Raw genomic sequence first — 115,343 nt, forward strand, 5'->3', positions numbered from 1 at the left:
CAGAGTGGCAACCGATATCGCGATGACCACGGGAACGAAGAAGGACGAGATGCGGTCGGCCAGACGCTGCACGTCGGCCTTGCCCTCCTGCGCGGCCGTCACCATCGCGGCCATCTGCGCGAGGGTGGTGTCCGAGCCGACCGCCGTCGCCCGGACGATCAGGCGACCACTGGTGTTGACCGTCGCGCCGACGACCGGATCACCCGCCGTCACCTCGACCGGGACCGATTCACCCGACACCATCGAGGCATCCACCGCCGACGCACCGTCGACGACGACACCATCGGTGGCGATCTTCTCGCCGGGACGTACGACGAACTCGTCACCGACCACCAATTGGTCTATGGGAATCCGGATTTCGGCGCCGGCACGTCGGACCGCGACATCTTTGGCACCGAGATCCATCAGCGCCCGCAACGCATCGCCCGCGCGACGCTTGGACCTCTTCTCGAAGTAGCGTCCGGCCAGCAGGAAAGTGGTGACCCCGGCCGCCGCCTCCAGGTAGATCTGCGCGGATCCGTCCGCCCGCTGCGGGAGCAGATCGAACCCGTGCGTCATGCCGGTCTCGCCCGCACTGCCGAAGAACAAGGCGTAGAGCGACCAGCCGAATGCCGCGAGCGTCCCCACCGACACGAGGGTGTCCATGGTGGTGGCCCCGTGTCGGAGGTTGATCGCGGCCGCGCGATGGAACGGATACGCACCCCACACCACCACGGGCGCCGCGAGGGTCAGCGACAGCCACTGCCAGTTGTCGAACTGCAGGGCCGGGATCATCGCCATCGCGATCACCGGCACAGTCAGTACGGCGGAGACGATCAGCCGCTGCCGAAGCGCATCGAGTTCCCGGTCGGCCGTGGATTGTCCTGCCTGACTTCCGGATTCGGTTCCGCCCGCCCGATCGTCGGGACCCCCGATCGGGGTGGCGTCGTAGCCGGCGGCCCGGACCACCTCGATCAGATCCTCGGCTCCGATACCGAAGGGCGCCTGTACGTGCGCACGTTCAGTGGCATAGTTGACCGACGCCGTCACACCGTCGAGTTTGTTGAGCTTGCGCTCGATGCGATTGGCGCAGGAGGCGCAGGTCATCCCATCGATGTCGAGGTCGACCGCAATCTGTTCGGTCGTCATGTGCTCACCCTTCATGGTGGTCATGCGATGTCTCGGACACCGGGGCGGGCACGTCGGTGGTGTGTGACATCTCCGGATGTGGCGCCGGTTCGGTGTCCGGCCCCCCCGCATATCCGGCCCCGAACGCGATGCCGAAAGCCGCGACCAGCACGACGAGATAGCCGGCTGCCATTTTCATGTCGGGTCCTTACACCAGCCGATAGCCGGCCTCGGTCACCGCGGCGGCGACCTGCGCCCGATCGATTTCGCGATCGCTGGTGATCTCGACGGCGCCGGTGTCCACGGAGACCGCGACGTCGGTCACGCCCGTGATCTCCTCGATCTCCTCACGGACGGATGCGGCGCAGTGTCCGCAGGTCATCCCGGTGACGGTGTAGGTTGCGACGGTCATATGAATTCCCTTCCCGGATGCTTCGACAACCGTTGGTTGCCATCGGCTTTGGTTGTCGATCAGGATTTGACGAGTCGTTCGATCGCGGCCATCGCCTCGTCGATCTTGGCCTGTCCGGCGGCGTCGCTCTCCTGCGCAGCGTGCATCACGCAGTGCTGCATATGTTCGGACAGCAGTCCCAGCCCGACGGCTTGCAAGGCCTTGGTCATGGCCGAGACCTGAGTGAGGATGTCGATGCAGTACGACTCCTCCTCCACCATGCGTTGGAGCCCCCGCGCCTGCCCTTCGATACGACGCAGCCGTCGCAAGTAGTCGTCCTTGCGGCCGATGTAGCCGTGGTTGTGGTGCTCCATAGCCCCGCCTTTCATACCCCCTACTGGTATACACCCCGAAGTCCTGAAACGCTACCCCCCTAGGGTATAAGACGAGTAGTGACCTGGAGCGACGGTTCGTCCCCCACTTTTGCGTTCTTCCTCCGGGTGCAACCGGGGGAAGAACGGAACGTCGGGGAAGAAGAGTCGTCCCCTACTTTCGGTCGGCTAGTTTCGGCCGACGGAGTGCGTCAGCCGCCAACTATCAGGACCACACAGGCCGATCAGCGTTCACGCAGAATCGCGGCGATCCGGGCCACCACCGCGGCCAGGTCGTCGAGTGCTGCCGCGATCCGCGCATCACGCTCGGGGTCGTGCCCGAGCGGCGGTACCACAGGCGATGCCGACTCCTGGGGCGCCGCCGCCGCAACAGGTTCGGCGGCAATCGCATCAGCAGCAACAGGTTCGGCAGCAGTCGACCCCGACGCATCCGGACGTCGACGGCGTCCCTGGTAGTCGGCTTCGAGCGCGGGGCCAGTCTCCGGCGAGCGGTGACCGCCACGACGCTGGTCCGCCGGCGGTTGCACCGGCCCCGACTGATCCGGTGCCGCGTGATGCCCTCCGGCGACAACCTGCGGATCCGCATGCTGAGGCTCAGGGCGATGCTGGGGCTCGGGGCGTTGCTGGAACTCGGGACGTTGTTGGGGACCGGTGGGTGGACGGCCGGGGTTCGACCCGGGCTGATTCACCCCAGGCTGATTCGATCCCGGCTGATTCGGCACGCCGCCCAGTCCGGTCGGATACGGGCCGGTGCCCGTCGGTGGTCGATTCGGAAGTGACGGCTGACTCTGGGGCGGCTGACTCGGGGGCGGCGGGCCGGCGGGCGGAGCAGGCCGAGGCGGCTGCGCAAGTAGCCCACTCGCCGCGGAATTCGGCGCCGACATCGCCGGTGCGTGACCGTTCGTCCGCGCATAGAAGTGCAGACCGCCATGGCCGGCGAAGAACAGGCAGCGGGCGCCCTCACCCGAGACCACCGGGCAGGGATTGCGTTCGATCAGCGACTGAGCTTGCAGGTCGACGTCGTTCCACTCCAGCCAGAGTCGACGGTCGTGGCGGGGATGCGCGCTGGCATCGGTGGCATGGTTGCCGCCATGGCCCAGTGCCAGCCGGCACTGCAATAGCCAGGCAGCGTCGTCGGGGAGCCCGAGTGCGACGCGCTCAGCCGGCCGACACACCACCGTCGACCAACATCCTTCGCCGCTCATCAGATGACTCCTCCCACGAAGATTCCCGGCGTCAGTCTACGAAGCCGAACGCCACGTTTCCACCCGCAAACCCGACAGCGCGTCACAGTTCTCCGGCGCGCGGGGTCGACACGCCGGAACCGGCCCTATCCACCGGGTCCGATCACCACCGGCGATTGCTCGGCGACCACGCCGTCCACGAGCCGGAACATCCGCGACGTGCCGATCGTATCGGTGTGCGGATGGTCGGTCCGATTATGCGATCCGCGCGACTCGGCGCGGGCCGTCGCCGCCGCGACCACCGCGGTGGCCGTCAGCGTGAGCGATGCATCCTCGACCGCGACGCCGTCGGCGATCACCGTCAGCGGTGCGCCCGCGATCTCCTCGGCGACCTGTCGCAGCCCGGCCGCGTTCCGGCGCAATCCCACGAACCGCGACATCAGATCCTGGAGCCGGGTCCGCGGTAATACCGTCGCCGGGAGTTCCGCCGCGGGTGCGAGGTCGGCGACCGGTTCCGCGCGCCGCAGACATGCCGTCCGAGCCGCGCGCCTGCCCATGACCAGACCTTCGAGCAGACTGTTCGAGGCCAACCGGTTGGCACCGTGCAGTCCCGTACGTGCAACCTCACCCGCGGCGAGCAGACCCGGCACCGACGTCCGCGCGTCCTCGTCGGTGACGACACCGCCGCACAGGTAATGGGCACCCGGCACCACCGGGATCCGGCCATCACCGATCTCCACCCCGGCGGCCGCGATCCCCGCGCCGACGGTCGGGAATCGCCGCGCGAAGTCGTCGACCGCACCGACGTCGAGATAGACGCACGGATGGCCGGTGCGTTCGATCGCCGTCTCGACCGCGTTCGCCACCACATCGCGGGGCGCCAGATCCCCCATCGGATGCACTCCCGCCGTCACCGACGCGCCGTCGACGTCGACGAGCCTGCCACCCTCGCCGCGGACCGCCTCCGAGATCAGCGTGCGCCGACCACGCACACCGGGCGTGAAGAGCATCGTCGGGTGGAACTGGATGAACTCGAGGTCGGCGACCACCGCACCCGCGCGCAGCGCCAGCGCAATGCCGTCGGCACTGGCCCCCGCCGGATTCGTCGTCGCCGCATACAGCTGTCCTGCACCGCCGGTGGCCAACAGCACCGACGGCGCGAACACCGCGTGGCGCCGCCCGGCACTCAGGTAGGTGACGCCGACGCAGACCCCGCCGTCGAGGATCACCGATGTCACCGTCGCGTCGTCGCGGCAGTCGATCGTCGAGGTGGCGCCGGCCGCGCGCGACAGCGAACGCTGAATGGCGGCACCGGTCGCGTCGCCGCCGGAGTGCACGATCCGCCGGACCGAATGCCCGCCTTCACGGGTCCGCAGCAGGTCACCGTCGGCTCCGCGATCGAAGTGGGTGCCGAGATCGATCAGCTCGGCCACCGCGGGCCAACCGTCGGCGAGAATCGGCCGGGCGGCGACCGGATCGGTCAGCCCACCGCCGGCGGCCACCGTGTCGGACAGGTGCAGGTCCACCGAGTCCTCGACAACCCCGGGCAGCACCGCGGCGACTCCGCCCTGCGCATAGAAGGTGGCCGTCGACTGTTCGGCACGATCGAAATCCCAACGCGGACCCTTGTTCAGCACCACCACCGACAAGCCGCGTTCAGCCGCCGCCAATGCGGCGGTGAATCCCGCGACGCCGGCGCCGACCACCACGAAGTCAGCCCGGGTGACCGTGCCGTCGGAGTTGTCCGATGTCATCTCGCCCACCTCTCCACCGAGACCCGCTGACGGATCACGACTCGGGAATCACGACGCTCGGCACAACGCCGACGACGCGTTTTCGATTCCCAGTCGAAAACCCTACCTCCCCGGAGCCCCACACACGAGAGGCGATTGCTTGCGGCCCGGAAGTGGCTCAGGCCAACGTCGCCGCGTCGATGACGAAGCGGTAGCGGACGTCGCTGGCGACGACCCGGTCGTACGCGTCGTTGATCGCGTCGGCGGCGATGACCTCGATCTCGCTGCCGATGCCGTGTTCAGCGCAGAAGTCGAGCATCTCCTGGGTCTGCGCGATCCCGCCGATCATCGAGCCTGCGAAGCTCCGACGATTGGCCACCAGCGCGAACGCAGGCACCTCGATCGGGTGTTCGGGCAGGCCCAGCTCGACGAGCGTGCCATCGATCGCGAGCAGACCGAGGTACTGCTTCAGGTCGAGATTCGCCGACACCGTGTTGAGGATCAGGTCGAACTCGTTGCGCAGCGCCTTGAAGGTGTCCGGGTCGCTGGTGGCGTAGTAGTGGTCGGCACCCAGGCGCAGGCCGTCCTCCATCTTCTTCAGCGACTGGGACAGGACGGTGACCTCCGCACCCATCGCGTGGGCCAACTTCACCCCCATATGTCCGAGCCCGCCGAGACCGATGATCGCGACCTTCTTACCTGGGCCGGTGTTCCAGTGACGCAACGGCGAATACAAGGTGATGCCTGCGCACAGCAGTGGTGCGGCGACGTCGAGGTCGATCCCCTCGGGAATCGCGCACACATAATTCTCGTCGACGACGATCGTCTGGCTGTAGCCACCGTGGGTCGGCAGTCCGTCGCGGCCGATCGCGTTGTAGGTGCCGGTGTTCCCGGCCACGCAGTACTGTTCCTCCCCCTGCAGGCACGGCTCGCATTCGCGGCACGAATCCACGAAACAACCCACGCCCACCCGATCGCCGACCACGTACCGAGTGACCTCCGGACCGATCGCCGACACCGTGCCCGCGATCTCGTGACCGGGTACGACCGGGAAGTTCGTCCGCCCCCACTCGCCGCGCGCGGTATGGATGTCGGAGTGGCAGATCCCGGCGAAGGCGATGTCGATGACGACGTCGTGCGGCCCCGGATCCCGGCGTTCGATGGTGGCCGGGGACAGCGGCGCGTCGGCCGCGGTGGCGATATAGGCGTGCACCGTGTTGGGCATGGGTCCTCCGTGACTTGCGTCATGACTGGTTGGCGTCGGATCTGATCGAACTCGGCCACCGGATCGTCGGCGAACCGACGACCGGCCGACTTCACCAGCCAATCACACCAGCCGGTACCGGCGCCCGATCGCCTAGACTGGCTCGCGGTGACGATCCACAGTTCGGTCGACGACGGCCGGCGGGCACGGCTTGCGCCGGTGTCCCCGTTCGACGAGATCACCCGCTTCGGGATGACCGGGGCCCACGCGGCAGCGGGCGTCGGCCGATACCTGCTGCACACCGTCACCGACGCCTTCGATGGTCGGGGTCCCAGCAAACAGCGCGCCGCGCACGAGGTGCGAACCACCTTCGAACATCTCGGCCCGACCTACGTGAAACTGGGGCAACTGATCGCGTCGAGTCCCGGCGTGTTCACCGAAACCCTGTCCGGCGAGTTCGAATCGTTGCTCGACCGGGTGTCTCCGGCGGACGAAACCGCCATCCGCGAGGTGTTCACCACCGAACTCGGCCGTCCGCCCGAGCAGGTATTCGCCACCTTCGATCCGGTACCGATCGCGTCGGCTTCGATCGCCCAGGTCCACACCGCAACGCTCGCCGACGGCACCCGGGTCGTCGTCAAGATCCAACGCCCCGGCATCGCCGAACGCCTGGCCCCCGATGTCGCCATCCTGGAACGTCTGGCCGGCCTCGCCGAGATCTCCGAGTACGGCCGGATGCTCAGCGCGCGGCACGTCGTCGAGGATTTCGCGTCCGGACTCGACGGCGAACTCGACTTCCGCACCGAGGCCGACGCCATGGCCGAGTGGTACGACTGTCTGCGCGACGGCCCGTTCGGCAGCCGTGTCCGGGTGCCCAGGGTCCACACCGACTACACCACCGCCCGCGTGCTGACCATGGAACGTATCGACGCCATCCGCATCGACGACGCCGACGCGGTCCGTGCGGCCGGACACGACGGGGTGGCGCTGTGCCGCAATCTGCTGCTGTCGCTGCTGGAATCGGCGTTCCACGGCGGCTTGTTCCACGGTGACCTCCATGCGGGCAACGTTCTCGTCGACGATCAGGGCAGGCTGGTGCTGCTCGACTTCGGGATCGTCGGACGATTCACCCCGCGCACCCGCCGCATCCTCCGCCAGCTGGTCGTCGACCTCATCGTCCGCAACGACTACGAGGCCGCGGGCCGCGGCATCTTCCTCCTCGGCGCGGTACACAACCCGGGATCGAGCGCGGCCGGTGGCGCCGACATCAAGAAGGTCACCGCACCGCTGTCGTCGACCGAGATGGCGGCGATGTCCTACACCGATCTGGGCCGCCAGCTCGCTGCCGTCGCGAAGGCCCACGACGCGCGGCTCCCCCGCGAGCTGGTGTTGGTCGGCAAACAGCTGCTCTACGTCGAGAAGTACATGAAGTTACTGGCCCCCCGCTGGAAGGCGATGTCGGATCCGGAGATCTACGGCTATATGGCAGGCATTCTCAAGGAGGCCGAACGCGACCGTCGGCGGGCACCCTGAATCCTCCGACCGCGCCGCCAACCTGAGCTACACCTGTCGATGTCGCATGCAACGCACGGGTCGACGCAACTGCCCAGTAGGGTGGGGGCGTTGAGCTGATTCACAGGAGTCACAGATGAGACGTATCGGGCTAGCACTGCTGGCTTTCTTCGGCGTTGCCTTCGTTGCCGCCGCCATCGCCATTCCGTCGTGGCTGGTGCCACAACTACGGGTGGTACCACTGGATTTGGACATCACGTCCGTCGCGACGACGGTCCCCGCCGACAACAGCGCAGGCGAGCGCTTCCCGGCGGTGATCTTCAATCGATGCTCGGTGTCGGCGAAGAAGGCGGAGGTGCTCGATGCGCACCTCACCCAGCAGCGCCGATCGGTGATCGTAGATCCGTCCGACAAGCGCCGCGCGACTGTGCAGTCGGCACAGACGGTGCTCATCGACCGGACCCGGGATGCCGCGGGCAACGAGACCGAACCGACGGTCGAGGCCGCCGGCGCGGAGCGCACCTGCAAGGACGGTCTGCTCACCGCGACCATCGACCGGGTATCGCTCAATCGGACCACCTCGGTGCCCGACGGTGCGGTCAGCAAGCTGCAGCTGGAAGCCGCCCCCGAAGGGGTGCCGGTCGACAGCGTGTCCGTCGATCTGGGGCAGCGCAAGGGTTTCCAGTACAAGTTCGGCTTCGACGTGCAGAAGCAGGCGTACTACTACTACGACCTGAACACACGTCAGGATGCGCCCGCCGAGTTCGTCGGCGAGGAGGACATCCACGGCGTCAAGACCTATCACTTCGTGAGCAAGGTCCCCGAGCAGGATCTGTCGGAGCTGGAGAACCCGCAGGGTGAGGCCGCGCTCGGCACCATGCTGACGATGCCGGCCAGCTGGTGGGGAATCACCGGCAAGGGGATCAAGCCGACGACACCGATCACGATGCACCGTTTCGCCGCGGCGACGCGCCACGTGTGGGTCGAGCCGGAGACCGGCACCATCGTCAACGGCCGCGAGGACCAGCACCAGTACTTCCGCTCGCCCGACCAGAGCGAGGCCACCCCGCAGCCCGTGCGCGACTTCCGGATGGACGCCCTCAAGGCCACCTTCCAGTGGAGCGACGAGACCATCTCCAACCAGGCCGACAAAGCCGATCACTACAAGGGTCTGCTCAAGCTCGGCGGCTTCTGGCTACCGCTGATCCTCGGCATCCTCGGTGCGCTGATGATCATCGCCTGGGCGCTGATCGTGTGGCGCGGCAGCCGGAACACCCGCGACGACGATCCCGGCAACGGCGGCGGCGGAAACGGTGACGACGGGGGTCCCTTCGGTCCCGACGCCGACAACTCGCCGACGCGGATCGTCGACACCCCGGAGGCAGCCGCCCCGACCAGTGTCATCGATACCGGCGAGCCCGCATCGGACACCGGTGCGCGCCCGGCCGATCCGTGGGAACGTCCGACCGAGCAGATCCCGCGGGTGGCACCTCAGTCCGCGGGCGACGAATTCGGTCCGGTCTCCAGGCCTGCGGACGATTCCGCGGCGCAGACCTACCGGCATCGTTCGGTCCCACCGCCCGGGGAGTGATCGCAGCGCCCGGCTGACCGCATACGACGACGCCCCCGGCAGTCCTCATCAGGACCGCCGGGGGCGTCGTCGTATGCGTTGCTGAATGTCGTATGCGTTGCTGAATGTCGTCTGCCTTGTTGATTAGCGCCCAACTCCGAGCGGAGCGTCCGGTACTCAACACTTCGAGGCCCCCGCTACCGGCTCCTACTCCTGCTCCTGCTCCGGACGCGAGCGTCACGAAGGCGCACACCACCCTCTGGCCCGCCGACGCGGTGGCCCACATACGCCAAGGGCCGGTGACCCGTAGGTCACCGGCCCTTGGCTGATGAAACTGTGCGCTATCCGCGGATCAGAAGAACGCGGGGCGGAAGGTGGTGCGCCACGACTGCTTGAAGTCGGACTGCCAGTAATCCCACCAGTGCGTGCCGTCCGGGGTGATCCGGGTGGTCAGCTTGACGCCGGGCACCAGCGCGACGCGGCCGATGTACAGCTGGCTGCTGGTGGACGCGGCCACCTCAAGCGGGATCATCTGCGCGAACTTGACCGGGTCGAAGTTCGGGGCGGTCGGGTTGACCGACGAATCGTACTTGCTGCCAACGCCGGTGCCCGCGGACACGTAGACGTAGTGGTTGGCGAGGTTGCCCGCGCTCAGGAACGGGTCGTTGGCGAACCACTGACCGGCCGGGTAGAAGCCCCACATGTTGAAGGGGTTGCCGCCCATCTCGGCGACCGAGGCCTGGATGCCCTGGGTGAAGCCGGGCATGGTGACGGTCGGGTAGCCGCTGTAGGAGGCGACCGCCTGGTAGAAGCCGGGGTGCCGCGACGCGAGGTTCAGCGCCGAGGTGCCCGACATCGACAGGCCGGCGATGCCGTTGCGACGGTTGTCACTGCCGTGGTGCGAGGCCATGTAACGGGGCAGCTCACGAGTCAGGAAGGTCTCCCACCGGTTCAAGCCGAGTTTCGGGTCGACCTGCTCCCAGTCGGTGTAGAAGCTGCCGCCACCACCGAACGGGATCGCGACGTTGGTGCCCTTGCCGTTCATCCAGCGCGCGACGTCGGTGTTCTGCAGCCAGCCGCTGGTGTTGTTCGGGGCGCGCAGACCGTCGAGCAGGTACAGCGTCGGCTTTCCGCCGCCTCCGCCTGCCGAGACGATGCACACCGGGATGTTCTTGTGCATCGCGTTCGAGTGAACGTATTCAACAGTGCAGCCTCGGGCCGCGGCGGCCTCCGGTGCGACGGCCACCGTCGCACCCGACACGGCCATCAGGCCTACGAGTCCGGCGACGAGGCGCTTACGGGCGCGTGTCAGCATTCGTCAATTCCTCACGGTGTTCGATTACCCGGGCAGGGGCATCACGCTTACGAGAGCTTTCGTAGAGGGGATTGTATGGGTCCCCGACCGGGCGTGAACCCGTCGAGAGGCAGTGTAACGGCTCGATAACACTCCGGCAAAGGCTGTCGCGATGACCGGCGCCCGACCCGTAGCCGGATACGACGTACGGCCGACACAGCTGACCAGCATCGCGTCCCATACCCCGACGTCCGGTCCGGGCGGTCTGCGATCACGTCGCGCCGCATCGGCAGCCGCCGCGATCTCTTCGTTATCCGATTGGGTGGCCAACGGTAATCGGCGGCCGACGAACGGCCCGGGGCTCTACTCTCGACGCATGGACGTCAGCGAGTATCTGGCCCACGATGCGACCGCCCTCGCCGGGCTCGTCTCCCGCGGCGAGGTGAGCGCCACCGAGTTGCTCGACGTCGCCCGGCAGCGCGCGCAGGCGGCCGACCCGACGATCAACGCGATCGTGCTGCGGATGGACGAGAGCGCCGACGCGCAGGCCGCCGATCCGCAGCTGGGCGGCCCATTCGCCGGGGTGCCGTTCCTGATCAAGGATCTGGCGCAGGAGTTCCGCGGGTACCCGACCTCCTACGGGTCGAGGTCGCGAGCCCGGCATATCGCAACCGAACACGCGACGATCACCCAGCGGTTCCTCGACGCGGGCTTCGTCATCTTCGGAAAGACCAACACCCCCGAATTCGGCGCCAAGGGGATCACCGAGTCCGAGTTGTGGGGTCCCGCACGCAATCCGTGGAATCCCGACCACTCCCCGGCGGATCGTCGGGTGGCAGTGGCGCGGCGGTGGCCGCGGGCATCGTCCCGGCGGCCGGCGCGAACGACGGCGGCGGATCGATCCGCATCCCGGCGGCCTGCAACGGGCTGGTCGGCCTGAAACCCACCCGCGGGCTGGCGCCGTTCGGCCCGGCCACCGGGGAGTCGATGTTCGGCATGGCCGTGCAGGGCGCGCTCACCCGCACGGTGCGCGACGCCGCGGCCATCTACGACGCAGTGGTCGGCCCGACTCCGTCGTCGGTGTATCCGACCCCGACCCCGACGACCCCGTTCTCGACCGTCATCACCACCGCACCGCGCAGGCTGCGCATCGGGTTCCACATCGGTTCGGCGATCAACCCGAATCCGGATCCGGAGGCGGTGGCCGCGGTCACCAACACCGCACATCTCCTGGAGAGTCTCGGCCATCACGTCGAAGAGGTGTCCCAGCCTTATGACGATGCGGCGCTGGCCCGCGATTTCCTCACCATCTGGTTCGCGGTGGTGGCCACCGAGATCGACGAGGCCCGGAGGATGACCGGTGCACGGGACAGCGATTTCGAGGCGGACACCCTCGCGGTCGGCGAGGTGGGCCGGGCGGCCGGGGTGGTCGCCGCCTTCACCGCCCTCAACAACGTCAACGAGTACGTGACGTCGCTCGACGCCTTCCACGCCGACCATGACTTCCTGCTGACCCCGACGCTGGCCACCCCGCCACCGACGATCGGCTCGATGACGACGCCACGGTTGCTGCAGACCGTGTCGCGGGTGATCGCGAAGCTGCGTGGTGGCGCGTTGCTGTCGAAGGTCGGCATCCTGGACGACCTGATCACCGAGAATCTCGGTTGGGTGCCCTATACCCAGCTCGCGAATCTGACCGGACGACCGGCGATCAGCGTGCCGATGCACTGGACGGCCGCGGGCCTCCCGTTGGGTGTGCAGTTCGTCGGACGCCTGGGTGCCGACGGCGACCTCCTCGCGCTGGCCGCACAGCTGGAACAGGCGCAGCCGTGGTTCCACCGGTACGCCGACATCCAGTACTGATCGCGGGACGGTCGATCGGCGCCCGGCGATTCACCTGCATGCCGACCCGGGCAGATTAAGCTCGTTCCGACACCGGGTTGTGAAGGGGAGAATTCGTGACGCAGCAACAGGCCGACGCGATCGTCGTCGGTGCGGGTCTGGCGGGTCTGGTCGCCACCTACGAACTGACCAAGGCCGGACGCCGGGTGATCGTCGTCGATCAGGAGAACCGTAAGAATCTCGGCGCGCAGGCCTTCTGGTCGTTGGGCGGCCTGTTCCTGGTCGACTCCCCCGAGCAACGTCGGCTGGGTATCAAGGACTCCCCCGAACTCGCACTGGCCGATTGGATGGGGTCGGCCGGTTTCGACCGCGAGGACGAGGATTTCTGGCCGCGGCAGTGGGCGCGCGCCTATGTCGACTTCGCGGCCGGCGAAAAGCGCCCTTACCTGCACGAACTCGGTCTCCGGTTCACCCCGTTGGTCGGCTGGGCCGAACGCGGCGGTGGTTTCGCCGACGGTCACGGCAATTCAGTCCCGCGGTTCCACCTGACGTGGGGCACCGGCCCGGAGGTGGTCCGCATCTTCGCCGAACCGGTGCTCGACGCGGAACGTCGCGGGCTGGTCGAGTTCCGCTTCCGTCATCAGGTCGACGAACTCCTCGTCGACGACGGTGCGGTGACCGGTGTGCGCGGTTCCCGCCTCGCCGACACCGACCTCGAGCGCGGGGTGGCATCGGACCGGAATGTGGTCGACGACTTCGAGATCCGGGCCGGCGCGGTGACCGTCACCACCGGCGGTATCGGCCACAACCACGATCTGATCCGCCAGAATTGGCCGACCGAACGCCTGGGTCCGGCCCCGAAGAAGATGATCTCGGGCGTGCCCGCGCATGTCGACGGCCGGATGCTGGGGATCGCGGAGGCCGCGGGCGCGAGCCTGGTCAACCGGGATCGGATGTGGCACTACACCGAAGGCATTCACAACTGGGACCCGATCTGGCCCGATCACGCTATTCGTATCATCCCGGGGCCGTCGTCGCTGTGGCTGGACGCCAACGGAAATCGTTTGGCACCACCGAACTTCCCCGGCTTCGACACCAATTCGTCGATGCGCGAGATTCTTTCGACCGGCTATGACTACTCGTGGTTCATCCTCACCCAGACGATCATCGAGAAGGAATTCGCGCTGTCGGGTTCCGAACAGAACCCGGACATCACCGGAAAGGATCTGCGGTTCGCGGCGAAGAGCCGCCTGGCCAAGGGTGCACCGGGACCGATCGACGCGTTCAAACGCAATGGCACCGACTTCGTGGTCGCCGACAACCTGCCCGAGCTGGTGGCCGGGATGAACGCGATCAGTCCCGGACCCAAACTCGACCTTCAGCAGCTCGAACGGGTGATCTCCGCGCGTGACTCCCAAGTGGAGAACAAGTATTCCAAGGATGCGCAGATCATGGCGATCACCAACGCGCGACAATACTTCGGCGACAAGATCCTGCGTGCGGTCAAGCCGCATCGCCTGCTCGATCCCGCACACGGTCCGCTGATCGCCGTCCGCCTCAACATCCTGACCCGAAAGACGTTGGGCGGCTTGGAGACAAATCTCAACTCGCAGGTAATGCGGCCGGACGGCAGCGCCTTCGACGGCCTGTACGCGGCCGGTGAGGTGGCCGGCTTCGGCGGCGGCGGTGTCCACGGATACAACGCGCTCGAGGGCACATTCCTGGGCGGTTGCATCTTCTCCGGCCGGGCCGCGGGACGGGCTGTGGCGCAGGCACAGAAATAGCCTGCGTGGCGACCCGACCGTAGCGCGGTAGCGAAAAGGGTTGCCTGACCTCAGTATTCATGTTGAGACACAGCTCACCCCGAGGGCGCCGACAACCCGATACAGTGGATGTCGTGTCCGTGCCGCAGACGATCCTGACAAGGAAGACCAGATCGGCGATCTTTCTGGTGCTCACCATCAACGATGACGGTGAGACCGCCGTTCGCGACGCACTCACCCAGATTTCCGGGTTGACCAGCGCAGTGTCCTCCCGCGCCCCTGAAGCTGCCCTGTCGACCATCGTCTCGATCGGCTCGGACGCGTGGGATCGTCTGTTCACCGGCCCCCGGCCGCGGTCGCTACGCCCGTTCGTCCCCTATGTCGGTGAGGTGCACACCGCGCCGGCCACCCCGGCCGACCTGCTGGTCCACATCAAATCCGATCAGCCCGACCTCTGTTTCGAGGTCGGCCGCAAGATCACCGGCCTACTGGGCGAGGCGGTGACGACCGTCGACGAGGTCCACGGTTTCCGCTACTTCGATCTGCGGGATCTGATCGGATTCGTCGACGGCACCGAGAACCCGGTCGGGCAGGCCGCGGTCGACGCGATCACCGTCGGCGACGAGGACCCCGATTTCACCGGTGGCAGTTATGTCGCGATCCAGCGCTACGTCACCGATCTCGATTCTTGGAACGCGCTCGGCGTCGAGGATCAGGAGAAGGCGATCGGCCGGACCAAACTCGACAACATCGAGATGTCCGACGACGAAAAACCCGCCAACTCCCATATCGCCCTCAACGTCGTGGAGGACGCCGACGGCGAGGAGATCGACGTCGTCCGGGACAACATGCCCTACGGCGACGTATCCGGCACCGGTGAGGCGGGCACCTTCTATATCGCCTACTCCGCGGGACCCGACGTCACCGAGGAGATGCTGCGCAAGATGTTCGTCGGCGAACCGGTCGGCAATTACGACCGTCTGCTGGATTTCACCACCGCGGTCACGGGAGCGCAGTTCTTCACCCCGACCGTCGACTTCCTCGCCGACCCGCCCCCGGCCCCCGAATCCGACGACCCGCCGCCCACGCCGACACGTCACCGGCCGGCCGACGGTTCGCTGGGTATCGGCTCACTGCGCTGACCCCCGGCCACTCGGACACCCACCGACCACCAAGCACCAGACGAACGAGGAGAGACAGCAATGAACAATCTGCATCGCGAGCTCGCACCGATCTCGGACGCCGCCTGGGAGGCCATCGAGGAGGAGGCCGGCCGCTCCTTCAAACGCAACAGCGCCGGCCGACGGCTCGTCGACGTCAAGGGTCCGCTCGGGTTGGACACCTCGTCGGTGACGCTCGGACATCGCACCAAGATCGACTCGCCGGCCGACGGCATCACGGCCTTCACCCGGCGCACCCAGCCCCTCGTCGAGCTGAAGGTGCCGTTCACGGTGACGCGGGAGGCCATCGACGACGTCGATCGCGGCGCGCAGGACTCCGATTGGGATCCGGTCGTCGACGCCGCACGCCAACTCGCGCTCGCCGAGGACCGGGCCATCTTCGAGGGCTACGCCGCGGCGAACATCTCCGGTATCCGTGCCGAGGCATCCGCGGCCCCCATCACCCTGCCCACCGACGTCCGTGACTATCCCGAGGCGATCAGCCAGGCCTTGAGCACTCTCAAACTGGCCTCGGTCGACGGCCCGTATTCAGTGGCGTTGTCGGCGGATGTGTATTCACTGGTCAACGAGACGTCGAATCACGGCTACCCGATTCGTGAGCACATCCAGCGACTGCTCGACGGCAACATCGTCTGGGCCCCCGCCATCACCGGCGCCTTCGTACTGTCCACCCGCGGCGGCGACTTCGAGCTCACCATCGGCCAGGACGTGTCGATCGGCTACGACTCCCACGACGGCGATGTCGTCAACCTGTATTTCCAGGAGTCATTCACCTTCCTCACCTACACCGGCGAAGCCGCAGTGCCGCTGCTGCCCGCGACGTAACCGGCACTCCGGGCGACGCCATCGCGACCAGCGGATAACCCGGTGGCGGTCGTCGCCCGGTTGGCGCTAGCGTCGACCAGGTGAGTGCCGCATGCTGAACCGACTCATCCGCACCTATCTGGCGGGGTATCGCGCCTTCCTGACGCTGGTGGTGGCGCTGCAGTTGGTCGCCACTGCCGCGATGCTGTACCTGCCCACGCTGAACGCCGACATCATCGACAAGGGTGTGGCCCGCGGCGACACCGACTACATCCTGCGTATCGGCGGCTGGATGCTGGCGGTGACCGTCGTGCAGGTCGTGTGTACGGTCGCCGCACAGTATTTCGGCGCGCAGGCCGCACTGGGCGCCGGGCGCGACATCCGCGGCGACCTACTGCACCGGGTCAACACCTATTCGGCACGGGAGATCGGCACCTTCGGCGCACCCTCGTTGATCACCCGCACCACCAACGATGTCCAGCAGGTTCAGCTGTTGATCGTGATGAGCACCTCGATTCTGGTGATGGCCCCGATCATGTGCGTCGGCGGGATCCTGATGGGTATCCATGTCGCCCCCGGGCTGTCCTGGGTCCTCGTCGTCGCGGTACCGCTGCTCGGCCTGTTCATGGCCTTGATCATCGGCCGGATGATCCCGGCTTTCCGGGTGATGCAAGAACGGATCGACAAGGTGAATCGGATTCTGCGGGAACAGATCACCGGCATCCGGGTGGTGCGTGCATTCGTCCGCGAGCGCCATGAGATGCACCGTTTCGCCATCGCCAACGACGAACTGTCGGCGGCCACCCTGACGGTCGGCCGGATGATGGCATTGGCTTTCCCGGTGGTTCTCCTGATCACCAACCTGACAATCGTCGCGATCATCTGGTTCGGCGGGCACGGCGTCGTCGACGGCAATGTCGAGATCGGTGCGCTGACCGCGATGATCAGCTATGTCATGCAGATTCTGATGGCGGTGATGATGGCTTCCTTCCTGGCGATGATGGCCCCGCGCGCCGCGGTCTGCGCCGAACGCATCTGCGAGGTCCTCGACACCGAGACGTCGGTGCGACCCCCGCAGCGGCCGGTCGGCTTCGCGACCGCGCCGTCGACCATCTCGTTCCGGGCCGCCGAGTTCCGCTACCCGGGCGCCGACGACCCGGTGCTGCGCGACATCACCTTCGACGCCCGACCTGGTACGACGACCGCGATCGTCGGTTCAACCGGATCGGGGAAGACGACGCTGCTCTCGCTGATTCCCCGGCTCGTCGACGCCACCGCGGGTGAGGTCCTCGTCGGTGGCACCGACGTCCGGGCACTGGACCCCGACGACCTGCGCGCCGCGATCGGGCTGGTCCCGCAACGTCCTTACCTGTTCTCCGGCACGGTCGCGTCGAACATCCGGCACGGCAAACCCGACGCCACCGACGACGAGATCTGGGCGGCGCTGCGCATCGCGCAGGCCGAGGACTTCGTGACCCGTATGCCCGAGGGCTTGGACAGTCCGATCGCGCAGGGCGGCACCACCGTGTCCGGCGGTCAGCGTCAGCGTCTGGCGATCGCGCGGGCGATCATCCGGCGGCCGGGTATCTATCTGTTCGACGACTCGTTCTCCGCGCTCGACCTGACCACCGACGCCCGGCTGCGCGCCGCACTCGCGCCGGTGACCGCCGATGCGGCCGTCGTCGTGGTGGCACAGCGTATCTCGACCATCGTGTCGGCCGACCAGATCGTCGTCCTCGATCAGGGGCGGATCGTCGGGCTCGGCCGCCATGCGGATCTGCTCGACGACTGCGCGACCTACGCCGAGATCGCGGCATCGCAGCTGGCCTTGGCGGAGGGATCATGACCCGCCCAGGCGGCCCTCGTCCCGGCGGGCCACCGGGGATGGCCGGACCGCCGGTGGAGAAGGCCCGGTCCTTCGGCCCGTCGATGAAGCGACTCGTCGCCCTACTGGCCTCCTACCGGGGCATCATGTCGATCGTCCTCGGTTCGATCGTGGCGTCGGTGATCCTGACCGCCATCGCACCGCGCGTCCTCGGCCATGCCACCGACCTGGTGTTCAACGGATTCATCGGTTCGCTGCTGCCCGCCGGGCTCAGCAAGGAACAGGCCGTCGACGGGTTGCGCGCCGACGGTCAGGGCACCTTCGCCGACATGGTTTCGTCGATGGACGTCACGCCTGGCGTCGGAGTGGACTTCGCCGACGTCGGCCGGGTGCTGGCACTGGTGCTGGTGCTCTATCTCGCGGCGTCGGCGTTGGCGTGGCTGGCCGCCTTCCTGCTGAACAACGCGGTGGTCGGCGTAATCCGCGGACTGCGTGCCGACGTGGAGGCCAAGATCCATCGGCTTCCGTTGCGCTATTACGACTCCGCACCGCGCGGTGATCTGCTCAGCCGTGTCACCAACGACCTCGACAATCTGTCGCAGAGTTTGCAGCAGACCATCTCGCAGTTCCTCAACTCGGTGCTGACCGTGGTCGCGCTGTTGGTGATGATGATCTGGATCTCGCCGCTACTGGCCCTGATCGCGGTGGTCACGGTACCGCTCGCAGCGATCGCCACCGCCGTCATCGCGAAACGCTCCAAACCGCACTTCATGGCGCAATGGGCGTCGACCGGCGCCCTCAACGCCCAGGTCGAGGAGGCGTTCACCGGACATGAGCTGGTGACGGCGTTCGGTCGGCAACGCGAGATCGAGGAGACCTTCGACGCGCGGAACGAGAAGCTGTACCAGTCGAGTTGGCGGGCGCAGTTCATCTCCGGTGCGATCATGCCGACGATCATGTTCCTGGGCAATCTCAACTACGTGGCGATCGCGGTGGTCGGTGGCCTGCGGGTGGCGTCAGGCTCGTTGAGCCTCGGCGAGGTGCAGGCCTTCATCCAATACTCGCGCCAGTTCACCCAGCCGCTGACCCAGATCGGGTCGATGATCAATCTGATGCAGAGCGGTGTCGCGTCGGCCGAGCGCATCTTCGACATCCTCGACGCCGACGAGCAGACCCCCGACGACGAGCGGCCGCAGACGCCTGCCACCGACCACGGTCTCATCGAATTCGACGACGTCTCGTTCCGGTACATCGCGGACAAGCCGCTCATCGAGAATCTGAGTCTGCTCGCCCGGCCCGGACACATGGTGGCGATCGTCGGTCCGACCGGCGCGGGTAAGACCACCCTGGTCAATCTGGTCATGCGGTTCTACGACGTCGACGCGGGCACCATCCGTGTGGACGGTATCGACTCGACCCGGATGACCCGTGACGACCTGCGGGAACGGACCGGCATGGTGCTGCAGGATTCGTGGTTGTTCGGCGGCACGATCTACGACAACATCGCCTACGGGGATCCCGACGCCTCGCGCGATGAGGTTCTCGAAGCGGCCCGACTCAGTCACGTCGACCATTTCGTTAGGACATTGCCCGACGGTTACGAGACCGTGCTCGATGACGAGGGCGGTGGGGTGAGTGCCGGTGAACGGCAGTTGATCACCATTGCGCGCGCTTTCCTGGCCAAGCCGACGATCCTCATCCTGGACGAGGCGACCAGCTCGGTCGACACCCGCACCGAGCTGCTCATCCAGCAGGCGATGGCCAATCTCCGTACCGACCGCACGAGTTTCGTGATCGCGCACCGGCTCTCGACGATCCGCGACGCCGACGTCATCGTGGTGATGGAGGACGGCCGGATCCGTGAGCAGGGCACACACGACGAACTGCTGGCCGCAGGCGGCGCCTACTGCAGGCTCTATCGCAGCCAGTTCACCGGGCCGGTGGACGAGACCGTCGAGGTCGCACCCTGACCCTCACCCGTCGGTGCCGCGTTCGAGCTGGCCGGCGATGCGGCTCTCCAGTTCGGCGGCCGCGGCGGCCGGGACGTCGATGAGACCGTCGAGTTCGGCGCGTGCCCGGCGGTAGGCGGCCTGACGTTCGGCCGGGGTGGCGGCACTGTCGGAGGCGACGGCGACAAGTTTCGCGGCTCGGTCGAGGGCCTCGCGTTCGACCGGCGAGAAGCCCGACTGTTTGCGGCGCCGGGCTTCACGTTCGGCCGCATCGAAGGCGGCTGCGTATTCGGCGACCGCATCGCGGTAGTCGCCGAAGTCGGTCGGCGACATCTGCTGCTGTTCCGATGCCGGGCGCAGCTCGTCGGCGTGCAGTTTCGCGCGGTGGAAGGCCAGCGTCAGGGGTTCGCGCATATCGATCATCAGCGGAAAGTCGATGAGGGTGGCGAGGTCGAGTTCGTAGCCGAACCATCGTCGGTCGAGGTCGTCGTGCCGGTGGAGTGCCTTGCGGATCTGCGCCGCCGAGGCCTGGGTGATCCGCAGCTGCTCGGTGCGGGCATTCGCCTTGATCCGCGCGAGTTCGATCTTGTCGCGGCGCCGTTTCTCGTTGTACCGCGCGATATGCCCGGCCCAGCCGCCGACTACACCGCCGACCGGGAACACCAGCCACCAGTAGTCGCCGACGAAATGCAGGACGGACTCCACGCCGACAACTCTACCGACGGTGCCGCCATCGGCTTCGAAATCAACGTCGGCGGCTAGCCTTGGTTCATGGCCGATCCCGACGCCCCGAAGCTGACCCTCGCCAGCCTGGACCAGTGGCGAGAGTGGTTGCGCGACAACCATGCCACCTCGTCGGGCGTGTGGCTGGTGTTCTGGCGTAAGGACTCCGGCCACGCGCCGCTGGACTACGACGAGACGGTCCGGGAGGCGCTGTGCTGGGGGTGGATCGACGGCCACACCCGCACCATCGACGTGCATCGGCGTGGCATGTGGTTCACCCGACGCGGACCCAACAGCGCCTGGGCCAAGACGAACAAGGCCCGTGTCGCCGACCTCATCGCCGGTGGCCGGATGCAACCGCCGGGTCAGGCGGTGATCGATGACGCCAAGGCACGTGGGCTGTGGCATCTCCTCGATGATGCCGAGGCAGGTATCGAGTCTCCCGATCTCACCGCCGCGCTGGATGCCCGACCGGCCGCGCGAGCCAACTGGGACGCTTTCCCGCCGAGCGCGCGGAAGGCGGGCCTGACCCAGCTGGCTTTCGCCAAGAAGCCAGAGACAAAGGCACGGCGTATCGCCACGCTGGTCGAGCGGGCCGCCCGCAACGAGCGTCCCTGAACCGATCTCACAGATCCGGGATGGGCAGGTCCAGGTTGGGTGCGATGAGCCCGCCGTCGACCTCCAAGATCTTGCCGGTCAGATAGGAGCTGGCGGGCGAGGCGAGATAGACGGCTGCGGCCGCGATGTCCTCGGCTTCGCCGATGCGGCGCATCGGGGTGGCCGACTCCAGTGCGGTCCGCATGTCGTCGTTGGCGGCGACGTACTCCAGTGACGAGGTTCGGATCGATCCCGGCGCGATGCCGTTGACGCGGATCTTCGGGTTCAGGTCGAGGGCCGCCAGCCGCGTGTAGTGCGCGAGCGCCGCCTTCGCGGTGCCGTAGGCGGCGAAGGCCCGACCCGGCAACCGCCCCAACGTCGAGGTGATGTTGATGATGGCGGGATCGTCGGAGGTCTCGAGCATCGGCTTGATGGACGCTGTGACCAGCGCGTGCGCGTTGGCGACGTTGAATTCGAAGGCGGCGGTGAGGTCGGCGGCCGAGGTGTCGGCCAGCGGCCGGGGCATCGCTCCCCCAACGTTGTTGACGAGGATGTCCAGGCGCCCGAATTCGTCGATCGCGGTCTCCGCGAGTGCCGCGGAGGCAGAAGCGTCGCCGAGATCGGCGACGACCGTCTTGGCCCGCCGACCACGCTCGGCGACCTGGGCGGCCACCTTCTCCAGTTCGTCGCCGGTGCGGGCGGCGATCACCACGTCGGCACCGGCCTCGGCGAAGGCGACCGCGATAGCAGCCCCCAACCCGCGGCCGGCACCGGTGACGATGGCGACCTTGTCGTCGAGACGGAATCTGTCGAGAATCATGGTCCGAGGATGCCACACCAAACGAGAACGTGTTCTATATTTCAACCAGGGTCCAGAATTAACTCACCCCCCCCCGATCAGGCTGAACTGCCGGCAACCCAGGCCATATCCGGATATCGGTCGCCCGCAGCCTCCAACCCCGACAATCGGTCGAGCTGATCGGCGGACAGCGTGACCGCGAGCGCACCGACGTTCTCGTCGAGATAGCTGCGGCGCTTGGTCCCGGGAATGGGGATAACGTCGTCACCCCGGGCGAGCAACCAGGCGAGTGCGACCTGGCCGGGTGTCACGCCCAGTTCGTCCGCGAGCGCGCGAACCTGCTCGACGACCGCCAGGTTGGTGTCCAGGTTCTTCGCCTGCCAGCGGGGCAGCGTGTGGCGGAAGTCCGTCTCGGCCACTGCACCGACCCGGCCGGTCAGCAGCCCGCGGCCGAGCGGCGCATACGGCACCAGGGCAGCCCCGACCTCACGTGCGGCGATGACGGTCTCGGATTCGATGTCGCGGCTGAAGATCGACCATTCCGACTGCAAGGCAGCGATCGGATGTACCGCGGCGGCACGTCGGATCGTCTCCGCGTTGGCCTCCGACAATCCGATGTGCCGTACCTTTCCGGCGACGACGAGTTCGGCCATCGCGCCCACCGTCTCCTCGATCGGCCGGGTGGGATCCACCCGGTGCAGGTAGTACAGGTCGATGACGTCGATGCCGAGACGACGCAACGATGCGTCGGCGGCTGCGCGCACGTACTCGGCAGATCCGTCGACACCGACCGGATAGCTGGTGTCCGGATCGGTGAGGATGCCGAATTTGGTGGCTAACACCACCTCGTCACGGCGGTCGGCCAAGATCTTGGCCAGCAGCCGTTCGTTGTCACCGCGGCCATACATGTCGGCGGTGTCCAGGAAGTTCACCCCGATGTCGAGTGCGTGGTCGAGAGTCGCAAGCGCCTCGGTCTCATCGACCGGACCGTAAGCGAAGCTCATCCCCATGCAGCCGAGACCGATCGGCAAAACCGACAGGTCGCCGATGCTGCGGGCTGCGATGCTATCCGGAGTGTTCATGGCTGGGTCCTTCCCCCGTAGGTGGCGATCTTGTAATCAGTGGCAGCGAGCGACAGGGTGAGTTCGGCGATCTGGCGCCGGATGGTGTCCCGATGTTCGAGGAGCATGTCGAGGCGTTCGTCGACCGTGCCCTCCCCCTGGTCGACCAGGTCGACATAGTGCTTCAGGTCGCGGATGGCCATGCCGGACAGACGCATTCGAGAGAGGAATACCAGCCGCCGCATTGCCGCGTCGTCGTAGAGGCGGTTGCCCGCTGCATCCCGGCGTACCTTGATCAGTTCGATCCGTTCGTAGTAGCGCAGGGTGTGCGCGGAGACGCCGAGGACCTCGGCGGCCTCGGCGATGCCCAGCGGGTCTGCGACCGGGTCCATGCCGACGAGCTCGTTCAGCACCTCCACCGACAACGGGCCGTCGATCTCGCCCAGCGCGGCAAGTGCCCTGGCCATCAGCTTCTCTGTACTCACATCGGCAACGCTAGGCCTTCGAGTGCGCTCTAAGGCAAGAGCAGTTTCGCGACGATCTCGCGACGACCGAGTTCGTCGAGCCAGGACGGCCTGTCGGTAAGCGCGATCCCCGCGGCCATCGCGGCGATGTCGGCGGCCGGATACAGGTCGTCGGCGTCGACGAACTCCCGTAGCGAGTTCCGCACCGACCGTGGACTTTCCGCGGCCGCCGACACCCATCACCACAATCGACGACGAAATCTGCGACTACCCGCTCAGTAGTCCCGTTCCGGGGTGATGACCGACAGCATCGGGGTCCCCGCGGTGAAGCGCCGGATGTTCTCGGCCACCCACGGCGCAAGTTCACGCGGCAGCCCCGACGCCGGATTGGCGATGTGCGGGGTGATGATCACATTCGGCAGCGACCACAGCGGATCGTCGGGGTCCGGAGGCTCCGGGTCGGTGACGTCGAGGGCAGCACCCGCGATGTCGCCGGCGACGAGTGCGGTGCGCAATGCCTGCTGATCGATCAGCGGTCCGCGGGCGATGTTCACCACCCAGGCGTGGCGGGGCAGAGCGGCGAAGACGTCGGCGTTGATGAGGTGACGGGTCTCGGCGGTGTCGGGCGCCGCGACGACCACATGGTCGGTGAGCGGCCACACCTGCGCCAGTTCGTCGACGGTGAAGGTGCGGTCCGCGCCGGGTACCGCCCGCCCAGACCGGTTCACCGCGATGATGTCCGCACCACATGCGCGCAATCGCGGGATGAGCGCGTCACCGATCCCACCGGCTCCGACGATCGTCACGGTCGAGGAGCGCAGCGTCCGGACCGCGGTGTCGATCGGTTCCTTGTCCCAGTGTCGGAGCACTGAAGTATTGATCTGGCGGAGGCCCGAAAGTAGTAGCGCCAGAGCATGTTCGGCGACGTTCTCCGCGTAGAATCCGGCCGCGTTGGTCCAGATCCGCCGGTCGTCGACGATCCCGGCCCGCACATAGCCCTCGATGCCCGCCGTCTTGAGCGCGACCCATTCGACCTCATCGGGCAGCGCCGGGAAGTCACCCGGATCGCCCAGCCAGACGAGCACACGCGCGTGCGCCAGGTCGACGACCTGCGCGCCGGTCGACTCAACCGCGGCCACCACATACGGATCGGCGATCGGTTCGACCGCGACGGCGAGATCACTCATCGGCCGAGAGCCTTCTCCGCCGAAGCCACTTCGCGTGCCGCGGCGGTGGCCAGTTCGTCGGCGATCTCGTTGTAGTGATCCCCGGCATGCCCTTTGACCCAGCGCCACTCGACACGATGACGCTTCTCCTCGTCGATGAGACGCCGCCACAGGTCGGCGTTCTTCACCGGCTGTTTGGCCGCGGTCTTCCACCCGTTGGCCTGCCATCCGTTGACCCACTTGGTGATTCCGTTGCGGACGTACGTCGAGTCGGTGTAGATGATCACCGTCGACGGCCGGTTCAGCGCGGCCAGACCCTCGATGGCGCCGGTCAGTTCCATCTTGTTGTTGGTGGTATCCGATTCGCCACCGGAGATCCGCTTCTCGCTGCCGCGATAGCGCAGCACCGCACCCCAGCCACCCGGGCCGGGATTGCCGAGGCAGGCACCGTCGGTCGAGATCTCCACCGCGGCCTGCGAGCCGATGGGGTCGGGGCCGTCATTCTCCACACTCACATCTGCCGACCTTAGTCGCCTTCGGATCGCGCACCGAGTTGCGCTCACGAGGGCGCGGATTGCCACCAGACCCTGCAGTACGGAGCGTCCTGCGCTTATGGTGAACACATGCCTGTCTGGGACCCAGCTCGCTACCTCCAATTCGCCGACGATCGTGCCCGGCCGTTTCTCGATCTGATCGAACAGATCCCCACCAAACCGGATTCGATCGTCGACCTGGGCTGCGGACCGGGCCACCTCACCCGGCATCTGCGGGCACGCTGGCCCGACGCCGAGGTACTCGGTATCGACTCGTCCACCGAGATGATCGAGCGCGCCATCGCCGACAACACCGACCACTTCGCCAATTACGACGTCGGCGACGTGGCCGATTGGGTCCCGCACCGACCGGTGGATCTCTTCCTGTCGAACGCGGCCTTCCAGTGGGTACCCAACCAGTTCGAGGTCATCACCCGGCTGCTGGGCCACCTGTCCGACACCGGTAGCGTGGCCATCCAGGTGCCCGACAACAGCGACTCGGCCGCCCATCAGGCGCTCGTGGACCTGGCCGACCGACCTGCCTACCGCGACGCGCTGTCGGAGGTCCGACGACTGCCACGGATCGACCCGCACGAGTATCTGGCGTTCTTCGCAGGCAAGGGCTTGGAGGTCAACGCCTGGTCGACGACGTATCTGCATGTGCTGCACGAGCCCGATCCGGTGTTCGACTGGATCTCCGGCACCGGTGCGCGCCCCTATCTGGAGGCGCTCGACGACGACCTGCGGGCGGCCTTCGAAGACGATCTGCGGGCGCTGCTCACCGAGGCCTACCCGGCGCAGGATTACGGCACGGTGTTCCCGTTCCGACGGACCTTCGCCGTCGCGACCCTGAGCGCGCTGGGTCGCTGACACCGGCCATCACACCTCGGTGACGGTCTGGTCTCCGATCTACCACGCGCAGAGCTCTTCTGTAACACTGGCACCACTTGCCGTGTCATTGCAGGGGGCATCCATGTCGTCAGGCCAGGTCATCATCCGTAGTGGTCGCCGTACCCACCGTCGCGGTGGACCACTCGCCGATGCCATCGCTGTCGGCGCGGTCACCGCGCTCGCCGCCGTCGCCACAGTTCTGACCGGCGTCGCCGGTGCCGGACCGGCCGGCGCCTCGACCTGCGCCGCGACCGGCTTTCACGGCGGCGACGTCGGCAGTACCGGTAGTTCGGGCTCGAGCGATCTCGGCATGGGCAGCCTCGACTTCGGGAGTTACCGGGCAGGTGGCAAGAAGCCGCAGGGTCCGCTGGTCAAGCTGACCGGTCCCAGCCGTGCGATCCAATGGGTCACCGGGCCGCGGAGTCCCAATCGCACCGACCAGCGGTTCTCCATCACCTCGACCGATGTCGGCGTCATGTGGGACAACGGCTCCGGTCAGATCCTGATGGCCTTCGGGGACACCTGGGGCAGATGTGCCGGTCAAATGGTGTGGCGGCACAACACCATGCTGCGCAGCACCGGCCCGACCAACCTGGACAAGGGCATCTCCTTTCCCGGCGCCATCCCGGGATCGATCCGTTCGGGCGCGTCGGTGACGCCCGGACACCCCACCTTCGCCCAGCCGATGCTCAACGCGGTGGGCGTCCGCAACATCGAGGTCGGCGTGATCCCGACCGGCGGCATCGCGATCGGCGGCGTGCAGTACGCCTCGGTCATGTCGATCCACAAATGGTCCGGTCCAGGCCGCTGGGACACCAACTATTCGGCCATCGCGGTGTCCCGCAACAACGGCCAGACCTGGGCGATCGCGAACAGCACGGTGCGCGCGAATGTGGACCTGAGCCTGCCCGGTGTACCGCAGGTCCGTACTGGTCATGGGCGATTCCAGATGGGCGCATTTCTCCGTAGCGGCGGCTACGTCTATCAGTACGGCACGCCGAACGGCCGCCATGGCGCGGCGTACGTCGCACGTTTCCGGCCCGCCGACATCCTTAACCTGAACCGCTACGAGTACTTCCACGGGCCGGACTCGTGGTCACCCGATCCGGCCGTCGCGGTGCCCGTCGTACGGGCGCCGGTCAGCGAGATCTCGGTGGCCTACAACTCCTATCTCAAGCGGTTCGTGATGCTCACCGAGAATGCTGGCAACATCATGCTGCGCACCGCCCCCACCCCAGTCGGTCCGTGGAGCGGACAGCATGTGATCGTCTCGCGCGACCAGGCCGCCGGGATGTACGCACCCTTCATCCACCCGCGTTCGGACGGCCAGATGCTGTACTTCGTCGCGTCACGCTGGGACGACTACAACGTCATGCTGATCCGTACCGACCTTGCCAAGGTGCGCTGACCGGCTCGGGTTTGGCCGGACCCGCCGCCGCGCCCGATCATCTTCTGATCCCCGCGCCCCTTTCCCACCACGGCGATTGCTGACAGACTGACGCGGTGGGTAGACGAGTGGTGCTGATCCGAGCCGTCAACGTCGGCGGTGCAAAGCTACCGATGGCCGAATTGCGTTCGATCGCCGCGGAACTCGGAGCGACCGACATTTCGACCTACATCGCCTCCGGCAATCTGCTGTGCAATCCGGACGGCGATCCGGCACAGTTCGACCGTGCGCTGGAACACGCCATCGAAGAGCGATACCACTACTTCCGCGAGGTCATCAGTCGCACACCCGCACAACTGCGGGCCGCACTCGACGCCCACCCCTTCGAGGTCGCGGACGAAAAGTTCTCCTACGTCTACTTCCTCACCCGAGCACCGAGTGCCGAAGCGGCCGCCGCCTTCGAGGCCCGCGACTTCGACGGCGAACAGGTCCGGGTCATCGGCGACGACCTTCATCTCCGCTATCCAGGCGGCGCCGGCCAGTCGAGGCTGGGTGCGTCGACTATCGCGAAAGCCCTTGGCGTACAGGGCACCGGACGCAACCTGCGTACCGTCGGTAAGCTCATCGAGCTCGCGGGCCCCGAGTAGCCGGTCAGTGCAGAACCGCGGTGTCGGCGGTCAGTTCTTCCCACGCGTCGGCAACCGCACGCAGTTGATCGGCTGAATGTCGGCCGAGACCGCATTCGGTCGACAGCCCGAAATCCGGTAGGAACTCGGCGGCCAGTGCTGCCCGTTCCCGGGCGCCGGCCGCACCGTCCTCGGCATGCAGCAGGCCGAGGAACACCTCGGTTTCCGGTTCCAGGGCCAGGTCGGCCAACGGGCGCCAGTGCGCGCGCCGGTTCCAGGCGGCCACGGTTGCCGCGTGGATCGCATTGATCGGACGAGACACATGCCGCGACAGCCCATTGGCCACCGCGACAATCGTCGAGGCGTCACGCGGCAGGATATGACGACCACCTCGCGCGGCCGCTTCGGCGTCGGGTGGATCGCCCATGAACGGAGACGCACCGAATTTCGAATCGCCGTAGCAGAGGTGGAAGGTCAGCTCGGCGTCGTCGTGCACCCATTCCGCGAGGCGGGCCGTCGCCCGGAGGATCGCCTCGGGACCGGCGTACGGATTCGGGAACCACCCCTCGACGGTCGCCAGCTCGGTGGGCAGATCCCATTGCACAGCAAGGTCACTCGGCGGGATCAACTCCTGTAGCCGGGCCACGCTCTGCGCCAGACGCTCCTCGTAGGCGATGGCCACCTCGACCTGGGAATCGAGTTCGACGAATGAGTTGACCGCGTTGAACGGCGTCGGGATGGACACCAGGAAGCGTGAATCCGGCGTCAGGGCCCCGTTGTCGCGGGCCTCCCGGAATCGTTGATACGAGTCGGCGGCCACCGTATGGTAGTCGATCGCATCGAAGGACACGGCGGTGCCCGGCCGGACCCGCGCCCGTCCGTCGACGACGTCGAGGGTCGCGTTCGCCAGGAAGTGATCGGCCTGCGTCAGCACCCAATTCGCCCGCGGCCCGGGCTCACCGTCGGGGACCCGGACAACACCGGGCTGAAAGTCGCGCCCCACCAGGGTGAACGCATCCTCGACGGTCGGCACGTTGATGCTGCCGGTCAGATAGAACCTTGCCATGATGTGGTCCTCGCACTCGAAAACGGTTGAGAGAGTTGTCGGATCGACTCAGAGCAGCACACCCAAACGCGGCGGTCGCGTCCCGTGCAGGGTGTGGTTGCCGAGGTGGACGTACTTCCACCGAGCCGGGTCGTGGAGCGAATGCACCCGGACGTTGCGCCAGTGCCGATCGAGCGCCAGCGGACCGTCGGTCGCCGAGGTGCCCGCCACCTCGAAGATGCCGCCCGCGATCTCGACGGCGAATTCCTGCGCCAGCGCCTTGGCCGCGGCGATTCGCAGGGATGCCGCGGCAGCGCTCTCCCGGGTGAGTACCTCCTCGGCAGCGGCCGCATCGATCAGATCCGCACCGTGCGCCAGCAGCGACTCCAGGGCGTACAGCCGTGCGGTGAGCTCACCGATACGTCGGACCACATGGGGCTCGGCGTCGGCCGTGTCGACCCCGGCCTCGAACCACGGCCGGCTCCTGGTGCGTACGAACTCAGCGCCGTCCTCCAAGGCGGCGCGGGCGATCCCGATGTCGATTGCGGCGTGCAATGCCTGGTCGAAGGCACCAAGGAAGCTGGGATCGGAGTCAACCGGATCCGGGTCGGGTCCTTCGTCGACGACGAATGCGTCGTCGACGAACACATTGTCGAGCACCACTTCGCCGCTCGCCGTGCCCTGCTGGCCGAAGGATGACCACTTGTCGAGGTTGAGCGTGACACCCTGCGCATCGGGCCGGATGAACACGCTGGCACCGTGCGCCGGCTCGGTTCCCGGGATCCGGGCGGCGACGGCGATCCACGACGCCCCCAGCGCGCCGGTCGCGTAGTACTTAGTCCCGTCGAGCACCCACTTGTCGTCGACCTTGCGGACCGTGGTGGCACGATCGCGTGCGGTGCGGGTACCTCGTTCCGCAGTTGCATTGCCAATCCGCTTGCCGTTCAACGCATCCGCGTAGATACTGCGGGCGGGTTCGCGGTCACCGAGCGCGGAGATCGCCTGCACCAGAAGGTAATGCGCCAGATGCAGCTGGCCGACCGCGGAGTCGGCCCGAGACAGCCGACGGAACACCTCGATCACGACCGACGGCGGTAGACCCGGACCGCCGGCCGCCGCCGGAACCGAGATCCCCAGTAGCCCCGACCGGGCCACGAGGTCGAGTTCGGCAATCGGCAGTTCGCCGGCCACCTCCCGCTGCGCCGCCGTCGACGCGATCTGTGGGGCGATCGCATCCACCGCCGCCAGCGCCGCCTCGCGGCTGGTCAGCAGCGGTACCGACGCACGGAGGTCGGCGGATTCGGCGGCAACGGTCATCGTGACTCCTGTGTTCGATGTCGTGGTGAGGGCGAAACGCACTGTGCAGAAGCCGTATACGGGGTAGAAGTTGGCATACGGGGGTAGAAACGGTGACAGTCGCGAATCTCGACCTTCACCCTGTCGCGACCGTCACCCGCTGGCGAGATTTACGGGCGGCCTGAGCCAAAGATCCGCGGCGCTGCACCCACAGCGTCCGGTCAGTACGCCGACGGCGCGCCCGCCGGCCGGATGCCGTGATGTAGTTCGGCGACATCGGGATGCGCACGCGTACGCGACTTCCACGCATTCTCGCCGTAGGTGTTGAAGATGGGGTTGTCCGGATCGAGTTCGACGCCGCGGGCCCGGCCGGCGAGTTCAGCGGGTAGGTCGAGCACCGGGATCTGGGCGTCGAGTCCGGGATTGAGAAAGTAGGGAATGGCGATGCGATCGCGTCCGACCGGCGGTGCCAGCACCCGATGCCGGGTGGCCCGGAGGTAGCCGCCGGTCGCCACCTCCAACAACTCGCCGATGTTGACGATGAAGGCGCCCGGCAGCGGGGGGACGTCGATCCAGTCACCGCCGGGACCCTCCACCTGCAACCCCTGCGTACCCGGTTCGACGAGAAGAAGGGTCAGTACCCCGGAGTCCTTGTGCGCCCCCACGCCCTGGGCGGTGTCATCGGTGCCGGGGTAGCGGACGACCTTGATCAGGGTGGCCGGGCGATCGTCGAAGGCGGCGTCGAAGATGTCCTCAGCAGCGCCGAGTGCCCCGGCCCAATGCCGGAGCAGCGCGCGGCCGACGCGCGCGAGATCCTCCGCCCACGCCTCGAAAGCCGGTCGGAGTTCGGGCAACGCCGTGGGCCAGAGATTGGGTCCCTGCAGTCGCCAATAGCCGTCGGCGCCGTCGATGACCGCACGTTCGGGTCCGATGTCGATCTGCTCGCGCCAGTCGACGGCACCGTTCGTCAGTTCACCGCCCAGCCGCGAATAGCCGCGGAACTGGGGACTCTTGAGCTGGGAGATCTCATCCTTGTCCGCTGCGGAGAGAGCGAAGAACCGCCGGGCGAGGCCGATCAGCTCTCCGAAGCGTTCCGCCGCGATCCCGTGCCCGACGAGGTAGAAGAATCCCAGCTCGTGCGTGGCGGCCAGGATGTCCCGGCGAAACGTCTGCGGATCCTTCGCCGCGACGGCCAGGTCCAGTGTGGGCAACGCGGCAGACTTCTCGGTGACCATGGCCCCAGTATCCGCCCGCCGTTGCGCCCCGACCAGGGTTCGGATCCCAGGTGGTGCAACCGGTCAGATACGACGCAGCGTGGCGGTCACCCGATCCAGGTCGGCCAGCTGATCCGCCTTCGGCGCCTCCCACAGCTTCTTCGGCAGTTCTTCGAGTACCGCGATCGCCGACTCGGTCGCATCCAAGGCCTCGGTTCGCTCGTCGCCCTCCTGCTGCGACGCCGCGATCAACCGGTCATCGGTGTCGAAGACCGCCTCGTCGAGGTGGTCACGGGCGGCGACCAGTTCCGGATCGCGCGGGATCGCGGGATTGTTGTGGACGTCGGCGATCGCGTACCGGATACGCCGATGCAACAACGCCTCCCGCGTATTGCCGGTCGCCCACTCCGCGGGCGCTCGGCTCGGCTTGCCCGGGATCAGGTCGGTGGATCGCGCGAACTTTCGGATCCGCTTGTCGGAATCGAACGCGAACCACGCCGCACCACCGAGAATGATCAGCGCGACCACGACGGTGACCACGATGACGATGACGGCGATCATCGGCGTACCTCTCGAATCCGCACCGCGTACCCGGCCACATCAGATCGCTGCATGACTCAACCCTAACGCGCCGCAGCATCGAAGAGTGACCACATCGCAGGCGTACACGCACGCACCGGTCAGGACCCCGACACTCCCTTGGGTGCCGAACCGGACATGAAGCCGAACAGGTAGCCCGCGACCCGGCGCATCTGGATCTCGTCGGCCCCCTCGGTGATCCGATACCGCCGGTGATGCCGGTAGATGTGTTCGAACGGTTCGTGGCGGGAGTAGCCCCGGCCGCCGAAGACCTGCATCGCCTGGTCGGCCGCATCGCAGCACAGCCGATTCGCCTGGTAGTTGCACATGGACACCTCAGCCGAGGCGGAGAACGGCCCGTAGGTGTCCATCTTCCAGGCGGTTTCGCGGATCAGTGCCCGGGCCATCGCGGCCCGCGTGTGCAGGTCGACCAGCGGGAACTGGATCGCCTGGTTGGTGGAGAGCTTCTTGCCGAACGGGGCGCGTTCGTTGGCGTAGGCGACCGCGCGGTTGATGCAGTACTGGGCGGCGCCCAGGCTGGCGGCCGCCTGACGGATCCTGTTCTCGTTGAAGAAGTGCTGCACCACCTGCAGCCCCCGGCCCTCCTCCCCGAACAGCGCCGACGCCGGCACCCGGACGTCGCGCAGACTCACATGGGCGTGATCGGTCGGCATGTTGAAGGTCCACAGGTATTCCTCGACGGTGAATCCCGGAGACTGCGGGTCGACGAGGAATGCGGTGATGCCGCGGGCGTCGCCGGGTTCACCGCTGGTGCGGGCGAAGACGATGTCGCGGTGTGCGGCATGGATGCCGGTGTTCCAGGTCTTCTCACCGCTGATCACCCAGTCGTCGCCGTCGCGGACCGCGGTGGTCTCCATATACGTGGCGTCGGAGCCATGGTCGGGTTCGGTGATACCGAAGGCGAAGAACTTGGTGCCTGCGGCCAGACCCTCGACCCATTCCTCCTGCTGTTCCGGCGTTCCGTATTCGAGCATGAGTAGCAGCCCGATGTTGTTGCCGACCACGGAATGCTCATTCTGCAGATCGCAGTGCAGCCCGAGCCCGCGCGTGGTCAGGTGTTCACGAATGATCGCCATCGACAGGTTCGACCCGTCGCGGCCACCGAATTTCGCGGGAAACGGGTAGCGGAAGTGGCCCGCGGCATCGGCCCGACGACGGGCTTCGCCAAGCAGCGCCTCCCACTCCGCAGTCGGCAGTCCGCCATGTTCCCAGTCGGTTCGCGCATCTTCGCGCCGATGATCGAAGAACCGGATGTTGTCGTCGGCCTGTTCGAGCGGGACGATTTCGGCGTCGATGAAGGCGTCGAGCTCGGCGAGATAGTCGCGCAACGATTCCGGCAGAGCGAAATCCATCAAGGTCCTCCTGGGTCGAGGTATGTCGACAACTAACGGATCTGCGCTACCGCGCGCCACCGCTCACGGATGCTCAATCGCGAAGTAGCGCGGGTTGGCGACGGCCAGCCGCGCCCGTACGTCGGCGGCGACGGCGGCCCGAACGTGCTGATCGTCGATGTCGAGTCGGCCGTCGAGGATCCGCCGGGCGAGGTCACGCTGGTCGTCGATGCCCAGCTGTCGCAGGCGAACAACGCTCTGCGCGACCATATCCGGGCCGTCGAGGAGTTGACGGCGGACGACGTCGACGACATTGGCCGCAACCCGGGTGTGGAATCGGATGTGCCCGGGCAGGTTCTCCCCCACCTCCGGCTGCCGCAGGAAGTCGGCGACCGCGGCGAGGAGTTGCTCGATGCTCGGCGACCCGTACAGGTCGGTCGGCGACGTCGGCGATTCACCGGCCGCGATGGGATCGTCGACCGGTCCGGGGGTGGCGATGCCCAAGTCGAGCAAAGCGTCGAATTCCTGCTCGGCGCTGCGCCTTCCAATGGCCGCGAGTTCCACCGACCGTTCGGTTCCATCGAGGTGCCGATTGGCCTGCACAGCACACAGCAGCCCCCACCGGACGGTCGCGTAGAGCTCCCACCAGCGCAGTGCTTCCTCGGTGGGACGCCAGCCGGCCGCCGCCGCATAGGCGTCGAGCAGATCGGCCCGTTCCCCCATTCCGGCGACCGGGCGAGGGACGGAGAACCGCCACGCCTTGGCACACAACCACCCGAGGTCCTCGAGCGGGTCACCGATATGGGTGAGTTCCCAATCCAGCACCGCGGCAATGCCGTCGGCGTCGATGAGCAGGTTACCCAGCCGAAAGTCACCGTGTACAACGGTGATTCGCGGCGACGGCGGCGGGCGGTGATCGGCCAGCCACCGGACTGCCAGCGCCAGGCCGGCAGGCATCTCGTCATATTCGCGCGGACACAGCTGACGCAACGCCGCCAATGGATCGGCCTGCTCAACCAGTGCGCCGGCCCGGTCGCGGTCGATCCGGTGGACACACGCCAGCTCCGCACCTGCCTGTGCGACGAACCGGGTACGGGCGACGGCGTAGTTGTCGTCGCGGAGAATCTTGCGCGGAATCGATTCCCCGGCAACAAAGTTCATCACGAGATACGGATAGCCCAGCACGCTGTCGGCGAAACCGTGATCGAGCACCTCGGGCACCTTCACCCCGGCCTGCGCTGCCGCGGTCAACACGTCGACCTCGGCACGCAAGCCGCCGTCCCCGTCGTCGGCGGCCGGCACGGCACGGACGATCACGGATTCGGTTCGCCCGTCATCGGCCTCGAAGCCGAGCAGGTAGGTCGCGCGACTCGCACCGGCGGGCAGGATGCGCGCGTCACGCAGGAACAGCGTGCTACCGCGGTGTTGCGCCAGCCGCTCGGCGATCCGTGCGCCAACCTCGTCGGCCGCGGTCACTCGGCGGTCGAGGTCCGCGCCGTCGATCACCGCCGGCCGATCGTCGTGTTGCTGACTCACGCCCCACCCCTTCGCGCTCCCGACCGGTACGGCCCTGTTGCGAAGTTAGCATGACGTGGGTCACAGGATTCGTGGCCCCGAGCCGGGCACCGAAGACGCAGCCGAGGCAGGCGGAGATTTCAGTCGCGCGACGCCTCCGCATGTAGCGCAGCTGCGTTCACACGGGTCAGCACGCCGTGAAGTTCCTCGAGTTCGGCGAGTTCCACCCCGAGTTCGGCGACCACGGCACCGGGAATCATCAGGGCTTGTTCCCGCAGCGCCCGCCCGGCGTCGGTCAGATCCACGTCGACGTTCCGTTCGTCGTCGCCGCGGCGGCGCCGTTCGATGAAGCCATTGACTTCAAGCCTCTTGAGCAGCGGTGACAGCGTGGCGGAGTCGAGTTGCAGGGTCGCGCCGATATCCTTGACCGCCATCGGCGCCGCTTCCCAGAGTGCGAGCATCACCAGATATTGCGGGTGGGTCAGGCCGAGCGGGTCGAGCAGCCGCCGGTAGATGCGCAGCACCGACCGATTGGCGACGGCGAGGGCGAAGCACACCTGCCGTTCGAGCGCGAGCGGGTTGTCGTCGACCTGGACCGATTCGGTCATCTGCGTACCTCCTCACCGCGCACCGTCGTGGTGGGGTCCACCCAGTCTAGGCGAATTCGATCGCGCGCGATCGAATCGGTTCCCAGACGACTTCGGTGACGGACAGGCCGGCGGCAGCACGTGCGCATCGACCGATCATTCGGCACCGGCGCCTGCCGTCGGCCCCGGATCGGCATGGGTTGGATCACTCGGCTTTCCGGCCACCCATTCCTCGGCGCTCAGGCCCCACCGTCCCCAGCGCCGGTCGAAGTGCTCGGCCCGGCGTCGGGCGGTCTCCATCCGGTCGGGCGAATACCGGCGCCGCGCCCACAGCGAGCCGGGACGCGCGAGCCGGATCGCCCCCACCCACACCAGCGGCGGCACGAACGCCCCGACGACGGCAGTCGCGAATTTCCCCTTGGCCACACACATCAGCACGCAGAAGATGTGTATCGGGAGATTGGCGGTCAGCACCAGCGGACCGAGCGCGACCGTGGTGTCGGTGAGCGGATCGAAACCGAGCATCGCCATCCCGAGTGCGGCGATCGTCAGCGCGACCACCTGAACCGACAGCTGGCCCTCATGCGACCAGTAGACGTCCTTGAGATGCAGGATCAACGCGAATTCGTCGAGTACCAGTGACGTCCCGATCCCGAGCATCACCGCACTGATCTCGGCCGCCGGTGAACCACCCGACGCCGCGACGGACAGAAACGCGCCCGCCACGGTCAGGATGATGCCCGGCACCGCATGGTGAATGTGCAATCCGTCGGAAACGTTGTCGCGGAACGGCCCTCGGCCCGCGCGGATCAGCCTGGTGATGACCCGCGTGACTACGAAGGTGATCACGAAGGAGAGGAACAGCAGGAACAACGCCAGCTGGCCATCGGTGAGCGGGTCGTCGATGGTGGGCATGCGCTACCTCGTTCCGGTGGCGGTGCGGGGAGCCGATGTCAGGCGCGCGGCGCGGAGAGTCCGGTGCGACGCTGTTCGATGACCAGGCAACGGTCCTCGACATAGAGCAGCCCGGCCGACTCGGCGATCTCCCGAGCCTCCGGTGAGGTGATACCCAGCTGCAACCAGAGCGCCGTGGCACCGGCGGCGACCGCCTGCCGCGCGACCTCGGCGCACTCGGGTCCGGGCCGGAACACATCCACCAGGCCGATCTGCTCGGGGACGTCGGCAAGGCTGGGATACGCGGGTTCGCCGACGATCTCGGTGGCCGTCGGGTTGATGGGGATGATCCGCCAGCCGTGGTGCTGCATATGTGTGGGCACCTCATTGGCCGGTTTGGCCGGGTTGGCACTCGCACCGACGACGGTGATGGTGTCATAGGAGGTCAGGATCTTCTCGACGATCTCATCGGTTGTGCTCATCAGCCCAATCTAGCCACCGCCACCGACGGCCACGAGCGAATATCGCGGCCGCGGGCTCAGGGTCGTGGCATCGGCCCCGTAGCCCCCAGCAACGACCACCAATACTCCTCGGAGATCTCCTCACCGGCGCGCAGCACCCGCGCAAGTCCGGCGGCCATGCAGATGCCCAGAATCCCCAGCCACAATCCGGCCAGGGAGATGACCGTCCACGCCACCACGACCGCCACCGACCAGGGGCTGAGGGCGATGACGACCGGAGCGAAGAAGAAGCCTCCGCCGACGAACCAGGCCGAACCCGCCCGGTCGCACCGCATCACCACGGTCAGCCAGCGTGGACTCGATGCGGTCGGAGCCCCGACCGGCCGGGTGATTCGCGACGGTGCCACCATGTTGGCCTCCTCATCTGATAGCGATGAGTCCAGCCTCCTCGTGACCTCTGCCCAGGTCTACTACCTGGCAGGTCAACACCAGTCCGGCGAGTCAGCTGTATGGGTGGCGGGCGGTTTCCGGATCGCCGTAGGTGATCGCACGTTCCCGACGGCTGTCGGTGAGCAGCGTGGCACCCCAGGTCGCCACCGTGCCCAGCCTGTTCCGGATACCGGCGAGGAAGGCGATGTGGATGACTCCCCACGCCAGCCAACCGGGATAGCCCGACAGTCGAATCCGTCCGGCCTGGACGACCGCCTGTCGCCGCGCGATATAGGCCGCGCTGCCCAGGTCCCGGTACCGGAAGGCCGGCCTTGCGGTACCGCCCGCGGCCAGGCCGCCGATCATCCGGCCGACGTGCCACCCGCCCTGCATCGCCACCTCGGCGACGCCGGGCAGATCATCGAGGGCGCTGACGTCACCGATCACCCACACGTTGGGATGACCGTCGACCGACAGGTCGGGTCGCACCGGAATCCGGCCGGCACGATCGGTTTCGACGCCGAGCGCGTCGGCGACGGCGCCGGCGAAGGGGGCCGCCTCCACCCCGGTCGTCCAGAGCACCGTACGGGCGGGATAGCGGATCACCTCCCGTGGCTCGGCTTTCGCGGTGGTCTCCACGAAGTCCGCGCCGACGTCGGTGACGTGGACACCCAGATGCGTTTCGACGCCGAGCCGATCGAGGGTGCGTTGGGCGTCGGCGGACAACGTGGCGTCGAAGGCAGGCAGTACGCGGTCGCCGCCGTGCAGCAACAACACCCGCGCATGGTCGGGGTCGATGGTGCGGAACTCACGTTCGAGCGCCAGGGTCGCGAGTTCACGTATCTGCCCGGCCAATTCGACGCCGGCCGGGCCACCGCCGGCCACCGCGAAGGTCAGCCAGGCACGCTGGAGATCCACGTCGTCCTCGATCGACTCGGCCATCTCGAAGGCGCCGATGATCTTTCGCCGGATGGCGAGCGCGTCGTCGAGCGTCTTCATCCCCGGCGCGTGGGCGGCCAGTTCCTCGTTGCCCCGATACGAGGTCCGCATCCCGGCGGCGACGACCAGGTGGTCGTAACGGAGGCTGAAGCTCGACCCGTCTATCCGGTTGACCGTCACGGTCCGCGCGGCCGGATCGATGCTGCGCGCCTCACCCAACGCCACATCCGCATTGCGCTGCCGCCGCAATAGATGGCGGATCGGGCTGGAGATCGCACCCTCCGACAGCAGCCCCGTCGCACACTGGTACAGCAGCGGCTGGAACAGATGGCTGGTGCCGCGATCGACGACGGTCACCTCGACCGGGGCTCGTTTGAGGCGCCGCGCGCAGTTGAGGCCGGCGAACCCCGCACCGATGACGACGACATGCGGTTTGGCAGTGGTCATGACGCCGATTGTCGCGTACCCGAACCGTTCCCGTCGCCGAACACGCTCCACCGACCACGCCGCCCCGCTCGGCGCTCAGAGCACCGAGCGGTCCGGCGCCCATCCGCCGCGTCCGGTCAGCGCGAGCAGGGCATCCGGGCCGGAATCGCGCGCGGCGGCGATCGCGACGGTGAGTTCCAGCGCGACCTCCAGTACCGGTCGCGGCAATTCAAGGTCGACGCCGGTCGCCCGCGCGATATCCAGCCCGTGGACCGCCAGTTCGAAGACTCTGGTCGGCAGGTAGTCCGACAATGCCATCACCCCGAACCGCGTGCGCACCAGCCGGGTCGCCGGATCATCGACGCCATCCAGGGCCGCGACGACCCGATCGCGACCGACCCGGATCGCACCGGCCGGATCCGATCCCAGTGCCATCCCTGCCTGCACTCCTCGCTCGTGCACCTCCCGATTCAGTCCGGCCATGTCCGGGGTGGTCATGGATGCGACGAAATAGTCACGGGCGCTAACGATCTCGATGGCGGGCGGCTCATCGCCGGGCGTCGGCGACGCCGGTGACAGGTAGTCGATGACGGTGGCCATGGCCCGGCCGGTGTGCCCCACCAGGGACCGCACCGACCAGTCGCCGAGACCTGGCTCGTCCCACTGGTCGACACCGATGGCTTCGACCAGTCCGACCAGGTGATCGGCACCGGCACCGAAGATCTCGCGCATCGACGTCACCTCGGTGGTCACGACCGGCCTGCCGGGCTCTTCGTCCCGCTGGCCTCGGCGATCCGGCGGGTACGGCCATAGAGCCAGGCGACGGTGGCCGCGAAGGCGATGATGCCGAGGATCTGCGCCCACTTGTCGAATCCGTCGCCGACGACGGCGAGCACACTGTCATCACCGGTGGCCGCGACGATCCCGGCGAAGACGACGCCGAAGAGTGCCTCGCCGACGATCAGACCGGTGGCGAGCAGGGTACCCATCCGCTTCTTGTGCTCCACCGCGCCGCCGCTACGTTCGGCCCACCGGTTGTAGTAGAACCCGAGGAAGGCGCCGACCGGGATCACCAGGGTGACCGACATTGGCAAGTACATACCCATCCCGACCGCGAGCGGGGGCAGCCGGAATCGGGTGCCGCGTCCGAGGAATTCGTCGATCGCGATGACGGCCGCACCGATCAGTGCGCCCAGGCCGACGAGCGACCAGTTGAGGTCACCGCCGAGGACCCCCTGCGTCAGGAAGGACAGCAGACTGGCCTGCGGCGCCGCCAGCGCGTCGCTGTCGGCGTCGGGCGCGCCCTGGAATCCGAAGACGTTGTTCATCAGGCTGAGGATGGGCGGGATGATGATCGACCCGAACAGGACGCCGATGATGAGCGCGACCTGCTGTTTCCACGGTGTCGCACCGACGAGCTGACCTGTCTTGAGGTCCTGCAGGTTGTCATTGGAGATGGTGGCGACGCCGAAGACGATCGCACCGGTGAACAGCGTGAAGGCGATGAGTGCCGTGGTCTGCGCCTCGCTGTCGGTAGTCCCGTAGACCACCTTGATCAGAATCGCGGCGATGAGCACGACGAGGATGCCGACCCCGGAGATGGGGCTGTTCGATGAGCCGATCAGACCGGCCATGTAGCCGCAGACAGCGGCGACGGCGAGACCGATCACGAAGATCAGCACGACGCTGACCGCGATGATCCCGCCTGCGCTGCCGCCGAGGGCCGTGCCGTGGACGAAGTCCCACAGCAGCAACCCGATCGGGATGAGCAGCGCGACGATCGTCGTCCCCACGATGGTGAACGGCAGGTCCTGTTCGGTGAGGTCGACGGTGATGCCCTGCCGGCGGGCTCGCGTCGACGCGAGCGCCGCCTTGATGCCTCGGAGGATGGGCATGATGATCTTGATCAACGTCCACACGGCCGCGATGGCGATGGCTCCGGCACCGACCAGGCGTACCTCGTGGACGAAGACGTCGTCGATGACATCGCCGATCGCGAATCCGCCGGTGAAATCGCCGTGCGTCTTGATCGGCAGCAGGATGAGGAACGAGATCACCACGCCGACGAGCATCGCCACGCCCACCGCGACGCCGACGAGATGGCCGATGCCGATGAGCGACATCAGCAGTCCGCCACTGAGGATGGTGCCGCCGGTCCCGATCTTCACCGTCACCGACACGGTGTCGCTGATCACCTTGAGCTTCGTCACCAACGAGAACACCGCGGCGGCGACGGAGCCGAGCACGATGACGCGCAGGCCGGCCCGGTTCTCCTCGACGCCACCTTCCTCGTCGCCGACCTTCAGCACCTCGGCCGCGGCCACACCTTCGGGATAGGGCAGGTCCGATCCGGTCACCAGCGCCCGCCGGAGCGGTATCGAATACATCACGCCGAGGATGCCGCCGATCGCGCACACCGCCACGGTCACCCAGTACGGAAACCCACTCCACCAGCCCACGATGACCAGGCCGGGCAGGATGAACACGATCGCCGACAGCGTGCCCGCCGCCGATGCGATGGTCTGCACGATGTTGTTCTCGACGACCGAGTGATCGGCGAAGTAGCGCAGGATCGCCATCGAGATGACCGCGGCCGGGATGGCGGTGGCGAAGGTCAGTCCGACGCGTAATCCCAGGTAGACGTTGGCCGCGGTGAAGACGAGGGTGATCAGACCGCCGAGAATGATTCCGCGGAGTGTCAGTTCACGCAGACCGGACGCTCCGTGCGCGGGGATCTGTTCGGTTCCGGTGTTCGTCAACGCGTCTTCCCCTCACTGCCGGCCAGCTGACCGGACATCGGGCCGTTACCGGCTGCGCCGAGGCTCCGACGAGGCGGGGTGTCGACGTGGCATCGGTGGGTGAGCTACCGATTCACTCTAAGACCGCACGCGCGGTCGTGTGGCCGGGTTGCCGGGAGCGGCTCCGGATCGCGATCAGTCACCGTTGCGCCAGAACGCGATTGAGTGCCTCCCGGTCGATGATCGCAGTCGGCGACAGATTTCGCGACCGCTGGGCGCCGACTCGGCTCCGCCATGCCGCCCGGCCGTATCCGCCTTCCAGCGCACTCCCGACACGCCGTGGTGGCCTTTTCGTGGGCGTAGAGTGGTCAGGGCAAGTACCGCACCCAAACCTGCGTACCGGGAGGCGATCATGCCAACCATCGCGATCATCGGCGGCGGCCTGGCCGGCGCCAAAACCGCGGAAGCCTTGCGTGAGCAGGACTTCGACGGCGACGTGCAGCTGTTCTGCGCGGAGGAGCATCTGCCCTACGAGCGTCCGCCCTTGTCCAAGGAATTCCTGGCGGGCAAGAAGACCCTGCCGGACTTCACCGTGCATCACCCGGATTGGTACCGGGACAATCGGATCGACCTGCATCCTGGCACTCGGGTCGCCGCCATCGATACCGGCGCCCACACCCTGACACTGCCGGACGGCACCGAAATGGGCTACGACAGCGCGGTTCTGGCCACCGGGTCCCGCTCCCGGACGATCGACATCCCCGGCGCGGATGCCGCCGGGGTGCACACCTTGCGCACCATTGACGACGCCCGCGCGCTCGACGAGGCCATCACCGAGGGCAGCCGCGTGGGCATCATCGGCGGCGGCTGGATCGGACTCGAGGTAGCCGCGGGCGCCCGGGAACGGGGAGCGCAGGTGACCATCGTGGAGGCCGCCTCCACCACCCTGCTGGGTTCATTGGGTGCCGAAGTCGGGGCGGTGTTCGCCGATCTGCACCGCGCCCACGGCGTCGACCTGCGCACGTCGACGGGTGTGGCGGAGATCCTGGTCGACTCCGGTCGGGCATGTGGCCTGCGTCTGAGCGACGACGCCGAGGTACCCGCGGACATCGTCTTGGTCGCGGTGGGTGCGATCTCGAATGTCGAACTCGCGCGAGATGCGGGACTCGACGTGGCAGACGGGGGTGTGGTGGTCGACGCGTCTCTGCGCAGCAGCGACCCGGACGTCTACGCCGTCGGCGACATCGCGAACGCGCAGCACCCGACGCTGGGTCGCCGGGTGCGCACCGAGCACTGGGCGAATGCCCTGAATCAGCCTGCGGTCGCGGTACGCAACATCCTGGGCAAGCCAACCGAATACACGAATCTGCCGTATTTTTTCACCGATCAATACGACCTCGGCATGGAGTACGCGGGTCTGGCCGATCCCGGGTCGCCGGTGGTGTTCCGTGGCGATGTCGCAGGCCGGGAGTTCCTCGTCTTCTGGCTCGACGACGATCAGCGCGTCCGGGCCGGTATGCAGGTCAATATCTGGGATCAACTCGACGGGATCAAGGCGCTGATCGCCGCGGGCACCCCGGTCGACGCCGCGGCGCTCGCCGATCCCGCCGTCGCACTCGACACCTTGGCCTGATCGGCGTCAGATCGGTTGGCGTCTACGTCGCTGAGCGCGCGGTGAGTTCGACGATGGCGATCGGCCGATCGGTCTTTCGTTGATAGGCCGCATATCGACCGTCGTTGACCTTGTCGACGATCTCCCAGCGGCGGCCATAGTCCGGATCATCCGGGTAGGTTGCTCGTGCGCGCACCGGGATTCGACGACGCCCCACCTGAATCTCGACGTCGGGATTCGCTTTCAGATTCGCCAACCAGGCGGGAGGACGGGGCGATCCGCCGTTCGACGCCACGACCAAATAGGCATCACCGTCGCGGCCATAGGTCAGGGCGTTGGTGCGCGACTGTCCGGTCTTGGCACCGCGGGCACGCAGCAGCAGCGTCGGATTACCGAGCAGCAGCCGATGGCCGACAAGGCCACCGCTGTGCTCATAGATCCATTGATGGCCTTGCAGGACACGGACGAACAGTGCGGTCACCGGCGCCAGCGTACTCGGATCCCCAGATCCGTCGGACCGGCGATGACGGCGACCACGACGATCCTACAGACCCGAGCGAGCGCTCGGACGGCATCGCTGTACGATCACTCCCGATCATGCTCGGCGCGACTGCGACCGAGCGCCTCGGGAGGGAAACCATGTCGCAGCACCTGCAGGGCAAAGTCGTCATCATCACCGGCGCCGGGGGCGGATTCGGCAAGCTGATCGCGGAGAAGTGCGCCGCAGGCGGCGCCCATGTCGTCGGCATCGACATCGATGGCGACGCCGTTCAGGCAACCGCCGAAGGTATTGTCGCCCAAGGCGGTTGCGCGGTAGGCTTCGCCGCCGACGTGACCGATATGGAGCAGATGAAGGCGGGCGCAGCACTGGCAGTCGAACGCTTCGGCGCCATCGACGTCACGGTCAACAATGCCGGCGTGATGCCGCTGGCCTACTTCGCCGACCACGAACGTGCCTGGCAGCGCTGGCACAAGGCCATCGACATCAACATCAAGGGCGTGGTGAACGGGATCTCGGCGGTCTACGACCAGATGATCGAACAGGGTCGCGGGCAGGTCGTGAACATCTCGTCGATCTATGGCAACGGCGGCTTCGAGGGTTCGGGCGTGTACAGCGCCACCAAGGCCGCGGTCACCACACTGTCGGATTCGCTGCGTATCGAGGCGAAGGGCAAGATCAAGGTCACGACGGTGAAGCCGACCGGTGTCGCCGGTACGAATCTGGCGAGCTGGATCGTCAACGAACGCGCCATCATGGGCATGGTCGGGCAGCGCGCGAACAACTTCCGCGGACATATGGCCGACCTGACGAAGGGCTCCTTGCCCGCGGAACTCACCGATGTCGACTCGGTGCAGTACTGGCTGATCACTCCCGATGATCTGGCCAACGCCGTCGTACATGTCATCGATCAGCCGTGGGGAATCAGCCTCAGCGACGTGACTGTCCGGGCCAGTGGCGAGGACTACCTGCACTGACGACGTCGCGCCGGACAGCTCAGCGCTGCCCGCCCCGATACTTGCGGTAGTACTCGTCGTAGACGTCGGCGTTGCGCTCACGCTCACGCTTGTTGATGAGCTCAGGATCGAGGCCGTGCTGACTGAGCCGGTACCGGCGATAGACCCGATTGAGGGCAATCGAGAAGAAGATGTACGGGACCAGGATCGGGATCGTCATATTGGCGCGGATGAGCCAATCAGCCGGGACGAACAGCATCGGCACCAGCAGAATCACGCAGGGCACGGCCCAGAACGCGACCATCCCGAACGCTGCGCCGGGACCTGCCAGGTCGTTGGCGACCCATTCCCGCATCGACGCCGGAAGCTTGGCCCCGTAGGCGTATTTGATCCGCTCAACGGTTGTCGGCGCGGTCCGCGCATCGGTCATCTGATGTCCTGAACTCTCTGTCCGGTGAGCCGCATCGCGCTGCACCGCCGTGCTGCGCCGCGCCGGACTCCCTACCTCAGCCATCTTAGTGACCTGCATCGTTGCCACCTTCGCCGCGTCGGTCATGATGCGGAACGTTTCCGCATTTCACTATTTGATCGTACACAATTGAATTGTGGCCTACTAGAGAATGTCGGCCGTCTCACGCCGAGAACCCGGTCGCTACCCTGAGCCGAGAACGACGACAAGCACAGGGGGCACCGTGTCCGGAGATCCGATCGCCGACCTCGAAGCGGAGCTCGCCGACTTCTGGCGACGCGGCCGGGTCCGCATTCGCGCCCGCACCCACGCCATCGACCCCGCACTCGACCCGAGCTGTTATCCGCTCATCGCTCTGCTCGCCCGCCGCGGCCACCTGCGCATGTCCGAGCTGGCCGCCGAACTGGGTCTGGAGAAGTCGACCGTCACCCGTCAGATCGACGCGGTCGTCCGACTCGGACTCGTCGACCGCCACCCTGATCCCGACGACGCGCGGGCTCGCATCGTATCGCTGAGCGAGGCCGGCAGGCAGCGCTTCGGCGACGTCGTCACCTCCGCCGTCGCCGACTGGCGCACCCGGCTGAGCCGCTGGAACCCCGACGACATCCGCACCCTGACCGCATTACTGCACCGTCTCGGCGACGCCTCCGACGAGACACCGCCCACCGCGTAGACCCCGCGATCAGTCTGAACTGACCCGCGCGGGAAGGCGCACGCCGACGCAGAACGACACGCGACGACGGTGAGGGCGGCTACCACTAGGCTCGGCGACATGAGTGTGCGTGCGGGCATCGTCGTCACCGGCACCGAGGTGCTGACCGGCCGGATCACCGATCAGAACGGCCCGTGGGTGGCGCAGCGACTCCTCGAAGCCGGAGTGGACGTCGCACACATCACCATCTGCGGCGACCGGCCGGCAGATCTGACCGCACAACTCCGCTTTCTCATCGCCGAAGGTGTCGACCTCATCGTCACCACCGGAGGTCTGGGCCCCACCGCCGACGACCTCACCGTCGACACGGTGGCCGAGCTACTCGGCCGACCCCTGGCGCTCGACGCCGAATTGGAAAGCCGCATAACCGAGATCATCGCGCGCTGGCAACGGCATGCACTGGAGACCGATGCCGTGCGCGCCGGTATCCGCAAGCAAGCACTGGTGCCCTCGGGGGCCGAGTCGATCCCACCGACCGGTACCGCCCCCGGTGTCGCCATTCCCCGGACCACGTCGACCCCGACCGTGGTCATCCTTCCCGGACCGCCCCGCGAACTGCAGGCGATGTGGCCCGCAGCCCTCGTCACCCGCGCGATGACCCAGGTGATGCCACCGCGCGTGGAGGTCCGGCAGGAGGTCATCCGTGCCTACGGCCTGTCCGAGGCGGAGCTCGCCGAGTCACTGCGGGAGGCGGAGCACTCGGTCGCCGGCTTCGGCGGGCTGGAGATCACCACCTGCATGCGGCGCGGCGAGATCGACATGGTAACCCGGTTCCCCGACGAGGCCACACCGGCCTATCGTGACCTGTCCGCACTTCTCGACGAACGTCATGGGGCCCAGATCTTTTCGACCACCGAATCGACGCTCGACGATCTCCTCGCGCACGCTCTGACCGGTGTGCGGATCGCCACCGCAGAGTCCTGCACCGGCGGACTGGTCGCGGCCCGCCTGACCGACCGGGCCGGATCGTCGGCGTATGTGTGGGGTGGGGTGGTGTCGTACTCCAACGACGTCAAGACCGACATGCTCGACGTCCCGGCGACCATGATCGCCGAACACGGGGCAGTCAGTGAACAGGTGGCGCGGGCCATGGCCGACGGTGCCCGCCGACGGTTGGGCGCCGACATCGCGGTATCCACCACCGGAATCGCCGGACCGGATGGGGGTTCCACCGAAAAGCCGGTGGGCACAGTCTGTTTCGGCCTATCCATCGCGGGACGGACGACCGCTACACGAACCCGGCGATTCCCCGGTGACCGCGCCACCGTACGGGCACTCGCCACCACGGCGGCCTTACATCTGGTGCTCGACGCCCTGAAGCAGGAGAACTGACCGAGGAGGATACGGACGCGCCACGCGTTCATCCCTCTTCAGGATATCGCGACACCCGGGGGTTGCGGCAAGGCCCCGGTGAGGGTGCACCATGGTGCCTCCACACCGCACCGATCCGTACCGGAGACCGAATGCCCGCTGCCGCCACCAGCATCTTCGACCTTGCCCGCCCCGTCGACGGAAGCCCGACACCCAAAGCCGCCGACGCGCTCATCACCGAGGACGAGAAGTTCTTCGCCACCCTGTCCGCCGCACTCGACGATGCGGTATCCACCCTCACCGCCCGCATCGGCCATCTCCGGGAGATGCCTGGCGGGAGGGGTAAACAGGCCGTCGAGCGCGATCTGGAAATCCATCTGGCCACCACCCGGCTTCGCACTTTGGAACGCCACCGTATCGACCTCTGCTTGGGCCGTATGGTCACCGCGACGGGCGAAATCGTCTACATCGGCCGGATAGGGATCGTCGATGCTGGCGGTACCCAACTGCTCGTCGACTGGCGCACCCCGGCCGCCGAACCGTTCTTCGCCGCCACCCACGCCGATCCCCGCGGACTGGCCAGCCGGCGCCGCTATCGCTGGGCACATGCACGCATCGTCGACTACTGGGATGAAGAGCTCTCGGCCACCGCTGACCGCAGCGGCCTTGCCCTGGACGATGATTCGGCATTCCTGTCCACCCTCGCCGATCACCGTTCCGCCCGCATGCGCGACGTACTCGCCACCATCGCCGCCGACCAGGACGCGATCATTCGGGCCGGGTCGGCGGGAGCCCTCGTCGTCGACGGCGGTCCCGGAACCGGCAAGACGGTCGTCGCGCTACACCGTGCCGCCTACCTCGCCTACGCCGATCCACGGTTGGCCGGCCATCGGGGTGCCGTGCTCGTCGTCGGACCGCATCGGCCGTATCTGTCCTATGTCGCCGACGTACTACCCAGCCTCGGTGAGGAGAGTGTGCGGACCTGCACCCTCGACGATCTCGTACCCGAAGGTGCCGGCATCGCCGACGAGGCAGATCCGGCGCTCGCCCGGCTGAAGTCGTCAAGCCGCTTCGCGGCTGCGGTCAATGTCGGCATCGACTGGTACGAGGAGCCGCCGACAGATCCGTTCATCGTCGAAACCCCCTGGGCGGATGTCGAACTCGGCCGCGATGAGTGGGCGCTGGCGTTCGCCTCACCGGAGGCGGGAACACCACACAACGACGGACGCGACGGCGTGTGGGATGAGCTGGCCGACATCGTCGCCGCACGCCTGGCCAGCCCGGCGGCGACTCCGGACAAGGTGCGTCGGGCGCTCACCGCGAACTCCGACCTGGCTGAGGTGGTGCACCGGGCGTGGCCGATTCTGCATGCGACCGACATCGTGGGGGACCTGTGGTCGGTACCCGCCTTCCTCCGCAAATGCGCACCCTGGCTGACCGACGCTGAGGTGAACGCTCTCCAACGCGCGGACGCCACGGCGTGGACGCGCTCGGATCTGCCCATCCTCGACGCCGCCCGCCATCGGCTGGGCGACCCGGAAGCCGCGTCTCGTCGCCGATCCCGATCGAGGGCACTGGATTCCGAACGCCGGCGGATGGACCGGGTCGTCGATGACCTCCTCGATGCCCGCGACTTCGACGACGGCGAAGGACTGACGTCGATGCTGCGGCACGACGACCTGCGTTCGGCACTCGTGGACCAGGATGCAGCGACGCCGGAGATCGCCGATCCGCTGGCCGGGCCGTTCGCCCACGTCATCGTCGACGAAGCGCAGGAACTCACCGACGCACACTGGCAGATGCTGATGCGACGCTGTCCGGCAAAGAGTTTCACGATAGTCGGCGACCGAGCGCAGGCGCGGCACGGATTCCGCGAGACGTGGGAGCAACGCCTGACCGGGGTCGGCTTCGATTCGGTCACGCGCGCCGTGCTCAGCGTGAACTACCGGACTCCCGCCGAGGTGATGACGGTTGCCGGGCCGGTCATCCGCGCCGCCATCCCCGACATCGAGGTCCCGACGTCGATCCGGCAGAACGGGCTCCCGGTTCGACGCGGCTCGATCGACGAGCTCACCACGATCGTCGACGATTGGCTCGCCGACCACGAGGAGGGCACGGTCTGCGTGATCGGCGCACCGGCTCCCCCTCGCGCCCGGGTCAGCTCGCTGTGCCCGATGGACGCGAAAGGTCTGGAGTTCGACCTCGTGGTGCTGGCCCAGCCGGATCGCCTGGGTTCGGGGATCGAGGGCGCAGTGGACCGCTACGTCGCGATGACACGCACCACTCAGCAGCTCGTCATCCTGTCCTAGCCCCGATCTCGTAGTACGACACCGCGCGAAACGCGGTGTCGTACTACGAAATCCCGAGGGGGCCGGTGGGCAGCTGCCTGCGGACCAGTTTGCCGGTGGCGTTGCGTGGCAGTTCGTCGACGAAGACGATGTCGCGCGGGACCTTGAACCGAGCCAGGTGCATCTTGACGTGCAGCTTCAGCTCGTCCGGCTTCGGGTCGCTGCCGTCGGCTCGAACGATGAAGGCCCGCAGCCGTTTACCGTATTCGTCATCATCCACACCGACCACCGCCACATCGGCGACCTCGGGATGTTCGGCGAGTAGATTCTCGACCTCCAAGGGGAAGAGGTTCTCGCCTCCGGAGACGATCATGTCGTCGTCGCGTCCCTCGATGAACACGAGTCCGTTCTCGTCGATGCGGGCCATATCCCCGCTCGACATGTATCCGTCGATGATCTGTTTGTTGCGCCCGTCGGTATACCCCTCGAACGGCGCACCGGTGCGCACGAACAACCGGCCGACCACATTGGTTCCGTGGATCCGCCGATCGTTGTCGTCGAAGAGCGCGATATGGCTGCTGACCGGCGGCCTGCCCACCGTACCGGGAGCCTGCCGCAGATCCTGCGGCTGTGCGACGGTCGCGATGGCTACCTCGGTCGACCCGTACATGTTGTAGAGCACATCGCCGAAGGCGTCCTGGACGGCCTCGCACAGCGTCGGCGACAACGCCGAGCCGGCGACCACGATGATCTTCAACGCCGACAGGTCGTACCGGCCGATGACCTCCGGGCCGAGGGCGACCATGCGGTGCAGCATCGTGGGTACCGCGACCAGCACCTCCGCCCGATGCTCGGCCAGTGCCGACAGCGTGCGCTCGGCATCGAAGCGACGCATCACCACTGTGCGGTTACCCAATCCGGTGGCGACCCCCCACAGCGCGAATCCGGTGGAATGGAAGATCGGCGACACGATGACCGCGGTACTGTTCTGCGGCAACGGGATTCGATCGAGGAGCAATGCGCTGGTGAACGGCGAGGAGAGCTTCCGCTTGGCTCCCTTGGGCAGACCGGTGGTGCCGCTGGTGAGAATCACCAGACCGTGGAACTCCTTCGGGGTCGCCGGCCGGGTCGTGTCGCCTGCGGTCACGACGTCATCGAGTACCGCCCCCGCACCCGGGACGGGCCGATTACCGTCCACCCAGGTCAGGATGCGCAGCATCGCAGGCGGAAGCCCGGTCAGCAGGTCGGCGAACTCCTCGTCATAGAGCATCGCGACGACCTGTTCGCGTTCGGCGACCTCGACGAACTGGGTCTTCCCGAAACCGGTGTTCATCATCGCCAGTCGGTAGCCGGCCCGTCCGGCGGCGGCGAGGGTGGTGATCAGTCCGCGATGATCGCGGGCGAGCACACCGATCACCGAGCCTGGTTGGACCCCGGACGCGAGCAACCAGTTCGCCAACGCGTTGGCGCGGCGATCGAGTTCTCCGAAGGTGAGTGTGCCCGCCTCGTCCGTCAGCGCCGGCGCATTCGGATGCTTCTCTGCTCCGCGCATGATCACCGCCGATGCGGGACCGATCTGTTTGGTTCGCTTGGCCGTCGACACGATGTCCCCGGGATCACGCAGATCGATCAGTTCCGACCGCTGCAGCACCCGAACCGAACCGACCAGATCCCCGACCATCTCGAATGCCTGCCGAACCGATACCACCGCACGCCCCCGTCTCTCATGTTGAAACACGTGTTGTCGGATTCCCGTTGTCGGACTCCAATGTAGGGCTCTTCGCGACGCCGAGCGGGCCTTCGCCGGAATCGAGAGATTTCGTCGACCCGGGTTCCCGGCCGCCCCTGCCCGGCGGCATAGTTGTGGCCATGGTCACCACTTCCTCGGTCAGCTATATTCCCGAGACGCTCAACCCGGACGTCCCCGACGACGTCTTCGGCGAGGTGCTCAACCAGGTTTCGCGGTTCGTGCGGTCTCATGTGGTGCCGCGGGAACTGGAGATCATGGCCGCCGACGAGATTCCCGCCGACCTGCGGACTCAGGCCGCCGACATGGGACTCTTCGGGTATGCGATCCCACAGGAGTGGGGCGGCATCGGCCTCGACCTCATGCAGGACGTCGAGATCGCCATGGAGTTGGGTTACACGTCGCTGAGCCTGCGGTCGATGTTCGGCACCAACAACGGCATCGCCGGCCAGGTCCTGGTCGGCTACGGCACCCGAGAACAGAAGGCCAGGTGGCTTCCGCCGATCGCCACCGGCGAGGTCGTCGCCTCCTTCGCACTCACCGAGCCGGGCGCCGGATCGAATCCGGCCGGGCTGGCGACCACCGCAACCGCCACCGATGACGGCTGGATCATCAACGGCGGCAAGCGGTTCATCACCAACGCCACCGACGCCCAGCTGTTCGTCACCTTCGCACGCACCGATCCGGCACCCGAAACCGGCACCGGCATCGGTGTCTTCCTCGTCCCCGCCGATACGCCCGGCCTGACCGTCGGCGTCAAGGACGCGAAGATGGGACAGGAGGGTTCGCGCACCGCCGACGTCACGTTCGACGGTGTGCGGGTCGGCCCGGAGGCACTGGTCGGCGGCGACGCCGCGGTCGGCTACCAGGCCGCCATGACCATCCTGGCGCGTGGCCGCATCCACATCTCGGCGCTGGCGGTCGGGCAGGCGCAGCGCGCCCTCGACGAATCCGTCGCCTACGCGGCGAGCGCCACCCAGGGCGGTTCCCCGATCGGCGACTTCCAGCTGGTTCAGGCGATGATCGCGGATATGCAGACCGGGGTGATGGCCGGCCGCGCGCTGGTGCGCGACGCCGCCCGCGCGTGGGTGACCGACACCGACCGGCGGATCGCACCGTCGGCGGCGAAGCTGTTCTGCACCGAGATGGTCGGCAAGGTCGCCGATCTGGCGGTGCAGGTCCACGGCGGCACCGGCTATATGCGCGAGGTGCCCGTCGAACGGATCTACCGCGACGTCCGGCTACTCCGCCTCTACGAGGGCACCAGCGAGATCCAGCGACTCATCATCGGCGGCGGCCTCGTCCGCGCCGAGAAGAAGAAGCAGACCTCCTGACGGCCCCCGGCCACCATCCCCGACCGACACCATCTCCGGCAACGAAAGGCACCCCATGCTCACCGGCAAGACCGCGATCATCACCGGAGCCGCACAGGGCATCGGCCTGGCCATCGCCGAACTGTTCGCCGCCAACGGCGCCCGGATCGTCATCGGCGACCTCGACGCCGACCAGGCACAGGCCGCCGCAGCCTCCTTGGACACCGAGGCGATCGGAGTGGCCTGCGACGTCGCCGACGGCGCGGACGTCCAGCGGCTGATACAAGCCGCGGTCGACGCGTTCGGATCCCTGGACGTCATGGTGAACAACGCAGGCATCACCCGCGACGCGACGATGCGCAAGATGACCGAGCAGCAGTTCGACGACGTCATCGCCGTTCACCTCAAGGGCACGTGGAACGGCACCCGGCTCGCCGCGGCACATATGCGCGAGCACGGCGGCGGCACGATCATCAACATGTCCTCGATCTCCGGCAAGGTGGGCATGATCGGCCAGACGAACTACTCGGCCGCGAAAGCCGGCATCGTCGGCCTCACCAAGGCCGCGGCGAAGGAGGTGGCTCACCTCGGGGTCCGGGTCAACGCCATCCAGCCGGGACTGATCCGCACCGCCATGACCGAGGCGATGCCCGCCAAGGCGTGGGAATCGAAGATGGCCGAGATCCCGATGCAGCGTGCGGGCGAACCCGCTGAGATCGCCTCCGTCGCACTGTTCTACGCATCGGAGATGTCGTCGTATATGACCGGTACCGTGGCCGAGGTGACCGGTGGCCGCCACCTCTGAGGGAGCTACCCGCCCGCATTCGCGGATCAGATGCGCCGACGACCGGCAATCCCGCGTAGTCGAGTAGTCGACTACGCGGGATTTCTCGCCGACGGGCGCCCATCATGGAACCATCACACCACTTGCGGGCGCGGAGGTCTCATGAGTACCGAACAGCAGCAGGCCATGGACAAGCTGTATGCACTCGACAATGTGGTGACGGTCGAGATCACCATGCCCGCCACGGACTGGGAATCGGTCCGAAACGAGGCGCCCAAGGGCGGGCGGTGCAACTTCGACTGGACCGGCGGCTCGCGCTACACGTGGCGTACCGCCACCACGGTGACGATCTCCGGAACCCACTTCCCACCGAAGACCACGCTGACAAATGTCGGCATCAAGAAGAAGTCCTTCTGCGGGTCGATCAGTTCAACCAAACCCTGCCTCCATCTCGATTTCGCCAAGGGCAACAAGCCAAATCGGCCGATCATCGAAAGTCTCATCGGCACCCGCTACCTCACTCTGAACAACTCGGTGCAGGACGCCTCCTTCGTCCGGCAACCGGTCACCTACAAGCTGTTCGAGCTGGCCGGTCTGCCATATTCCCGCTGCAACCTGATCCGCGTGCTGGTCAATGGAAAGCCGGTGGGCCAGGGTCTGCCCGGCGTCAACGCGCCGGGGGTCTTCGTCAACGCGGAGCCGATCATGCCGCGCTATATCGAGCGGCATTTTCCCGACACCAAGGGAAATCTGTACGAGATCGAGCACACCGACGATTTCATCGACTCCCGATTCGGGTTCATCGGGGTCGAGGATCTGTCGGCCTTCGACGACAAGGCCGACCTGCGACTGGCGGTCAATCACCTCAAAGATCATGGAATCGCCGGAGCCGCAGATGTTTTCGATCTGGAGCAATACATCAGGCTGTATGCGATGGAGTTCTTCCTCAAACATTGGGACGGATACAGCCGCAACACCAACAACACCTACGTGTACAACAATCTGAACGCAGTCGAGCATCCCTCACTCGCCGACGTGGATTTCGTGATGATTCCCTGGGGCGTCGACCAGGTTCTGCAACCCGCCCGGAGTTTCAACCTCGGCACCGACGGTCTGCTGGCCCGGCTGGTCCGCGCCGACGCCGTCCGACGAGGGCAGGTGATGGATCAGATACGGATCCTGCGTGAAACCGTCTTCGGCCGGGACCCGCTGGGCAACACCATCATCCCGATGATCGACAACCTGCAGCAAACCCTCACCGGCCTCGGCGTCGGCAACCTGACCGCCGAGATCGCCGTGGTTCGCAAACAGCTACGACTGGCCGCCTCGGCCGGCTACCTGTGTGCCGGACTACCGAGCTCCGGCGGAGTTTACATCCGCGATGATCGCACGGTCGACTGCATGCGGGTCGGCACCGAGAAGGTACCCGTCACCGCGCCGAACGCGGTCGACGCCGAGGTGATCCACCGGCCACGACCAGCCCAGACCGAACCCGAGAATCTGTGGACCTTCACCGATCTGGGTTCTGGTCGTGCGCTGACCAATCCGGCCTCCGGGCGACGTCTGCACGCCAGCGTGACACTCAAGACCGCGCAGGGGCATCCGATGGTGTACGCCAGCCCCGGCGACAATCGCGACCACGCAGAGGAGTTCACGGTGAACCCCGCCAAATCGCCCGACGCGTTCACCAACAACGGGTACTTCACCATCGCCAGCGTGCGCACGGGCGCACAGCTGGTCTTCGGCACCGATCCGACGCCCGGCGGCGAGGTCCGTGTGCACCAGGGCTCGACCGGTTCGACGCTGTTCTTCACCTGACGCAGCAGATTCGGTTTGCCCATCGGTGCGTCGGGGTACCCACGCGGGCATGCACGCCGCCCTGCACACCTCGCCGGCCGCCGCACTGCTGCCGCCCGCACGCGGGCCGCTGTCCGCGCACGTCATATCGGTACTCCGAGAAGACTCGTCAGCCGGCCGCCCGCCCGATCCGCACGGTGCCGATCCGTTGGGCGCCGACATTCAGCTCGCCCTATACGTGCTCTACGAATTGCATTACAGCGGCTTCGTCGACGTCGACCCGGAGTATGAGTGGGATCCGGACCTGCTCGCGTTGCGCCGAACGCTGGAGTACTCGATGCTCGACGCGGTCGGGGCCGGCGTCGGACCGATCGCCCCGAAGTCGACCGCCGCACAGGAGATGGACGCGCTGTCTGTCGAGCCGATTGCCGGGACCGGGGTGTCGTTTCATCTGCGGGACGCCGGTACCTGGCAGCAATTCCGGGACCTCTTCGCGCTACGTTCGATCTACCACCTCAAAGAGGCCGACCCGCATGCGTGGGCCATCCCCAGACTGCGCGGTCAGGCCAAGGCTGCCTTGGTCGCGGTGGAATTCGACGAGTTCGGCGCCGGACGTGGCGCGCACATCCACCAGGAGTTGTTCGCCGATCTACTCGCCGCCGCCGACCTGCGGACCGATCACCTCGGCTATCTCGACATCGCACCCGAATGGGCGTTACTGCCGGTGAACCTGATGTCCTGCCTCGGCTTGCATCGCGCTTTGCGTGGCGCCGCGGTCGGCCATCTCGCCGCCACCGAGATCACCTCGTCACCCGGATCACAGCGTCTACTGTCCGGGCTCGAACGACTCGACGCACCCGAGCCCTGCCGAGCGTTCTACCGCGAGCATGTCGAGGCCGACGCGGTTCACGAACAGGTGATGCGCTTCGACGTGGTCGGCGCACTGATCCGCGATGAACCCGACCTGGAGCGAGACGTCATCTTCGGGATGCGCGCCTTCGGCTATGTGGAGGACCTCTTCGACGTGGCGTTGCGTCAGGCATGGACGAACGGGGAACCGATTCGCTGATCCCGGACACCTCACCCCAGATCCGCTCCCCGGCAGCGTCGACGATGGCTGGTGTCGCACAGCGGATAGTTGCGGCTTCGTCCGCACGCGCAGAGTGCCACCATGAATCGATCCGAGTGCACCAGGGTCCCGTCGGACAGTTCGATGTCCACCGGGCCGGGCACCATCAACGGACCGCCGCGGACCAGACGGACACGTACACATGAGCCCTCGGCCATCTCACACCTCCCGGCGTCGGGTCTCGGATTTGTCGGCACGGATGACGGAGATGCGCTCGACCCGTCGACCCGGTTCGAGGACTCCCCGATTCTCCAACCAGTCCGCCTGGGACCGCAGTACGGGTCCGAAGGGAATCCACTGAGAGCGCACCACTCCGGCGCGCAGCCCCGACCGGCGCAATGCCTCCACCGACCTGCGGACATCCGCGAACTCCGACTGCACGACGAAGAGCGCACCATCGGTGTTCAGCAGGTCGGCGGCGTGATCGCACAGCGGGTCGAGGATGGCGCGGCCATCTTCACCGGCGTCCCACGAGGACCGCGGGTCGCCGACATCCCCGTCGCCGCCGTCCGTCTCGTTCGGGGCGCACGGCACATACGGCGGGTTGCAGGTGACCAGGTCGAATCGACAGATAGCGCCCCCGCTGAGCGCCGACAACCCACCACCGGCACCCCAGCCCACCGTCAGGTCGACGGCCATCACAGTGACCGGCGCCGGCACGTCGGCACAGTTGCGGCGGGTGGCTTCAACCGCTGCGGGGCTGGAGTCGACGGCGAGTACCGATTGTGCACCGAGGACCGCACATTCCCGTGCGACGATCCCTGATCCCGTGCAGAGATCGGCCGCGCGCGCACCCGGCGCACATCCGCTGACCCGTACGGCATCGATCAGTAGACGTGAGTCCTGTTGTGGCCGATAAACACTCCCCGTGCCCCGCGATTGCGCAGCCGAGGACGTCCACGTGGTGCCGAGCGTGACGGTCACGGTCGCACACCTCGCAGGTCTCCTCGAGCCGGCGCGCCCATCTTCGAACCTGCCATACGCTCACCGTCCTCGCGATCATCGAAAGATCCATCCTGGATTCGCGAGGGGGTTCCCCGGCTCGGTCCTCGCCAAACCACCGGGGCATCGTGGGGTCGGTCGGGTCCCGTGCAGCCCCCTGAGCACCATCTGGGGTCGCGCGTTCCTTGGCGGGACGTGCGGTTTGGGCCGACGACGCAGTGGGTAACAATTGCGACAGACCGGTATTCGGATCAGCGGTTTTGACAATCGCGTGCAGCGACGTGAGGGGATTCGACGTGACCGACCAGGGTGACACCATCGACGAGCAGTTGGTGGAGGTGACGCATGCGGCCGGCCCTCCGGTACAGGTCTCCGTGGCCGCCGAGGCCGACCGACTGTCGATCGTGCGTGCGGTTGTCGAGCGCACCTTGTTCCTGGCGGACTGGCCCCTCGACGACGTCGCCGACATACAACTCGCGGTCGACGAGGTGTGCTCACAACTGGTCACCATTTCTGCCGCCGGACACCGCATCGACGTTTCCCTCAGCGTCGGTCCGCACGGGTTGCTGGCGGTGATCGATGGGCGGGTCGCCGATCGCTTGCAGCTCGATACCACCGGATTCGGCTGGCGAGTCGTCGAAACCGTGACCGACCGACAGTCGGTGACCTATGACGACTCCCGCCCAGAGGACGAACACACCGAGAGCGACCGGCGCGTCACTGTACGCATCACCAAACGCGTCGACGTCTGACCGAACTTCGCTCAGTGCAGGAGATGCGGCTGCAGGGCCTCCACGGCCTCCTCCAGTGTGGCGTACGCCTCGACGATCGGATCGAGACGGCAAAGCCGCAGCGTCCTGGCAAGTCCCCGCTCACACACCACGGAGACGGGCATCTGCTGCGCGGCGGCGTCGGCGACGAATCGGCCGATGACCCCGACCCCGGACACAGAGACGAAGTCGACACCCCCCATATCGAGGACCACGCATGCCGGGCGCTGTCCCAGGATGCGGTCGAGCGCAGCGGTCAGGTCGGCGAGGGTGCCCAGGTCGATGTCGCCGGAAAACTGCTGCAGACACAGCGATTCGCGGATCACGAGACTGCTGTTCGTCGTCCGCGCAACCCGAAAGTCCAAGGGCCACAGCTCTGACGGGTGAAAGGTCGTGTGAGTATCCAGATTCATGGCGCACCGCCTCAACTCGATGTCGAGATCGTGATGGGCACGTGATCACTCACCGTCCCATCCGGCCGTCAAGAACGAACCGTCTGGGTCAGGACGACGCAGTGACGAGACCCGGGGGTGATCGCCCATTTGCAGCTGCTGTCTGAACCGCTGTTTCAACCGTACGGTGGTGAACGAGCATCTTCAAGACTTGTTTCACTGCCGAACGAACCGGGCGGCGACTACCCTCCGGAGACGATGCACCGGTCTCGCCGACCTACCGAGGAGTCCACCGAAGCCGATCGGAGGAGCCTGTTGACCTCAGCCGATTCCGACCCGACCGCCAAGGCCGACGACTATTCCGACGTAACCGCCGCCATCGCCGCGATGCGTGCGGAGCCCGACGAACTGCGCCGATGCGCGATGCGCGACCGGATCGTCGAACGTTGCCTGCCACTCGCCGACCACGTGGCACGCCGATTCCGGGATCGGGGTGAAGCGCTGGACGATCTCGTCCAGGTCGCCCGGATCGGCTTGGTCAACGCCGTCGATCGATTCGAGCCCGATCGCGGATTCGGCTTCCTCTCCTTCGCGGTTCCCACCGTGATGGGTGAGGTGCGGCGCCACTTCCGCGACACCATGTGGTCGATGCGGGTGCCGCGCCGGGCCAAGGAGGTGTCACTCGCGATCGGCAAGGCCAACGACGAACTCGTCCAACGCCTGGGCCGGTCACCCCGGCCAAGCGAAGTGGCGGACTTTCTCGACATTCCGGTCGCCGAGGTGATCGACGGCCTGGCCGCGCGCTCGGCCTACAACGCGATCTCGATCGACGCCGATTCCGACACCGACGACGGTCGTTCCATCCGTGACACACTCGGCCGCGACGACGAACACCTCGAGCAGATCGATGAGTTCACCGCGCTCACCCCCGCCGTGGCGCAACTCGATGAGCGCGAGCGAAAGATATTGTCACTGCGCTTCTTTCGCGACATGTCGCAAACCGAGATCGCCGCCGAGATCGGCATCTCCCAGATGCATGTGTCCAGGCTGTTGGCACGAACCCTGGATCGCTTGCGCGCCGCGGCGAACGGAGCCGACGCCATCGATCCCGACACCACCGGATTACCCGACTAGGGCGCGACAATCACATTCAGCGAGGCGTCTCGCTGGGTAGTATCCGTGAGTTGACATCCGCTCGGCCACCTTCCCGGGCAGTGGAACGAGAGGTGGGACCGTTGACCGAGGACGACATCCACCAGGTTTTGAGCACCGGCTCCGCATTTCGACCGGTCGCCACCTTCCGCTTCTATTTCACCGACGAGCATTGGGAATGGTCGGACGAGGCCGCGATTCTGCACGGATACCAACCGGGCGAGGTCGTTCCGACCACCGACCTACTCACCCGTCACAAACACCCGGAGGATCGCGCGCGGTTCGAAGGGACCGTCGCCGAGATGCTGGCACACCGCACGCCCTTTTCCAGTCGACATCGCATCATCGACACCCGCGGCAAGGTTCACTCGGTCGCGGTGATCGCGAAGACCTTCGCCGACGCCGAGGGGACGGTCATCGGTACCGAGGGTTTCTACCTCGACCTGGACGAGCACATCGAGTCACTCGTCAACCCGCGGATCGAGGAGCATGTACAGCGCTTCCGCAGCGGACGGGCGGTGATCGAGCAGGTCAAGGGCATGATGATGCTCGTCTACGGCATCTCCGACGAACGTGCCTTCGAGGTGCTGACCTGGCGTTCCCAGGAGGAGAACGTCAAGGTCACCGATCTGTGTGCCGCCATCTGCGCCCGGGTCGGTGAGATCGCCATCGCCGCCGACAATCGGCGTGCCTTCGACCAACTGCTGCTGACCTCTCATCTCGAGATCACCCGCCCGGAGACCGCACCCGACTGACGGAGGCATTCGACTGATGGGGGCATCCGACTGGCAGAGGCATCCGAGCAATAACATGAACACCGTTCATGTTATCGTTTCGCCACCAGCTACAAGGGGGCGATCATGAAGACTCGGCTGTTCCGGCTATGCGTTGCCATCGCCGCATTGGCCACTGCCACAGTGGCCGGCGTAGGCCTGGAGTCACCGGCATCGGCGGCGCCGCGCCAATTGCCGGTGACCTACGGCAACGCGGCGATGGTCGACAAGGCGGCGACCGACTGGGACGGGCCGACCGCTGGCGCCGACGACGATCGGTGCCGACCGAGCAGCGCACACCCCCGCCCCGTCGTGCTGGTCGGCTCGACCTTCCTGTCCGCAGGCGTCAACTGGACCTCGATCGCGCCCTACCTGCACAACGCCGGGTACTGCGTGTTCACCGTCGACTACGGCAAGACGCTCTACCGGATCGGCCCGGGACTCAACGGCCTCGATCCGCTGTCCTCGTCGGCCATCGAACTGGACCGGGCCGTGGCCCATATCCAGCGGGTGACCGGTACGCGTGAACTCGACTTCGTCGGCCATTCCCAGGGCGGACTCGTCATCCGATACTTCCTGAATCAGATTGCCCCCCATAGAGGTTCAGAACATGAAGTGAGCGCACACACCGTCGTCCTGCTGTCGTCGCCATATTCGATGACCGGGCCGATCGACTTCGGCCCTCTCATTCGCGATCACGCCCCCGCGGCGGTTCGCGACGCGGCCCGCCGCGCCGGACGCACCGCACCCTTCCCGCTGAGCATCGTCAACCCGTGGGAGTTCGCCAAGGCACAGACCCTGCAGCCGGGGGTGCGCTACGTGCAGATCACCGACGTCGCCGACGAGATGGGCATGCTCGGTGGGATGATGCCGCCGCGCGGAGCCCGCAACGCGACCACCACCTACCTGAACGCGGTGTGCCCGACCGACTTCTCGCAGCACTTCGCGCAGCCGTACTCGCCCACCGCCGTCGCGTTGATCGGGAACGCGCTCGATCCCGCCCACGCACGCACCCCGCCCTGCGCCGTGGTACCCCTGTATTCAGTGCACTGAGTAATCGGTGCGCTGGGCATCCGGTGCGCTGGGCATTCGGTGCACCGATTCCACGCGCACAACCGGAGCGATTCTTGACCCCTGGCCGAGCACAGCCCCCTGGCGAGCCATCCACCACCCGTCGACGTGAACCGCGACAGGAACGCAGTCGTCTACGCGTCGAACGCATCCTCGCCGCGGCCCGCGCCATCCTCGACGAGTCGGGGCCGGCCGGGATCACCATGCGCGCGGTCGCCAACCGGGCGCAGGTGCCGGTCGCCACGATCTATCAGTTCTTCACCGACCGGGAGGGCCTGATCGAGGAGTTGATCCACCACGACGTCGAGGCGCGGGAAGACGAGTTCCGACGGCTGCTCGATCCAACCGCACCGACGACCATCGCCGAGGCAGTCGACCAGGTCTTCGCCGCGCATATTTCGGTGTTTCGTCCGCACCCGCAGCTCGTGGACGCGTACTACGCGGGTGACCGCGGTCCCCGCATCGAGACCATCCGCGCGCATCGTCGACGGCTGGCGCAGATCGTGGCGGACCTCATGGTCGGCGCCGGACTCCTTCCCCCGTCGACGCCGGCGCATATCGTCGAACTCGCCGTCGAACTCGGCGACCGCGGAATCGAATACGCACATACCGGACTTCCGGAGAATGCCCAGGACATCCTGGCTGAGACGAGGATCGCGGTGATCGCCTATCTGGATACGGTCGCGGCTCGGTCGGCTACCCCCGACGACCACGAGTGAGGCCGTGCCGACCACCCGCCGGATCAGGCGAACTCGCCGACGTCGACCACGGCGTCGTCACCCAGCGGTCGACGGATCGACCATCGTTCGGTGAGCCTGCTGGCCGCCATCCGCCAGGCACCGTCTTCCACCACGTACTCGTCGTCGTATTCACCGGCCAGCACCGTTTCGGTCCGATCGATCATATTGAGCTGCCGAAATCGCAGAGTCCACTGCCCGATGGCGGTGGTCGGCGAGGTCAGCGTGATGTCGGGGTGGAATCCGTGATGCATGTCGAGGATGGCGTACTGCCCATCGACCCGGTACAGCGCCATCCGCTCGAAGACCTTCGCCATCGGCTCGACATCGTCGAACACGCCGAGCCTGCCGTAGTCGATCCGAGCGCCTGATCGGATGAAGCAGCTACGAAACCCGTTGGGATCTTTGCCGTCGCAGACACGCCAGTAGCGGTGTTTGAGCGCCTTGATCGCCGCGACGCGGTCCAGGTCGTCCAGTCGGCGAGCCAACTCGTCGGATTCGGTCATCCACCAACCATAGGGTCCACATGCGCCGGGGCGGTCGAAAGCACTGGGCATCGGTGGTCACCGGGCCTACCCTGGAAAGTGGTAGTTCGAAAGGTGGCATCATGCTGGCCGACGAGACCATGGACAGGATCGCGAACGACATCGTCGCGGTCGACGGCGTCATCGGCGTGACGCTGGGCGGAAGCCGCGCACGGGGCGACGCAGGCCCCGACTCCGATGTCGATCTGGGCGTCTACTACGAGGGTTCGCTCGACGTGGCGGCGCTGTCCACCCTGGCCCGACGATGGTCGGGGTCCGGCGCAGAGGTGGTCGGACCGGGGACGTGGGGTCCGTGGGTCGACGGCGGCGGCTGGCTCACCATCGAGGACACCGCCGTGGACTGGCTGCTGCGCGACGTCGCGCGCGTCCGCGAGCAATGGCAGCGAGCCGGCGACGGCGAATTCGCGTTCCACATGCAGGTCGGCCATCCGTTGGGGTTCCTCGACGTCGCCTACGCCGGGGAACTCGCGCAGGCTCGCGTGCTGGCCGATCCGGGCAATGTGCTGTGGCCGCTGCACACCGCGATGCGCACCTACCCACCCGCATTGCGACAGGCGATGGTGCATCTGCTGTGGGAGGCCGGGTTCGTGCTGATCTTCGCACGAAAGGCGGTGCGCCAGAACGACCTGGCGTTCATCTCGATGGCGCTGTCGCGCTCACTCATGCTGTGTTCGCATGTGTTGTACGCCCACAATTCGGTCTGGGCGACCAACGACAAAGGGCTGGTCCCCGGGGTGGCCCGGCTGGCCGAGGCGCCACCCGACTTCGCCGACCGCGCCGCCGAGGCCATCGCCGCGGTGCGCGGTTCGGGAGAGGACCTCGTCGATGCGATCGAGCGAGTCCAGTCACTGGTCGGCGAGACCGAGAAGATCGCCGCCCCCGAACGTCACAACTGAGCAGCTACCGGCCGACTGTCGACACCCCGCGCACCGCTACGTCGCCGTACCTCCGGTGCCACCCAGTTGTGGTCGATGCAGCACGAGTTTGGTCGTGTGGGCGCGGTATGCCTGCGGGGCGTCGTCCCAGTCGGCCAGCACGGTGGTCACCTGTTCGGCGGGAAAGCCACTCTCGGCAATGAACGACAACAGGCCGGGCAAGGTGGGACGGACATGGGAGACCCCGATGTGCAGAGAGGCGTCGTTGGCGTACATATGCATCAGCGGCACCTTGGTCCCGGGCGGGAGGTAGTAGCCGACGGGGGTGCAACGTCCGCCCGGTTCCAGCGCGCGCAACGCCAAGTCAACCCCGGCCGCACTCGAGGTGCCCTCGACGGCGATGTCGTAGCGTCGGCCCGGGAGGTCTGCCTGCCGCAGCCTACCCTTGCGGGCCTGATGCACTGTGGCCCCGAGCTTTTCGGCGATCGCGAGCCGTTCTGGGCGGTGATCGACGTAATCCACCACGCCGGCTCCATGGGCGACGGCGAGCCCGGCGGCGTACAGACCGATGCTCTGTGCCGCGCCACCGAGGATCAGCACCGAACCACCGGGTCGCTCCGCCAGCGGCGGCACGACACAGCGCCATGCGTCGCTGAGATTGTCACTGGCCGCGGCCACCCGAAGCGGGTCGACGCCGTCGGGAACCTTGACCAGCATGTGATCGGCGAAGGGGATGCGGAGCCGGTCGGCGACCATCCCACCCCACGGACCGCTGGCCGGACCGAATCCGAAGGCGGACAGCGTGCCCGCCGAGGTCGTCGCGCATTTCGCGGTCAGGCCGCGGCGGCAGGGCAGACAGTCACCGCACGACACCGCCCAGGGCACCACGACTACATCGCCAACGGCGAGCCCGCCGACCGCCTCGCCGACCGATACCACCTCGGCCACACACTCATGCCCGATGCCGAATGGCCCCTGGAACGGCACCGACCCACAGATCCCCGCGACCACCGGATCTATCAGGCCCAGACGCAAACCCGCCTGCATCGGCCGCGACACATGGCGATGGATCGGCATGGTGTCGCCGTCGCACCGCGAAGCGATGAACGGCCGTACGATCGCATCGCCAGGATCGGTGATCGTCGGGTCGGCGCGCTCGCGCCACTCCAGTCGGTGTGCCTTGATCAGCTGTAGCTCACGCATCAGCGCTGCTCCTTCGTCGCCTTCGCGACAGTGACCAGATCCGCCAGTCGGATGATGCCGCCACCGGCGCCCCAGGTGCCATCCGGCTGTTCGTGGATCAGCACCCATACCCGCAACGCATCGGCCTGTTCGAGACCGGCCGCGTTCAGCACGTCGGTCGTGACCTGCTGGACGAGGCCGGTCTTGCGACGGTCGGACAGCGCACCCGCAGGCACCGTGACGTCGACGCGAAAGCGCGGCAGATCGTCGCCGAGACTGCCGAACCCACCGTCGGGTACCTCGTCGACGCGTACCCAGGTCAGCGCCCGGAAGACGTCCGTGTCGGGTGCGCCCTCCCAATGCAGCAGTGTCTCGGCAAGCGTCATACGCAGGGAATTGCGTGAATCCTGGTCGAGTACGCCAGTCGGCAGACTCAGCACGATCATCGGCATCGGAGAACTCCTCGAGGTCGTTATAACAGTCGCTATAGCGATCGGACGCTACACTAAGACGACCGTTATAGCCAGATGCCGAGGACGCCGCCCACATGCCCGACACCCCTACCCGCAGTCAGATGGTGGCCGGTGCGGCCGAGTTACTCGGCCGCCGCGGATTGCGCGCCGCAAGCATCCGCGAGCTGGCCAAGAGCTCCGGCGCCCCGCTCGGATCGACCTATCACTACTTTCCCGACGGGAAGGTGCAACTGGTCACCGAGGCCGTCCGTTTCGCCGACGAGCTGACCGTGCGCACGCTGGCGGCCGCGTTGGACAACGGTCCGGTCGCCGGCCTACGGGCCTTCGTCGAGATGTGGCGGCGGGTCGTCGTCGGCAGCGACTTTCGCGCCGGTTGTCCGGTGCTGGCGGTGTCGGTACAGGAGCCGGATGAGGGTGTCGAAGAACCATTGCGTTCCGCGGCAGCGGCATTCGAGCGATGGACCGAGCTGCTGACGCAATCCCTCCGCGATCACGGTGCCGACGCCGAACACGCGACACGGGTCGCCACGCTCATCGTCGCCGCACTCGAAGGCACCGTCGCAATCTGTCGCGCCCAACGCAGCATCACCGCGCTCGACGTGACCGCGGCCGCCCTGGAAGACGCCATCCGTGCGGCAATCCGGTAGCGCACCGTGCCGGGCACCGTCGGCACCTCCAGGACCACCGCCTCCGAGGAGCACGGCGCGCCGGATTCGCGTCCGAGACCGGCGTACATCAACACCTGATCGCGGCCGGATATCGATACCGGACAACATTTTTCGATAGTCGACCACCTGAGGCCAGGACGCCACTACGGTGCGATGCCATGGGTGACACGGTGCAGATCCAGCCCGGCGAGCTGATGCGGGCCACCTATCGAAGTCTGCGTCTGTCGATGATCGCGCTCATCCTGATGCTCGGCTTCGCGATCCTGTGGCAAGCGGCGATCAGTGAGTGGCGGTTCCAGACCTCGATCAGCGCGTATTTCTACACGGGTGTCCATCCGGTCTTCATCGGTGCGCTGTGTGCCCTCGGCGCCCTACTGATGGCCTACAAGGGCAGTACCCGAGTGGAGGATGTGCTGCTCAACTTCTCCGGCTATTTCGCCTTCTTCGTCGCGTTCATCCCATGCCGTCGGCCCGATCCCATCTACGGACCCGGCGCGCTGCCGGAGACGTTCCCGGCGGACACCGACATCGAGATCGCGGTCGCCGCCGCATTCGTCGTCGGCCTACTCGGGTTGGCACTGTGGGGCTTCACGAGCGATTGGCGATCAGTGGGTGGCAGCGTCATCGACGTCGCGCATATGTCGTTGGGGCCAACGTCGATCGCGGTCGACCTCGCCTGGTTGGCGCGCATCGGCGGGTGGGTGATCACCCTGATCCTGTTCGGTCTGTACATCTGGGATCGGGAGGCATTGACCGATTACGGGCACTACATCGCCGCGATCGGCATGTTCGTCGGACTGGGAATGGTGGTGGCATACAACGCGGTGATGGGCGCGCTCGTCAACGCGGAACGCAACGGCACCTCGGTGGCAGCGGAGATCCGGCAGGGTCGACCGCTGATCTACGCGGCATTGGCCTTCGGCATGGAGCTCGCGGTGATCGTGGCGGTGGTACTGGGCGCCCTCGGGCACGGTTCGTCTCCACACGGCTTGATCAGCGTCGAAGCCGTCCTGCTGATCCTGTTCGCAATCGCCTGGGCAGTCCAGAGCCATGAGCTCTGGGATGAGGGGCCACGGCCCGTGGTGGTGCCGACCGCCGACGACGGGGACAGCCCCGAGCCGTAGCCCGGCGTGTGTGCGGCTTGCCGATTGTCATCGCGACGGCAACGATGTCCTACGTGAGCGGGATCGACGACGGGCTCGTCAACGTAGGCCCGGCGCTCGGTGTCGCGGTCGCAGCGCTGGCCATCATCGCTATCATCGTCAACCACTACGGCGGCGCGGGCCTCGGCGCCGCGACCGCCCGCGCCGCGCTTCGCGCCGTGATCCAGTTGGCCGCACTCGCCGCGGTTCTCGCGGTCGTCATCACCCATCTGTGGTCGTCGTTGCTGTTCGTCGCGGTGATGGCATCGGTCGCGTCCTGGACGTCGGCCGGGCGGATCACCGGATGCCGGGCCACTCTGACCGCGACGCTGCGGTCCCTGCTGCCGGTCGCCGCGGCGACGATCGCGATCGTCGCACTGATGGTCGCCATCGGCGTGCTGCCCGCCACCGGACTCGCGATCATCCCCACCGCCGGCATCCTGTTCGGCGGCGCGATGAACACCGCCTCGCTGGCAGGCAAACGCGCCCACGACGAATTGCGTACGCGCCACGGCGAAGTCGAGGCGGCGCTCTCGCTCGGCTTCGCCACCCGGGACGCGCGAATGGAGGTGGTGCAGACCGCGGCGGCGACGGCGCTGATACCCGGCCTGGATCAGACCCGGTCGGTCGGCCTGGTGACCATTCCGGGTGCCTTCGTCGGCATGGTGCTCGGTGGTGCGTCGACGACGGCCGCCGCCGTCATGCAGCTGTTCGTCCTGATCACACTGCTGGTGGTCAGCGGGATCGCCGCCGCGATCACCGTGGAGATGGTCGCCCGCGGCGACATGTGACCGACGAGCCGGCGACCGTCAGGTCGCGATCCGGAACTGTTTGATCTTCCGGTAGATCGTCGCGCGCGAGATGCCGAGCGACTGCGCGGCCTTCTGCTTGTTGAAGTGATTCTCGGTCAGCGACCGCACGATCTCATCACGCTCGAGCGCCTCGATCCGACTGAGCCGATGTCGGGCGAAGGTTCGGCACACCGGCGGTAGATCGTCGACCTCGACGACCCCCGAATACTGTTGCCGTACAACGGATAGCAGGATCTCGCGCAACTGGGCCACGTTTCCCGGCCACCCAAACTTGGCCAATTGCCTCATCGCGGCCGGCGACAGGGTCAGCCTGTCGCCACGGCTCAACTGGCGCAGCAGCAGCGGGACGAGATCGTCGAGGTCGTCGAGCCGGAAACGCAGCGCGGGGATGGTGACCGTCCGGCTGAAGAACGGCAACAACAGACCCTCGACCGCAGTCGTCGTGTTGTCCGGGCCGAGGGTGACTCCCACCCAGCCATCGTGTTCGCGGCCGGAGAGCAGATCGACGAGCTGTTCGACAGTGGCGTCGTCGAGCTGGTCGATGTCGCGCAGGATCACATTGAATCCGTCGCGGTCGAGTTCGTCCTCCAGGTGCGTCATACCGGCGGGCGTCGCCAGATCGCCGGGTCCGAAGCTACGCACGGATCCCGACCGTTTCAGTTCGGCGGCACCGCGCAGGACCGCGCAGCGGCCGACCCCGGGTTCACCGGCGACTGCGATCCACTGGGAGGTCTCCAGCGCACGCCGCACCTCCGACGTCGCCCGCCGCCACGACGAGCTACGCCCGGCCAGACCGGGCAGGGTCGTCGGGGTCCCGGTCGCGGCCAGCGCACGACGAAGTGTGGCCTCGGTGACGTGGACGGCGAAGATCGCACCCATCCCGTCCAGCGCGGTATCGACCCTGGTCAGACGCACGGTGGTGCCGCTGGGTAGGGTGTCCACCCGCGATCGGCTCACCGCACCGACGCAGTCGGCGGCGTAGTCGAGCAGCGTCGCCTGGTCGTCGGAGTCCAGCCGCTGTCGGAGCTTCTGATTCGTCAGGACCAGATCGTCGCCGAGCGCGACGACCATCACGCCGGCATGGCGGCGGCACACCGCGGCGAACTCGTTGAGCAGCGCGATGTGACTGGCACTGGCCTGTTCGAGCAGACGATCCTCGATGCGGGCCGCCGCCGACACCGCGAGCGTGGACATCAGACCCCCGCCGTGCTGCACCCACCCGGTCAGATCCACCGCCCCCAGCAGCGCACCCGAAACCGGATCGAAGATCGGGGCCCCCGCGCACGCCAGGTTCACCAGCGATTCGCAGTAGTGTTCAGCGCCGATGACCATCGTCGGCTTCCTCGTCTCGAGCGTCGTGCCGATGCCATTGGTGCCGACGAACTCCTCGGAATAGCTGAAGCCCGGTGCGAGATGAACCGAATCGAGATCGTGGCAGAGCGAACTCGCCGCCGCCGCGCGGCTCAGCACCACCCCGTCGTGGGAGGTCAGGATGACGCTGATCGGATCGCTGGCCAGCCCGTCGGCGAGGTCACGCATCACCGGCCGGGCCGCCGCAGCCAGCGGGGAGTCGAGTTCGGGTTCCCGGATGAACGCGAGATCGACCGTGTCGGAGTCGACGGCGAGTGCCTTGGAACGGCGCCACGACATCGAGATGGAGTCGCGAAGTTCACCCGCGAGTTCCTGATCTGCGAGGAAGCGCTGGCGCATGGTGAGTACGTCGAAGTCGGTCATAGGCGCTCTTTCCACACCGGCCGGGCCGTCGACCGTCGTAAGCCCACCCTACGACCATGATGTGTGATGGATGTCTCATCTTGAGACACTGTCCGTGTCACCGACGGCCGCGACCGCCGGCGACACGGACAGATCTCATGCGATGTGCAGTTCACCCATCTCCGACCACCCGTCGCCATCGATCTCCCGGCTGATGATCCGCGGTGTCTCCCGTAGTGCCGGGCGCATCGCGTCGAGGCCGGCGCGGAAATGTGGCGCCGACACATGCGCCGACCCTGCTGCGGCGTCCCGGAATGCTTCCACCAGGACGAATTCGGCCGGATCGTCCACGCCCCGGAACCAGTCGAACCACAGGTTCCCGTCCTCGGCGCGGGTCGCGGCGGTGAACTCCGCCGTGCGTTCCAGCCACCCCTCGACGAACTCGTCGGCCACCTTGAACCTCACCACGATGAAGATCACCGTGCGCCTCCCATCTATCGATCAGTACATTGCCAGTCGGTTAATGTGCCCGGTCAGTAGATATTTGAGGGCCGAACCATCCCCTCGGCCAGATCGCCGAACCCTGGTGCGACGATGGCACCCGGATGGGTCATGACCTCCTCGACGACTGCGGTCTCGGTGGTGATGAGCAGGGCCGCGATGGATGCCGCGCTCTCCAGTGCGGCGCAGGTGACATTGCACGGGTCGATGACACCCTCGTCGAACATATCCGCATATGTACCGGTCAGCGCATTGAATCCGTGACCCAACGGCAGACCACCGACCACCTTGATGACCTCGTCGCCGTCGAAGCCTGCGTTCGTCGCGATCCAGCGCAGCGGCTCGTCGAGGGAACGTCGGACGACGGCCACACCGACCGCATCGTCACCCTCCAGATCGGCGAGCGCCTCCAATGCCCGGTGCGCCTGGGCCAGCGCCGTGCCACCGCCGGCGACGATGCCGCCGTCGACGGCCGCGCGGGTGGCGGCCAGCGCGTCCTCGACGCGCAGCATGCGCTCCTTGAGTTCGACGCTGGTCCAGCCGCCGACGCGGATGACTGCCACCCGCCCGGTGAGGCGGGCGATGCGCAGTTCAAGGCTGTCCCGATCGGCGTCGATACGGGCCCGGTCCAGCTGTGCCGACAACTGCGCGACCCGCGCGTCGACGAGTTCCTGTTTGCCGATGGCCCCGACGATGGTGGTGGAGTTCTCGGTCACCGTCACCCGGCCGCAGCGGCCGAGGTGTTCACCGTTGACCTCCGACAGTTCGATGCCGGTGTCCTTGGCGATCACGTGGCCACCGAGCGCAACCGCTAGGTCTTCGAGTTCGGCGACCCGGCGGTGACCGAAGCCCGGTGCGCGCACCACCACCGACTGCATGTGCTTGTGCATGTTCCCGCCGACGAGGAATTGGAGTGCCGGTCCGTCGACGTCCTCGGCGAGCACGAGCAAGGGGCGGTCGGCGCGTTTGGCCGACTCCACCGCAGGCATGATGTCCTGCACCGACGTGATCTTCTTGTTCGTCAGCAGCACCACCGGGTCGTCGAGGACCGCCTCCATCCGTTCCGGGTCGGTAACCATGTATCCGGAGATGTAGCCGTGGTCGAACTCGATGCCATCCACCACGTCGACGGTCAGTCCGAGGGTGTCGCTCTCTTCGGTGGTGATCACCCCGGCCTGTCCGGCGTACTCGACCGCGGTCGCGATCACCTCACCGATCACGTCGTCGTCGCTCGCCGCTAATGCCGCGATCCGGCGCAGGTCGTCGGTGCCCCCGACCTGCGCCGCCTGATCCCGCAGTGACTCCAGCACGGTGGCGACCGCTCGTTCGATGCCGCGTCGCACTCGCATCGGGTTGGCGCCCTGTTCGACCGACCGCAGGCCCTCCCGGACCATCGCCTGCGCCAGCACGGTGGCCGTGGTCGTACCGTCACCGACGACCCCGTTGGTCTTCATCGCGACCTCCTTGACCAGCTGCGCACCCATATTCGCGAACGGATCGCGCAACTGGATCTCCCGGGCGATGGTGACCCCGTCGTTGGTGATGGTCGGCGGACCGGTCAGCTTCTCCAGCACCGCATTTCGACCCTTGGGGCCCAGAGTCACCTTGACCGCGTCGGCGAGGGCATTCACGCCCCGTTCCAGTTGCATACGCGCTTCGGCGTTGTAGCGCAGTTCTTTTGCCATGACGGGAACCTTTCGAGAGGGGGCGGAGCCCCGGGAGTGTGATCGTGGTTGGGCGTAGGGCCGGATGACCGACGGATCAGGGAATGAGGATCGCTCGTCCCCTGACCCGCCCGGCATCGAGATCGGCGAGAGCCTTGGCGAAGTCGTCCAGCGGATAGGTGGTGGTGTGCAGCGCCACCTTTCCCTGGGCGGCCAGGGTCATCAGCTCACCGAGGTCGTTGTAGGACCCGACGAGGTTGCCGATGAAGTTGATCTCGGTGGAGATCACGTCGATGGTCGGTACGTCGATGTTCTCGCCGTAGCCGACCACGAAGTAGTTACCGGCCCGACGCAGCATCGCGATGCCCTCGGCGGTCGCACCGCCCTCCCCGACGAAGTCGAGGACCGCTTCGGCGCCGTGTCCGCCGGTGAGTTCGAGCACTTGGTCGACATGTGATCCGTCGGCGACGATCCCATGGTGTGCACCGACTTCCACCGCCAATGCGACGGCATCCGGGTTGCGGTCGACGACCACGATGGTCACCCCGGAGATGGCGTTGAGTACCTGGATGCCGATATGCCCCAGGCCACCGGCACCGATCACCACGCAGGTCTCCCCCGGCCGGGTGAGACGGTCGACCTTGGCGGCGGCGTGATAGGCGGTGAGTCCGGCGTCGGCGAGCGCGGCCACGTCGGCGGGTTCGAGCGAGTCGTCGAGCTTGACGACACTGCGTGCCGTCGTCCGCAGATATTCCGCGTAGCCGCCGTTGGTATCGATACCCGGGAATTGGCTGTTCTCACAATGTACGTCGTCGCCGGCCCGGCAGGCCCGGCAGAGTCCGCAGGTGATCAGCGGATGGAGGATCACCTTGTCCCCGACGGCAACATTGGTCACCGCGTCACCGATCGCGTCTACCCAACCGGCATTCTCGTGACCGATCGTGTACGGCAGCGTCACATTGCTCTTCTCCGCCCACTGACCTTCCAGGACATGGAGATCGGTGCGACATACCCCGGCACCTCCGATCCGCACGATCACGTCGAGCGGACCGGTGAGCTCAGGTTTGGGTATCTCGTTGAGCACCATGTCCTGGTGATAGCCGACGACCTGCACAGCTTTCATGACTTCTCCTGACCGGTGATCCGGGTGTTGGTGATGCGCGGACCGGCGACCGGGTCGTCGCCGTCCGCGTAACGGGTGGCGAGCAGGCCTCGACAGAAGTGCGCGTTGCCTTCCATCGAGATGCGCACCGAACGGGCGAAGCGCAGCCGCATCGGGACCTGCTCGGCACACAGCGCCTTGCCTTCCTCGTCGACGAGTACCCGGCTGTTGGGGCACACCCCGAGGCCGATGGCGACGCGACGACGCATCAGTGCCGTCTTCTGCCGTCCGGAGGGCACATCCCGCAACAGCACGCGACCGATCGTCGTCGGGGTGGCCGCCCCGGATGCGACCAGCGCAGACAGGCATCGCTCCATCGCCGCGGTATGCGCCTTGCGCAGGAAGGTCATTCGCAGCTGGTCGAGACCCTTCTCCGCCTCGCCGCCGAAGGTGCCCCGGTAGCCGGCGTGCGCGGCGAGGCCGGCGTTGATCTTGTCGCTGTCATGATGATCGTCGAGATAGACCCGCACCTGACCGATGTCGTCGATGTCTTCGAGGGCGTCGAGCGCATCCGACGCCATCAGATACGCGAAGTTCGGCGAACAGAACGAGGTGGGCAACCGCAGGTGCACCGACACCCCGGCGTCGTCGATGTCTACCGACCGCACGAACTTGAGATCGGTGATCGGTTCGTCGAGTTCAGGATCGATGACGGTGTCCAGGGCTGCGAGCACCGCCTCCTCGACGGATGGCCGGGTCGTTACTCGCCGATCCTGATCGGCCAGCAAGGTCATGCCGTCACCGCCTCTTTGGCACCGGTCGCGACCTCGACCCCCGGATCCGCTGCATCGGTGGGGATGGCGAGTTCGTCGGGAACCTCGATATGCGGGTAGAGCGCCGCGGCGTTGAGACCGAGGATCTTCTTCTTCTGCTCGACGGTGATCGGCGCGTATTCGGTCATGTCTTCGGGGATCTGGAAGTCGACGAATCGCTCGACCAGCCACTGCGGGGTCCACAGCGCGTAGTCGGAGGCGAACAGGATCTTGTCCTCGCCGATCCAGTAAAGCAGTTCGCCGATGATCTGGGCGAAGTAGCGCGGGCGGGTATGGATGAACGGAATCGCCACGGCCAGACCGCCGTACACGTTGGACTCCTGGGTGGCGATCCAGCAGAAGTCTTCCAGTCGGGGCAGTCCGACGTGCTCGATGATGAAATTCAGGTCGAGATAGTCGGTGGCCACCTTGTCGACGTCCGCGACGTCGAAGGCGTCTCGGTCCAGTGGCCGGATCGTCGGGCCCTTGTGCACGTGCACGTTCTTGATGCCGAGATCGATGCACTCTTCGAGGTAGCGACGCGACCACGGGTCGTCGAGCTTGTAGCCTCGTGAATCACCGTGCCATTCGGCGGTATACAGCTTCACCCCCTTCAGCTGCATCTCCTCGGCGTCGCGGCGCAGCTGCTGCAGACCGGCCTCACCGTCGCGCGGATCGTAGGCGTGGTTGTAGGTGAGTTTGCCGGGGTTGTCGCGGCACAGCTCCAGCGACTTGTCCACCTGCGCGAATCCGTTCACGTAGAAGTCGCGCAGGATGGTGGCCTGGAAGATCGCGTGATCGGCCGGCCCGTCCTCGAAAAGGTCTTTCATCAGCCGGTCCGGGCCGTAGTAGCAGTAGGTCTCGTAGTCCCACACCTCTTCGGTGGGACTGAGATTGCGGTGATAGTCGTAGAAGCAGTCGATGAACTGCTTGCCGTGGATGTTGCGCTGATTCCGTGCGCGGCCGTCCCATAGGTGGACGTGGGCATCCACGATGAAGTATTTTTCGCCGTTCTTCTCGTACATTTCTCGACTCGCTTACTACTCGTACCGGTGGCTACTCGGATGTCTGCGGCACAGCGCAGGTATGGAATCCCGCCGGGAGCCGCAAGGCAGTTCCGGCTCCCGGCGGGAGGTCGTCAGGAGGTGGCGGTCAGGTCGAATCCGATGAACTCGGCCGCGTCCTCCGGGCTGGCGAACAGCATGGTGCGGTCATCGAGGTGCACCATGCGCCCGTAGTGGGTAGAGCTGATCTCCTCGAAGATCGACCCGTCGAAGTCCTCGCCGAGCGCCTCGGTGAGTTCCTCGTAGTCGAATTCGAGGCGGTTGGTGCCGTCGACGCGAATCATCGACGGGTATTCCGTCAGCGAGACACCGTCTTTGGCGCCCATGACGGCGGCGACTACACGGCCGATCGGGGTGTTCATCAGGGTGACACCGCACATGTTGGAAAACTCGGTGGACGATCCGAATTGCATGCTCACTGGTTCAACTCCTCCGGGATATCGACTTCGATGGATGTGAGAACGTCGACGAACTTCTGCTTCGCGGCGTCGAGACTGGCCGCGAAGGTGATCGATTTGTCGGCCGGTTGCGACCAGATCGGTTGCAGCGCACGGGCTGCGTCGAGGCAGCGGGGCACCCATTCCGACATCCAGGTCGCAAACAGTGCCCGGTTGTGCTCACCGAACTCCTCGTCGCGGGAGAGCAGCCGGTAGAGGTTGCGCGTGTAGGCGAGGTCACGGTCGTAGTCGTATTCGCCGGTGCCGACGATGGTCGGGGTGATGTAGTCGCCGTTGCGGGCAGACACCTGCATCACCAGTTCGGTGCGGAACAGCGAGCCGACGAGTTGCTCGAAGACGATGTTGGTGGCGAAGAGCAACTCGCACCAGTCACCGATCGCGGTGAGTCGTTCCACCGCCTCCCGGGTGGGCTGCCATTCCGGGGCGCCGGCCCACACCTCCTTGTGTGCGGCACCGTCGAAGTCCTCTTCGGCCTCGGACAGATCGAGGTTGAACAGGGCCAGGTCCTGGGCGAAACGCATCTTGTGCGCGGCGTTCACCGCCACGGCGGTGTTGATCATGTTGGTGGGGCCCGACCGCTGGATCGAGGTGAACACATGCAGTGCCATCCCGTTCTCCGCGTGCATCCAGGCGCCAAGGTTGCGTTCGATGAACTTGAGCCACGGCTTGTTCCACACGTCGTAGGCGCGAGCACGTTTGGCGTTCTGCAGACACAGATCGACCTGATGCACCACCGCGGAGTTGTTGCGGTAGATGGTCTGGTCCCATTCCTCGTTGGGATCGAGGAAGGCATGCCAGTTGCTCGACTTGGCCGCCGTCCACTCCTTCGGGTAGCCGCCGGGACCATCGCCGAATCCGTAGATCCACCCTTGCGTCAGGTGACGTTCGGGGTCGGGCTGCACATCGACCGTGACGTCCTCGTAGGCCGTCGATCGCTTCTTCGCCGGCTGGTAGTACGAGAACTTGCGGCTCTTCGAGCTGGGGAAGTCGAGCGCGCCTGCCTCGGCATCGGTGAATTCGATGCTGGGGAAGCTGCGTTGCTTCGATGCTGCTGGTGCGGACATACCTTTCGTTCCTGTCGTTACGGCCGTGGCTGGAAGCCTGGGCTGGTGGCTGCCGTGCGAACGCGGACGGCGGTGGCGGCTCGGCGGACTGGGCTGCGGAGAACGGCGTGGTGCGCTCAGTCGAATGCCGGGCTGGTGAACTTGTCGTAGAAGACCTGGTCCTTGGGCACCGAGCAGGTGTCGGCGAGCGCAAGCGCCGCGTCGACCATCGGTGGCGGACCGCACAGGTAGACCTCCGTTCGGGCTAGGTCGGGTTCGGATCGCTCGACGACGTCGGTGACGTTCCCGTGTTCCACGGTCACTCCCGCCGGCAGGTCGTCCATGGACTCCGACAGGCAGGCGGTGAAGGTGAAGTCGGCGAGTTGCTTACCCAGCGAAGCGATCTCGTCGAGGTAGAAGAGATCCTTGGCGGTTCGGGCGCCGTAGTAGAACCGCATCGGCCGGGTCAGTCCGGTCTCACTCGCGTGCCGCAGCAGCGACAGCACCGGAGCCATCCCGGCGCCACCGCCCATCAGCACGATCGGCAGGACGTGGCCGTCCTTGACGGTGAAGGAACCGTACGGTCCGGTGATCGCGAGTTCGTCACCGGCGGTGAGGCTGCCGTCGAGCATGCCGGCGAACAGCCCACCGGGATACTTCTTGATCAGGAACTCCAGTTCCTTGGGGTTCGACGGTGTGGTCGCCACCGAGAAGGATCGGGTGGTGTCATCCTCCCCGGGAATATGAATGTCGACGAATTGCCCTGCCTTGAACTCGAATTCGGCCGGCTCGACCACTTCTAGACGAAGTGAGACGATGTCAGCGGTCTTCGGCTCGATGGCGGTGATCCGGGTGCTGATGTCCTGGATCGGGGCGCCGTTGAGCAGTTCATCCTCGTCGAAGTTGAGCAGCTCGACCTCGCAATCGCTGTACGCCCAACTGCGACAGAGCAGTACGTATCCTTCGTCGGCCTCGGCGTCGTTGCAGGCGAAGGTCGAGTAGTCGTCCATCTGGACGTCACCGTCGAGCATGTACGACTTACATGCCGAGCAGCGACCTTCCCGACATCCGTGCATCAGATGGATGCCCTGCCGGAACGCGGCATCGAGAATCGTTTCGTCTTCGGAGACCTCCATCTCGATGTCCACGGGGACGAAGGTGACGCGATGCGTTTCCGACACGGGAACCTCCTGGTGAGGGTGCATGAATAGCGGGATGTGCGAGTGGGGCGGTGGGTGGCGGGCCGGCCGAGGACGCCGGACGGCGCGCCACCCACCGCGGGGTGAGCGGTCAGGCTCGGGCGTAGTACTCCGCGGCCATCGTGTCCGCGCGATAGTCGGCGAGGTGCTTCTCGCGTTCCTCGTCGGACATCTCGTTGAGCAGCACGTTGGGACTCTGGAAGGTGATGCCGCGCAGATCGTCGAGCTTCCAGAGCTTCTTCGGATCGTCGAGATGCAGATGCGGCTGACCGATCAGGGTCTCACCGTCATCGCGGACGTAGCCGAGGTTGCTGATGACGTCGGCGAGATCGGTGTTGTGGTGCAGGGTCTCCCATTCGCGGAAGCCGGTGAGCCGTCCCATATTCGGCGTCTCACGTCCCTCGTACTCGCCACGGAAGGCCACCGCGTCGGTCCAGTGGCAGGTCTCCGAGCAGTAGGTGCGCCACTGACCGTCGACCTTGTCGTCGATCATGTCCTCGCGGATCAGGCAGGGCACCATGCAGGTCCAGCACCGGTGCGGGTACTGGTAGCCGACATCCTCGAAGGCGATCGGCTTGTTGCGGCCCGGGTAGGCGAGGCGGTTGTAGTTCTCCCACCACTTGCCGAACTTGTTGTACCAGCCGGGATACTTCTCCTCGAACCACTCGAAGTCGGTGTCGGTCATGGCGTCGATGCGCCAGTAGTTGACCGGCCAGCCAGTGGCGAAGAAGCGCGCGACCTCGTGCACGTAGTGCTTGTCGACGATCCGCTTCCACGATTCCTCGACCAGATCGTGCGGGATGGTGAGGCCGTACTTCTCCAGCGGCAGCAGGTAGCTCCGGTAGTAGTCGTCGTAGATCCACCGGCGCCACATCTCCGCATAGCTCTCGCGGTCCTTGCGACGGTCCTTGGTGCCGTATTCGATGAACGTACCGATCGCGGCGTCGACGACGCAGTGATTGTTCCACCACGCGTAGCGCAGATCCCGTTCCAGCAGAGGACGATTGCGCTCATCGGCCAACGCCATCAGCAGGATCGAATAGCCGTTCGAGATGTGCCGCGACTCGTCGGACTGGACGGAGTGGAAGACCGTCGGCAGCAGATAGTCCCCGTTGGCCGCCGCCTCGTCGGGCATCGCCACGAACAGCGTGTTGGTGAAGGCGGTTTCGGCGACGACGGTCAGGTAGATGTTCGCCGCGGTGATGGCATCACCGGTGATGAACCCTTCACCGAACTGCCTGCCGATGGTGCCCGCGTAGTTGTTCGCGAACGCCTTCTCGGTGATGTCGAAGCCGGCCGGATCGATGTAGTTGTTCATGTACAGCTTCTTGAGGTTCATCTGGATCGTCGAGTGACGAACCTCGTCGATCATCTGCACCGCGAGACCGTTGTGGATTTCGGGATTGGGGACCGCGTCGATGGCCATCGGCATGGCGCGGGCGGCCGAGATCTCCGGGAACGGGATGATCGAGAGGAACAGCTTCTGCCATTCCAGCCACCGTTCCTGAACCTGGCGGAACATGTTGCCGCGGATGGCGCCATCCATGGCGCCGTAGACGCGGTTGTCCTTCTCCTCCTCCATCGGGAAGTAGGACCGCATGATCTGCTTGAGCGGGTCCTTCTTGGGGGCCTTCTCAAACGTGTAGTCGGTGCCGAACCTGGTCGCCGGGGTGGCGAAGGTCGGTTCCCACGACAATTCGGTGATCTTCGCATGAGCCTTGGTAAGGCTTTGTCTGCTCAAAATGCGCCTCCTGTTCGGAAAGCCGGCGGGGTGCCGGCTCTGGGCTGACGTGGTACGAGATAGTCAAAGCCCAAAGGCAGGTCTTGAGCGTCTCACTATGAGACGTGGATCACATTCACCGATGAGAGCCGGGCGCAGGATCGGCGCATCCGACAGGAATCACCAGGTAGAACCGGTGATCGCTGGTCCAGGTGGGGGTTGCCGGCATCGGGCCCGGCATAAAGAACAGCGCCCCACCCGACCCGAAGGTCGGCTGGGGCGCTGCCTAAGTGTCAGAGCTCAGAGCGCACTGACGTTGGTAGCCTGGGGGCCCTTGGCACCCTGCTCGACGTCGAACTCGACGCGCTGGTTTTCCTCGAGGTTGCGGAATCCGCTACCGGTGATCGAGGAGTAGTGGACGAAGACATCTGCGCCCTGATCGTCGGGAGCGATGAAGCCGAAGCCCTTTTCGCCGTTGAACCACTTGACGGTTCCCTGTGCCATACTGCTGTACTTCTTTCTTCAGTCAGCCGCTACCGAGATCGGCAGCAGCCCCTACATGCTGTCATGTATTCGGACCAAATGGGGTCACAGCACCCTAACAGACCCCAGCACCTCGGCAAACAGGCCCGGTTTCGCCCGGTCAGACCCACTCAGCCGACATTCGCCGACGCTGACTCTTTCGGTCGACGCGTGCGTATCGTTGACAGGGCACCAAGTAATCGAGGCGAACGATGGTCGACAACGATCCGCAGACCACGCAACGCGATGCCGTCTATGACGTCGCCGGTGAACTGGTGGCCGCAGGCTTCGCCGACCCGACGGAGATCGGCCGCGGCGGCTACGGCGCGGTCTACCGCTGCCGGCAACCCGAGCTGGACCGCGACGTCGCGGTCAAGGTGCTGACCGACCACCTCGACGAGGAGAATCTCGAACGCTTCGTTCGCGAACAACGGGCGATGGGCCGGTTGTCCGGACATCCCAACATCGTCAACGTCCTCGAAGTCGGGGCCACACCCGACGGCTTCCCGTTCATCGTGATGCAGTACCACCCGCATGCCTCACTGGACCTTCGGATCCGCAAGAGCGGCCCGCTGGACTGGCACGAGGTCCTGCGGCTGGGTGTCAAGGTGGCCGGCGCGCTGGAGACCGCGCACCGGGCAGGCACCCTGCATCGCGATGTGAAGCCGGGCAACATCCTGCTCACCGACTACGGCGAACCCCAGCTCACGGACTTCGGCATCGCGCGCATCTCCGGCGGGTTCGAGACCGACTCCGATCTCGTCACCGGCTCGCCCGCGTTCACCGCACCGGAACTGCTGACCGGGTCCATGCCGTCGATCGCCTCCGATGTGTACGGGCTCGGGGCGACGCTGTTCTGTTCGCTGACCGGACATGCGGCCTTCGAACGCCGCAGCGGCGAGCAGGTCGTCGCCCATTTCCTGCGGGTGGCCAGCGAGCCGGTGCCGGATCTGAGCGCGTCGGGTTACCCGGTCGAGGTGTCGAGGGTGATCGAATCGGCGATGGCCCGCGAACCCGAGGACCGACCCGACTCGGCACTCGCTTACGGGGAGGAACTCCGCGAGGCGCAACGGCTACTCGGAGCACCCGTGGACGAGATGGCCCTCCCCCTCGGCGAGAGCACCCCGCCCGTCCTCGCGGCGAGTACCGAACGCCGACGACGGATCACCACCGCACCGCCGACACCCTCGACGAAGTTCCGGCCACCACTGCGACCACGCGCGCAGGTGGCGCGCGAACGAGTCCTCGAAGTACTGCGCGAGGGCGAACGACGGCGACTCATTCTCATTCACGCCCCGACCGGTTACGGCAAGACGACTGTCGCGACGCAATGGGCGGAGCAACTGATACGCGACGGCGTGCCGGTGGCCTGGCTGACCATCGACGACGGCGACAACGACCTGGCCCGGTTCCTCGCCAACCTCGTCGAGGCGATCGGCCGGGCCGATGCGGCGGCGGTCGGGGACCTCGCGGAAGTGGTCGACGAGCATGGCGACCGCGCCAACGAGTATGTGCTCACCTCGCTGATCAACGAGATCCACGCGCGTGGCCGGCGCATCGCCGTCGTCATCGACGACTGGCATCGGGTGAGCGATCCCGCCGTCCTCGTGACGATGGACTATCTCCTCGAACACGGCTGTCACCACCTCCAGATGATCGTGACCAGCCGCAGCCGGGAGGGACTCCCGATCAGCAGGCTGCAAGTGCACGACGAGATCGTCGAGATCGATATGGCCGGGCTGTGTTTCGACGAAACCGAAGCCGACGAGTTCTTGCGTGACGTCGCCGGGCTGGACCTGCCGCACGCCGACGTGACCGGCCTGTGGTCGTCCACCGACGGATGGGTGGCCGCCCTACAACTGGCCTGCGTCTCCTTGCGCGGCAGCAAAAGACCATCGGAGCTGATCGGTCACATCTCCGGTCGCCACCACGCGATCGGCGACTTCCTGGCCGAGAACGTGGTGGGCACGCTGGAGCCCGATCTGCTGAGCTTTCTCCTCAAGATATCTGTGCCGGAACAGATCTGCGCCGGGCTGGCGACCGCGTTGAGTGGCGAGCCGCGGGCCGGGGCGATGCTGGAGGAGATCGAGGCCCGCGACCTGTTCCTGACCCGGATCGACCAGTCCGGGGACTGGTTCCGATTCCATTCCCTGTTCGGCGAATTCCTGCGTCGACGCCTGGAACGGGATGAGCCACAGCTGATCACACCACTGCACCGCACGGCCGCGGAATGGTTCGCCGAGCACGGCATGCTCGCCGAGGCCGTCGACCATGCATTGGCCGCCGGGGATGCCGATCGTGCCGTCGAACTCGTCGAGACCCACGGGCAGTCGTTCATCGAACACTCCCGCATGGCCGCACTGTTGCCACTCATCGACAAACTGCCCGCCGCAACGGTGGCCGCGAATCCGATACTGCAGTTGCAGATCGCATGGTCGAGCCTGCTCGTCAGCCGTCCCGCCCTCGCCGAAGCCGCACTCGATCGCGTCCGCGCCGCCATCGCCCGCCTCCCGGACACCGAGGCCACCGTCCGGCTGCAACTGGAGGCCGACGTCGCCGATGCCTGCGTGCGCGCGATCTCCGACCACATCGACGGCCTCGACGAGGTGACCGCGCGGATCACCGAGAACGCCGACATCCTCAACCCGTTCTTCGTGTCCGCCGCCTACAACGCCCGAACTCTGAGCGCGATCTTCCGCTTCGACTTCGAGGAGGCACATCGCTACCAGCAGCTCGCCATCCCGGTCCATCGGCACAACGCCGGCCCCTATGCGGTGATGTACGGCTACTGCATGGACGGACTCGCGTATTTCGAGCAACTCGACCTGGCGCGTGCCGAGGAATGCTTCCGCACCGGGTTGCGACTATCGGTCGAGCGTGGGTCATCGTCGCATTCCCAAGGCGCCCGGCTCGCCTGCGCGCTACTCGCCGAAGTACGGTACGAGCGCGGCGATCTCACCGAATCCGAGCGACTCCTCGAAGAGAGCTTCCAGATCGGCGCCGACGAGGGCATTGTCGACATGATCAAGGCACGTCACCTCATCGGGTCTCGAATCGCCTTGTACCACAATGATGTAGACACCGCGTCACGCTATCTGGTGGAGGCAACCGAGATCGCCGAGCGCCTGGGGCTCCCCCGGTTACGCGCCTTCGCCGAGAACGAGCAAGCGATCCAGCGACTCCCGGGCCGGTCGAGTGCCGCACCGGGTGTCGAGGCCGACGACCGCGAGCCGCCGCCCGTCGGCATCGGCACCGTCGTCGCCCAGCTCGACGCCGAGACCGCGATGCTGCTGGCCCTGGGCGCCCCGGACGACCAGGCGGACCCGCAGGCCGTGCCCCACGACGTACTCGCATGGGCACACGAGTGGGTGGACCGGCTCAGCGGCACGCCACGACGCCGCGCGTTGCTGCGTGCGCAGCGTCATCTGGCGGTCTGCCTGTCTGCTGCCGGTCGCCTCGACGATGCTCGCGATCTGACGGTCACGGTGCTCACCCAGTGCGCCGAGGTCGGGCTGATCCGCTACCCGATGGACGGCGGTCACGTGTTCCGACGGCTGGTGCGTGATGTGCGCACCGAGGCCCGGTCCGGCGCGCGGGCGCTGTCGGCACCCTTGTCGGTGGAATTTCTCGACCGCGTGCTCGGTGAGCGGTGACGCGACCCTGACCCCATCGCACCGAGCAAAGGATCTGATGAAACGCCGCATCCCCCGCGCCCGCGACCTCGCCCCGCTGATGCAATTCAAGAAACCCGAGTTCAATGCGCGCACACGACATCTGGCCGCCGCGCTGACGGTCGAGGACCTGCGGACGATCGCGTAACGCCGGACCCCGCGCGCAGCCTTCGACTACACCGACGGCTCGGCGGAGGCCGAACTGTCGCTGGCGCGGGCCCGCCAGGCGTTCCGGGACATCGAGTTTCATCCGGCCATCCTGCGTGACGTATCCGTCGTCGACACCGGATGCACAATCCTGGGCGGACGGTCCGACCTGCCCTTCGGCATCGCCCCGACCGGGTTCACCCGGATGATGCAGACCGAAGGAGAGTATGCGGGAGCGCGCGCTGCGGCTCGTGCGGGCATCCCCTTCTCGTTGTCCACCATGGGAACCGCATCCATCGAGGACGTCAAGGCGGCGAACCCGGATGGCCGCAACTGGTTCCAGCTGTATATGTGGAAGGACCGGGATCGGTCGATGGCACTGGTATCCCGTGCCGCCGACGCGGGCTACGACACCCTGCTCGTCACCGTCGACGTCCCGGTCGCCGGGGCACGCCTACGCGACAAGCGCAACGGCATGTCCATCCCACCCGCACTGACCGCGAAGACCGTACTCAATGCCATCCCCCGGCCGCAGTGGTGGATCGACTTCCTCACCACCGAACCGCTGGCGTTCGCGTCGCTGGACCGATGGTCGGGCACCGTGGCCGAGTTGCTGGACTCCATGTTCGATCCGACCGTCACCTTCGACGACCTCGCCTGGATCAAGACACAATGGCCCGGCAAGCTGGTGGTGAAGGGCATTCAGACCGTGGCCGACGCACAGGCCGTCGTCGACGTGGGGGCAGACGGCATCGTGCTGTCCAACCACGGTGGCCGACAACTAGATCGGGCACCGATCCCGTTCCATTTGTTACCCGACGTCGCCACGGCGGTCGGCGATCGCACCGAGATCATCCTCGACACCGGCATCATGTCCGGCGCCGACATCGTCGCCGCCATCGCGATGGGCGCCGACTTCACCCTGGTCGGCCGGGCCTACCTGTACGGGCTGATGGCCGGTGGCGAAGCCGGCGTCGACCGGATGATCGAGATCGTCTCCGAACAGATCATCCGCACCATGCGTCTACTCGGCGTCGCCGCGCTGGACGAACTCGAACCGGGACATGTGACGCAATTCGAACGACTGGTCAAACGACCGCGCGACTGAACCCGAGACCCGAGCGTCAGGGGCGGGTACGCACATAAGCCTCGACCCTCGCCCGCAGGACCGGGTCACCATACTGGTTGACCAACTCGGCGTCGGTGATGACCAGACCGCGACCGCGTGCGGGTTCGAGCACGACGTCGACGATGTCGATGGTGCCGGTCAGCGTGTCGTCGGGGCGTACCGGGCGCAGGAACCGGACGTCGTCGAGCCGCCGTCCGGCGATGACGCTCCACGTCGCAAAGGTCTTGGTGACCGCGAGCCGCTGGTAGATGGCGAGGGTGTGGATGCCGCTGGCGATCAGTCCGTCGAACGCCCCCGAGCGCGCGGCGTCGCCGTCGATGTGGAAGTCCTGCGGGTCCCATGCACTCGCAAACGCCACCAGTTCGTCCTCGGTGATCGTGTACTGGTCGAGCTCGTATCGCCGTCCTACCTGGAGGTCGTCGGCGTAGATGCGAGCGGACGCGGTCGGAGGCTGCGGGGAGATCATGCGTCCACGCTCGCACGCAACACGATCGTCGCGGCGACCGGGGGTCCGCCGAAAGTCGGGGACGAAGTTCCTCCCCGACGTTTGCCTTCCTCCCCCAGTTACATCCCGGGGACGAACGCGAAACTCGGGGACGAAGAGCCCTCACCCACGCAATACAAACGCTGACCGTCGAGCCATTGACGTGATCCAGGCCATATTTTACGGTTAGACATCATCCAAAAACTGTATGACGTAGAGGGCGGTTCGATGTCACTGGGTAAACGAGCGATCATCTTGGGCGGCAGCGTCGCGGGCATGTGCGCCGCCGGCGCGGTGGCCGACTTCTTCGACGAAGTCCTCGTACTGGAACGCGACATCATCCCGGACGACGCCGAGCACCGCCGTGGTGTCCCCCAGAGCAAGCACCCGCACTTTCTGCTCAATTCCGGCCGCCGCGCGATGGGCGAGCTCTTTCCGGGGTACGAGGAGTCCCTCATCGACGCCGGAGCGCTGCACATGATGCCGTCCCTGGCCGCAGCCCACTGCGAGGGCTCGGTGTGGGTACCGCGCAAAGAGGCACCGATGACGATGGTCTACGCATCGCGACTGCTCATCGAGCGCACCCTGCGCCAGAAGCTGGCGCAGGTTCCCAATGTCCGTGTGGAAGAGGCGGTCACCGTCGCAGGCCTGGAATGCGCCGATGGCGGTCGGCCTGATGGGCGCGTCACCGGAGTGTGGGCGGTCGGCCTCGACGGTGGCCGCGAGAAGCAGTTGATCGAGGCCGACCTCGTCGTCGACACCCTCGGCCGCGGTTCGGCGGTGTCGGACTGGTTGGTCGCGGCGGGATGGCCGCAAGCGCCGGTTCAGTCCCTGGATGCGGGCGTCACCTATGTGTCGCAGTGGTTCCAGAAGCCGGCTGAGTTGCCGGACAGCTGGTGGTGGGCGCAGATGTCGGTGATGCCAACCGCCGATACCGGTCCGCACCCCATCGAGCATGACTTTCTGTGCCAGATCTTCCCGATCGAGGGCGATCGCGTGCTGGTCACCATGGGGTCGTGGGGACATCCCATGCCCCGCAAGGAAGACGAGTTCATCGAGACGGTCCACAAGGTGCGTGCCCCGGCCTTCGGCCGCGCGGTCGAGCTGTGCGAGCCGATCTCGCAGGTGTTCGTCACCAAGTCGACGGGTAACCGGCGTCGTCGTTATGACACGTTGGAGAATCCGCCCGGCGGACTCGTCGTAGTCGGCGACGCCGTGTGCGGTTTCAATCCCTTCTACGCCCAGGGGATGAGTTCGGCGTCGAAATGCGCTGTGCTGCTGCGCGACAAACTATCCACCGCGACCAACGTCGACAGCACGTTCAGCAAGGACTACTTCGCCTCCCAGCGCCAGCTGCTCGACGATATCTGGACCCTTGCGCTGGCCCGCGACCAGGGATACGAGAACGCCGAGGGCACCGACATCGCACCCCGATGGCGGCAGCGGCTCGCCAACCGCGTGAGTTGGCCTCTGTTCAACCATATTTCGGCCACGACGCGCGAGGATGCGGTCGTCGCCCAGCATTTCGCCGACGTCTTCAACCTGGACGAATCGGTGACGACGATGGTGAAGAGCCCACGGGTGCTCGCCGGCCTGGCCTGGCATGCCGTCAAACGCGCGACGAACCGGACGAAGCTTCCGCTGGGCTCCGACCTCCGCCAGGATCCGCCGTCGGACATCTGGCGCGACGGCGAGCGACATCCGGCAGGTCAGGCACTCGCCATCCCACGCGGCACGGCTCAAGAAGAGTTCGCGACCGTGTCGGTCGCGGCGCGGGGTTAGGACATGGCGGTCTGCACTCCGGGCGACGTCCCGTCCATCATCACCAGCTATCTCGGCTTCGACTGCGAGGGCGCCAATCCGTTTGTCACCGTCCGCAATCCGGCGGACCTCGCGAACTGGACGCTACCGGTGCTGGAACTGACCATCATCGTTGGCGCGGTGCTGGCATTGCTGCACGCGATCCGGCGCCTGCGCCGCGAGGGTGACCCGACGAATCTGGCGATCTGGATCGGTTCGCTGGTCTACCTGTTCGTGATCGAACCGCCGTTGTACTTCCCGAACTGGTTCCACGCCGAAGAGGCGATGGGATTCATGTTCTCCCACAACGTCTTCACGGTGAACCTCATGTTCGATCGCCTGCCGTTGTACATCGTGGCGTTCTATCCGGCACTGAGTGCGTTGGCCTACGAGATCGTACGTGCATGGGGCTTCTTCGACGGGTCGAAACGCTCGGCCCTGCGCGGCGCGCTCGTCGTCGCCCTCGTGTTCCAGGTGTTCTACGAGATCTTCGACCAGCTGGGCCCCCAGCTGAAGTGGTGGGCCTGGAACATCGATGCGCCGTTCTACGCCGACACCGTCCGAGAGCTCCGGGAACAGGGCGCCCAGGTCGACGCTCTCGGCAACCCGGCAGCGGTGCCGACACTCGCGTCGGTCCCCTGGGGCAGCGTGTGGCTGTTCGCGACCGTATCCTTCGCGGTGCTGATCTACCTCGCGGTGCGGCTCGTGCACAACCCCACCGCGCAGGGGCAGCGCCCGCGCGGCTGGTCGCTGGTGTGGCGGATCGTCGTCGCCGGCGTCGTGGCCGTGATCAGCATGCCGGTACTGTCCATCCCGACCGCGGTGTTCGGGCGCGACGAGAACGCGAATCAGGATGCGCAGACCGTCGTCTACTGGATCGAGATGCTGGCTGTTTGGGCAATCGGGCTGGTACTGCTCTATCAGCAATGGCGTCGGCTGCGTACGCACCCGGAGATCGGGGTGACCGACGCCCGTAGCGCGCGGCCGTTCCTGGTGGTGTTCCCGCCGTTGTTCCTGGTCGTGCACCTGGTGCTGTGGCTCACCGCGCTGCCGGACTTCTTCGCCGCACAGGACGGCGTGACCGCCGACAACACACCGACCGGCAGCCTCCCCTATGTGATCGTGTGCTTCGTCGTGGCGACGGGTGTGCTGGTGGTGGCGATCCTGCGCGGACGCCAAACCACCCGGACCGATGCACCCGATCCGAAAAGCCTGGCACGCGACGTGGCGGGCTGAACCGGTATGGCAGCATGAGCGCATGAGGACTCGTGGGTGGCAAGGAAACCCGCCCAAGGACTCTGACGAGGCGAGAGCCAGGATTCTGCGCGCCGCGGCGAGCTGCGTCGAACGCTACGGCGCGCAGAAGACCCGGCTCGCCGATGTTGCCACCGAACTCGGTGTGACCAGGCAGACCATCTACAACTATTACTCGTCGGTGGACGAGATGCTGGTGGCGGTCGCCAGTGCCGGTGCCGCGGACTTCCTCGATCGGATGAGTGCCGACCTCGCCGATGTCCACACCCCGCAGGACGCGATCACCGAAACGATCATGTATTGCCTGCGGGTGCTGCCCGAAGAACCGGCGATCGGGTTGATGGTCCGGGCCGGTCAGACCGATCTCTTCACCCGTGAGGCGACCACGGCCAGCGCCGTCGAGCTCGGTGTCCAGATGCTGCGCCGACTCGACGTCGACTGGGAGGCAGCCGGTTTCGACGACGCTGCCATGCCCGGCCTGGCCGAGATGGTCATGCGCGTGTGGCTCAGTTTGCTGCAATACCCAGCCAACCCACCGCGATCCGACGACGACCTGCGCAACTTCATCCGCCGATGGGTGTGCCCGCCGGCGATGTTCGCGGAGCACATCGATATCCGAACACAGTGATACTCACCAAGATCCCGGTCGTTGCGGCGACGCTCGTCGCGGTCACGTAGCAGTCCCGACGTCGGGCCCCAGCACCGAGGCGGCGAACGCCGCTTCGACGACTCCGATCACCGCGGCGAGTACCGGGTTGTCGTCGGCGGCGCGTCGGGCGAGTGCGAGATCGATCGTGCCGGCGTCGGCGAGATCGCGTATCACCATGCCCTGCAACGGCAATGCGCGAACCGAGGAAGGTACCACCGCGATCCCGAGGCCGGCGGTGACCAGGGCCAGCAGCACTGCGGTTCCCGGCGCCTCATGGTCACGCCGAGGGGCGAACCCCGCCGCACGACAGCTCCGGATCACCGCCTCGTTGACAGCGGACTCGCGGTTTTCGTACATGACGAACGGTTCTGATCGCAGGTCGGCCATCGACACCACCGGCTCCACCGCCAGCCGGTGATCCGCCGACACCACCAGAGCCAGCCGTTCCTGCTCGACGATCCGGACCTCGATGTCGTCACCCACCGCGGGCGGACGGAGCAGACCGAGGTCGAGGGTCCCCGCGCGCAACCCGTCGCACTGCGCAGGCGTGAGCATGTCGGCCTCGATCTGCAATGCGACGTCGGGCAGTTCCCTCTTCACCGCACGTGCCATCACCGGGAGATGAGAGAAGGCGGCCGTACCGGTGAGCCCCACCCGCACCAGTCCGCTGCGTCCTTCCGCGATACGCCGCACACCGTGCATCGCGTCGTCGACCCCGTCCAGGATTCGACGTGCCTCGCCCTGTAGATATTCACCGGCGACCGTCAACGCGACGCGGCGGGTGGTGCGGGTGAACAGTTCGACGCCCAGTTCGGATTCGAGCTGGCGGATCGCATAGGACAGGGCAGGCTGCGCGACGTGCAGGGTGGCCGCGGCCTGGCCGAAGTGGCAGGTATCGGCGACCGCCGCGAAGTAGCGCAGATGACGTAGTTCCACGGACACCCCTTCGCCCCAGCGGCTCGACCTCTCCAAATATACGACTTCATACATGCTTGGCCGGCAACTAATCGCGAACATCGATCAATCGATGCCCGGCCCAGGACTAGCAAACAGCCTGGTGTGACTCACGCCACTCAGTGGCAGGGTGACAGAAACAGCTCACAGGAGGACTTTCATGACTGCAACCGTTCCCGAAGTTCCACTGTCGACGAACATCGGCCATGTGGCATCCGTACTCGCGGACGCGGTGATCGATGACGCCGCGAGCGGCGTCTACCGCGCGAACCGGCGAATCTTCACCGACGAGGAGATCTTCGAACTGGAGATGAAACACATCTTCGAGGGCAACTGGATCTACCTCGCGCATGAGAGTCAGCTAGCCGAACCCGGTGACTACTTCACCACCTACATCGGGCGCCAGCCGGTGGTCATCACCCGCGACAAGACCGGCGAGATGCACTGCCTGATCAACGCGTGCGCCCACCGGGGTGCGATGATCTGCCGTCGCAAGACCGATAATCGCACCACCCTGACATGCCCGTTCCACGGCTGGACCTTTCGCAATGACGGCACCCTGCTCAAGGTCAAGGACCCCGACGGCGCAGGCTATCCCGACAGCTTCGACGTGGACGGCTCGCACAACCTGACCAAGGTCGCCCGCTTCGAGAACTACCGCGGTTTCCTGTTCGGCAGCCTCAATCCCGACGTCGTCGATCTCGCCGACCACCTCGGCGACACCACCAAGATCATCGACATGCTCGTCGACCAATCCCCCGACGGACTCGAGGTCCTCCGCGGTTCCTCGACATACACCTACGACGGCAATTGGAAGGTGCAGGCGGAGAACGGTGCCGACGGCTACCACGTCACCGCCACGCACTGGAACTACGCCGCGACGACGTCCCGCCGCAACACCGGGGAGTCGAAGAACGACACGAAGGCCCTCGACGCCGGCGGCTGGGGCAAATCCGGCGGTGGTTACTGGTCCTACCCGAACGGCCATCTGTGCCTGTGGACCTGGGCGGCCAACCCCGAGGACCGGCCGCTGTGGGACAAGATGGACGAACTCAAGGAGAAGTTCGGGGACGCCAAGGGCGAGTTCATGGTCAAGGGCTCCCGCAATCTGTGCCTCTACCCCAACGTCTACCTCATGGATCAGTTCTCCACGCAGATCCGGCACTTCCGGCCGATCGCACCGGACCAGACCGAGGTCACCATCTATTGCATCGCACCCAAGGGTGAAAGCGACGCCGCGCGAACCCACCGCATCCGCCAGTACGAGGACTTCTTCAATGCCTCCGGTATGGCGACCCCCGACGACCTGGAGGAGTTCCGGTCCTGCCAGCTCACCTTCCGCGCCACGGCCGCACCGTGGAACGACATGAGTCGCGGCGCGCAGCACTGGCTGACCGGACCCGATGAGGTCGCCGAAGCCCTGGACATGCCCGGGGTGATCTCCGCGGGCGTCAAGAACGAGGACGAGGGTCTGTACCCGGTCCAGCACGGCTACTGGCTGCAAACCATGCATCGGGCCCTCGAAGCCGAGGAATCCGTTGCCGCCAAGGCACTCTGACGGAAGTTGAGAACATGACCACCACCCAGCCCAACCCGTCTTCCCCGGTCGATTCGGGCACCAAGCTGATCAGCCAGAACACCATCGAGCAGTTCCTCTATCGCGAAGCTCGCTACCTCGACGATCGTGAGTTCGAGAAGTGGCTCGACTGTTACGCCGACGACGTCGAGTACTGGATGCCCTCCTGGGATGACGACGATCGCCTCGTCGAGAATCCCCAACGCGACATCTCCCTGATCTACTACGCCAACAAGGGTGGTCTGGAGGACCGGGTGTTCCGCATCCGGACCGAACGATCGTCGGCAACGTCCCTCCCGGAACCCCGGACGAGCCACAACATCAGCAACGTCGAGGTGATCGAGCGGCGCGGAGATATCGTCGACGTCCGATTCAACTGGCACACCATGTATTTCCGCTACAAGACGGTGGATCCGTATTACGGCACCTCGTTCTACACGATCGACTTCTCCGGCGAGCAGCCCCTCATCCGCCGCAAGACCATCGTGCTGAAGAACGACTACATCCACCACGTGGTCGACGTCTACCACTTCTGAGGACTTCCCAATGACTGCCACCACTGATCGTCGCGCCCCGACCTCGTCGCCGAAGGATGATCCCGCAACCTTCCGCGTCGCACTGGGTTTCGAAGACGGGGTCACCCGCTTCATCACCTGTCGCGCGGACCAGACGGTCGCCGACGCCTCCTACCGGCAGCGGATCAACATTCCGCTCGACTGCCGCGACGGCGCGTGCGGAACGTGTAAGTCGTTGTGCGAGTCCGGTGATTACGATGGCGGGACCTATATCGACGATGCCCTGTCGCCTGCCGAGGCCGACGACGGATATGTGCTGCCCTGCTCGATGAAGCCGCGCTCGGACCTCGTCCTGCAAATCCCGGCAACGTCGGATATCGCCAAGACGCAGGCCGCCACCTTCAGTGGAGAACTCGTCGAGCTGGAACGGCTGTCCGCGTCCACGGTCCGCATCGCCGTCCACATCCCCAACCGGGACGAGCTCGCCTTCCTGCCCGGCCAGTATGTCAACATCACCGTTCCCGGCGCCACCGGTCCCGATGGCGCGCCGGCCACTCGGTCGTACTCGTTCTCCAACGACCCCGACGATCCGCGGCTGACCTTCTTGATGAAGCTGAGCCCCGGCGGCGCGATGTCGACCTATCTGACCGACCGCGCTGCGGTCGGCGACGCCCTCACGTTCACCGGTCCGCACGGCTCCTTCTTCCTGCGCGAGTCTTCGCGACCGGTCCTCATGCTCGCCGGCGGTACCGGTCTCGCACCGGTGTTGTCGATGCTGCGCACCCTGCGCTCGAATGGCAGCGAACGCGCGGTCCACCTGATCTACGGCGTCTCCAGCGATATCGATCTGGTCGCCGTCGACGAGATCGACTCCATCGCTGCCGATCTCCCGCATTTCACCTGGGACCATTGCGTTTCCGACCCTGCCAGTACGGCCGCCAACAAGGGCTACGTGACCAGCCTGATGGCCGCCGAACACCTCTACGGGGGAGATGTCGCGATCTACCTGTGCGGCCCGCCCCCGATGGTCGAATCGGTTCGGGGTCACCTGGCCGACACCGGTGTCGAACCGACGGGCTTCTACTACGAGAAGTTCGCGCTCGCCACCGCACCGAAGGCACCGGCCGCCGATACGACACCCGCGGTGACGACGGTCGAAGCCGACACCGACACCGAGGCGGCCCGGCACGACGTCGCCAACACGATCAAGATCGACTCGGCTGCGATCGGATCCAGCGCGCCCGAGCTACTCCTGACGCCGGATGCCCGGTCGGTTTCCGGACAGAACATGCTGCCCCGCAAGCAGTTCGACGACTGGACGGGCTCACGGGCGGCCACCGGCGACGACGAGTCCAAGCTCCAGGTCGCGGGACAGGCGATCTGGCCGTCGGCAGGCACCTCCTCCAGCACACTCGACGAGGACACCGACTTGCCCGCGGGGGCCGGGCGGACCGTCGCCGGACAGGAGATCTTCGGCGCACGACAGCTCAATCCGCTGGTGGCCGCCGCCGAGGTCGCCCCCGCTGTCGAGGACACCGACAGTGTGGTGGGGTCGCAGGGCTACGTGATCGGCGAGGAACATCCGGCGATCCACGAATCGGATGCGCTGTTCGAGGCGCGCGCCGCACTCGAACTCGGCGCGCTGGAACTGACTTTGGGCCGGATGACGAGCAGGCAGCTTGCGGGATACCGACTTCTCGCCGAATCCACCGTCCCCTACGTGTCCGGCGAGACTTTCGTCGACGCCGAGCAGTACACCGAGACCAACGCCGCCTTCCACGACTACCTGTTCGTCCAGACCGGCAATCCGCACCTGCTGGAGGCCTATCGGGCATTAGGTGTGAAGGGCCGCATGAGCGACGTCCTCCGTCACGCGACGTGGTGCCATCCGCTGTGCGCGCAGGATCACGTCGATATCGTCGCGGCCTTCGAATCCGGTGATCGGGTCGCCGCCCGCGAGTTGATCGCCGCGCACGGCGAACGGTCGAAACAGACCATGCGCCGGGCCATGTCGGACGAGATCTCCTCGCACCGACCACGATTCATCACACCCGGACGATTCGCCTGCCAGGTCGTCGTCGTCACCGGCGCGGCGCAGGGTATCGGCGCCCAGACCGCACGGCGCATCGCCGCAGAAGGCGGTCGACTCGTCCTGGTCGACCGCTCCGATCTGGTGAGCGAACTGCGCGACGAACTGGGCGCGACCGGTGAGGCGATCGCGGTGACCGCCGACCTCGAACACTACGACGGGGCCGACGCCGTCGCTCGGCGAGCCGTGGCCGAGTTCGGCCGGGTCGACGTGCTGATCAACAACGTCGGCGGCGCGATCAACTTCAAGCCGTTCATCGAATTCTCCGATGCGGAGATCCGCGCCGAACTCGATCGCTCCCTGTTGACGACGCTCTACACCTGCCGGGCGGTGCTTCCCGGCATGGTCGAGCGCGGACACGGGGTGATCGTGAACGTCTCCTCCGCCGCGACCCGCGGCATACACCGCATTCCCTACTCCGCGGCCAAGGGCGGGATCAACGCCATCACCGCCTCGCTGGCGGTCGAATACGCAGACGCCGGCATCCGAGTCGTCGCCACCGCCCCCGGCGGCACCGACGCCCCGCCTCGCCGCATCTCACGTGGGACCCCGCAAGCGGAGACCGACATCGAACGTTCGTGGTTCCAGGCGCATATCGACCAGACCATCGAATCGTCGCTGATGAAGCGGTACGGCACCCTCGACGAACAGGCGTCGGCGATCTGCTTCCTCGCCTCCGACGAGGCCTCCTACATCACCGGCACCGTACTGCCGGTGGCCGGTGGCGACCTCGGCTGATCGGGGCATCGAGCGGCCTACGATGGAACCCATGATCCACGTGGGCGAATGCGTCGGCCGCGAGGAGACGCTCGCCGCCGTGGCCGCCGAGGTGGATCGCAGCGCCGACGACGGTGTGCGAATCTTCGCCGTCACCGGCGAGCCCGGGATCGGCCGGACGACGTTCCTCGGACAGATGGTCGCGGACTACCGGTTGCGCGTCGAGGACCCGCAGGTGGCGTATGCGCACGCCCAGGAATGGGATGCCCGAACTCCCGGCGCGATACTCGCTCAACTGCTGCAATGCGAGCCCGGCGAGGTCGGCGCCCTCGCCGACGACCTGCACCGGCGGTGGATGACCGATCGACCGCTGCTGATCGTCGTCGACGACGCCCACCGCGCCGACTCCGCGTCCGTGGAGACCCTCATCGACATCGCCGACCGCCACCGAGCGGCGCCGGTGACCTTGGTGCTGACCGTGCCGACCGGTCGCCTGACCGATCTCGGCGTACAGACCGGCGTCGGAAGCATCCGGGTCGGCGAGATCGCGTTGCCGGGGTTGACGGCAGCCGCGATCGGGCAGCTCGCGCGGACCCGGGGGATCCCCTTGCATCCCGCGGTGGCCGAACGTCTGCACGTGCACACGGGTGGCAATCCGCGGGCGGTGACGGCCCTGCTCACCGAGGTTCCGTCCACGGTGTGGTCTCGTCACGACGCCGACCTCCCCGCACCGGCCTACGTGCGGGCGATGGTGCTGCACCAACTGAGTTCATGCGGACCCGACGGTCGGGCACTCATCGAGGCCGCCGCAATCCTCGACCCCGCAGACGGTTTCGCGGTGACGGCCGAACTGGCCGGCGTCGCCGATCACCTGCATGCCGCGGACGAGGCGCTCGCAACAGGGTTGCTCACCCCCGCAACAGATCTGGCGCCCGCGGACTTCCGGCCCACCCTGCGCAGCCCGATGGTCCGCGCGGCGATCGTGAGCCTGATGGGATTGGCGGCGGCCGGGGCCGCCCACCGCACCGCCGCCGAATTGGTCACCGACCCGGTCCGGAAGCTGCGCCATCTGGTGGCCGCGGCGCCGCGGACCGACCCCGAACTCGCCGAGCGCGTGGCGCAACTCGCCCAGGCCCGAGCCGCCGACGGAGCGTGGGGCGATGCCGCGCAGCTCTTTCGACAGGCGGCCCGGCTGACCGAGCAGCCACTGCTCCACGACGAACGCCTGACCCGCGCCGTCGACGCCCTGCTGGCCGCCGGTGACTGTGCGGGTGCCGGCGCGTTGATCCCGGCCATCGAGAGTCTGCGCGAAACCCCGCTGCGCGACGCCACGCTGGCCTATCTCGCCATCCTGCGCGGACGGGGCGCCGAAGCCGACGTACGACTGACCCGGGCGTGGGATATCGTCAACGCCACCCGCGACCCCGAGACGGCCGCGGTGATCGCACAACGACGAGTACTCGATTCGCTGGCCCGATGTCAGGGCGACGTTCTGGTCGAATGGGCCGATCTGGCATCGCAATTCGCCGGAGCACAGTCCCCAACCGGCGTCGAGGCCGCGGTCATCCGGGGACTCGGCATGGCCTGGTCGGGCAGGCCGACCGAGGCGATGGCCGGCTATCTGGACCTGGCCGCCACCGTCCGGCACGGCGCCCAGGCACAGCGGGTGGCGATGGGGCGTGGGTGGCTCGAGTTGGGCAGCGACGATCTGGACGCGGCGCGGAGCAGCCTCGAAACCGCGGTGTCGATGGCCGCACTCGGGGGTTCGGACCGAATCACCCTGTGGGCGTTGGCATGGCTGGCGCGCACATACTTCCTCACCGGCGACTGGGATGCCGCCCTGCGGGCAGCGCGCGAGGGCGTCGACCTCGCCGGGACCAGTGGCATCCAGTTGGTCAGCCCTCTGCTGCGGTGGACCCTGACCCAGATCTTCTCGCTGCGCGGCGACTGGGACCTTGCCGGCCAGACGGTCCACGACATCGGCCCCGGTACGGACTACGAGATCATGCGCATCCCGGCGCTCCTGGCGAAGGCGCACCTGGCCGAGGCGACCGCCGACTACGCCGCCGTGATCCACAGTCTCAGCCCGTTGGTGCGGCTGGCGCAGCGCACCCCGGCGCTGACCGAACCCGGCCTCTGGCCCTGGGTCGACGTCCTGGCCAACGCCCTGGTGATCCACGGGCGGCTCGACGACGCCGACAATCTGTTGCAACCACATGAGGAGGTGGCGACCGCCCGTGGCCATCGGTCCGCCCGCGCCAGGCTCGGTGCCGTACGCGGACGACTACTCGGCGCCGCCGGCGACATCGACCGAGCACGACAGGCTTTCGAAACAGCGGTTGAACTCCTCGACGAATCGCCGAACCGATATGACCTCGCGCGCACCAACTTCACCTACGGTCAGACGCTTCGCCGAGCCGGCAAGCGGCGCGATGCCGACCACGTGATCGCCGTCGCGCGTGACCTCTTCGTCTCGCTGGGGGCGACGACCTACGTCGCGCGGTGCGAGCGCGAGCTCAAGGCCGGCGGTGTCTCCGCACCGCGCGGCCACCGCGACGACGTGGAGCTGACCGCACAGGAGGAGGCGGTCACCGCACTGGTGGTGCGTGGGATGTCCAACCGCGACGCCGCCGCCGAACTGTACATCTCACCCAAGACTGTCCAGTACCACCTCACGCGTATCTACGCGAAGCTCGGGCTCCGGTCCCGCGCGGAACTCATCGCCCGTCGCGCCTGACCTGCACCGCCCTCGGCACCGCGTGGCACATCGGGTAATTGCTAGCCCTGACCTGGGAGTACTTTAATAAACAGCGGTTACTAATAGTGGCATATCAAGTCCTTGTCTTGTATGTATCACAGTCTTACCGTGGATGTCAGACGTGGTGCCGATCACAGCACCAGCCGTACATCCGTGGAGAACACAATGAAGATCACCGCGATCGAGGCGATCCCCTTCGCCATCCCGTACCGCAAACCATTGCGGTTCGCGTCGGGTGAGGTGCATGTCGCCGAGCATGTGCTGGTCCGCGTCCACACCGACGACGGTGTGGTCGGGGTCGCGGAGGCACCGCCCCGCCCGTTCACCTACGGCGAGACCCAGGACGGGATCGTCGCGGTGATCGAGCAGATCTTCACCCCCGCGATCGTCGGACTGACCCTGCTCGAACGCGAGGTCGTCACCTCCCGACTGAATCGGACCATCGGCAACCCGACCGCGAAAGCCGCCGTCGACATGGCGATCTGGGATGCGCTGGGGCAGTCGCTCGGACAGCCGGTCGCCGAACTCCTCGGCGGGTACACCGACCACATGCGGGTCAGCCACATGCTCGGCTTCGACGACCCGGCCACCATGGTCGCCGAAGCCGAGAAGATGGTCGACACCTACGGCATCACCACCTTCAAGGTGAAGGTCGGGCGCCGACCGATGAATCTGGACACCGCGGTAGTGCGTGCCCTCCGCGACCGTTTCGGCGACCAGATCGACCTGTATGTCGACGGCAACCGCGGCTGGACCGCGTCGGAATCCGCGCGCGCCATGGCAGAGATGGCCGACCTCGGGCTGCTCTTCGCGGAGGAACTGTGCCCCGCCGACGATGTGCTGGGTCGGCGATGGCTGGTCAGCAAGCTCAACGTGCCCTTCATCGCCGACGAGTCGGTGCCGACCCCCGCCGACGTCACCCGCGAAAGCCTGGCCGGGGCGATGACGGCGGTCAGCATCAAGACCGCCCGAACCGGGTTCAGCACCTCCCGACGGGTCCACCACCTGGCCGAAGGCCTCGGACTCGAAGTGGTGATCGGCAATCAGATCGACGGCCAGGTCGGTACGGCGTGCGCCCTCGCCTTCGGCTCAGCCTTCGCCGCGACCTCCCGGTACGCCGGCGAACTGTCCAACTTCCTGGATATGAGCGACGACCTGCTCACCGAACCGCTGCAGATCCGCGACGGTCGGCTGCACACCAGCGCCCGCGCAGGCATCGGGTTCGAGATCGACGACGACAAGTTGACCCACTACCGACTCGACCGGAGCTGATCATGCTGTTCCACGTTCGCATGGATGTCCACATCCCCCACGACCTCGACCCCGACACCCGCGCAGAGATCATCGCCCGCGAGAAGGCGTACTCACAGGATCTACAACGCGCCGGCGCCTGGCCGCATATCTGGCGGATCGTCGGCGAGTACTCCAACTATTCGATCTTCGACGTCGCCGACAACGACGAACTGCACCGGATCCTGTCCGGCCTACCCCTGTTCCCCTACATGACCATCGCGGTGACCCCGCTGGCCACCCATCCATCGGATATCGCCGCGGGCTGATCGTCCCGCACCCGAGCATCAGCCCAATCATGAACCACAAGAAGGAGTTCCCCATGACCGACATCAGCTTCGACACCGAGGTGACCGCCAAGGCCGCCGAATCCGGCGCCAACGCATCGGCCCGCTTCCAGGAGCGTATGGCGGCTGCCGCAGCCCGCTCCGGAGCCATCGACACCGCGCGGGTCGACCACCTGGCCTCCAAGGTCGTCAAGACGATCAACGACATGATCGTCGAGGAGAAGGTCACCTACGAGGAGTACAACGCACTGAAGACCTGGCTGATCAAGGTCGGCGAGGATGGGGAATGGCCGCTGTTCCTCGATGTGTGGCTGGAACACTCGGTGGAAGAGGTCGCCAATGCCCATCGAAAGGGGAGCAAGGGCACCATCGAGGGGCCCTATTACCTCGGCGGATCACCCGAACTGGGTTGGAACGGCACGATTCCGATGCGCGACGACGAGCCCGGCACGCCGCTGCTGTTCGCCGGGCAGACCCGTGCGGTCGACGGAACCCCGCTGGTCGGCGCGAAGGTCGAGCTGTGGCATGCCGACGATCTCGGCTTCTACTCGCAATTCGCCCCGGGCCTGCCCGAATGGAATCTGCGCGGCACCTGGGTCACGAATGAGGATGGTCGCTTCGAGATCCACACCCTGCGGCCCGCCCCCTATCAGATCCCGACCGACGGTGCCTGCGGTCAGCTCATCGAGGCGGCCGGCTGGCACGCGTGGCGTCCCGCGCATATGCACTTCAAGGTCAGCGCACCCGGCTACGAGCTCATCACCACGCAGCTCTACTTCCCCGGCGATCCGCACAACAACGACGACATCGCCTCGGCCGTCAAGCCGGAGTTGCTGCTCGATCCCCAGCCGAACCCCGACGGCGAGGGCGTGCGGGTCGACTACGACTTCGTCCTCGACCCGGAGTCCTGAGCGAAACCACCCCAGACCCGTTGGGACCGGTGATCCGCCAGATCGCCGGTCCCAACGGTTTTCGCATGCGCGGTGCACGATCAGTACCCGTCCCCGATCCGCCAGCGAAGGGCCTCGAATCCCGAGGGACCCGCCACATGAATGCCCGCCCACCGGGATCCGGTGGGCGGGCAGGTGGCCGATGCCGGTCAGTCGTGCAGCTGCACATCCAGTCGAGCGCGCAGGTCATCGATGTCGACCCCGAAGGTCTCGCGCACGAACACCCCGCCGGGGGTCGTCTCGAACACTGCGACATCGGTGTAGATGCGACTCACGCAGCCGACACCCGTCAGCGGGTATGTGCACGATGGCACAAGTTTGGGGCTGCCGTCCTTCGCGAAGAGGTTCATCATCACGTAGACGTCCTTGGCGCCGATCGCCAGATCCATGGCACCGCCGACCGCCGGGATCGCGTCGGGTTTGCCGGTGTGCCAGTTCGCCAGATCTCCGGTCGCCGACACCTGGAACGCACCGAGCACGCAGACGTCGAGATGTCCGCCCCGCATCATCGCGAAGGAGTCCGCGTGATGAAAGTAGGACGCGCCCGGCAACTCGGTGACCGGTACTTTGCCCGCGTTGGTGAGATCGGGGTCGATCTCGTCGCCCTCGGCGACGCGGCCCATGCCGAGCATTCCGTTCTCGGTGTGCAGGATGACGCCACGGTCTGGCGGGAGATGGTCGGCGATCCGGGTGGGTTGGCCGATACCGAGATTCACGAAGGCGCCGGCCGGGATGTCCCGGGCGATTCGCGCGGCGAGTTCGTCGGAGGTGAGACTCATCAGCGGGCTCCTTGGACGGTGTAGCGGCGGGCTTCGACGGCGACCACCCGATCCACGTAGATCGACGGGGTGATGACCGACTCGGGATCGAGGTCCCCGGTCGGCACGACATCGGACACCTCGACGATCGTCGTGGTGGCGGCGGTGGCCATGACCGGACCGAAGTTGCGTGCGGTCTTGCGGTACACCAGATTTCCCATCCGGTCACTCGTCTGCGCACTGATCAGTGCGTAGTCACCCGCGATCGGGTACTCCAGGACATACTCACGTCCGTCGATGGTTCGGGTCTCCTTGCCCTCGGCGAGGGACGTGCCGACACCGGTGGGACAGAAGAACGCCCCGATCCCGGCTCCGGCCGCCCGCATCCGCTCGGCGAGATTGCCCTGAGGCACCACCTCGAGTTCCACCTCGCCGGCAAGGTAGAGCCGGTCGAAGACGTAGGAATCGGATTGTCGCGGAAACGAACAGATGACCTTGCGGACCCGTCCGGCGTCCAGTAGCGCGGCCAGGCCGACCTCGCCGTTTCCGGCGTTGTTCGCCACGATCGTCAGATCGTCCGCGCCCTGCCGAATGAGTGCGTCGATGAGATCGAACGGCATACCCGCCAGACCGAATCCACCGACGAGGATGGTTGAACCGTCCTCGATGCCGGCGACCGCGTCATCGGGGGTCTCGAAGATCGTCGTGCTACCCATGTGCTGCTACCTCTTTCCATATCGGCCGCTGCGGGTGCCGGTCGCGTCGGCGGCGGTCGGTCACGGCGCGGTGAGATGTTGGATGAGCGCCGGCGTGATGATCTGCGCCTGTTCGGCATTGGCGAGATGCGCCGAGTTCTCGACCACCATCAGCCGGGCGTCGGGGATCCGGTCGACGATCTCCTGGAGTCGACTCGGCGGGGTCGCGACATCGTCGGCACCGGCCACCGCGAGAGTCGGCGCCGTGATCGCGCCCAACTGGTCGCGCAGGTCCATACCGGCGATGGCCTCGCAACAACTCGCATAGCCCTCGCTCGACGTGGCAGCGACCATCTCCTCGAAATGCCGTCGACGGTCCGGGTTTGCCGACAGATAGGCAGCGGTGAACCAGCGGCCGACGACGGACTCGGCGACCGCTGCGGCACCACTGCGTCGAACGAGCGCGGCCCGCTCGGTCCAGCCGGTGGCCGGTGGCAGCTGCGCACCGGTGCACAGCAGGGCAAGACGCTGGACTCGCTCAGGATTGCGGGCGGCGATACGCATCGCGGTCATGCCGCCCAGGGAGAGTCCGATGACGTGGCAGGAGGCCACATCCAGGCGGTCGAGCAGCGCGACCACATCGTCGGCCAGGTCGTCGATGGTCGCCATCCCGGCGGGCGGCACCGGTGAGAGTCCGTGACCGCGGGTGTCGTACCGGATGACCCGGAAGTGCCGCTCGAGTTCGGGCAACTGCGCATCCCACATCCGGCGATCCGAGCCCAACGAGTTGGACAGCAGAACCGTTGGGCCGTCGGGGCGTCCGGTCACCTCGGCGTCGACCTCGACGGCGCTCATCGGATGGCCTCGAAGATGGCCGCGAGGCCCTGCCCGCCGCCGATGCACATCGTTTCCAGCACATACCGGGCATCGCGGCGTCGCGCCTCGTAGGCCGCGGTGGCCAGGATGCGGGCGCCGGTCGCGCCGATCGGATGGCCCAGTGAGATGCCCGAGCCGTTGGGGTTGAGCCGCTCGTCCCCGGCGTCGATTCCCCACTCCGCGAGGACCGCCAGCACCTGCGCGGCGAAGGCCTCGTTCAGTTCGATCAGGTCGATGTCGTCGAGAGTGAGACCGGCCCGTCGCAGTGCCGCCGCGCTCGCTCCGACCGGGCCGATACCCATTGTCTCCGGGGCACATCCGGTCACCGCCCAGGACCGCAGTGCGAGCAGTGGTGTGAGTCCGTGCCGTTGGGCGCCGTCGGCGGTGGTCACCACGCACAGCGCGGCGCCGTCGTTCTGTCCCGACGAATTGCCGGCTGTCACGGTCGAATCCGGGTCGACGCGTCGGCGCACGGCACGCAGCCCGGCCAGCGATTCGGCGTCGGCGTCGATGCGCGGATGTTCGTCGACGGTGACCTGGGTGTCGGGTCCGCCGCGGCGGCCCGGAATGGTCACCGCGACAAGCTCTTCGGCGAAGCGGCCGTTCTTCTGTGCGTCGACCGCGCGGGCGTGCGACTGGGCCGCGAGAGCGTCCTGAGCCTCCCGGCTGATGTCGTAGCGGGCACGCAGGTTCTCGGCGGTCTCGATCATGCCGCCCTCGATCGGATGGGTCTCACCGCCGGCGGTGGCCCGTGCGCGGTCGAGCCGATCGACCAGCGCGATGCCGCCCTGCCGCACCCCGGTCCGCAGTCCGAGCGCATAGTGTTCGACGTTCGACATGGACTCGGCCCCACCGGCGACGATCAGCTCTCCGCCGCCCGTCGCGACCGTCGCGGCCGCCGTCAGCACGGCCTGCAGACCCGATCCGCACCGCCGATCGAGTTGCATACCCGGCACCGACTCGCCCAGACCGGCATCGAGCGCCGCGATCCGTCCGATCGCCGGACTCTCGCCGTTCGCATATCCCTGGCCGATGATGACGTCATCGACATCGTCGCCGGACAGCCCCGTCCGGGCGACGAGTTCGCGGAGCAGCCCGGTCGCCAGGTCGGTTGCCGATCGGGAGGCGAGCGCGCCACCCATCCGTCCGACCGGTGTGCGGAGCGGGGAGCAGACGACGATCTCGGGTGAAGCAGCCATGAATCCCAGCGTAGGAGCCATGAGCCATATGGAGAAATACCTATTTCATGGTATTTGATATCAACAGAATCTTAATTTGGGTTAGGCTTCTGGGATGGAACTGCGCCACCTCCGCTACTTCCGCGCCGTCGCCGAGGAACTCCACTTCGGTCGGGCCGCCCGCCGCCTGCATATCGCGCAGCCACCGCTGTCACAGCAGATCCGCCAGCTTGAGGACGAACTCGGGGTGGCCCTGCTCACCCGATCCACGCGTCGCGTCGAACTCACCCCGGCGGGCGCGGACTATCTGGCACACACCGTGGCGATCCTCGACGCGGTGGACGCCGCCGGGCATCACGCGCAGCAGGTCGCCGAAGGCCGAACCGGCCGGCTGTCCATCGGCTGCGTGGGTTCGGCGACCTATTCTGTTCTCCCCGCCTTCGTCCGTGCACTCCGCGATCGGATCCCCGACGTCGAGGTGCGCATTCGCGGGGAGATGCTCGCGCCCGCCCAACTCGCGGCACTACGCAGCGGCGACATCGACATCGGGCTGTTGCGGATGTCGGGCGAGGAACCTGACCTCAGGGTGGAGCCGATCCGCACCGACCACCTGATCCTGGCGCTCCCCGACGGACACCCGGCCGCGGCAACCGGCTCGGTCGACCTGCACAACCTGCGCGACGAGGACTTCATCGCCCACGCCGGTGGTGGACGGTCCGTGATGAACACCGTCCTGATGACGCTGTGCTCGGTTGCCGGATTCACGCCGCGCATCCGGCACGAGGTCGAGGAGACGTCGACGCTCGCCACGTTGGTCGCGGCCGGACTCGGCGTGGCACTCGTCCCCGAACCGACCGCCGCCATCGGAATCACCGGCGTCACCTACCGGCCGCTGTCGACACCGACGTCGGGTATCGAACTCCACGCCGCTCGACGGATCGACGACGCCGCGTCACCGATGATCGACCGCGCACTCGAGGTACTACGCGAGATCGCCTCAGCACCATACGAACCCGCCCGAAAGTAGGGGAAGAAGTTCCTCCCCGACGTTCCGCTCCTCCCCTAGGTACACTTAGGGGAGGAATCCGAAGCTCGGGGACGAACGGCCCTCGCCGCGGCCGACGCCAACTACCCGCGCGCCATATCCACAAACCGCGACAGGTGAAGTTGGTGTGCCACAGTGATTGTCGCGGTCGGGCCGTTACGGTGTTTGCCGACGATGATGTCGGCTTCGCCGGCGCGTGGGTCGTCGCGTTCGATGGAGTCGGGGCGGTGCAGCAGGATGACCATGTCGGCGTCCTGCTCCAGCGAACCCGACTCACGCAGATCCGACACCTGCGGGCGTTTGTCGGTACGTTGTTCGGGACCACGGTTGAGCTGGCTGATCGCGATCACCGGGACTTCGAGTTCCTTCGCGAGCAGCTTGAGTGACCGCGAGAATTCGGAGACCTCTTGCTGACGGGATTCGACCTTCTTACCCGACGTCATCAGCTGCATATAGTCCACGACAACAAGTTTGAGGTCGTTGCGCTGTTTCAGGCGGCGAGCTTTGGCGCGGATCTCCATCATGGTGAGGTTCGGCGAGTCGTCGATGAACAGCGGCGCCTCGGAGATCTCACCCATCCGGCGGGCCAGCCGGGTCCAGTCGTCGTCGCTCATGGTGCCGGCGCGCATGTCGCCGAGCTTCACCTTCGCCTCGGCCGAGAGCAATCGCATGACGATCTCGGTCTTGTTCATTTCCAGCGAGAACATGGCCGCAGCCATGCCGTGGTGGATCGAGCACGAGCGCAGAAAGTCCATGGCGAGCGTCGAGTTGTGGGTCGGCACCATCGCCTCGCCAGCCAGGTAGAGATGCTCGGCATTGTCGACCTGCACGCAGCGCACCGGCACCGAATCGACCGGCCGCACCGCGACGACCCGCCGCACCCCGGCCGCACCCCGCAATTCCTTGTGCCGAATGGCCTTGTGGTGCAACGTGAACACATCGTCGTCGGCGTCGACGCGCAACCAGCCGGTGGCCGACCGCTTGTAGTTGTAGCCGAGTCCGGCGACCAGGTCGGCGACGACCGCGGTCATGTGACGGGTGGCGGCGGGCACGGTGATCCAGCCGTCGTCGTCGACGGTGGCACGCGCGTCGAGCAGGCCGGCGAGCAGCGCTCGACGCTGGGCGATCGAGCCGCGCAGATACTCGTATGGGATCCGTCCGCCGAGGTCGGCCATCAGCGTCATCACGTCGACCGGGCCCTCGGCATCGATGCGCATGGCGATCTCGGGATCATCGAAGGCCATCCCGGCCAGGGCTGCGACGGTGTACGGACCGTAGGCGAAGTTCTTGCGCGGCAACTCGAGTGGCTTCGTGTTGCGCACCACCGCGCAGCCGACGAACGAGCGCAGCACCTCGGTGGTCACCACCTGATGCTCATTGTCGATGTCGACGGTCCACTGATGCTGCTCATCGGCGACGATCATGTGCCCGTCGCTGAACTCGACCTCGAAACACGGCCGTTCGGTCATCACCTCGGTCGCGGCGATCACCCGGGTCGGCCGACCGTGCGCGTCGATCAGCTCGTCACCGACCGCAACCCGACCCATCGTCGTCCAGCCCGACGGCGTGGGCAGCGGAGTGTCGAGGGCGAGCGCCTTACCGACACCCGGGCGAGCGGCGACGATGATCATCTGCCCGGCGTGCAGCCCGTTGGTCAGTTTGTCCAGGTCGGCGAACCCGGTCGGCACGCCAAGGGAGATGCCCCCGCGGGACGCGATCGAGTCGATCTCGTCCATTGTCGGCTGCAGCAGTTCCTCGAGCACCACATAGTCTTCGGTGCTGCGGTTCTCCGCGACGTTGTACACCTCAGCCTGCGCGCGGTCGACCACCTCGGCGACGTCCTGACCGTCACCGCCGGCATAGCCGTACTGCACGATGCGGGTACCGGCCTCCACCAACCGTCGCAGGATCGCCTTCTCGGCGACGATCTCGGCGTAGTACCCGGCGTTCGCCGCAGTCGGCACCGTCGAGATCAGCGTGTGCAAATAGGGGGCACCACCGATCCGCCGCAGTTCCCCGGCCCGATCCAGCTCGGCCGACACGGTCACCGCGTCGGCAGGCTCACCTTTGCCGTAGAGCTCCAGAATGGCGTCGTACACGGCCTGGTGCGAAGGACGGTAGAAGTCGTTGCTGCGAAGTTTCTCGACGACGTCGGCGATCGCGTCCTTGGACAGCAGCATGCCACCGAGGACCGACTGTTCGGCCGCCAGATCTTGCGGCGGCTGCCGCCCGTAATCTTCGGCAGGCGGCTCGTCGTTGGGCCGTTCCCGTCCCGCCGCGGCCTCATGTCCGCGGTCGTCCACAACAGCCACGCGCCAAACCTCTCGGAACAGTTGTAGTAATCCACCTCGGTCTTACACCCAGCGACCGACAGCAACCGTCCCGCCGACGTGCACCACATTCCGTCGTGGTGCACACATGTACCGAAGCACTGAGGCGAGACATTAGGGGGTCGAGCACCCCTACTCAAACCGACCTGTTGATGAATCTGTGCACCGAGTGTGGACGGATTGTGAATGATGCAGGAGGCATTGTGTAGGCGCTGTGGACAAACTGAGGAATTGTTCTGTGAGGGAATAAGTCTTCGCAGGTCAGGGGCTGTGCAAAGTATCCACAGACAGAGTTTTTGATCCACTCGGCGTGTCTTGCGAATGTCGGATCCGGGCGTGTTGCGGGCATTCGTCAACTGCCGGTGAACAACATTCCAGTGAACAATACATGTGACCTGGATTACACCAGGTCAGCACCTGTGGATAACTTGGGCGACCGTCCCAGTGATCTCGTGTTCGCCCCACAGCCGCCCGCACCTGTGGTGCAATGACGAACGTGCCGACCCCAGCGTCTTCCCGCCACACCATCGTGCGCCGTCTCACCCGCTCGGTTGCCGGACTGCTCACCGCGGTCGGGGTGGCCGCCGGGTTGACGGTAGCCCCGGCCGGGATGAGCGACGCCGCGCCCGCCGGCCCGCCGCTGCCCGTTGAGTTCGATCTCACCCAGTACCAGCCGGTGGCACCCACGACGTTCCGGTCGCTGGCCTACGCCGACGACGGCGCCTCCTACTTCACCACCGGACGCTGGAACTGCGTGGTGGGGCCGCGCTACCGCTATGTCGGCTGCCAGGGTCGCCCGGCAACCGCACCCGCCAACGCGATCGGCGCCGCGATCACCGGCGACCAGCAGGGGCCGTGGTGGGTCATCAACGGACAACTGGGCACCACCTACCGGTTCGCGCCGCGTTCCGGTTTCCGACCACCACTGCTGCGCGTCGGGCAGCGCGTCACGATTGCGGGCACCACCTGCACCGTGCCACGGCCGAGTGCCGTGGCCTGCCGCACCGGGGAACGGGCATTCATCTTCACCCCCGGTTGGCACAAGTTCTTCTTCCCCTCATGGGACACGCTGGGACCCGGCAACAACGCCGTCGCACACAGCCCCAACCCGGCACCGCGGTATCTCCCGCCTCGGCTGCAGTACTGGAATCAGCTACCCGCGAATCCGCCTGCCCCACACTAGAAGACCCGTACCCGCACACACAGAGATCGGGCCGGGCGGAATCTCTTCCGCCCGGCCCGATCTCGGTGTTTGTGCGTTGCGCGCGGCGACGTCAGTTGGCGACGACGGCCAGCTGCACGGTGGCCGACACCTGCGGGTGCAGGTTGACGACGACCGGGTAGCTACCGGTGGCCTTGATGTGGCCCTTCGGCAGCTCGACGTTGCGCTTGTCGACAACCGGTCCGCCTGCGGTCTTGATGGCGCCCGCAACATCAGCGGCGGTCACCGAACCGAACAGCTTGCCCGAGTCGTGGGTCTTCACGTCCAGCGAGACGCTGGACAGCGCCTCGATGGCCTGCTTCAGCTCGTTGGCGTGCTCGACGCCACGAACCTCGCGAGCCTCCTGGGCGCGACGGATGCCGTCGACCTGCTTCTGTGCGCCACGCGTGGCCTTGATGGCCAGGCCGCGGGGCAGGAGGAAGTTACGGCCGTAGCCGTCCTTGACCTCGACGGTGTCGCCTGCTTCGCCGAGGTTCTCCACGGCGGCGGTGAGGATGAGTTTCATGTCAACTGTCCCTTCCGCTTATCGGCTGGTCGAGGTGAAGGGCAGCAGGGCCACCTCACGCGAGTTCTTGACGGCCACCGCGACGTCGCGCTGGTGCTGCACGCAGTTTCCGGTCACGCGACGCGAACGGATCTTGCCGCGGTCGGACAGGAAGCGCCGCAGCAGGGCGGTGTCCTTGTAGTCGATAACCGACTTCTTGTCTTTGCAGAAGCTGCACGCCTTGGTCTTGGTGACCTTTTCGACGCGGGGCTTCCGGCTGCTCTTTGCCTTTGCCATTGGTTGTTGCTCCAGTCAGTACAAAATCTAGAAAGGTGGTTCGTCGTCCCCGCCACCGAAGGATCCGCTCGCGGGCGCACTGCCCCAGGGATCATCGGCGACCTGCTGGTTCGATCCGCCACGGCTGCCTCCGCCGCCGTTCGACGATCCGAATCCGCCGCCGCCTCCGGCACCGCCACCACGCGAGGCCCGATTGACCTTCGCGGTGGCATACCGCAGCGAGGGACCGATCTCGTCGACCTCGAGTTCCACGACCGTCCGGCGTTCGCCTTCCTTGGTCTCGTACGAACGCTGCTTGAGGCGTCCTTGCACGATGACCCGGGATCCCTTGGTCAGGCTTTCGGTCACGTTCTCGGCCGCGTCACGCCAGATGTTGCAGCGCAAGAACAGCGCTTCGCCGTCCTTCCACTCGTTGCTCTGACGGTCGAAGGTGCGCGGTGTGGAAGCCACCGTGAAGTTGGCCACCGCAGCTCCCGACGGCGTGAACCGGAGTTCCGGATCCGCGGTCAGGTTGCCGATGACGGTGATGACCGTGTCGCCTGCCATGTGTAATCCCCTTGGTCGTTGGTGGGCACTCGCTGATCGACGTGCACCGGGTCGGGTCGACTTGAGCTCAACCCTAGGGCCCGGTACCGACGTAGTTCAGACGGTTGCGCAGAAGCTGTGGATTACTTCCGCAGAACCTTGGTGCGCAGCACCGACTCGTTCAGCTTCAGCTGGCGATCGAGTTCGGTGACCGTCGCCGGCTCCGCGTTGAGATCGATGACCGCGTAGATGCCTTCGTTGTTCTTGGCAATCTCGTAGGCCAGGCGGCGCTTGCCCCAGATGTCCACACCATCAATACTGCCGCCATCCTTGCGGACAACATTGAGGAAGGTATCGAGAGAGGGTGCGACGGTACGCTCGTCCAAGCTGGGATCGAGGATGACCATCAATTCGTAGTGACGCATAAGACCACATCACCTCCTATGGGCTAGGTCGGCCGCGGACTGTCCGCGGCAGGAGGGTCGCCTGCGTCGGCAACCGCTCCAAGATACATGAGTCACCCTGCAGAAACGAAATCGCCGCAGGTGAGAGGCCATCTATAGGGTGATGGCATGGTCCGCGCACCCGCCCGAATACGTGCCGCAGGGTACGGACGCGGCCCGACTGCCCTGCTGCTCATCACCTCGACACTGTGCACCTGCCTGATCTTGTGGTGGAGCTACGAGGTCAAGATGCGTTGTGGCGGCGCACCGTTCACCGACGGCGGCCGGAGTCTCAACATGCCCGGCGGTGACCAGGATCGGCTGCTGCCCTGCTACTCCGACATCCTGCAGCTGTGGCTCGGCCGCGGCATCGACGAGCACATCTTCCCCTACATCCACGGCGGCATCACCGCCGACGGAACCCTGTTCGGGGGCGTCGTCGAGTACCCGGTGCTGTCCGGACTGTTCATGTATCTCGGGGCGATCGGCGCCCACGACGACACCGAGTTCTTCACCCACACCGCACTGCTGCTCACGCCGTTCGCCCTCGTCATCACGGTGTTGCTGGCGCTGCTCGCCCGCTGGCGGGTACTGCTGTGGGCGGCCACCCCGCCGCTGCTGCTGTACGCCTTCCACAACTGGGAGCTGCCCGTCACCGCGACCACCGTCGCGGCGATCGCGGTGATGGCCGCCGGCGCCCGCATCAATCCACGCACCGCACGCCGATATCTGTCGCTGCCGACCACCGCGGCCATCGCCGCCGCACTCCTGGGCGTCGGGTTCTGCCTCAAGCTCTACCCGGGGATCTTCGTCCTCCCGCTGGCGCTGTACGTGCTGCACGGCGGGCCGGGCGGGTACCTGCGGCCATCCGACGGCCGGCGCCGACTCGACTGGCCGGGCGCCGGGCTCGTCGTCGGGGCCGCGACAGCGACGGTCGCCCTCATCCAGTTGCCGTTCATGGTCGCCGGGTTCGAGGGCTGGCGGGCGGCGCTCACCTTCCAGAGTGACCGTAAGGCCGACGCCACCACCAACTCGATCTGGTACTGGGGTGTGCGGTACCTGACCGACGACCAGTCCACCTACGACACCGTCGTCGGCGTGGTGTCACCGATCCTGGTGCTGTGCGCGTTCGCGGTGGCCATCGCCCTGGGCCGACGACGAGCCGAACAGTTGGGCAGCTATCCGTGGATCGGTGTCGCGGCGTCGATGCTGGCCGGTTTCATGCTCTTCCACAAGGTGCACTCTCCGCAGTACACGCTGTGGATCCTGCCCTTCTTCGTGCTGCTACGGATCCCCTGGTCGCTGATCGCCGCCTACCTCATCGCCGACGTCGTCCTCGACGCCAGCGTGTTCCGATTCCTCGGTTTCATCGACTCGGGCTGGCCCGACGGCCGGGCCGCGGTCCTGGTGGGGGTCTCCAGTTGGATCGTGGCGATCGTGCACCTGCTGCTCATCCCGGTCTTCGTCGCCGCCCCACTGGCACAACCGTTGCGCGACATCGTCAGTCGCGGCAATTCGATTGACCCCGGCGACGGCAACGGCAATGATCAGGACGCGCCGACACCGGATCGGCAAACATCGACAGAAGGCGTCGGATGAGTAGTTGGTTGGGTTCTGGACCGCTGGTCGGCGATCGGGTCACGTTGCGCCCCTTCACCGCCGCCGACGCCCCCGCGCTCGCACGGGTCGTCGGCGACCCGCACGAGTTCCGCTGGTCCCCGGGCATCCCGGTCGACGAGGAGTCGGCCCGCACCTTCATCGCCACGGCCCTTGCCGATCCGCAGCGCCGGACCGCCTTCGCGGTGATCGACAACACCGACGGGCGGCTCGTCGGATCCACCAGCTACTACGAGATCGACGAAGCCAACCGGGCCGCCTCCATCGGGTACACCTTCTACACCGAATCCGTGCACGGCACCACAATCAATCCAACGGCCAAGTACCTATTGATGCGGCACGCCTTCGAGGACTGCGGCGCGGTGCGTCTCGTCTGGCACACCCACGAGGAGAACGCCCGCTCCCGTGCGGCCATCGGCAAACTCGGCGCGAGCTTCGAGGGACTGCTGCGCAACCATCGACGCTTCGGTGACGGCTGGCGCACCACCGCCCAGTACGCGATGACCGATGACGACTGGCCGGACGCGAAAGAGCGTTTGCGGCAGCGGATGTCGCTGTCGAACTAGGCGACTATTGAACTTGCACCGCCATCAGACACAGCTCGCCGTCATGCCGCCCGACGGTGAACAGAGCTGCGATCTTCCGAACCGTCGGATTCGCCTGCTCCGGTGAAGATGATTCCACTACCCCCGAAACCAGCACCACCCCAGCATTTTTCGCACTCTTCGTAGAATCGAAGATCGCATCCGGACGGCCGACCACACGCGAATTGAGTTTGAGCTGCTCCGCGACTTCGTAGTTCGATTCGGGCATCGAGGTGGTGGCTCGGTCTGCTCCCGGGCATACCCTCTCAAACGTCTGCCGAACCACGGACGTATCGCCTGACCGGATGGTCTGCATCCCGACGAAGAAGTCCCGCGCGAAGTCGGTGTCGTCGGCGTGATCGATATCAGCACTCCCGGCCGGACTCCCCCCATCACCATCCGAGTCGACCACCGCCCAGATGATCACCCCGACGGCGATCACCACCAGCGCCAGCGCCGCGACCACACCCGACACGACCGCCCGCGAACGCTTCGGCGCCGCGGCATCGTTCCATTCACTGCCGGTCACCTGTAACTCCCCTCTCCGACAATCCGAGTCGACGACACCGGCGGCCGCATGGCCAGGCGGTCGGGCGTCCCGTCGAGGACGCCGCCTGCCGGGTCGTCGAGAAGTCCGCCACCCCAGCGTCGACGCACCAGATCCTCACGAGGATGCCAGATCTGCCAGATCACCACCACGCACAGCACGAGCACCATTGCCGCGCGGATGAGGACCGCAGCGGTGAACCACTCCTCGGGCAGCCAGCGCCGACTCGGATCGAGGAACAGACCCATGCGCGGGATCCAGACCAGTGCGTCGACGACCATCCAGGCCAGCAACAACCGTGCATGGGGCACCGCGAGCACAGCCAGCGGAACCAGCCACAACGAATACTGCGGACTCCACACCTTGTTGACCAGCAGGAAGCCCGCAACGAGCAGAAAGGCCAACTGTGCCAGGCGCGGACGCGTCGGCGCCACCAGGCCGACGACCGCGACCATCGCGACGATGAGCACCATCGCCAGCGCCGACAACGCATTGAGATGGCCGATGTTCCAGGTGAAACCACCCAGATCGGCGACGACCCGGTACAACGTGTCCGGATCGGCACCTCGATCGGCGTTGAGCCGGAAGAACTCCCGCCAACCGTCGGTGTAGGCGATCATGACCGGCAGGTTGACCGCGAGCCAGGCCAGCACCGCAGTACCGGCCGTCACCGCGAACTCCCGCAGCTTGCCCGCACGTAGGCACAACACCACCAGCGCTATCAGCAACAGTGCCGGATAGAGTTTCGTCGCCGCGCCCAGGCCGATGAAAATGCCTGCCAGCCAAGGCTTTCGCCGCGCCCAACTGAGTAGCGCCAAGGCCACGAAAGCGGTGGCCAGGGCGTCGAAGTTGGTGAAGGCATGCACCAGCACCAACGGCGACAACGCGATCAGCCAGGCCGACCAGATCCGGGTTCGAGCGGTGAGTGCGGTCGCCCAGATCGTCAGCAGCCAGCTCAGCGCCAGACCGAGGGCGACGATGTTGAAGAACATCACCACGTCGATCGCTCCGGGCACTCCCCAATGCTCGTGCAGCCATTCCCATCTGGTCGTCAGCCAGGCGGCCCCGTACATGTACATCCCGGTGATCACCGGATACTCCATGTAGCGGGTGATCTGCTCGCCGTCGGGGCCTGTTTCCCGCCAGGAGTCCCGATAGGGCATGGCACCCTTGTTGAGATGTTCGGCGCCGTAGAGGCTGATCACGTCCGAGTAGCAGAGATCGGTGAAGGCGCGCTGATCGTCCCAGTCGAGGCGGGCCACCGCCCCGGGTTTCCCCGCGCTCCCGTCGTCGGGGGCAGCCTGCTGCAGACACCCGGCCTTCCCGAACCAGCTCAGGGCCAGCATGACCAGACCCAACCCGAACAGAACCCGGATCGGGGTCAGGTGACGGCTGCGGCCCACGGCGGCGTGCCGCCCGCTCCGGCCCCCGATCGGCCCGGTCGCCTCCGCGACCAGAGCGTCGGTGTGGCTGGGCCGCACCCGCTCCTCATCGGTGCGTCGGTCGGTCGCGAGAGTCGCGGGAGAATCCCGGGCGTCCTCGCCGACGTCGCCATCCGCGCCGGACTCCGTCACATGAGCTCCTCGTCGATCGCCGGCCGTCGGGTGAGACCGATTCCCGGTCAACCCTGCCAGACCGGGACGATGCCGCGCAGGAGCGGGTCGCGTGCCGCGGGGGCCGCCGCCGCTCAGCCGATCGGTGGCACCGGGACGTCGCCGCCCTCGTCGGTACCGTCCCCACCGGTGCCGCCACCGTCGTTGCCACGACCGTTACCGCCGCCGTCGTTGCCGCCGCCGTCGTTGCCGCGACCATTGCCTCCACCGCCACCGCGCTGCGGCGGGCCGGTCGGAATGGTCACGCCCGGGATCGGCGTCCAATTGCCGTCACCGCCGCCGCCGGGAGGCTGAGGGAGCGTGATCGACGGTTCCCGCGTCGGACGAGTAGTGCGCGTGTCATAGGTGACCGGCGGCGGCTCGTAGGGCACACCGGCCTGGCCGCCGACCGCTTCCGGCTCGGGGAACTGTTCGATCGGCTTGCCGTCGAGCGCCCCCTCCATCGCGGCCTCCCAGATCTGCGAGGGCAGACCCGAACCGTAGATGGATGCGCCGTTCACGTTGACGATCGGGCCGCCCGCCTTGGTGCCGACCCACACCGCGGTCGACAGCTGCGGGGTGTACCCGACCATCCAGGCGTCCTTGTTGTTGCCCGTGTCGCCCAGCTGGACGGTGCCGGTCTTGGCCGCCGATGGGCGGGCGCCCAGCGTGGGGTCGTTGAGCGCATGCCCATTCGAGTAGGCGGCGATCGGTTGCAGGGCGGCGGTCACATTGTCGGCGACCTTCGCGGGAAACACCCGCTGCCCCTTGTTCTTGGGACGGTCGAAGAGCACATTGCCCTCGGCGTCCTCGACCTTCTGCACGAAATACGGTTCGCGGTAGATGCCGGACGCCGCCAGCGTCGCATAGGCCGACGCCATGTCGATGACCCGGGACGGATACTGCCCGAGCACCACGCCACCTTCGGGGACGCCGTTGGCCTCTTGCAGGGTCGCCGGATTGTCGGCGAAGGCCCGCGCGACACCGGCCGAATGCGCCGCGTCGGCGACCGCCTGCGCCTGCCCCTGCAGGTCCATCATCAGCCGGTAGTAGACGGTGTTCAGCGACATCTTCATGGCGGTCGCCAGATTGCACGAACCGCAGCTCTCGCCGTCGGAGTTCTCCACGACGAGCCCACCGGTCGCCTCATAGGGCGAGGAGTCGTACACCTTCGACAGCGGGATGCCCTGTTCCAGCGCCGCGACCAGGGCGAACACCTTGAACGACGACCCGGTCTGTAGTCCGGCCTGCGCCAGGTCCCAGCCCAGCGACTCGTCGCCGCCGTAATAGCCGGCCACGCCACCGGTGCGCGGATCGATCGACACGACCGCCGAGTAGAGATTCTTCGGTTCACCGGTGAGCACACCGTCAGGGCATTTGTAGAGCCCGTTGCGGCGGCAAGCTGCCTGCACAACCGCGTTCTGGACCTGCGGGCTGATGCTGGTGGTGATCTTCAGG

106 protein-coding genes and 2 pseudogenes (2 of these 108 running past the window's edge) are annotated in these 115,343 nt (G+C 66.5%); 46 read left to right on the forward strand and 62 right to left on the reverse strand.

The window, feature by feature from the left end; all coding sequences use genetic code 11:
- The 7 genes from QSJ18_RS00485 to QSJ18_RS00515 form a co-directional block, all read right to left on the reverse strand.
- Window positions 1-1,128, reverse strand: partial view of a heavy metal translocating P-type ATPase gene (locus tag QSJ18_RS00485; protein ID WP_286324212.1) — the 5' end (the start) only. 1,164 nt of this gene lie to the left of the window's left edge; 1,128 of the gene's 2,292 nt are visible here — the first part of the coding sequence; its start codon is at window positions 1,126-1,128; its stop codon lies off the left edge, out of view.
- Window positions 1,129-1,132: 4 nt separating this feature from the next.
- Entirely contained in the window at window positions 1,133-1,306 is a 174-nt protein-coding gene (locus QSJ18_RS00490) for a hypothetical protein (RefSeq protein ID WP_286324213.1), read from the reverse strand.
- Between the two features lie 9 nt (window positions 1,307-1,315).
- Window positions 1,316-1,519 (reverse strand): heavy-metal-associated domain-containing protein, encoded by a 204-nt coding sequence (locus QSJ18_RS00495; protein WP_286324214.1) that lies wholly within the window; start codon window positions 1,517-1,519, stop codon window positions 1,316-1,318.
- A gap of 59 nt (window positions 1,520-1,578) precedes the next feature.
- Entirely contained in the window at window positions 1,579-1,872 is a 294-nt protein-coding gene (locus QSJ18_RS00500; protein WP_286324215.1) for a metal-sensitive transcriptional regulator, read from the reverse strand.
- Between the two features lie 242 nt (window positions 1,873-2,114).
- Window positions 2,115-3,095: a hypothetical protein gene (locus tag QSJ18_RS00505; protein ID WP_286324216.1), complete on the reverse strand. Its 981-nt coding sequence runs from the start codon at window positions 3,093-3,095 to the stop codon at window positions 2,115-2,117.
- Between the two features lie 125 nt (window positions 3,096-3,220).
- Window positions 3,221-4,828 (reverse strand): L-aspartate oxidase, encoded by a 1,608-nt coding sequence (gene nadB / locus QSJ18_RS00510; RefSeq protein ID WP_286324217.1) that lies wholly within the window; start codon window positions 4,826-4,828, stop codon window positions 3,221-3,223.
- 157 nt (window positions 4,829-4,985) lie between these two features.
- The gene (locus QSJ18_RS00515) at window positions 4,986-6,032 is read right to left on the reverse strand and encodes an NAD(P)-dependent alcohol dehydrogenase (protein ID WP_286324218.1); all 1,047 of its coding nucleotides are present in this window, start codon (window positions 6,030-6,032) and stop codon (window positions 4,986-4,988) included.
- 147 nt (window positions 6,033-6,179) lie between these two features.
- Between QSJ18_RS00515 and QSJ18_RS00520 the strand changes: the two genes are divergently transcribed.
- Complete coding sequence (locus QSJ18_RS00520) at window positions 6,180-7,544, forward strand: ABC1 kinase family protein (protein ID WP_286324219.1); 1,365 nt, start codon at window positions 6,180-6,182, stop codon at window positions 7,542-7,544.
- A gap of 115 nt (window positions 7,545-7,659) precedes the next feature.
- Window positions 7,660-9,114, forward strand: a complete 1,455-nt coding sequence (locus QSJ18_RS00525; RefSeq protein ID WP_286324220.1) for a PorA family protein — start codon at window positions 7,660-7,662, stop codon at window positions 9,112-9,114.
- A gap of 331 nt (window positions 9,115-9,445) precedes the next feature.
- On the opposite strand, the gene QSJ18_RS00530 is transcribed toward QSJ18_RS00525, so the two are convergent.
- Window positions 9,446-10,408: an alpha/beta hydrolase gene (locus tag QSJ18_RS00530; protein WP_286324221.1), complete on the reverse strand. Its 963-nt coding sequence runs from the start codon at window positions 10,406-10,408 to the stop codon at window positions 9,446-9,448.
- Between the two features lie 355 nt (window positions 10,409-10,763).
- Between QSJ18_RS00530 and QSJ18_RS00535 the strand changes: the two are divergent.
- The 6 genes and pseudogenes from QSJ18_RS00535 (at window position 10,764) to QSJ18_RS00560 (ending at window position 19,772) form a co-directional block, all read left to right on the forward strand.
- A pseudogene (locus tag QSJ18_RS00535) lies at window positions 10,764-12,250 on the forward strand (amidase).
- A 95-nt stretch (window positions 12,251-12,345) separates the two neighbouring features.
- A complete protein-coding gene (locus QSJ18_RS00540) occupies window positions 12,346-14,013 on the forward strand; it encodes an FAD-binding dehydrogenase (RefSeq protein ID WP_286324222.1) in 1,668 nt (555 codons plus the stop codon).
- Between the two features lie 113 nt (window positions 14,014-14,126).
- Entirely contained in the window at window positions 14,127-15,134 is a 1,008-nt protein-coding gene (locus QSJ18_RS00545) for a Dyp-type peroxidase (protein WP_286324223.1), read from the forward strand.
- Window positions 15,135-15,194: 60 nt separating this feature from the next.
- Window positions 15,195-15,998, forward strand: coding sequence for a family 1 encapsulin nanocompartment shell protein (locus QSJ18_RS00550; protein WP_286324224.1), 804 nt, complete (start codon window positions 15,195-15,197; stop codon window positions 15,996-15,998).
- 91 nt (window positions 15,999-16,089) lie between these two features.
- A complete protein-coding gene (locus QSJ18_RS00555; RefSeq protein WP_286324225.1) occupies window positions 16,090-17,823 on the forward strand; it encodes an ABC transporter ATP-binding protein in 1,734 nt (577 codons plus the stop codon).
- Window positions 17,820-19,772 carry an ABC transporter ATP-binding protein gene (locus QSJ18_RS00560; protein ID WP_286324227.1) on the forward strand — a complete coding sequence of 651 codons (1,953 nt, stop codon included), beginning with the start codon at window positions 17,820-17,822 and terminating at the stop codon, window positions 19,770-19,772. Before QSJ18_RS00555 ends, QSJ18_RS00560 begins: the two co-directional genes overlap by 4 nt.
- Before the next feature lie 3 nt (window positions 19,773-19,775).
- On the opposite strand, the gene QSJ18_RS00565 is transcribed toward QSJ18_RS00560, so the two are convergent.
- Window positions 19,776-20,456, reverse strand: a complete 681-nt coding sequence (locus QSJ18_RS00565) for a hypothetical protein (RefSeq protein WP_286324228.1) — start codon at window positions 20,454-20,456, stop codon at window positions 19,776-19,778.
- Between the two features lie 66 nt (window positions 20,457-20,522).
- Here QSJ18_RS00565 and QSJ18_RS00570 point away from each other — a divergent pair, with 66 nt between their 5' ends.
- Window positions 20,523-21,092: a YdeI/OmpD-associated family protein gene (locus tag QSJ18_RS00570; RefSeq protein WP_286324229.1), complete on the forward strand. Its 570-nt coding sequence runs from the start codon at window positions 20,523-20,525 to the stop codon at window positions 21,090-21,092.
- Between the two features lie 7 nt (window positions 21,093-21,099).
- On the opposite strand, the gene QSJ18_RS00575 is transcribed toward QSJ18_RS00570, so the two are convergent.
- From QSJ18_RS00575 to rnhA, 6 genes are all read right to left on the reverse strand, one after another.
- Window positions 21,100-21,891, reverse strand: a complete 792-nt coding sequence (locus tag QSJ18_RS00575) for an SDR family oxidoreductase (RefSeq protein ID WP_286324230.1) — start codon at window positions 21,889-21,891, stop codon at window positions 21,100-21,102.
- Window positions 21,892-21,968: 77 nt separating this feature from the next.
- Complete coding sequence (locus tag QSJ18_RS00580) at window positions 21,969-22,952, reverse strand: aldo/keto reductase (RefSeq protein ID WP_286324231.1); 984 nt, start codon at window positions 22,950-22,952, stop codon at window positions 21,969-21,971.
- Complete coding sequence (locus tag QSJ18_RS00585) at window positions 22,949-23,398, reverse strand: MerR family transcriptional regulator (RefSeq protein ID WP_286324452.1); 450 nt, start codon at window positions 23,396-23,398, stop codon at window positions 22,949-22,951. Before QSJ18_RS00585 ends, QSJ18_RS00580 begins: the two co-directional genes overlap by 4 nt.
- Before the next feature lie 47 nt (window positions 23,399-23,445).
- Window positions 23,446-23,601, reverse strand: a complete 156-nt coding sequence (locus QSJ18_RS00590; RefSeq protein WP_462475952.1) for a hypothetical protein — start codon at window positions 23,599-23,601, stop codon at window positions 23,446-23,448.
- A 69-nt stretch (window positions 23,602-23,670) separates the two neighbouring features.
- Complete coding sequence (locus tag QSJ18_RS00595; RefSeq protein ID WP_286324232.1) at window positions 23,671-24,582, reverse strand: D-isomer specific 2-hydroxyacid dehydrogenase family protein; 912 nt, start codon at window positions 24,580-24,582, stop codon at window positions 23,671-23,673.
- Window positions 24,579-25,076 carry a ribonuclease HI gene (gene rnhA, locus QSJ18_RS00600; protein ID WP_462475953.1) on the reverse strand — a complete coding sequence of 166 codons (498 nt, stop codon included), beginning with the start codon at window positions 25,074-25,076 and terminating at the stop codon, window positions 24,579-24,581. Before rnhA ends, QSJ18_RS00595 begins: the two co-directional genes overlap by 4 nt.
- A 108-nt stretch (window positions 25,077-25,184) precedes the next feature.
- Between rnhA and QSJ18_RS00605 the strand changes: the two genes are divergently transcribed.
- The 3 genes from QSJ18_RS00605 (at window position 25,185) to QSJ18_RS00615 (ending at window position 28,019) form a co-directional block, all read left to right on the forward strand.
- Window positions 25,185-25,964, forward strand: coding sequence for a methyltransferase domain-containing protein (locus QSJ18_RS00605; RefSeq protein ID WP_286324233.1), 780 nt, complete (start codon window positions 25,185-25,187; stop codon window positions 25,962-25,964).
- Window positions 25,965-26,067: 103 nt separating this feature from the next.
- The gene (locus QSJ18_RS00610) at window positions 26,068-27,393 is read left to right on the forward strand and encodes a DUF4185 domain-containing protein (protein ID WP_286324234.1); all 1,326 of its coding nucleotides are present in this window, start codon (window positions 26,068-26,070) and stop codon (window positions 27,391-27,393) included.
- A 95-nt stretch (window positions 27,394-27,488) separates the two neighbouring features.
- A complete protein-coding gene (locus QSJ18_RS00615) occupies window positions 27,489-28,019 on the forward strand; it encodes a DUF1697 domain-containing protein (RefSeq protein WP_286324235.1) in 531 nt (176 codons plus the stop codon).
- A 4-nt stretch (window positions 28,020-28,023) separates the two neighbouring features.
- On the opposite strand, the gene QSJ18_RS00620 is transcribed toward QSJ18_RS00615, so the two are convergent.
- The 13 genes from QSJ18_RS00620 to QSJ18_RS00680 form a co-directional block, all read right to left on the reverse strand.
- Window positions 28,024-29,064 carry a hypothetical protein gene (locus tag QSJ18_RS00620; protein WP_286324236.1) on the reverse strand — a complete coding sequence of 347 codons (1,041 nt, stop codon included), beginning with the start codon at window positions 29,062-29,064 and terminating at the stop codon, window positions 28,024-28,026.
- A gap of 48 nt (window positions 29,065-29,112) precedes the next feature.
- Entirely contained in the window at window positions 29,113-30,360 is a 1,248-nt protein-coding gene (locus QSJ18_RS00625; protein ID WP_286324237.1) for an acyl-CoA dehydrogenase family protein, read from the reverse strand.
- Window positions 30,361-30,560: 200 nt separating this feature from the next.
- Window positions 30,561-31,574, reverse strand: a complete 1,014-nt coding sequence (locus QSJ18_RS00630) for an isopenicillin N synthase family dioxygenase (RefSeq protein ID WP_286324238.1) — start codon at window positions 31,572-31,574, stop codon at window positions 30,561-30,563.
- Window positions 31,575-31,637: 63 nt separating this feature from the next.
- Entirely contained in the window at window positions 31,638-32,114 is a 477-nt protein-coding gene (locus QSJ18_RS00635) for a hypothetical protein (protein WP_286324239.1), read from the reverse strand.
- A gap of 119 nt (window positions 32,115-32,233) precedes the next feature.
- Complete coding sequence (locus tag QSJ18_RS00640) at window positions 32,234-33,505, reverse strand: acyl-CoA dehydrogenase family protein (RefSeq protein ID WP_286324240.1); 1,272 nt, start codon at window positions 33,503-33,505, stop codon at window positions 32,234-32,236.
- Between the two features lie 63 nt (window positions 33,506-33,568).
- A complete protein-coding gene (locus QSJ18_RS00645; protein WP_462475954.1) occupies window positions 33,569-35,020 on the reverse strand; it encodes a phosphotransferase family protein in 1,452 nt (483 codons plus the stop codon).
- 119 nt (window positions 35,021-35,139) lie between these two features.
- Complete coding sequence (locus QSJ18_RS00650) at window positions 35,140-35,607, reverse strand: MarR family winged helix-turn-helix transcriptional regulator (protein WP_286324241.1); 468 nt, start codon at window positions 35,605-35,607, stop codon at window positions 35,140-35,142.
- A gap of 135 nt (window positions 35,608-35,742) precedes the next feature.
- On the reverse strand, window positions 35,743-36,501 hold the full coding sequence (locus tag QSJ18_RS00655; protein WP_286324243.1) for a hypothetical protein: 759 nt from the start codon (window positions 36,499-36,501) through the stop codon (window positions 35,743-35,745).
- Window positions 36,502-36,539: 38 nt separating this feature from the next.
- Window positions 36,540-36,962: a CoA-binding protein gene (locus QSJ18_RS00660; protein ID WP_286324244.1), complete on the reverse strand. Its 423-nt coding sequence runs from the start codon at window positions 36,960-36,962 to the stop codon at window positions 36,540-36,542.
- 56 nt (window positions 36,963-37,018) lie between these two features.
- Entirely contained in the window at window positions 37,019-37,351 is a 333-nt protein-coding gene (locus QSJ18_RS00665; protein WP_286324245.1) for a hypothetical protein, read from the reverse strand.
- A 91-nt stretch (window positions 37,352-37,442) separates the two neighbouring features.
- A complete protein-coding gene (locus tag QSJ18_RS00670; protein ID WP_286324246.1) occupies window positions 37,443-38,756 on the reverse strand; it encodes an NAD(P)/FAD-dependent oxidoreductase in 1,314 nt (437 codons plus the stop codon).
- Window positions 38,757-38,831: 75 nt separating this feature from the next.
- Window positions 38,832-39,488, reverse strand: coding sequence for a maleylpyruvate isomerase family mycothiol-dependent enzyme (locus QSJ18_RS00675; RefSeq protein WP_286324247.1), 657 nt, complete (start codon window positions 39,486-39,488; stop codon window positions 38,832-38,834).
- A complete protein-coding gene (locus QSJ18_RS00680; RefSeq protein WP_286324248.1) occupies window positions 39,485-41,494 on the reverse strand; it encodes an OPT family oligopeptide transporter in 2,010 nt (669 codons plus the stop codon). Before QSJ18_RS00680 ends, QSJ18_RS00675 begins: the two co-directional genes overlap by 4 nt.
- 391 nt (window positions 41,495-41,885) lie before the next feature.
- Between QSJ18_RS00680 and QSJ18_RS00685 the strand changes: the two genes are divergently transcribed.
- Window positions 41,886-43,106 carry an NAD(P)/FAD-dependent oxidoreductase gene (locus QSJ18_RS00685; RefSeq protein ID WP_286324249.1) on the forward strand — a complete coding sequence of 407 codons (1,221 nt, stop codon included), beginning with the start codon at window positions 41,886-41,888 and terminating at the stop codon, window positions 43,104-43,106.
- 22 nt (window positions 43,107-43,128) lie between these two features.
- Here QSJ18_RS00685 and QSJ18_RS00690 read toward each other — a convergent pair whose 3' ends face one another.
- Entirely contained in the window at window positions 43,129-43,566 is a 438-nt protein-coding gene (locus QSJ18_RS00690) for a nitroreductase/quinone reductase family protein (protein ID WP_286324250.1), read from the reverse strand.
- Window positions 43,567-43,724: 158 nt separating this feature from the next.
- On the opposite strand from QSJ18_RS00690, the gene QSJ18_RS00695 reads away from it, so the two are divergent.
- Entirely contained in the window at window positions 43,725-44,561 is an 837-nt protein-coding gene (locus QSJ18_RS00695) for an SDR family oxidoreductase (RefSeq protein ID WP_286324251.1), read from the forward strand.
- Window positions 44,562-44,580: 19 nt separating this feature from the next.
- Here the strand turns inward: QSJ18_RS00695 and QSJ18_RS00700 are convergent, their stop codons facing one another.
- A complete protein-coding gene (locus QSJ18_RS00700) occupies window positions 44,581-44,970 on the reverse strand; it encodes a DUF5313 domain-containing protein (protein WP_286324252.1) in 390 nt (129 codons plus the stop codon).
- 262 nt (window positions 44,971-45,232) lie between these two features.
- Between QSJ18_RS00700 and QSJ18_RS00705 the strand changes: the two genes are divergently transcribed.
- The 3 genes from QSJ18_RS00705 (at window position 45,233) to helR (ending at window position 49,341) form a co-directional block, all read left to right on the forward strand.
- Window positions 45,233-45,682, forward strand: a complete 450-nt coding sequence (locus QSJ18_RS00705) for a MarR family winged helix-turn-helix transcriptional regulator (RefSeq protein WP_286324253.1) — start codon at window positions 45,233-45,235, stop codon at window positions 45,680-45,682.
- Between the two features lie 99 nt (window positions 45,683-45,781).
- Window positions 45,782-47,053, forward strand: a complete 1,272-nt coding sequence (locus QSJ18_RS00710; protein WP_286324254.1) for a competence/damage-inducible protein A — start codon at window positions 45,782-45,784, stop codon at window positions 47,051-47,053.
- A 131-nt stretch (window positions 47,054-47,184) separates the two neighbouring features.
- A complete protein-coding gene (gene helR / locus QSJ18_RS00715) occupies window positions 47,185-49,341 on the forward strand; it encodes an RNA polymerase recycling motor ATPase HelR (protein ID WP_286324255.1) in 2,157 nt (718 codons plus the stop codon).
- 43 nt (window positions 49,342-49,384) lie between these two features.
- Here the strand turns inward: helR and QSJ18_RS00720 are convergent, their stop codons facing one another.
- Window positions 49,385-51,028 (reverse strand): acyl-CoA synthetase, encoded by a 1,644-nt coding sequence (locus tag QSJ18_RS00720; RefSeq protein ID WP_462475955.1) that lies wholly within the window; start codon window positions 51,026-51,028, stop codon window positions 49,385-49,387.
- 161 nt (window positions 51,029-51,189) lie between these two features.
- Between QSJ18_RS00720 and QSJ18_RS00725 the strand changes: the two genes are divergently transcribed.
- The 4 genes from QSJ18_RS00725 to QSJ18_RS00740 all read left to right on the forward strand — a co-directional run bounded on the left by QSJ18_RS00725 (window position 51,190) and on the right by QSJ18_RS00740 (window position 56,030).
- A complete protein-coding gene (locus tag QSJ18_RS00725) occupies window positions 51,190-52,401 on the forward strand; it encodes an acyl-CoA dehydrogenase family protein (protein ID WP_286324256.1) in 1,212 nt (403 codons plus the stop codon).
- Between the two features lie 55 nt (window positions 52,402-52,456).
- On the forward strand, window positions 52,457-53,185 hold the full coding sequence (fabG, locus tag QSJ18_RS00730; protein ID WP_286324257.1) for a 3-oxoacyl-ACP reductase FabG: 729 nt from the start codon (window positions 52,457-52,459) through the stop codon (window positions 53,183-53,185).
- 141 nt (window positions 53,186-53,326) lie between these two features.
- Complete coding sequence (locus QSJ18_RS00735) at window positions 53,327-54,982, forward strand: CotH kinase family protein (protein WP_286324258.1); 1,656 nt, start codon at window positions 53,327-53,329, stop codon at window positions 54,980-54,982.
- Between the two features lie 49 nt (window positions 54,983-55,031).
- Window positions 55,032-56,030: an iron-containing redox enzyme family protein gene (locus QSJ18_RS00740; protein ID WP_286324259.1), complete on the forward strand. Its 999-nt coding sequence runs from the start codon at window positions 55,032-55,034 to the stop codon at window positions 56,028-56,030.
- An 11-nt stretch (window positions 56,031-56,041) separates the two neighbouring features.
- Here QSJ18_RS00740 and QSJ18_RS00745 read toward each other — a convergent pair whose 3' ends face one another.
- Window positions 56,042-56,248: a CDGSH iron-sulfur domain-containing protein gene (locus tag QSJ18_RS00745; protein ID WP_286324260.1), complete on the reverse strand. Its 207-nt coding sequence runs from the start codon at window positions 56,246-56,248 to the stop codon at window positions 56,042-56,044.
- 1 nt (window position 56,249) lies between these two features.
- On the reverse strand, window positions 56,250-57,014 hold the full coding sequence (locus QSJ18_RS00750) for a 50S ribosomal protein L11 methyltransferase (protein ID WP_286324261.1): 765 nt from the start codon (window positions 57,012-57,014) through the stop codon (window positions 56,250-56,252).
- Between the two features lie 314 nt (window positions 57,015-57,328).
- On the opposite strand from QSJ18_RS00750, the gene QSJ18_RS00755 reads away from it, so the two are divergent.
- Window positions 57,329-57,784: an ATP-binding protein gene (locus QSJ18_RS00755; RefSeq protein ID WP_286324262.1), complete on the forward strand. Its 456-nt coding sequence runs from the start codon at window positions 57,329-57,331 to the stop codon at window positions 57,782-57,784.
- Between the two features lie 11 nt (window positions 57,785-57,795).
- On the opposite strand, the gene QSJ18_RS00760 is transcribed toward QSJ18_RS00755, so the two are convergent.
- Window positions 57,796-58,128 carry an STAS domain-containing protein gene (locus tag QSJ18_RS00760; protein ID WP_286324263.1) on the reverse strand — a complete coding sequence of 111 codons (333 nt, stop codon included), beginning with the start codon at window positions 58,126-58,128 and terminating at the stop codon, window positions 57,796-57,798.
- A gap of 453 nt (window positions 58,129-58,581) precedes the next feature.
- On the opposite strand from QSJ18_RS00760, the gene QSJ18_RS00765 reads away from it, so the two are divergent.
- The 4 genes from QSJ18_RS00765 (at window position 58,582) to QSJ18_RS00780 (ending at window position 61,909) form a co-directional block, all read left to right on the forward strand.
- Complete coding sequence (locus QSJ18_RS00765) at window positions 58,582-59,328, forward strand: SigB/SigF/SigG family RNA polymerase sigma factor (RefSeq protein WP_286324456.1); 747 nt, start codon at window positions 58,582-58,584, stop codon at window positions 59,326-59,328.
- A 92-nt stretch (window positions 59,329-59,420) separates the two neighbouring features.
- The gene (locus QSJ18_RS00770; RefSeq protein WP_462475956.1) at window positions 59,421-60,101 is read left to right on the forward strand and encodes a PAS and ANTAR domain-containing protein; all 681 of its coding nucleotides are present in this window, start codon (window positions 59,421-59,423) and stop codon (window positions 60,099-60,101) included.
- 105 nt (window positions 60,102-60,206) lie between these two features.
- The gene (locus QSJ18_RS00775) at window positions 60,207-61,172 is read left to right on the forward strand and encodes an esterase/lipase family protein (RefSeq protein ID WP_286324265.1); all 966 of its coding nucleotides are present in this window, start codon (window positions 60,207-60,209) and stop codon (window positions 61,170-61,172) included.
- Between the two features lie 74 nt (window positions 61,173-61,246).
- A complete protein-coding gene (locus tag QSJ18_RS00780) occupies window positions 61,247-61,909 on the forward strand; it encodes a TetR/AcrR family transcriptional regulator (RefSeq protein WP_286324266.1) in 663 nt (220 codons plus the stop codon).
- Window positions 61,910-61,932: 23 nt separating this feature from the next.
- Here the strand turns inward: QSJ18_RS00780 and QSJ18_RS00785 are convergent, their stop codons facing one another.
- Window positions 61,933-62,433, reverse strand: a complete 501-nt coding sequence (locus QSJ18_RS00785; protein WP_286324267.1) for a nuclear transport factor 2 family protein — start codon at window positions 62,431-62,433, stop codon at window positions 61,933-61,935.
- Between the two features lie 101 nt (window positions 62,434-62,534).
- Here QSJ18_RS00785 and QSJ18_RS00790 point away from each other — a divergent pair, with 101 nt between their 5' ends.
- Window positions 62,535-63,368 carry a nucleotidyltransferase domain-containing protein gene (locus QSJ18_RS00790; RefSeq protein WP_286324268.1) on the forward strand — a complete coding sequence of 278 codons (834 nt, stop codon included), beginning with the start codon at window positions 62,535-62,537 and terminating at the stop codon, window positions 63,366-63,368.
- A gap of 36 nt (window positions 63,369-63,404) precedes the next feature.
- On the opposite strand, the gene QSJ18_RS00795 is transcribed toward QSJ18_RS00790, so the two are convergent.
- Together QSJ18_RS00795 and QSJ18_RS00800 are read right to left on the reverse strand one after the other, a co-directional pair.
- Complete coding sequence (locus QSJ18_RS00795) at window positions 63,405-64,550, reverse strand: zinc-dependent alcohol dehydrogenase (protein WP_286324270.1); 1,146 nt, start codon at window positions 64,548-64,550, stop codon at window positions 63,405-63,407.
- Window positions 64,550-64,981, reverse strand: a complete 432-nt coding sequence (locus tag QSJ18_RS00800; protein ID WP_286324271.1) for a tautomerase family protein — start codon at window positions 64,979-64,981, stop codon at window positions 64,550-64,552. Before QSJ18_RS00800 ends, QSJ18_RS00795 begins: the two co-directional genes overlap by 1 nt.
- A gap of 95 nt (window positions 64,982-65,076) precedes the next feature.
- On the opposite strand from QSJ18_RS00800, the gene QSJ18_RS00805 reads away from it, so the two are divergent.
- The 3 genes from QSJ18_RS00805 to QSJ18_RS00815 all read left to right on the forward strand — a co-directional run bounded on the left by QSJ18_RS00805 (window position 65,077) and on the right by QSJ18_RS00815 (window position 67,603).
- Window positions 65,077-65,649 (forward strand): TetR/AcrR family transcriptional regulator, encoded by a 573-nt coding sequence (locus QSJ18_RS00805; RefSeq protein ID WP_286324272.1) that lies wholly within the window; start codon window positions 65,077-65,079, stop codon window positions 65,647-65,649.
- Between the two features lie 179 nt (window positions 65,650-65,828).
- Window positions 65,829-66,794 carry a hypothetical protein gene (locus tag QSJ18_RS00810; protein WP_286324273.1) on the forward strand — a complete coding sequence of 322 codons (966 nt, stop codon included), beginning with the start codon at window positions 65,829-65,831 and terminating at the stop codon, window positions 66,792-66,794.
- 53 nt (window positions 66,795-66,847) lie between these two features.
- Window positions 66,848-67,603, forward strand: coding sequence for an ABC transporter permease (locus QSJ18_RS00815; protein WP_286324274.1), 756 nt, complete (start codon window positions 66,848-66,850; stop codon window positions 67,601-67,603).
- A gap of 18 nt (window positions 67,604-67,621) precedes the next feature.
- On the opposite strand, the gene QSJ18_RS00820 is transcribed toward QSJ18_RS00815, so the two are convergent.
- From QSJ18_RS00820 to QSJ18_RS00870, 11 genes are all read right to left on the reverse strand, one after another.
- Window positions 67,622-69,358: a sigma-54-dependent Fis family transcriptional regulator gene (locus QSJ18_RS00820; RefSeq protein WP_286324275.1), complete on the reverse strand. Its 1,737-nt coding sequence runs from the start codon at window positions 69,356-69,358 to the stop codon at window positions 67,622-67,624.
- 135 nt (window positions 69,359-69,493) lie between these two features.
- Window positions 69,494-69,817 carry a putative quinol monooxygenase gene (locus QSJ18_RS00825; protein ID WP_286324276.1) on the reverse strand — a complete coding sequence of 108 codons (324 nt, stop codon included), beginning with the start codon at window positions 69,815-69,817 and terminating at the stop codon, window positions 69,494-69,496.
- Between the two features lie 53 nt (window positions 69,818-69,870).
- Complete coding sequence (gene groL, locus QSJ18_RS00830) at window positions 69,871-71,523, reverse strand: chaperonin GroEL (RefSeq protein ID WP_286324277.1); 1,653 nt, start codon at window positions 71,521-71,523, stop codon at window positions 69,871-69,873.
- Between the two features lie 76 nt (window positions 71,524-71,599).
- Window positions 71,600-72,625, reverse strand: coding sequence for an NAD(P)-dependent alcohol dehydrogenase (locus QSJ18_RS00835; protein ID WP_286324278.1), 1,026 nt, complete (start codon window positions 72,623-72,625; stop codon window positions 71,600-71,602).
- Window positions 72,622-73,398: an iron-sulfur cluster assembly protein gene (locus QSJ18_RS00840; RefSeq protein WP_286324280.1), complete on the reverse strand. Its 777-nt coding sequence runs from the start codon at window positions 73,396-73,398 to the stop codon at window positions 72,622-72,624. The genes QSJ18_RS00835 and QSJ18_RS00840 overlap by 4 nt, the downstream gene beginning before the upstream one ends.
- Entirely contained in the window at window positions 73,395-74,441 is a 1,047-nt protein-coding gene (locus QSJ18_RS00845; protein ID WP_286324281.1) for an amidohydrolase family protein, read from the reverse strand. Before QSJ18_RS00845 ends, QSJ18_RS00840 begins: the two co-directional genes overlap by 4 nt.
- Window positions 74,442-74,554: 113 nt before the next feature.
- Window positions 74,555-74,893 carry a propane 2-monooxygenase effector subunit MimD gene (mimD, locus tag QSJ18_RS00850; protein ID WP_286324457.1) on the reverse strand — a complete coding sequence of 113 codons (339 nt, stop codon included), beginning with the start codon at window positions 74,891-74,893 and terminating at the stop codon, window positions 74,555-74,557.
- Between the two features lie 2 nt (window positions 74,894-74,895).
- Window positions 74,896-76,002, reverse strand: coding sequence for an aromatic/alkene monooxygenase hydroxylase subunit beta (locus QSJ18_RS00855; RefSeq protein ID WP_286324282.1), 1,107 nt, complete (start codon window positions 76,000-76,002; stop codon window positions 74,896-74,898).
- A gap of 116 nt (window positions 76,003-76,118) precedes the next feature.
- Window positions 76,119-77,186, reverse strand: a complete 1,068-nt coding sequence (locus tag QSJ18_RS00860; RefSeq protein WP_462475957.1) for a 2Fe-2S iron-sulfur cluster-binding protein — start codon at window positions 77,184-77,186, stop codon at window positions 76,119-76,121.
- Between the two features lie 85 nt (window positions 77,187-77,271).
- On the reverse strand, window positions 77,272-78,921 hold the full coding sequence (locus QSJ18_RS00865; protein WP_286324284.1) for an aromatic/alkene/methane monooxygenase hydroxylase/oxygenase subunit alpha: 1,650 nt from the start codon (window positions 78,919-78,921) through the stop codon (window positions 77,272-77,274).
- A 279-nt stretch (window positions 78,922-79,200) separates the two neighbouring features.
- Window positions 79,201-79,404, reverse strand: a complete 204-nt coding sequence (locus QSJ18_RS00870) for a cold-shock protein (RefSeq protein WP_004020476.1) — start codon at window positions 79,402-79,404, stop codon at window positions 79,201-79,203.
- Between the two features lie 230 nt (window positions 79,405-79,634).
- On the opposite strand from QSJ18_RS00870, the gene QSJ18_RS00875 reads away from it, so the two are divergent.
- Both QSJ18_RS00875 and QSJ18_RS00880 read left to right on the forward strand, forming a co-directional pair.
- Window positions 79,635-83,075 (forward strand): serine/threonine-protein kinase, encoded by a 3,441-nt coding sequence (locus tag QSJ18_RS00875; protein ID WP_286324288.1) that lies wholly within the window; start codon window positions 79,635-79,637, stop codon window positions 83,073-83,075.
- Window positions 83,076-83,112: 37 nt separating this feature from the next.
- Window positions 83,113-84,348: pseudogene (locus QSJ18_RS00880) on the forward strand (alpha-hydroxy acid oxidase).
- A gap of 16 nt (window positions 84,349-84,364) precedes the next feature.
- On the opposite strand, the gene QSJ18_RS00885 reads toward QSJ18_RS00880, so the two are convergent.
- Window positions 84,365-84,835 (reverse strand): MaoC/PaaZ C-terminal domain-containing protein, encoded by a 471-nt coding sequence (locus QSJ18_RS00885; RefSeq protein WP_286324289.1) that lies wholly within the window; start codon window positions 84,833-84,835, stop codon window positions 84,365-84,367.
- Window positions 84,836-85,081: 246 nt separating this feature from the next.
- Here QSJ18_RS00885 and QSJ18_RS00890 point away from each other — a divergent pair, with 246 nt between their 5' ends.
- The 3 genes from QSJ18_RS00890 to QSJ18_RS00900 are packed head-to-tail and all read left to right on the forward strand — an operon-like array spanning window position 85,082 to window position 88,535.
- Window positions 85,082-86,635: an FAD-dependent oxidoreductase gene (locus QSJ18_RS00890; protein ID WP_286324290.1), complete on the forward strand. Its 1,554-nt coding sequence runs from the start codon at window positions 85,082-85,084 to the stop codon at window positions 86,633-86,635.
- A gap of 3 nt (window positions 86,636-86,638) precedes the next feature.
- Window positions 86,639-87,889, forward strand: a complete 1,251-nt coding sequence (locus QSJ18_RS00895) for a hypothetical protein (protein ID WP_286324291.1) — start codon at window positions 86,639-86,641, stop codon at window positions 87,887-87,889.
- A gap of 22 nt (window positions 87,890-87,911) precedes the next feature.
- Complete coding sequence (locus QSJ18_RS00900) at window positions 87,912-88,535, forward strand: TetR/AcrR family transcriptional regulator (protein WP_286324292.1); 624 nt, start codon at window positions 87,912-87,914, stop codon at window positions 88,533-88,535.
- 42 nt (window positions 88,536-88,577) lie between these two features.
- Here QSJ18_RS00900 and QSJ18_RS00905 read toward each other — a convergent pair whose 3' ends face one another.
- Entirely contained in the window at window positions 88,578-89,492 is a 915-nt protein-coding gene (locus tag QSJ18_RS00905; protein ID WP_286324293.1) for a LysR substrate-binding domain-containing protein, read from the reverse strand.
- A gap of 178 nt (window positions 89,493-89,670) precedes the next feature.
- On the opposite strand from QSJ18_RS00905, the gene benA reads away from it, so the two are divergent.
- From benA to catA, 7 genes are all read left to right on the forward strand, one after another.
- On the forward strand, window positions 89,671-91,068 hold the full coding sequence (gene benA, locus QSJ18_RS00910) for a benzoate 1,2-dioxygenase large subunit (RefSeq protein WP_286324294.1): 1,398 nt from the start codon (window positions 89,671-89,673) through the stop codon (window positions 91,066-91,068).
- Between the two features lie 14 nt (window positions 91,069-91,082).
- Window positions 91,083-91,622 (forward strand): benzoate 1,2-dioxygenase small subunit, encoded by a 540-nt coding sequence (gene benB / locus QSJ18_RS00915; protein ID WP_286324295.1) that lies wholly within the window; start codon window positions 91,083-91,085, stop codon window positions 91,620-91,622.
- Between the two features lie 10 nt (window positions 91,623-91,632).
- A complete protein-coding gene (benC, locus tag QSJ18_RS00920) occupies window positions 91,633-94,428 on the forward strand; it encodes a benzoate 1,2-dioxygenase electron transfer component BenC (RefSeq protein WP_286324296.1) in 2,796 nt (931 codons plus the stop codon).
- Window positions 94,429-94,459: 31 nt separating this feature from the next.
- Entirely contained in the window at window positions 94,460-97,144 is a 2,685-nt protein-coding gene (locus QSJ18_RS00925; RefSeq protein ID WP_353507191.1) for a helix-turn-helix transcriptional regulator, read from the forward strand.
- Window positions 97,145-97,330: 186 nt separating this feature from the next.
- Entirely contained in the window at window positions 97,331-98,437 is a 1,107-nt protein-coding gene (locus QSJ18_RS00930; RefSeq protein ID WP_286324298.1) for a mandelate racemase/muconate lactonizing enzyme family protein, read from the forward strand.
- Between the two features lie 2 nt (window positions 98,438-98,439).
- Window positions 98,440-98,724 (forward strand): muconolactone Delta-isomerase, encoded by a 285-nt coding sequence (gene catC, locus QSJ18_RS00935; RefSeq protein ID WP_286324299.1) that lies wholly within the window; start codon window positions 98,440-98,442, stop codon window positions 98,722-98,724.
- Between the two features lie 53 nt (window positions 98,725-98,777).
- On the forward strand, window positions 98,778-99,653 hold the full coding sequence (catA, locus tag QSJ18_RS00940) for a catechol 1,2-dioxygenase (RefSeq protein ID WP_286324300.1): 876 nt from the start codon (window positions 98,778-98,780) through the stop codon (window positions 99,651-99,653).
- A 188-nt stretch (window positions 99,654-99,841) separates the two neighbouring features.
- On the opposite strand, the gene QSJ18_RS00945 is transcribed toward catA, so the two are convergent.
- Genes QSJ18_RS00945 through QSJ18_RS00960 form a run of 4 tightly spaced genes read right to left on the reverse strand, consistent with a single transcriptional unit; the run spans window position 99,842 to window position 103,220 of the window.
- Complete coding sequence (locus QSJ18_RS00945) at window positions 99,842-100,471, reverse strand: 3-oxoacid CoA-transferase subunit B (protein ID WP_286324301.1); 630 nt, start codon at window positions 100,469-100,471, stop codon at window positions 99,842-99,844.
- Window positions 100,471-101,166: a 3-oxoacid CoA-transferase subunit A gene (locus QSJ18_RS00950; protein WP_286324303.1), complete on the reverse strand. Its 696-nt coding sequence runs from the start codon at window positions 101,164-101,166 to the stop codon at window positions 100,471-100,473. The genes QSJ18_RS00945 and QSJ18_RS00950 overlap by 1 nt, the downstream gene beginning before the upstream one ends.
- Window positions 101,167-101,226: 60 nt before the next feature.
- Complete coding sequence (gene pcaD, locus QSJ18_RS00955) at window positions 101,227-102,000, reverse strand: 3-oxoadipate enol-lactonase (RefSeq protein ID WP_286324305.1); 774 nt, start codon at window positions 101,998-102,000, stop codon at window positions 101,227-101,229.
- Window positions 101,997-103,220 (reverse strand): acetyl-CoA C-acetyltransferase, encoded by a 1,224-nt coding sequence (locus QSJ18_RS00960; RefSeq protein ID WP_286324307.1) that lies wholly within the window; start codon window positions 103,218-103,220, stop codon window positions 101,997-101,999. The genes pcaD and QSJ18_RS00960 overlap by 4 nt, the downstream gene beginning before the upstream one ends.
- Window positions 103,221-103,314: 94 nt before the next feature.
- On the opposite strand from QSJ18_RS00960, the gene QSJ18_RS00965 reads away from it, so the two are divergent.
- Entirely contained in the window at window positions 103,315-104,226 is a 912-nt protein-coding gene (locus tag QSJ18_RS00965) for a LysR substrate-binding domain-containing protein (protein WP_286324308.1), read from the forward strand.
- Between the two features lie 101 nt (window positions 104,227-104,327).
- Here the strand turns inward: QSJ18_RS00965 and dnaB are convergent, their stop codons facing one another.
- Window positions 104,328-106,556: a replicative DNA helicase gene (gene dnaB, locus QSJ18_RS00970; RefSeq protein ID WP_286324309.1), complete on the reverse strand. Its 2,229-nt coding sequence runs from the start codon at window positions 106,554-106,556 to the stop codon at window positions 104,328-104,330.
- A gap of 628 nt (window positions 106,557-107,184) precedes the next feature.
- Between dnaB and QSJ18_RS00975 the strand changes: the two genes are divergently transcribed.
- On the forward strand, window positions 107,185-107,757 hold the full coding sequence (locus tag QSJ18_RS00975) for a hypothetical protein (protein ID WP_286324458.1): 573 nt from the start codon (window positions 107,185-107,187) through the stop codon (window positions 107,755-107,757).
- Window positions 107,758-107,848: 91 nt separating this feature from the next.
- Here QSJ18_RS00975 and rplI read toward each other — a convergent pair whose 3' ends face one another.
- The 4 genes from rplI to rpsF all read right to left on the reverse strand — a co-directional run bounded on the left by rplI (window position 107,849) and on the right by rpsF (window position 109,527).
- Window positions 107,849-108,301: a 50S ribosomal protein L9 gene (rplI, locus tag QSJ18_RS00980; protein ID WP_286324310.1), complete on the reverse strand. Its 453-nt coding sequence runs from the start codon at window positions 108,299-108,301 to the stop codon at window positions 107,849-107,851.
- A gap of 18 nt (window positions 108,302-108,319) precedes the next feature.
- Window positions 108,320-108,577, reverse strand: a complete 258-nt coding sequence (rpsR, locus tag QSJ18_RS00985) for a 30S ribosomal protein S18 (RefSeq protein ID WP_286324311.1) — start codon at window positions 108,575-108,577, stop codon at window positions 108,320-108,322.
- A gap of 27 nt (window positions 108,578-108,604) precedes the next feature.
- A complete protein-coding gene (locus tag QSJ18_RS00990; protein WP_286324312.1) occupies window positions 108,605-109,123 on the reverse strand; it encodes a single-stranded DNA-binding protein in 519 nt (172 codons plus the stop codon).
- A gap of 122 nt (window positions 109,124-109,245) precedes the next feature.
- Window positions 109,246-109,527 (reverse strand): 30S ribosomal protein S6, encoded by a 282-nt coding sequence (gene rpsF, locus QSJ18_RS00995; RefSeq protein ID WP_286324313.1) that lies wholly within the window; start codon window positions 109,525-109,527, stop codon window positions 109,246-109,248.
- Window positions 109,528-109,674: 147 nt separating this feature from the next.
- On the opposite strand from rpsF, the gene QSJ18_RS01000 reads away from it, so the two are divergent.
- A complete protein-coding gene (locus QSJ18_RS01000; RefSeq protein ID WP_286324314.1) occupies window positions 109,675-111,144 on the forward strand; it encodes a hypothetical protein in 1,470 nt (489 codons plus the stop codon).
- Window positions 111,141-111,728, forward strand: a complete 588-nt coding sequence (locus tag QSJ18_RS01005) for a GNAT family N-acetyltransferase (protein ID WP_286324316.1) — start codon at window positions 111,141-111,143, stop codon at window positions 111,726-111,728. The genes QSJ18_RS01000 and QSJ18_RS01005 overlap by 4 nt, the downstream gene beginning before the upstream one ends.
- A 4-nt stretch (window positions 111,729-111,732) precedes the next feature.
- Here QSJ18_RS01005 and QSJ18_RS01010 read toward each other — a convergent pair whose 3' ends face one another.
- The 3 genes from QSJ18_RS01010 to QSJ18_RS01020 form a co-directional block, all read right to left on the reverse strand.
- A complete protein-coding gene (locus tag QSJ18_RS01010; protein WP_286324318.1) occupies window positions 111,733-112,212 on the reverse strand; it encodes a hypothetical protein in 480 nt (159 codons plus the stop codon).
- A 59-nt stretch (window positions 112,213-112,271) separates the two neighbouring features.
- Complete coding sequence (locus QSJ18_RS01015) at window positions 112,272-113,867, reverse strand: glycosyltransferase family 87 protein (RefSeq protein ID WP_286324319.1); 1,596 nt, start codon at window positions 113,865-113,867, stop codon at window positions 112,272-112,274.
- A 113-nt stretch (window positions 113,868-113,980) separates the two neighbouring features.
- On the reverse strand, window positions 113,981-115,343 hold the 3' portion of the coding sequence (locus QSJ18_RS01020) for a transglycosylase domain-containing protein (RefSeq protein WP_286324320.1). Its footprint extends 962 nt past the window's final position; the window shows 1,363 of its 2,325 coding nt (coding positions 963-2,325); its start codon lies off the right edge, out of view; it ends in the stop codon at window positions 113,981-113,983.

The organism is Gordonia heveisoli (assembly GCF_030315745.1).
Classification (GTDB): Bacteria; Actinomycetota; Actinomycetes; order Mycobacteriales; family Mycobacteriaceae; genus Gordonia.

Bases quoted from the DNA above. Each gene is read 5' to 3' on its own strand.
- QSJ18_RS00490 (WP_286324213.1), bottom strand. From the start codon at position 1,306: ATGAAAATGGCAGCCGGCTATCTCGTCGTGCTGGTCGCGGCTTTCGGC.
- QSJ18_RS00495 (WP_286324214.1), bottom strand. From the start codon at position 1,519: ATGACCGTCGCAACCTACACCGTCACCGGGATGACCTGCGGACACTGC.
- QSJ18_RS00500 (WP_286324215.1), bottom strand. From the start codon at position 1,872: ATGGAGCACCACAACCACGGCTACATCGGCCGCAAGGACGACTACTTG.
- QSJ18_RS00505 (WP_286324216.1), bottom strand. From the start codon at position 3,095: ATGAGCGGCGAAGGATGTTGGTCGACGGTGGTGTGTCGGCCGGCTGAG.
- nadB (WP_286324217.1), bottom strand. From the start codon at position 4,828: ATGACATCGGACAACTCCGACGGCACGGTCACCCGGGCTGACTTCGTG.
- QSJ18_RS00515 (WP_286324218.1), bottom strand. From the start codon at position 6,032: ATGCCCAACACGGTGCACGCCTATATCGCCACCGCGGCCGACGCGCCG.
- QSJ18_RS00525 (WP_286324220.1), top strand. From the start codon at position 7,660: ATGAGACGTATCGGGCTAGCACTGCTGGCTTTCTTCGGCGTTGCCTTC.
- QSJ18_RS00530 (WP_286324221.1), bottom strand. From the start codon at position 10,408: ATGCTGACACGCGCCCGTAAGCGCCTCGTCGCCGGACTCGTAGGCCTG.
- QSJ18_RS00550 (WP_286324224.1), top strand. From the start codon at position 15,195: ATGAACAATCTGCATCGCGAGCTCGCACCGATCTCGGACGCCGCCTGG.
- QSJ18_RS00555 (WP_286324225.1), top strand. From the start codon at position 16,090: ATGCTGAACCGACTCATCCGCACCTATCTGGCGGGGTATCGCGCCTTC.
- QSJ18_RS00560 (WP_286324227.1), top strand. From the start codon at position 17,820: ATGACCCGCCCAGGCGGCCCTCGTCCCGGCGGGCCACCGGGGATGGCC.
- QSJ18_RS00570 (WP_286324229.1), top strand. From the start codon at position 20,523: ATGGCCGATCCCGACGCCCCGAAGCTGACCCTCGCCAGCCTGGACCAG.
- QSJ18_RS00575 (WP_286324230.1), bottom strand. From the start codon at position 21,891: ATGATTCTCGACAGATTCCGTCTCGACGACAAGGTCGCCATCGTCACC.
- QSJ18_RS00580 (WP_286324231.1), bottom strand. From the start codon at position 22,952: ATGAACACTCCGGATAGCATCGCAGCCCGCAGCATCGGCGACCTGTCG.
- QSJ18_RS00585 (WP_286324452.1), bottom strand. From the start codon at position 23,398: ATGGCCAGGGCACTTGCCGCGCTGGGCGAGATCGACGGCCCGTTGTCG.
- QSJ18_RS00595 (WP_286324232.1), bottom strand. From the start codon at position 24,582: ATGAGTGATCTCGCCGTCGCGGTCGAACCGATCGCCGATCCGTATGTG.
- QSJ18_RS00605 (WP_286324233.1), top strand. From the start codon at position 25,185: ATGCCTGTCTGGGACCCAGCTCGCTACCTCCAATTCGCCGACGATCGT.
- QSJ18_RS00610 (WP_286324234.1), top strand. From the start codon at position 26,068: ATGTCGTCAGGCCAGGTCATCATCCGTAGTGGTCGCCGTACCCACCGT.
- QSJ18_RS00620 (WP_286324236.1), bottom strand. From the start codon at position 29,064: ATGGCAAGGTTCTATCTGACCGGCAGCATCAACGTGCCGACCGTCGAG.
- QSJ18_RS00625 (WP_286324237.1), bottom strand. From the start codon at position 30,360: ATGACCGTTGCCGCCGAATCCGCCGACCTCCGTGCGTCGGTACCGCTG.
- QSJ18_RS00630 (WP_286324238.1), bottom strand. From the start codon at position 31,574: ATGGTCACCGAGAAGTCTGCCGCGTTGCCCACACTGGACCTGGCCGTC.
- QSJ18_RS00635 (WP_286324239.1), bottom strand. From the start codon at position 32,114: ATGATCGCCGTCATCGTCATCGTGGTCACCGTCGTGGTCGCGCTGATC.
- QSJ18_RS00640 (WP_286324240.1), bottom strand. From the start codon at position 33,505: ATGGATTTCGCTCTGCCGGAATCGTTGCGCGACTATCTCGCCGAGCTC.
- QSJ18_RS00650 (WP_286324241.1), bottom strand. From the start codon at position 35,607: ATGACCGAATCGGTCCAGGTCGACGACAACCCGCTCGCGCTCGAACGG.
- QSJ18_RS00655 (WP_286324243.1), bottom strand. From the start codon at position 36,501: ATGCCCACCATCGACGACCCGCTCACCGATGGCCAGCTGGCGTTGTTC.
- QSJ18_RS00660 (WP_286324244.1), bottom strand. From the start codon at position 36,962: ATGAGCACAACCGATGAGATCGTCGAGAAGATCCTGACCTCCTATGAC.
- QSJ18_RS00665 (WP_286324245.1), bottom strand. From the start codon at position 37,351: ATGGTGGCACCGTCGCGAATCACCCGGCCGGTCGGGGCTCCGACCGCA.
- QSJ18_RS00670 (WP_286324246.1), bottom strand. From the start codon at position 38,756: ATGACCACTGCCAAACCGCATGTCGTCGTCATCGGTGCGGGGTTCGCC.
- QSJ18_RS00685 (WP_286324249.1), top strand. From the start codon at position 41,886: ATGCCAACCATCGCGATCATCGGCGGCGGCCTGGCCGGCGCCAAAACC.
- QSJ18_RS00695 (WP_286324251.1), top strand. From the start codon at position 43,725: ATGTCGCAGCACCTGCAGGGCAAAGTCGTCATCATCACCGGCGCCGGG.
- QSJ18_RS00700 (WP_286324252.1), bottom strand. From the start codon at position 44,970: ATGACCGATGCGCGGACCGCGCCGACAACCGTTGAGCGGATCAAATAC.
- QSJ18_RS00710 (WP_286324254.1), top strand. From the start codon at position 45,782: ATGAGTGTGCGTGCGGGCATCGTCGTCACCGGCACCGAGGTGCTGACC.
- helR (WP_286324255.1), top strand. From the start codon at position 47,185: ATGCCCGCTGCCGCCACCAGCATCTTCGACCTTGCCCGCCCCGTCGAC.
- QSJ18_RS00725 (WP_286324256.1), top strand. From the start codon at position 51,190: ATGGTCACCACTTCCTCGGTCAGCTATATTCCCGAGACGCTCAACCCG.
- fabG (WP_286324257.1), top strand. From the start codon at position 52,457: ATGCTCACCGGCAAGACCGCGATCATCACCGGAGCCGCACAGGGCATC.
- QSJ18_RS00735 (WP_286324258.1), top strand. From the start codon at position 53,327: ATGAGTACCGAACAGCAGCAGGCCATGGACAAGCTGTATGCACTCGAC.
- QSJ18_RS00740 (WP_286324259.1), top strand. From the start codon at position 55,032: ATGCACGCCGCCCTGCACACCTCGCCGGCCGCCGCACTGCTGCCGCCC.
- QSJ18_RS00745 (WP_286324260.1), bottom strand. From the start codon at position 56,248: ATGGCCGAGGGCTCATGTGTACGTGTCCGTCTGGTCCGCGGCGGTCCG.
- QSJ18_RS00765 (WP_286324456.1), top strand. From the start codon at position 58,582: ATGCGTGCGGAGCCCGACGAACTGCGCCGATGCGCGATGCGCGACCGG.
- QSJ18_RS00775 (WP_286324265.1), top strand. From the start codon at position 60,207: ATGAAGACTCGGCTGTTCCGGCTATGCGTTGCCATCGCCGCATTGGCC.
- QSJ18_RS00785 (WP_286324267.1), bottom strand. From the start codon at position 62,433: ATGACCGAATCCGACGAGTTGGCTCGCCGACTGGACGACCTGGACCGC.
- QSJ18_RS00790 (WP_286324268.1), top strand. From the start codon at position 62,535: ATGCTGGCCGACGAGACCATGGACAGGATCGCGAACGACATCGTCGCG.
- QSJ18_RS00795 (WP_286324270.1), bottom strand. From the start codon at position 64,550: ATGCGTGAGCTACAGCTGATCAAGGCACACCGACTGGAGTGGCGCGAG.
- QSJ18_RS00800 (WP_286324271.1), bottom strand. From the start codon at position 64,981: ATGCCGATGATCGTGCTGAGTCTGCCGACTGGCGTACTCGACCAGGAT.
- QSJ18_RS00805 (WP_286324272.1), top strand. From the start codon at position 65,077: ATGCCCGACACCCCTACCCGCAGTCAGATGGTGGCCGGTGCGGCCGAG.
- QSJ18_RS00810 (WP_286324273.1), top strand. From the start codon at position 65,829: ATGGGTGACACGGTGCAGATCCAGCCCGGCGAGCTGATGCGGGCCACC.
- QSJ18_RS00820 (WP_286324275.1), bottom strand. From the start codon at position 69,358: ATGACCGACTTCGACGTACTCACCATGCGCCAGCGCTTCCTCGCAGAT.
- groL (WP_286324277.1), bottom strand. From the start codon at position 71,523: ATGGCAAAAGAACTGCGCTACAACGCCGAAGCGCGTATGCAACTGGAA.
- QSJ18_RS00835 (WP_286324278.1), bottom strand. From the start codon at position 72,625: ATGAAAGCTGTGCAGGTCGTCGGCTATCACCAGGACATGGTGCTCAAC.
- QSJ18_RS00840 (WP_286324280.1), bottom strand. From the start codon at position 73,398: ATGACCTTGCTGGCCGATCAGGATCGGCGAGTAACGACCCGGCCATCC.
- QSJ18_RS00845 (WP_286324281.1), bottom strand. From the start codon at position 74,441: ATGTACGAGAAGAACGGCGAAAAATACTTCATCGTGGATGCCCACGTC.
- mimD (WP_286324457.1), bottom strand. From the start codon at position 74,893: ATGCAATTCGGATCGTCCACCGAGTTTTCCAACATGTGCGGTGTCACC.
- QSJ18_RS00855 (WP_286324282.1), bottom strand. From the start codon at position 76,002: ATGTCCGCACCAGCAGCATCGAAGCAACGCAGCTTCCCCAGCATCGAA.
- QSJ18_RS00860 (WP_462475957.1), bottom strand. From the start codon at position 77,186: ATGCACCCTCACCAGGAGGTTCCCGTGTCGGAAACGCATCGCGTCACC.
- QSJ18_RS00870 (WP_004020476.1), bottom strand. From the start codon at position 79,404: ATGGCACAGGGAACCGTCAAGTGGTTCAACGGCGAAAAGGGCTTCGGC.
- QSJ18_RS00875 (WP_286324288.1), top strand. From the start codon at position 79,635: ATGGTCGACAACGATCCGCAGACCACGCAACGCGATGCCGTCTATGAC.
- QSJ18_RS00885 (WP_286324289.1), bottom strand. From the start codon at position 84,835: ATGATCTCCCCGCAGCCTCCGACCGCGTCCGCTCGCATCTACGCCGAC.
- QSJ18_RS00890 (WP_286324290.1), top strand. From the start codon at position 85,082: ATGTCACTGGGTAAACGAGCGATCATCTTGGGCGGCAGCGTCGCGGGC.
- QSJ18_RS00895 (WP_286324291.1), top strand. From the start codon at position 86,639: ATGGCGGTCTGCACTCCGGGCGACGTCCCGTCCATCATCACCAGCTAT.
- QSJ18_RS00900 (WP_286324292.1), top strand. From the start codon at position 87,912: ATGAGGACTCGTGGGTGGCAAGGAAACCCGCCCAAGGACTCTGACGAG.
- benA (WP_286324294.1), top strand. From the start codon at position 89,671: ATGACTGCAACCGTTCCCGAAGTTCCACTGTCGACGAACATCGGCCAT.
- benB (WP_286324295.1), top strand. From the start codon at position 91,083: ATGACCACCACCCAGCCCAACCCGTCTTCCCCGGTCGATTCGGGCACC.
- benC (WP_286324296.1), top strand. From the start codon at position 91,633: ATGACTGCCACCACTGATCGTCGCGCCCCGACCTCGTCGCCGAAGGAT.
- QSJ18_RS00925 (WP_353507191.1), top strand. From the start codon at position 94,460: ATGATCCACGTGGGCGAATGCGTCGGCCGCGAGGAGACGCTCGCCGCC.
- QSJ18_RS00930 (WP_286324298.1), top strand. From the start codon at position 97,331: ATGAAGATCACCGCGATCGAGGCGATCCCCTTCGCCATCCCGTACCGC.
- catC (WP_286324299.1), top strand. From the start codon at position 98,440: ATGCTGTTCCACGTTCGCATGGATGTCCACATCCCCCACGACCTCGAC.
- catA (WP_286324300.1), top strand. From the start codon at position 98,778: ATGACCGACATCAGCTTCGACACCGAGGTGACCGCCAAGGCCGCCGAA.
- QSJ18_RS00945 (WP_286324301.1), bottom strand. From the start codon at position 100,471: ATGAGTCTCACCTCCGACGAACTCGCCGCGCGAATCGCCCGGGACATC.
- QSJ18_RS00950 (WP_286324303.1), bottom strand. From the start codon at position 101,166: ATGGGTAGCACGACGATCTTCGAGACCCCCGATGACGCGGTCGCCGGC.
- pcaD (WP_286324305.1), bottom strand. From the start codon at position 102,000: ATGAGCGCCGTCGAGGTCGACGCCGAGGTGACCGGACGCCCCGACGGC.
- QSJ18_RS00960 (WP_286324307.1), bottom strand. From the start codon at position 103,220: ATGGCTGCTTCACCCGAGATCGTCGTCTGCTCCCCGCTCCGCACACCG.
- QSJ18_RS00965 (WP_286324308.1), top strand. From the start codon at position 103,315: ATGGAACTGCGCCACCTCCGCTACTTCCGCGCCGTCGCCGAGGAACTC.
- QSJ18_RS00975 (WP_286324458.1), top strand. From the start codon at position 107,185: ATGAGCGACGCCGCGCCCGCCGGCCCGCCGCTGCCCGTTGAGTTCGAT.
- rplI (WP_286324310.1), bottom strand. From the start codon at position 108,301: ATGAAACTCATCCTCACCGCCGCCGTGGAGAACCTCGGCGAAGCAGGC.
- rpsR (WP_286324311.1), bottom strand. From the start codon at position 108,577: ATGGCAAAGGCAAAGAGCAGCCGGAAGCCCCGCGTCGAAAAGGTCACC.
- QSJ18_RS00990 (WP_286324312.1), bottom strand. From the start codon at position 109,123: ATGGCAGGCGACACGGTCATCACCGTCATCGGCAACCTGACCGCGGAT.
- rpsF (WP_286324313.1), bottom strand. From the start codon at position 109,527: ATGCGTCACTACGAATTGATGGTCATCCTCGATCCCAGCTTGGACGAG.
- QSJ18_RS01000 (WP_286324314.1), top strand. From the start codon at position 109,675: ATGGTCCGCGCACCCGCCCGAATACGTGCCGCAGGGTACGGACGCGGC.
- QSJ18_RS01005 (WP_286324316.1), top strand. From the start codon at position 111,141: ATGAGTAGTTGGTTGGGTTCTGGACCGCTGGTCGGCGATCGGGTCACG.